Here is a 107,756-nt window from a genome sequence, read left to right on the forward strand (position 1 = left end):
ACATTTAAACAGGATAACAAAGAACAAAACCGATATACTAACCGTACAAGTCAGTATTCCATTCAGAATAAACTCCTGCCGGCTTTTCATAATGCGGAAAGAAAGTTAATCGCCTATATGCTAAGAGATCCTTTCATAGCTGAGAAAGTTCAAGAGGAACTAGGAGGAGCATTTAATATTTCAGACCATCAGGTTATAGTCACCTATCTGTATGCTTACTATGAAGATGGTAATCAGTCAGATGTGAGTCAGTTTGTGGAAAAACTTGATGATCCTGCTCTGAAGAATCTAGTAATTGAATTGGCTATGGCACCGGTTAGTGAAGAGGTGTCTGATCAGGAAATCCACGATTACATTTTTCGGATTAAAGCTGAGCATAGTGACCGTACGGATATAAAAACCTTAGAAGATGATTTAAAGCGGGCAGAGCAGCAAAATGAACCAATTAAAGCTGCTGAAATTGCTATGAAGATCATTGAGAAGAAAAAAGAATTAAAAAACACCTAGGTATAGTTGGTATAGATATGTTGGAAGGAGGGGGACTTATGGCGGATAATAAGCAACAACAGCCATCACGTTCTAAAGAAAAGGAAAGTAATAGTAATAATACGAATGAAATGACACTTGAACAAGCAAAAGATCAGGTGTTGGAAATAGGGAAAAAGCGAGGAGTACTTGCTTACGAGGAAGTAGCAGAAAAGTTATCAAGCTTTGAGTTAGACTCTGATCAAATGGACGAATTTTATGAGCATTTGAATGAACAGGGTGTAGAAGTAATTGGTGACTCTGAAACTGACCCTAGTATGAAACAATTAGATAAAGAAGAAGAGTTTGACCTTAACGACTTAAGCGTACCTCCGGGTGTCAAAATCAATGACCCCGTTCGAATGTATCTAAAAGAAATCGGACGTGTAAACCTCTTATCTGCTAAAGATGAAATCAGTCTAGCTCAGAGAATTGAAAATGGTGACGAAGAAGCTAAGAGAGATCTGGCTGAAGCTAACTTGCGTCTAGTTGTAAGTATCGCTAAAAGATATGTAGGCCGAGGCATGCTTTTTCTTGATTTAATTCAAGAAGGGAATATGGGTCTCATCAAAGCCGTAGAGAAGTTTGATTATCGTAAAGGTTATAAATTCAGTACGTATGCTACCTGGTGGATTAGACAGGCCATTACGCGCGCAATTGCAGACCAGGCTCGTACCATTCGTATTCCTGTACACATGGTGGAGACCATTAATAAACTCATTAGAGTACAGCGTCAGCTTTTACAAGACCTCGGACGCGAGCCTACTCCAGAGGAAATCGCTCAGGATATGGAACTCACACCGGACAAAGTACGAGAAATCCTTAAAATTGCTCAGGAACCTGTATCACTTGAAACGCCTATTGGGGAAGAAGATGACTCCCATCTTGGAGATTTTATTGAAGATCAGGAAGCCACATCCCCTTCCGACCATGCGGCCTATGAACTCTTGAAAGAGCAATTGGAAGACGTTCTAGATACACTTACTGATCGAGAAGAAAATGTATTACGTCTAAGATTCGGATTAGACGATGGACGGACGCGTACGCTTGAAGAAGTAGGGAAAGTGTTTGGGGTAACGCGAGAGAGAATCCGTCAAATTGAAGCAAAAGCGCTTCGCAAGTTGAGACATCCAAGCCGTAGTAAACGTCTGAAAGACTTTATGGAATAAAAAGATGTTATGACTCAGGTATCCATCGGCTGCACAGTGCTTAGATGATGCCTGAGTTTTTTAATTCTCTAACTGGCGGGGATACTGTGATATGAAAGAAAATCGTATAGAAACCATTGTTAATGAAATCCATTATTGGAAAGAACATCGACTACTTCCAGGCGAATATTGCGATTTTCTGTTAGCTCTTTACACGCAGGGGCAAAAAGACAGCAGCGACAGAGAGATAGAGTTCAATAACTCTAAAAGAAATGTACTCACGCTGATGTTTTCAACTTTAACCCTTATTTTGTTACCCCTTTCATTTCTTGTCATTTATTTTACTGAAATGAACATCATATTGCAAACAGGGCTTTTGTCGACTTTTGTTCTCACTGCTTTTCTAGCTCTACGGAATGTAATAGGTATATACCCTGTACTTTATCATTTTCCATTAATTACAGGTTTGCTTGTAAGCTTACTGCTTTTCTTAAACTTGGTTTCCAGGCTCTCAATCAACTCTCAATGGATATATGGAATGGCGAGCATTCATTGTATCCTATGGATGGGGATCGGTGTACGATGGAGAATTCATTATCTAATGATATCGAGTGTTATAGGGATCCTTTTCCTTTTTATAGCTGTTGTTTTGTAACTTTTCACAAGTTATCTCTTTAATAAGTGGAACTTTTCAAGTAAAATAAATATAGCCGAATGGATTTGCCCATACTAACTTAAGGAATACATAAGGAGGATGCAACTAATGAGAAGAAACCCTGTGATTCCATTTGCTATTATCGCTGTCTTAGGTATAGTAGCTATGATCATCGTTTCTGCTGCAGGGATTAACCAGCGTGAAGCGATTCAGAATGAAGAAGAAAACGGTGGAGAACAACAACAGGAAGAAACAGCGAATGCCAATCCGGAAGAAATGTTTCAGTCACAATGTGCCAGCTGTCACGGTGGAAACTTAGAAGGCGGGACAGGGCCAAATTTAACAGAAGTAGGCAGTCGTTATTCTGCTGAAGAAATTCAGGATATTATCGTGAATGGTAAAGGTTCTGCGATGCCAGCAGGTCTTTACACAGGTGAAAAGGCTGCAGCACTGGCGGAATGGCTAGCAGAAAAGAAATAGTTACTTATACTTGGAAAGCTTTCTGTGACAATCAGAAAGCTTTTCTTTATTATGAGAGGGAAGAGAGAATATGAATGTTAATCAGTTATCCAAACGGCTCACCCACGTAGCCGAAAATTTACCTAAGGGTGCTTTTTTTGCCGATATCGGCTCGGACCATGCTTATCTTCCGTGCTATGTTTGTTTGAATGATCCCTCCGCTCAGGCTATAGCAGGGGAAGTCAATCAAGGGCCTTACACTAGTGCGTTAAAAGAAGTGAAAGATCGTGGTTTGGAAGATCGGATAGATGTTCGTATGGGGGATGGCTTACAGGTTTTAAAGGAGAATGAAGTCCGCCAGATCGTTATCGCAGGAATGGGAGGCCCCCTAATAAGGGATATTTTAGAAAGAGGGAAGGAGAAGCTTTCCGAAACCGAGCGAATTATAGCTCAGCCTAATATAGATTCTCCTTCCGTAAGGCATTGGTTTTTTCAAAATGGTTATGACTTAGTTGATGAATTAATATTGGAAGAAAACGGTCACATATATGAAATTCTAGTAGGTGACAGAGGGGAGCCTGCTGCCTCTTATGATTCTTCACATTTGGAGAAACAATTGTGGTTTGGTCCTCATCTTCTGAAAAAAGCTGAAAGGGCATTTTACACAAAGTGTAAATCGGAACTTGAAAAAAAAGAGTATGTTCTGTCTCAAGTTAAGCAGGCTACTGTGGTAAATGAAGATAAAATTACCAAGTTACAAAAAGAGATTAGTTGGTTAAAGGAGGTACTTGAATAATGACGAATCGAACGATCTCAGCAAGTGAAATTATCCAGACGTTTGAAAAATGGTCTCCAAAGCACCTGGCTTTTGATTGGGATAATGTCGGGCTTCAGGTCGGGACACTGAATAAACCAGTAAAGAAAGTAATGGTAACTCTTGACGTACTTGAGAATGTTGTAGATGAGGCTATTGGGAAGCAAGTTGATTTGATTATTGCTCATCACCCTTTGTTATTTGTAAAGTTGCATCAAATTAATTTTGACACTCCTAAAGGAAGAGTCATTCAAAAACTTATCAAACATGACATTACAGTGTACGCTGCGCATACTAATCTTGATGTAGCAGCAGGCGGAGTAAACGATGTGATGGCAGAAGCCATTGGTCTTGAGGATACCTCTCCATTAGTGACAACTGGGCAAGATGAACTGGTTAAACTGACCGTTTTTGTACCTGAAGACCATGCGGAAGAAGTTAGAAATTCTATCAGCGAGGCAGGGGCTGGTCATATAGGACAGTACAGCCATTGTACGTATCAGTTATCGGGTCAAGGTACCTTTAAGCCTCAAGAAGGCTCAAATCCCTACATCGGACAGGTCGACGATCTTGAGATTGTGGAGGAGAAACGAATAGAAACCATTGTACCTAAATCAAAATTAAATGGTGTTCTGGCTGCAATGAAAAAAGCTCACCCTTATGAGGAAGTCGCTTATGATCTTTATCCTCTTTTAAATCAAGGAGAAGATTTAGGTGTGGGACGTATTGGCCACTTGAAGGAACCGATGGAGTTGAAGGAGTTGTGTGAAAAAGTAAAGGAAAAATACAATGTTCCTGCTGTACGGATGACGGGTGAAGGTTCAAAAATGATTAAGAAAGCTGCTCTTCTCGGGGGCAGTGGAGAAAAATATATCCATGCAGCAAAAGCGAACGGAGCAGATGTTTATATTACAGGTGATATGACTTTTCATGCAGCTCAAGATGCTATGGAAATGGGACTTTCATTGATCGATCCGGGCCACCATGTAGAAAAGGTAGTCTGTGCTGAGATTAAGAAATACTTAGAAGATAAATGGCAGCAGCGTCTATCCGTTATTCTTTCTGAATCCAATACTGAACCTTTTACTTTTGTGTAGAGAGGTCAGGGTGCGTTCAATGAATAGTTTAAGAAAACGCCCCGATGATAATCTTAAAATCAAGCTCCTGATTGATCAAGAATCAGTTTTGAGCCTTTGTTAGGAAGAAATGCTTAAGCTAAAGATATAAAAATGTGCGGACATTGTATGTCCGCACAGCTTGTTAGATCGTTTATTCTTTTACTTGGCTTTTCTTTTTAGTTTTCACACGCGGCAGAATCTTTTTCTGTTCCACTTTGGATTCGCGAATCCAAGTGTCCACGTCATTTAAGTCATATTGTTCAATGAATTTTATAACTTCTTTAGTTATTGGTGTGGGGGTGGAAGCACCTGCTGTAACGGCTACTTTCTGAACGCCTTCCAGCCAATCCAGGTCGATTTCGGTCACATCACTAATCCGATATGCCTGGGTCCCTGCTTTTTCCATGGATACTTGTGCTAAGCGGTTTGAATTATTACTTTTAGGATCTCCAACTACTAACGTAAGATCAGCTTCCTTGGCTTGTTCAGAAACAGCTTCCTGACGCACCTGTGTAGCCATACAAATTTCCTGATGTTTTTCCAGTTGAGGATACTTTTCTTTCGCTTTTTCCATCACATCATAAACATCCCATTGACTCATGGTTGTCTGGTTAGTAACCATTAATTTATCGTGATCGATGTTAAGATTGTCTACATCTTCTTCCGTTTGGACAAGATGGACTTTACCTGGAGCAACACCCATGGCCCCTTCAGGTTCAGGGTGTCCTTTTTTACCGACATAAATAATTTCGTAGCCTTCAGCTACCTTGTCCCGGATTAAATTGTGCGTGTTTGTCACGTCGGGACAAGTTGCATCAAGAGCAGTAAGGCCTTTTTCTTTAGCACGATCTTTAACTTCAGGTGATACTCCATGAGCTGTAAAAATAACTGTACCCTCGTTAATTCCATCGAGAAGATCCATGCGGTTATTACCATCAACAGTAATAATACCTTCGTCTTCAAAAGCTTGGGTAACATGGGAGTTGTGTACAATCATTCCTAAGATATATATAGGGCGGGGCAGATTCGGGTCTTTTGCTGCATTCTGTGCAATGACCATGGCATCCACCACACCGTAACAATAACCGCGAGGGGCGATTTTAATGACTTCCATTATTTAAAGTCCTCCTCTTTATACAATCCAATTGAATACTTTTACTTTACCATCCTTTATTATAAAGGCTAAGTGGAAAGAAGACAAAGAATCTTGTCGCAGGTTGTCCTGTTATCGTGCATTTCTTCCCTGGCTCTATTATAATGGGATGAGAACATTTTACACTAAAGGAGTACAAAACATAATGAGTACACATAAATTTGAAGAATTTGCTATTACCCCTGTAATCAGCCAGATTATTGGGGAACTTGGTTTTCATGAACCTACACCCATACAGCGCGAAGTCATGCCTGCTGCTTTACGAGGTGAGAGCCTGATTGGACAATCACATACTGGCTCTGGAAAAACGCACGCTTATCTATTATCATTACTCAACAAAATTGATGAGAATTCTTCCAATGTTCAATTTGTTATTACAGCTCCCACAAGGGAACTGGCTATTCAAATCCATGAAGAAGTAAAGAAAGCTATTCAATTCGGTGGAAAAGAAAAGATTTGGCGCTCTAAGCTGCTAATTGGAGGTACGGACAAGCAAAAGATGGTGGATAAACTATCTTCTCTCCCTCCTCATATTATTGTGGGAACGCCGGGAAGAATTTTGGATATGGTGAAAGAAGAAGCTGTAGACTTGCATCAAGCCAAAGGGTTTGTGCTGGATGAGGCTGATTTGATGCTTGATTTGGGTTTTATTGAAGATGTGGATCAGATTTTGACTCGTATGGATCCTGCTGTTCAAATGTTAGTCTTCTCGGCTACAATCCCTGAGCGCTTGCAGCCGTTCCTCAAAAAATATCTAACTAACCCCTCCCTTATTCAGATCGAAGATGAAAAACCATCACCTGAGTCTATGGAGCACCGATTAGTTCCTTTACGTCACAAGAATCCGGCCGATATCATTATGGATATATCCGAAGCTATTCAGCCTTATCTTGCTATTATCTTTACAAATGGCAAAGGCCATGCCGATGAATTAGCGGATGCTTTGCTCAGCCGCGGCCTGGAAGTGGGTATTCTTCATGGAGGCTTATCACCAAGAGAGCGGAAAAGGATGCTCAAGGAACTTCAAAATTTACGATACCAGTATATCGTAGCGACTGACTTAGCTTCTCGTGGAATCGATATTCAGGGAGTCAGTCATGTCATCAATGCTCAGATGCCTAAAGAAGAAGAATTTTATATCCATCGAGTAGGAAGAACGGCTCGTGCCGGCCTGCAGGGAACTGCCATTAATCTATACAAGGAAGGAGATCTTCCCTTAATCCAAAAGCTTGAAAGCAGAGGCCTCACTTTTAATTTCTATGAAGTGAAGAATGGAGAATGGAAAGAAGTTAATTCCTATAATGAACGCCAGACAAGAGAGAGAAAAGAAACAGATCTTGAAAAGAAAGCAAGACAAATGGTTCGTAAACCGAAAAAAGTGAAACCAGGCTACAAGAAGAAAATGAAGAAAAAGGCTGATAAAAATTTGAAAGGCCTTAAAAGAAATCAATATCGCAAAAAATAGGCATTAGGAAAGGAGTTTTAATTTGAAACTGGGGTCGCATGTTTCAATGAAAGGGAAAAAGATGCTTCTTGGAGCAAGTGAAGAGGCTGCATCTTATGGTTCTGGTACATTTATGATTTATACGGGAGCGCCTCAAAACACAAGGAGACGTCCTATAGAAGAATTAAATATTGAAGCTGGACAGGAGCATATGAAATCACATAATATCTCAGATATTGTTGTTCATGCTCCGTATATCATTAATATCGGCAATACAACTAAGCCTGAAACTTTCCAATTAGGTGTAGACTTCCTTCGAAATGAAATCGAACGTACAGAGGCTATAGGAGCAAAGCAAATTGTACTGCATCCCGGCTCTCACGTAGGACAGGGGCTGGAGAAAGGGATTCCTAAGATTATTGAGGGTTTGAATGAGGTGCTTCATAAAAATCAGGATGCCCAAATAGCGCTCGAGACAATGGCTGGCAAAGGATCTGAAATCGGTCGGAATTTTGAAGAGATAGCCAAGATTATAGATGGTGTCACATTGAATGAGAAATTATCCGTATGTATGGATACTTGTCACATTCATGATGCTGGTTATAACGTCGTTGAAGATTTCGATGGAGTACTGAATGAGTTCGATAAAGTTGTAGGTCTGGACCGGTTAAAAGTCGTACATGTGAATGACAGTAAAAATGTAAAGGGTGCTCAAAAAGACCGCCACGAGAACATTGGTTTTGGACATATTGGTTTTAAAGCCTTACACCAGGTAGTCCATCATCCTTCCTTAAAGGATTTGCCTAAGATCCTTGAAACACCTTATGTAGGGGAAGATAAGAAAAATAAAAAACCTCCCTATGGATTTGAAATTGAAATGTTTAAAGAAGGAAATTTTGATGAAGAATTAAAAGATAAAATAATGAAGCAATAAAAAAGGTGCGTGTGCACCTTTTTTATTTTAGGTATCATTTTTGCGGCCAAGTATTTTGCAGCGGCCTTCAAATGACTACTCTTAAACCAAGAAATAATCATGGGGGCAATTAGAGTCACAGGAGTTAATTCAATGAGCAGGTGTTACCTTGTCATTACTTTAACCAATGAGCCACACCATGCTCTTTAGCCAGTTCCATTAATAGGCGATTCACAGAGCGAGCTGTGTCTTTGGAAGTAATGGCAGCAAGTTTAGTTAACATTCGTTTGCGTCCATTGGGCTCAAAAGGGTTTTCCTTATTTTTTCTAAGAGCTTTAACGATTAATTCAGCTTCAGACTTTGATATAGGGATTTTGTATTGTTTACTGTAAGCCATTAAGTCATGAACCGTCAGCTGTTTTAACTTTTGCATAACAAATTGTTGAGCTACTTGTTTCATTATTTATACTCCCTTTCGCAGCAATGGTTTACTACACCATATGAATTAAAAGGGAAGAATGTGTTAAGTAAGGATATTGGATATGTCAGAAAATCCCTCGTTAACAAAAGCGATTATGGAACATACTAAACGTGATTCTCCAAACAGAAAGTGAGGGTACTCGTATGTATGATCCGAAAAATCCTGTTGAGAATCAGGAAACAGAGAAAGCTCCAGAGCATGGTGATGAAATGGAGCAAGTGCATGAGAATGACGAGCAACCAGTTAATGATCATGGACGCGGTCCTTATCAGCCAGTATATGGGGAAAGTTATGAAGAAGAATATGCCCAGGAAGCGGCAGTAACGCCTATAGATGAACCTTTTCAAACTGAAGAAAAAGAGACGACCATGGAAAGTGATGTAAAAGTAGGTATGGGTTGGCTGGGGCTGAGTGCCGCCATTCTCTCCTTTTTCTTTGCTCCCCTTATATTAGGTGCCGCTGGCATTGTATTAGGGATTATAGGAAAACGGCGTGGAGCTGATACGCTAGGGAACATGGCGATTATTATTAGTATTGTATCCATTGCGTTTTCCATATTCTTTGCTCCGATCTATAATCTGATCTAATTTCAGATAAAAAAAGGTGGACCGCAGTGGTCCACCTTTTTTTATGCTTTTTGCTCTAATTTTTCTTTTTCGATACGCTGTTTCTCATAATGCTCTTCGGCGAGTTTATCGACTTCTTTTTTGAGTTCTTCCACCATAATATCTTCAGGAACCTTCCTGATAATCTCTCCATGGCGGAACAGAAGCCCTTCTCCTCGTGCACCCGCGATACCTATATCTGCTTCACGTGCTTCACCAGGGCCATTCACGGCACAGCCTAATACGGCAACTTTAATAGGGGCTTGGATAGTTTGAATATATTCTTCAACCTCGTTTGCAATAGAGATTAGATCGATTTCGATACGTCCGCAAGTTGGACAGGATATTAAGGTAGCGGCATTCGCAGCAAGCCCGAATGATTTAAGCAGTTCTTTAGCAGCTTTCACCTCTTCGACCGGGTCAGCACTAAGGCTTATGCGTAGCGTGCTTCCAATTCCTTTGCTCAAAATAGCGCCTAGACCTGCCGCACTCTTTATTGTACCTGCATATAGAGTGCCTGATTCAGTTATACCTAAGTGAATCGGGTACGAAAATGCTTGCGCAGCTTTTTCATAAGCTTCAATGGCTAAGTGTACATCTGAAGCTTTCAATGAAACGACGATGTCATGAAAATCAAGATCCTCTAGAATTTTAATGTGGTGCAGGGCACTTTCAACCATACCGTCTGCAGTTGGGTATCCATACTTTTCAAGGATGTGTCTTTCTAAGGAACCAGCATTAACTCCAATGCGAATAGGGATTCCTTTCTCTTTAGCAGCATTTACCACCGCTTCAACTTTTTCCCTTTTACCAATGTTTCCAGGGTTGATACGGATCTTATCTGCACCGCCCTCGATTGCTTTCAGGGCTTTTCTATAATCAAAGTGAATATCGACAACCAGCGGTATGTTGATACGCTTTTTAATTTCAGGTATAGCGTCTGCTGCACGGTCATCAGGACATGCAACACGTACGACTTGGCAGCCCGCTTCTTCTAAACGTTTAATTTCGGCTACAGTAGCTTCAACATCGTGCGTTTTGGTAGTAGTCATGGATTGAATAACGACTTCATCAGCTCCGCCGATGGTCACGTCACCTACTTTTACAGGGCGTGTATCTTTTCTGTGGGTAATTGCCATTTTCAAATCGCTCCTTTATATACTTACAAAAAAGGTGTGCTTCTTAACATTCCAACCTTTATTATAAGGGCTTTTAACTTAAATGAGAAGTCAAGTCACTTAAATATAGCCACTCCACATGTAAAACTATTGTAAATGCTTCTATTTTACATATCCAAGTTTAACAAATTATATTATGGAGGAAGCAAATAGTAAACTCAAGTAATATTTAATGAAACGAAAGTAGAGCCTTAATCGTACATATAGTATTCAGAAGATATACGGGAGGATGTGTTCATCGTGCTTGCATTTGATTGGATTGCTTTGTTTATTACGTTTTTAGGCACCATGTTTTTAATCGGTGAACTGCTGGTTAACATGAAAGGGATCTTTGCAATTATTGGTTTTGGGTTTATTACCGTTTATTTTTCAAGTTACTTAGCAACAGATATGTTTATCGTTATGATGCTTGTCTATTTTCTTGGCATCATTCTTATGGTTATTGACGGGAAACTCATAAATGATGGCACACTTGCTACGATCGGAGCGGCCATTATGGTTATAGCCGTAGGATTTAGTGCACCTAATTGGGTAGCTGGCCTTTACAGTGTTATTGGAGTCATTCTCGGCGGTGCCGCGTCCCTGCTATTCCTGAAAGTATTTAAACATAGGAAGATGTGGACAAAAATCACCCTCAGGGACCAATTGTCATCAGAAATGGGGTATAATTCCATGAAAGAAAGTTATCAGTTCCTTATTGATAAAAGGGGAAAGGCTCTAACTGACATGAGGCCGGTAGGGACAATAAAGATCGAAGAAGAAGACTACAGTGCTGTTTCAAATGGACAGTGGATTTCAAAAGATGATGACATCAAAGTGGTTTCTGTAGATGGAACTAGAATATTAGTGAAAAAGATCTGATTAGCTGAAAATAAATCAAACCATAAGTGCTCGTTAAAACTCTCTCCCCCCTTTGATTGGGTAATACAACTCAAAGGGGATAGAGAGTTTATTATTTGTTCTTTAATTACGGAATTAATGGTTACTTTGCTTGGTTAGATTCTAATGGAAGTCAATTCAATTCAATTCAATTCAATTCAATTAAGAATAGGCAGCGCAGTTAGTTAGAAGATGGCTCTACTGTACATATAAACCTGCCTGAAATGCATAATTATTAAGAACCCAATTAACGAGTCTCACTAAAATAGAATCTTGAAAGAAGACATCAAGAAAGAAGATTTTAAATAAAGCTTTCTACAGCAGTGAGTTCTTTGCTATTTGCACTTAGTTATAAGCTCCTTTTAACAAATGGTTATTACCTCTATATAATCTTAATGTAAATTTAATGTTAAGATTCTCGGATATCCTTTACAAATAAAATATCTTTCGTTAATAATGAAAAAGGTGTTTTAAAAAAAGAGAGAAAATGTAGAAACTTGGATGAAGAAAGGGTGGGGACTAAATGGAGATAGACGTTCAAAAAATGATATTTGAATTTATTGGCGGTCTTGGTATCTTCCTATTTGGTATAAAGTATATGGGAGACGGACTGCAAAAAGTAGCTGGCGATCGCTTACGTGAAATGCTGGATCGCTTTACAAGCAATCCTCTTATGGGCGTGATTGCAGTTGCTGTAGTAACCATTTTGGTTCAAAGCAGCTCGACGACTACGGTTTTAACGGTAGGACTAGTAAACGCTGGGTTTATGACGTTCCGGCAGGCTATTGGAGTCATTATGGGAGCTAACATCGGGACTACCTTTACAGCATTCATTATAGGTATTGATATAAAAGCATATGGTCTTCCAATACTAGCAGTCGGTTCCTTAATGATCTTCTTCTTTAAAAATAAAAAAGTAACCAACCTTGGACAGACGGTCTTTGGATTAGGTGCCCTGTTTTTCGGGCTCGAAACTATGAGTGGCGGTATGAAACCACTAAGATCCTTAGAAGCTTTTAGAGAGCTTACATTAAGTATGAGTGAAAATCCGGTATTAGGAGTAGTAATTGGAACATTGTTCACGGTGATTGTTCAAAGTTCTAGTGCTACTATAGGGATATTGCAAGGATTGTTTGGAGAAGGATTGGTAGATATCCAAGCAGCACTCCCTGTGCTTTTTGGTGATAATATTGGAACAACCATTACGGCTGTTATAGCGGCTATTGGGGCCAGTGTGGGTGCAAAAAGAGCTGCATTCGTCCACGTAATATTTAACGTACTAGGTGCCACTGTGTTTCTCCTGTTGCTCAAACCATTTACAGCCTATGTAGAATGGTTACAAGGATATCTGAACTTAGGGCCGGAAATGACCATTGCCTTTGCACATGGATCTTTTAACATTGCGAATACAGTAGTGCAGTTTCCTTTCGTAGCTGTGCTCGCCTGGATAGTTATAAAATTAGTTCCTGGTGAAGATTCCTTAATTGAATTTAAGCCGCAGCATCTAGACCCGATTTTTATTGAGCAATCTCCTTCACTTGCTCTCGATCAGGCAAAAGAAGAAGTAGTTAGAATGGGGCAGTATGCATATAAGGGACTAGAAGAGACAAGTCTGTATTTAAATAATAAACAGCAGAAGCATTCGGAAATTGCGATGCAAATTGAGGATGCTCTAAATAATCTGGATCGAAAGATAACCGACTATTTAATTGACTTATCTCAAGCTTCCTTAACTGACGAAGAAAGTCTCAAGCATTCAGCTTTGATGGATTCGGTTAGGGACCTTGAGCGGATTGGCGATCACTTTGAAAACATCATTGAACTTATCGATTACAAGAACTCGAATAAAGTTTACTTGACCCCTCAGGCTATTGATGACTTGAATACAATGTTTGATCTTACTTTAATGACTGTGAAACAAGCCACAAAAGCGCTTGAAACCATGAATCGAGAAGAAGCATTAGCGGTCGTTCAAAAAGAAAATGAACTCGATCGAATGGAACGCAGTTACCGTAAAAAACACATTATTCGTTTAAATGAAGGTGTTTGCACTGGACAAGCTGGTATCGTATTCGTTGATATGGTCAGCAATTTAGAACGTATTGGTGACCACGCTGTTAATATTGCTGAAGAAGTCTTGGGAGAAAAAGAAAGTTTATAAACTTATTAAAAGAACAGCTGGGCTAATGCTTCAGCTGTTCTTTTAATAAAATCTGATAGATCTGCATGTTGATATATACAGATACGCTCCCGATTTTGTAAGACTCGGTTTCGAATTGCTTGAGGGGAGAAGAGCCTGTTAAAAACGAAATTGAAAGGAAGAGCACGTCTTATTATCATAATTGGACTTAAGACCTTAAGAGACTGGGCACCAAAACTAACCTGGAACTGGCAACGATGAAAACAGAGAGTGCGTCTCTATCGAGTCTGGGTGCTGGAGCTGAATAGCTCATCCCCGGAGTTTAGGTTTTTATTTTGCCGATAGAAATAGTGGTAAATAAGGGCGGAAGAAGGGGAGAGGGATATTGTTCAAACGTGGAATTGTTCCGTAATCCAAAACTATTATAAGCTGAACTCAAAAGGGTTGCGCTATTCAATCCGTTGAGGATCGACTTATGTTTCTCAGAGTTGGTACAAGAGTGGTTATTTCCCCACGAACACTAAATCTTCTATGGCATCGGATCCAAAGCGTTTCTCTAAAAAATACGTTTATTAAAGAAATTGCCAACAAAGTTTTAAAGACCTTTTAAAAAAGTCTTGCAAGCTTAAAGAGACCATGCTATATTATTCCTGTCGCTAATTTCAGCGCAAAAAAAGTTGTTGACAAAACATTCATTACATGATAAATTATTAAATGTCGCTTCAAGCAAGATTTACTCATTTTTACTTAATGGCGGTGTAGCTCAGCTGGCTAGAGCGTACGGTTCATACCCGTGAGGTCGTGGGTTCGATTCCCTCCACCGCCACCATTTTATTACATAATTAAAACTTTCATTACGGCGGTTGTGGCGAAGTGGTTAACGCACCGGATTGTGGTTCCGGCATTCGTGGGTTCGATTCCCATCAGCCGCCCCAAGTGGACCCTTAGCTCAGCTGGTTAGAGCTATCGGCTCATAACCGATCGGTCGCAGGTTCGAGTCCTGCAGGGTCCACCATTATTTTCATACGGAGGAGTACCCAAGTTTGGCTGAAGGGAGCGGTCTTGAAAACCGCCAGGAGCTTTACGGCTCGCGGGGGTTCGAATCCCTCCTCCTCCGCCATGATACATATAATGTGAAAAGGTTCATCATAAGATGTTTTTTTAAACAAATCAGTAGTTCTTAAATTTGCAGCTTACCATGGCTCGGTAGCTCAGTCGGTAGAGCAACGGACTGAAAATCCGTGTGTCGGCGGTTCGATTCCGTCCCGAGCCACTTATAAAAGTAATGAAAAAAACCAAGCCAATCGGCTTGGTTTTTTTATGTTTTAATTTATTCAATACGGGAAATCTTAATAGCGGAAGTCAAAAGTATTCCAAACGGAAAGCTGCATATTATTTGCAAGTACATTTCCGGTTTGATAATGTAAAATCAAGAAGTTATGCAAAAAGCATACTTTTGGTTTTACATATTAATTAAAGGAGGAGTTATACTATGGCCAAATTTGAACTACCAGAACTACCTTATGCTTACGATGCACTAGAACCTACCATCGATAAGGAAACGATGAACATCCACCATACGAAGCACCATAACACTTATGTGACTAAGCTTAACAATGCATTAGAAGGGCATGCAGATCTTCAGGACAAATCGCTGGAAGAATTGTTAGCGAACAATCTTGCAGCTGTACCGGAGGATATTCGCACCCCTGTACGCCGTAACGGAGGCGGACATGCAAACCACAGTCTTTTCTGGACAATCATGTCTCCAAATGGCGGTGGCGAACCAACAGGTGATTTAGCGACTGCAATTAATGATACCTTTGGAAGCTTGGATCAGTTTAAAGAAAAATTTGAAACAACTGCTAAAGGTCGTTTCGGTTCAGGCTGGGCTTGGTTAGTCGTTAATAACGGCAGCCTTGAAGTAATCGATACGTTAAATCAAGATTCACCGATTATGGAAGGCAAGACTCCAATCCTAGGACTAGACGTTTGGGAGCATGCTTACTATCTGAATTACCAAAATCGTCGCCCTGACTACGCTGCAGCATTCTGGAATGTAGTTAATTGGGATGAAGTAGCAAAACGTTACGATGCAGCTAAATAATAATTTTTAGAGAAAAGACCTGGATTTCCATCCAGGTCTTTTCTTTTTGTATATCTCTTTTTGTTCTGCCAACACTAATGTAGAACACAAAGGAGACATGGATATGGTGAGCAGACTGCGAGCGTGGTTGAGCCAAGAAAACGTTTCAAAAGATCTATTATTGTTGCTTTTAATTGGAGGTCTATACTCCCTCGGGATTTTTTTATCCAGTACATTTGTGAATATTTATTTGTGGAAACAATCAAATAGTTATACGGACATAGCTCTATATAATTTAAGTATTTATGTATTACAGCCCTTAACCTTTATATTTGCTGGTAAATGTGCGAAACATATCGACAGAGTGATCGTTCTTCGTACAGGGGTGATCGTTCTTTCTTTATTTTTCTTAACCGTACTTATTGTAGGGGAGAACGCAGCCAAGTTTAATATCATGCTCGGTGCATTACTTGGAGTAGGATATGGCTTTTACTGGCTGGCCTACAATGTATTAACTTTTGAGATAACTGAACCTGACACGCGAGACTTTTTTAATGGATTTTTAGGAGTTCTGCAATCTTTAGGTGGGATGACGGGCCCGCTACTGGCAGGTTTTATTATTTCTCGATTAAACAACTTCACAGGATACACGGTTATTTTTGCTGTGTCGTTTGGGCTTTTTATAGTGGCGGTTCTTGTCAGCTTTGGATTATCTAGAAGAAAAGCAAAAGGTAATTTCTCTTTTCGGAGAATCATTAACGAAAGGAAAAATAATCTCAATTGGAAACGCATATTAAATGCACACGTATCCCAGGGGTTTCGAGAAGGGACTTTTTTATTTGCGGTGTCCATATGGATCTTCTTAATGACACGTAACGAATTGTCCTTAGGTTTTTTTAATCTTGTGTATTCTGGATTCTCCTTCCTGTTTTATTTTCTAGTCACCCGTCTTGTTAAACCCAGACGGAGAAAAAAGGCTATTTTTATAGCAGGTCTTTCCCTTTACCTTAGTGTTTTAATTTTGCTGGTAAGTAAAAGCATGGCTTTGTTATTACTCTACGGGGCGATTGCAGGAATATTCTTTCCTTTATTGTACGTGCCCTATATATCTTTAACTTATGATGTCATCGGCAAGTCATGGAATGCCGGAGAGATGAGAATAGAATACATTGTAGTCAGGGAGCTATTTTTAAACTTGGGACGAGTTCTCTCCATTAGTGTATTCCTGCTCGCAATTGTATTCATTGCTCCTGAGACGGGAATTCCGTATATATTACTACTTGTAGGTGGAGGCCACTTTTTAATTTACTTCTTCATAAAAGATATAGATACTAAAGTAGTTCCGTCTTCTCACAATTGAAACTATCTTCCCACATCGAACGGCTATTATGTAGCAGTAAAATGATGCTATAATATAGGAAGAATTTTGTGGAAATTGGGGGAGAACATAGATGGCCGGCGATATGCAAAGAGGAAAGAAAAAAACTCATCTTCCTTTTCGTTTAAATATAGTTTTTTTTATTGTATTTCTATTATTTGGAGCGATCATTCTTCAGCTTGGAGTAGTTCAAATTCTTAATGGAGAAGAAGCCCAGGATGAAATTGATCGAACAGAAAACACAACTACAAATATACCCGTGCCCAGAGGAGAAATGTACGATCGCTACGGAAGGGTAATAGTAAACAATGAGCCTCTTTATTCGATAACGTACACTCCGCCTAAGGGAGTAAAACAACTAGATCGTCTAGAACTGGCCGAAAAGTTGGCGCAGTATATCAATATGGAGTTTGAAGACAAGCTTAGTACCCGTGACTTAAAAGAATACTTTTTCTTAAAGAATAGAGAAGAAGTGGTTGAGCGTATTAAAGATAAAGATACAAAGGATATGGATAATGGCGAGATTTACCAGCTTCAGCTCGACAGCATTAAGGAAACTGAAGTGACTTCTTATGACAATCAGACTAAGGAAGTTATCGCCATTAAAAAAGAATTGGACAAAGCATACGCACTTTCCCCTCACATCATAAAGAATTCAAACATTTCCTATGAAGAATATTCTTCCGTTGCGGAGCACTTGGGAAGTCTGCCTGGAATAAACGTAACGTCTGATTGGGAAAGAGAATATCCATATGGTAATACGTTCAGGAACTATGCAGGGAACATAACTTCAAGAGAACAAGGGATTCCACGTGATAATTTGGATTACTTTATGTCATTGGACTACAGTAGAAACGACCGGGTAGGAACGAGCGGTCTTGAACAGCAGTATGAGCAGGTGTTAAAGGGAACGAAAGAAAAGGTTCAGTATGAGATTGATAAAAATAACGATGTTGTTAATTCAAATGTGATACGTGAAGGGGAAAGGGGGAAAGATTTAGTTCTCACCCTCGATGTAGATCTTCAAGAAAAAGTAGACCAAATACTGCGTGAAGAACTTGAAAGTGCTATTCAGGAGGCACCTAATGAAAATAAGCATCTCGAGAATTCAGTAGCCGTTGTGTCTAATCCCAAAACAGGTGAGATTTTAGCCATCTCTGGACAAAAGTATAATCGAAACTTGGAAGAAGGAGAAGAGCGATTCTCGGACACCTCTCATCAGGCTGTTTATAACGCGTATATGTCCGGTTCTACGGTCAAAGGAGCAACGATTTTAACAGGTCTACACGAAGGGGCTATTGATCCTGGACAGACAGTAAATGACCGTGCCATAAAAATCTCTTCGGACCGGGAGAAGTCCTCCTATACTCCAAATATTGGAGTGGTAGATGATATAGCAGCTATTCAACAGTCCTCCAATGTTTATATGTATTTTCTTGCCATGTATCTAGGAAAAGAATTTGATTATCAGTATGGACGGCCTATTAGTTTACAAAATGATACGTTTCAAACCTTTTTATATAACTTTAATCAATTTGGTTTAGGAGTGGAAACAGGACTGGATTTTCCATATGAAGAAACAGGTTTTGAGGGGGATAACCCGGCCGATGGTAACATTTTAGACTTCGCTATTGGTCAATATAGCACTTATACGGCCATGCAATTAAATCAGTATGTCTCTACCATAGCTAATGGCGGTAGCAGGCTTAAAATGAGGCTGGTAAAGGAAATTCACGATCCTCCAACTTCTTCTGAAGGATTAGGACCGATCTATAAAGATTATTCACCCGAAATCATTAACCAGCTCGAAATGGATGCCGACTATATTGATCGTGTACAAGAAGGGTTCAGGCAGGTATTCCAGACTAATGAAGGTACAGCAAGCAGCGTGTTTTCGGATCCTCCTTATGCTAAATACAATATGGCAGGAAAAACAGGAACAGCAGAAGCGTTTAAGTCGATACCTGTAAATGGTGGGGAAACCTATCGACGTGAAGATAACTTATTGAATAAAACTTTGATTGGCTATGCTCCACATGATGATCCCGAAATTGCTTTTTCTGTCATTACTCCATACTTGGGAAATGATACACCTACAACGGGTATAAGTAATAAGATTGGGGCCCGTATAGGAAAAGCATATTTTGATTTAAAGCAAGAAAGAGAAAAAGAGGGTGTTGGGACACAATCACCTCAAGAAAACGCTGAAGAAACACAGGAAGAATAAGGAGCAACCTCATTATAAGACTAGTCGAGTCGTCTCGGCAGTCTTTTTTTTTGCCTGAGAAAATAAAAATCGATAAAAATCGACGCATTTACAAAACCTTTACGTTTGATTTATATGTCCTTAAAACTCTTTCTTTAATATATAAAATGTGAGTTGGTCAAGCCGGCATCACATAATACATGTAGAAATAGGGGGAGAAAGAAATGAAAAACTTTAAAAGTTTAGCACTAATGTTTGCATTTATTTTAGTGCTTGGAGTACTTGCTGCATGCGGCGGTTCTGGCGACGATGCCAACGGTGATGGAGGAGACTCTGAGAGTTCCAATACGGAAGAAAGCTCAGGAAGTGAGAGCAGTTCTTCTGAAGAATCAGGGGAGGAAGTTTCTGGTCCAATTGCAATCGATGGTTCTTCTACAGTTTATCCAATCATGGAAAACCTTACGTACAGCTACCGTGAAGAGGCTCCAGAAGTTGAAACCTCTCTAAACAGCTCAGGTTCCGGTGGTGGTTTCAAGAAATCCACTAAAGGTGAAATCGACCTAAGTAATGCTTCTCGTGAAATTAAAGAAGAAGAGAAGAAGCAAGCAGAGGAAAATGGGGTTCAGCTTGAGCCTCTAGAACTGGCATTCGATGGTCTTTCTGTAACAGTAAGTTCAAAAAACGATTTTGTTGAAAACCTAACCATTGAACAGCTTAGACAAATCTTCCTTGAATCTTCTGATGCTCAAATGTGGTCTGACATCAATCCGGACTGGCCTGAAGAGCAAATTGAAATTTTCGCTCCGGGACATGATTCAGGTACGTTTGATTACTTCAACGAAGTAGTACTTGAAGAGAACCCAATGAAAGAAGGAGAAAATACTACTCTTTCTGAAGATGACAACACTCTAGTACGTGGTATTGAAAATAATCCTAACGCTATTGGCTTCTTTGGCTATGCTTACTATGCAGCGAATAAGGATTCTCTTAAAGTCCTAGGGATTGCTGAAGGGGATGCTGAGCCTGTAAAACCTTCTGGTGAAACAATCCAGGATGGTTCATATACACCACTATCCCGTCCGCTATTCACTTATGTAAATGTAGAAGCTTATAAGAACAAACCACAAGTTCGTGACTTTGTTGAGTACACTTTAAACAATGCAGGAAAAGCTGCTGAAGAAGTTGGATACGTTGCTCTTCCTGAAGAAAAATATCAAGAACAGCTTGACAAGGCAAAAAGCTGGGCTGAGTAATTGAATTTAAAAATCTAAAAGGATAGGTGGGACCAGGTACTGGTCTCACCTTGCCTTATGGATGAGAGGAGTTTGACAATGGACAAAGGTTTACAATCAGAGGGAAATAAATTCAATGTCCAGGAATTAATTGAAAGAAATAAACAAAAGACCACGTTTGGACAGCGTATAGAGAAGATTATCCCGTGGTTTTTACTGTTGTGCGCTATTATCAGTGTGTTGACAACAGTCGGTATATTATTTACTTTATTGCGTGAGTCGATCGGTTTCTTTTCTAATGTATCAATAATTGATTTCTATACAGGGACAAGCTGGTCTCCGTGGTCTGGTGAATATGGAGTGGCACCTCTTATCGGAGGAACATTACTTATTACACTGATTGCCACAGTAACTGCTGTACCGTTAGGTCTTATGTCCGCCATATTTTTGAGTGAGTACGCCAACGACAAGGTGAGACGTGTGATTAAACCCATTCTAGAGGTTTTAGCAGGAATCCCTACGGTTGTTTATGGTTACTTTGCTTTAACGTTCGTTACACCAATGTTCCAGAATATTATTCCAGATCTCGGCATTTTCAACGCTTTGAGCGGTGGATTTGTTGTTGGAATTATGATTATTCCAATGGTAGCATCTTTATCGGAAGATGCCATGAACTCTGTACCAAACTCACTTCGTGAAGGAGCTTACGGCCTTGGAGCGACAAAGCTCGAGGTTGTATATAAGGTAGTACTTCCAGCAGCGCTCTCGGGAATTGTTGCCTCGATTGTATTGGCAATTTCACGAGCAATCGGTGAAACGATGATTGTAACGATTGCGGCTGGAGCTACGCCGAACTTAACGTTTGACCCTACGGAGTCTATTCAGACGATGACAGCCTTTATTGTACAGGCTGCTACGGGGGATACAACGTTTGGCTCTACGATCTATTATAGTTTATATGCAGTTGGAATGACGTTATTCGTCTTCACTCTGGGTATGAACTTGTTAGCACAGTATATTTCACGTAAGTTCAGGGAGGAATATTAATGCTTGGACAAAATGAAGAAGGCATCAAGAAACGGATGGAAGGCAGAGTATTAAAAAATAAGATAATGATGGGGTTATTTTTCTTAGCTACCTCAGTTGGTCTTATTTTTCTAGTACTGCTTTTTTACCGCGTATTGACTCAAGGAATTGGTTATTTAAGCTGGGATTATCTTACAAGTGGACCAGCTCCTTACCCAGAAGAAGCAGGAATCTGGATAGGGATGATAGGTTCAATTATGTTAATGGCTATAGTTGCGATCTTCTCTGTTATCATCGGGGTAGCGTCGGCTATTTATTTAGAGGAATACGCCTCACAAAACAAATTTACTGAATTTATTAGAGTGAACATCTCAAACTTGGCAGGGGTTCCTTCCATTGTTTTTGGTTTACTAGGTCTTACATTCTTTGTTTATATTTTTAACTTTGGATATACGCTAATTGCCGGAGGTTTAACGATGGCGTTACTGATTCTTCCGGTTATTGTGGTGGCTTCTCAAGAAGCCTTAAGGTCTGTACCTATTGACTTGCACCAGGCTTCATTAGGAATGGGGGCATCTAAATGGCAGACGATTGCTCGTGTGATTCTGCCCGCAGCGCTGCCTGGAATATTAACGGGTACGATAATTGCTCTTTCAAGAGCTATAGGCGAAACAGCCCCATTAATAATTGTAGGAGCTGCTACAGCCATTTATGCGCTTCCGGACTCTTTGCTTGCTAAATATACGGCTATGCCTATCCAGATTTATAATTGGACAGCAAGACCGCAAGAGGAATGGCAGTTTGTTGCCGGAGCTGGAATTATCATACTCCTGGCAGTTCTCCTACTAATGAACTCGATTGCCGTATTGATTCGTAACAAATTTCAACAGCGTCTTTAATTAAGGATGAGGAGGGTTTCACAATGACTAAAATCAGTGAAGAAACACAGGAAACAAGGACAGGAGGCTTAACTTCAAAGCCTGTCGTTGAGAGAAAAGAGAAACAGAAAAAGGCAGAGGTTAATAATGTTATGCAAGTCGATGACTTGAATTTATGGTACGGAAGCAATCAAGCCCTTTATGAAATCAATATGGACATCCCGGAGAAGCGGGTTACAGCTATTATTGGACCTTCTGGGTGTGGTAAATCCACCTTTATAAAAACGTTAAACCGCATGGTGGAAATGGTGCCGATTGTTAAAACTTCCGGTTCCATAAAATATCGTGACCAAAATATCTTTAGTGGAAACTTTAAACAGGAATATCTGAGAACTAAAGTAGGAATGGTCTTTCAATCCCCGAACCCATTTCCTAAGTCTGTATATGATAATGTAGCTTATGGTCCAAGGGTACACGGAATTAAGAAAAAAGAAGTTCTCGATGAAATTGTTGAAAAAAGCCTAAAGGATGCGGCCATTTGGGATGAATTGAAAGATCGTTTGGATGCAAATGCGTATGGTCTTTCCGGCGGTCAGCAGCAGCGTGTATGTATTGCTCGTGCACTGGCCGTTGAGCCTGACGTAATTCTGATGGATGAGCCAACTTCTTCACTGGACCCAATTTCTACTTCAAAAGTAGAAGAGCTTGTCCAGGAGCTTAAGAAAAAATATAGTATTATTATTGTGACGCACAACATGCAGCAGGCTGCCCGTATTTCTGATAAAACTGCGTTCTTCCTAAACGGAGAATTAGTTGAGTTCGCGGAAACTGACGATTTATTCCAGAACCCTCAAGATAAGCGGACGGAAGATTATATTACAGGACGGTTTGGTTAAGTAAGAGTTTGAGGGGGAAACAAATGGTCTCTATACGCCAACATTTTGAAGATGAATTAAATGATTTGAAAGAAAAGATAAAAGAACTGGCTCTTGATTCTAAATATTCACTTGATACTGCGATTCATGTTTTTTATCAGGGAGATGTCAGTAAAGCTACAAAAATTATTGAAGATGATGCCGTTATTGATGCTAAAGAGGATAAAATAAACGAAGATGCGATTTTGCTAATTGCTAAACAGCAGCCAGTCGCTCGTGATTTGAGACGATTAATAACAGCCATCAAAATATCATCTGATTTGGAACGGATGGCTGACCACGGCACGAATATTGCCAAGGCAACTATTCATCTCGGTGAGGATCATGGAATTGAGATTAATCCGGAACTAAGAGAAATGGCTGTACTAGCCATGGATATGGTTGACTTAGCAGTTAAAGCTTTTGAATATGAAGATATATCCTTAGCAAGTAAATTAGCAGAAATGGATGATGTGGTCGATAGAAAATATGGGGAAATTGTAAGGGAAACATTAGAATTAACTGCTATAAATCCCCAGCAAATCCAACACATTATGCAAATTTCCTATGTAGCAAGATATATTGAACGCTTTGCTGATCACATCACGAATATAGGAGAGAATATATTCTATCTTGTAAAAGGTCAATCTTATGATTTAAATAAATAAGAAGCAAAAAGCTGTTCATTTGGAACAGCTTTTTGCTTCTTAACGGAGAAAAATAAAGCTAGGTTCGTAAACATCCAGTTTGTTCTTATTTTCAAATGTATGTATGACCACTGCAAAATCATACTTGAAAGGAACAAGGTAATTTGTTAATATTAATAGAGTCTGATGAAATAGAAGATAAAGTGAAAAGATTGAATTTGGAGGGATAGACAATGCGTGTAAACATTACACTTGCTTGTACTGAAACAGGTGACCGTAATTATATTACTACAAAAAACAAACGTAAAAACCCTGAGCGTTTGGAACTAAGTAAATATAGTCCTCGTCTAGGTAAACACACCTTACACCGTGAGACTAAATAAAACAGTAGGATTATTTCCTACTGTTTTTTTATATTATTTCTTCTCAGTCAAGTTCCCAGTACTGTAAGGATCAGTTTCAAGACTATTAGGAACGTTGCGTTAAATGGAAAAAGCTCTTTTCTCCCACGGGAGGCTCATCATTTCCTAACCAGCCTAACTATAATTATGCGAGCGGACCCTTCTGTAGGGGGTTAGCCTACTGAATCAGCTTAAAATACTTTTTTAGCGCGGTTATTCCTATTCTGCTCTGAAGCGCTAAAAATACTGCTGATCTTACGTGTCCTACCTCTTTGAATAGGATTTTTTATAGGAGATTTCGAGAACCTAACGATTGCAAAGGGGCGAATGGGAACGACGAAGACTACTAAAAGATCAAAAGGGATGCGTGCATTCGTCCCTCCTGAATTTCCTGCTTATGACACGAGTATCCGGGCGAAGAGCCGGCCGAGCCGTCCCAAGGAGTCCCTTTCTCCACACATTATATCGAACTCGATTCTTAAAAAATCCCACCGATTGACTAATAAATCTATTGTAAAAAATGGCTAGAACCTTATATTTAAGACTTTTCAACGTCAGCTGTTTATTTTATTTTTAAGATAGACAATTCTAAAAGGAGATTGGGGTTATGAATAAAAAAGAGTGGAGAAGAATAGGTAAGCAAACATTGAATAACCTTTCCAGGGATAATAAAGATTCGATTCAAACGGCCCTATATCAGCATTTGTTCAAAAGTGATCTGTGGAAAAATGCGAAAATGATAGGAATGACTATATCTCAGGAACATGAATGGTCTACATATCCTATTATCGATCAAGGGTGGAGGGAGCATAAGCAGGTAGTAGTGCCAAAATGTATTCCTAAGACTAGAGAGATGGATTTTTATAAACTGGAAGATTATGGTCAGTTAGAAACCGTTTATTTTGGATTGAAAGAACCAGATCCTGCTGCTGCAGAAAAGGTGAAAAAGGAAGAGATTCATTTACTTTTAGTTCCTGGACTGCTTTTTGATAACTGTGGCTACAGAATAGGATATGGTGGTGGGTATTATGATAGGTTTTTAGAGGAATTTGATGGAGAGACGATCATGATCGCTTCAGAGGTACAGAAGGTCTCTTCTCTGCCAATAGAGAATTTTGACCAGAGAGTGGATCATATCCTTACGGAAAGAGGGTTATTTAAAACCAGACAGCCTTAACAAAACGTTCATAAAGAACGGGAGTACGCGTCGCATAATTTCTATAGTATGATTTACAATGAGAGTAACAAAAATTAAAGGGAGTTGATGGCATGGAGCGAGTAAACCGAGTTGCTTTGATAGGTACAGGTGCCGTAGGGTCTAGTTATGCATTCGCCTTATTGAATCAAGGTGTTGCAGACGAATTAGTACTTATTGATCTAAATAAGGAGAAGTCTGAAGGAGATGCCATGGATTTAAATCATGGACTAGCTTTTGCGCCTTCCAATAAGAAAATCTGGTTTGGTAGTTATGAGGACTGCAGTTCTGCTGATATCGTGGTCATTACGGCCGGAGCTAATCAAAAGCCTGGTGAAACTCGTTTAGATCTTGTCGAAAAAAACACATCCATCTTTAAATCCATTGTTGAATCCGTCATGACGAGCGGGTTTGATGGTATTTTCTTAGTTGCCACAAATCCAGTAGACATTCTAACTTATATGACATGGCAGTTTTCAGGGCTCCCAGTCCATCGAGTGATTGGTTCGGGAACAATATTGGATACCGCTAGACTGAGATTTCAATTAAGCGAGTACTTTGAAGTGGACTCGAAAAATATTCATGCTTACATTATGGGAGAGCACGGAGATTCTGAACTACCCGTTTGGAGCCATGCTAATGTAGCGGGGCGCTCTATATTTGATCGCATACATGACCATCCTGAAAAATATGATATAGAGGATCTCGACTCCATCTTTGCACAAGTGAGAGATGCTGCCTATCATATTATTGAGCGTAAAGGGGCTACTCACTACGGGATAGCTATGGGACTCGTTCGCCTCACCCGTGCCATACTGCACAATGAGAATGCTGTATTAACTATTTCAGGTTATTTACAAGGAGAGTATGGAGAAGAGGATTTGTATATAGGTGTACCGGCTATTATTAATCGGAAAGGCATAAAGGAAATAATTCAGTTAAACCTTGATCCTGAAGAAAAGCAAAAATTCAGCCGTTCCGCATCTATCTTGAAGGAATCAATGGAACCTGTCCTAAATAAATATAAGGATGCATAACGATTGTAGATCTGGTGAAAATAGACTCATCAACTAAAGTTTAAATGAGGTGGATGAGTTGCACCCAATTCTGAAAGGGACTTTGTTAGTGAGCTCCATACTTTACGGAGCTTTTAAGTTTCGTTATCGTTTACTAGATATTGTTACAAAAATACCTCTACTTAGAAGAGGTTTGGTTAAAACTTCTATGAGTGTTCCGTGGGTAAGAAGGAAGTTGCTTGCCCAAATGTTTCAAAGACCTGACTCTAAGCTGCCATAAAGGCAGCTTTTTTTGTCAATCGTACTTATGGCGAGGGTTGATTTCATCATGATATGATAAAGAGTATCAAGGAGGTGAGTCTTTGTTTATTGAACAGGATTTTTATTTCTGGAAGGTAACTCATGATCTTGTGCTGAATCAAGGGTGTGAAGTTCTTCATATTAATACAGAACATAAAGAAGCTTGGCTTGAGTACTCAGGTAAGTGGAAGAACCACGTGATTCGAATTAAATATAAGCAAATTAATTGGAGAAATGAACTAAAAAGAGATCTTCAAGTTACATATCAGCAGTTAAAGCAAAATCGTCAAATTTATCGCGGCGGAAATGTTATCCTGCATACAATTTATGTATCTGAATTTCCTCCTGTTGAGGAATGGGAAAATGTAGTTTCAGAATTGAATGAAGATAAGAAGTTAAACGTTCACTTATATTATTTTTCAGACGAGAATAAAGATAAAGAACGGAAGCGGTTTTATGAAGCTTTAAGACTCGATGAACCTGTGCTGGAACAAAGAATATCGCATAATGAAATGGAAGCCATGATTCCTTATTTAAAGCAGCAGATTGTATCAAGTCATCGGAAAAAGCAGCAGGAAGTACAGTCACTATTTCAATTCGGCAAACCTCAGATGACTTACATTTTACTGGCTGTAAATATTCTTCTATTCATGTTTGTGGAATCTCAGGGTAGTACGACCTCCGTTTCTACATTGATTGAATTTGGCGCAAAGTATAATCCGGCCATCATGGAAGGTGAATGGTGGCGCATAGGATCCTCAATGTTTCTACACATAGGTTTGCTTCACCTCTTGATGAATATGCTCGCTTTGTATTATATCGGCATCGCGGTTGAACGCATTTATGGAACCTGGCGCTTTTCCGTGATTTATCTTTTGGCCGGTATTTTTGGTGGAGTTGCAAGTTTTATGTTAAATCCTCACGTAGCGGCCGGTGCTTCTGGGGCTATTTTTGGATTATTTGGTGCTTTGCTTTATTTTGGAGTTCGTCATAGACAATTGTTTTTTAAAACGATGGGTTGGAATTTAATCTTCGTAATTGCATTAAATATTGCTTTTGGAATTATGGTTCCTCAAGTCGATAATGGCGCTCATATGGGAGGCTTAATTGGAGGCTTTATCGCTTCCGCTGGATTTAACCTGCCTAAGCGAAACGACAAGTGGATCCAGGGCATTGCTCTTACTGGCTATATCGTAATTCTGGGCACCATGGCCTTTATAGGAAGTGAGGGGCTGTTTAACGATGGCGAGAGAATGGGGCAAGTACAGCAAACACAAGATTTAAACGAAAGTGGAGATTACATCCAGGTGGTTTCGATAACCTCTGAAGCTTTAGCTGATCCTGGTAGATATGAAGCAGAATTGAGGTTTAATCGATCCTACGCTTATAATCAATTAAGTAAACCTGAAAAAGCGATTGAGGATTTAAAAAAAGTCGTTGAGCTCTCCCCTGATATGGGGGAGGCTCATTATAACTTAGCTCTGCTTTATCAGCAAAAGGGAGAAAAAAATAAGGCTATAGAGCACGCACGAACAGCAGCAGATTTAAGACCTGAGAATCAGGATTTCCAGGAATTAACCGAAGATCTTCAATAGTATTGAATTAATTGATGTTTTTTTCCTGTATCATCTTCAAACAGAACCATTAAATGTTTTCCATTATTATCAAAAAGAATTAAAGGAATATAACTTTGAATAGGATGAGACGATTCCGCATTGGAAATCCCCAAAATATAATTTTTGTACAGCCCTTCCCATAGCTGACCTTTTATACGTTCGTAGTTTTCTTCTGTGGTCCCTGGGAAGGGTTTTCCTTTAAACTCGCCGAGGTGCGTTAAAGGTACAAGAGTATATTGATTTTTAGGAATTTGATAATACCGGAGCAGTTCGTGCCACTGGGCTTCGAGTTGCTGAGTGATGCTATGGTCCAGTGTCTCTTTCCACTCTTTTTCTTCAGGGGTGGAAGGTACATGAAAGGAAGAACGTTTGGTTAGCGGTGAATCAATTACATAAAGAGTGGCATTTGAAGTAGCCTGAATACTTTGAATCGGTTTTTCTCCATCATGAATTTCCCCATGATGAAAACTAATCGCTTCATACCTCTTACTATCCTCTCCATGAAGGCTGGTTTTTTTTTCTATTACAGAAGCATTTTCCTTCCACTTATTCATAATTCCCTTTAACCTTCCGTTCACATATAATAACGACACGTCTTGTCTTAAATACATAGATTGGGCACTCTCCGAAAACATCTCCCATTTTATTTCGTACTCATCCTCATCCTGTGGAGATTCAAATTCCAATTTAGTGTCATATGAACTGAAGCTGTTTTCTTGAGCCAGTGGGAAGTATTTGATAACAGCATCATCTCTGAAATAATTTGAATATAGAGCTAGTACAATTACGAATACTAATGGACCCAATACCCAGTACAGCCATACTTTTTTCATAAGGTCCCCTCCTGTCGTCACCTATTCGGTATTTAAGCAGTATATAGATAGTTATGAAGAAAAAGAGAGGGACATGCGTCAAAAGTTAAGTATGCTTAAAACCAATTTGTTTATATAAGTATGTTTTCTTGAATTTAACAAAAGCTAACTTCTATGAGGAATGGAAGAAGGTGCGACATGGAAGAGAAGCAACTTTTATTTGATAATTATGAAAAGAATGTGGCCTACCTCCGCGATCGTTTAGGGGTAGAAGAAAGCTTTGATATGATTCATTTGGACCTTGTTTACGCAGGCAGAGGTATGTCTCTATTTATGGTCGACGGTTTTGTTAAAGACGATATTCTTCACTACTTGATGAAGCTGCTTTCAAGACTGGATCCTGACCAATTAGATCCTGACCCTTTAACTAAGCTCCTGGAGACTCACCTTCCATATATTGAACTAGATAAGGAAAAAGATCTTAACAAAGCAGCGGACACAGTTTTAGCAGGGCCTACCGCATTAGTGGTAGAGGGTATGGAAGAAATCGTAATGATTGATGCCCGGACCTACCCTGTACGCGGTCCTCAAGAACCTGACTTAGAAAGGGTGGTCAGGGGTTCAAGAGATGGATTTGTAGAAACTATTGTTTTTAATACGGCTCTCACGAGAAGGCGAATTAGAGATCGTTCGCTCCGTATGGAGTACACTCAAATCGGACGCAGGTCTCAAACAGACGTCTGTTTGTGTTACTTAAAGGATATTGCGGATCCTGAACGTATTGAGCATTTGCAGAGAGTCCTTCAAGAAATAGATACCGATGCTCTGCCAATGGCTGAAAAAACAATTGAGGAATTCATAAGCGGCCAGCACTGGAATCCATATCCTGTTATTCGCTATACGGAGAGGCCTGATACTGCAGCAGCACATCTTTATGAAGGACATATCCTAATCATTATAGATGGTTCTCCTAGTGTTATGATTACGCCGGCAACCTTCTGGCACCATCTCCAGCACGCAGAAGAATATCGTCAGAAACCACTTGTCGGAGCCTACCTGCGCTGGATTCGATTCATTGCGTTTATTTCTTCCATTTTCATTCTGCCTCTTTACTTCTTGTTTTCCATGCAGCCTGACCTCCTGCCGGAAAACTTATCATTCATTGGACCAACCGACTCTGGGGTTGTGCCTCTACTTTTACAATTTTTAATTGCTGAAGTAGGCATTGACATGCTAAGGATGGCCGCTATCCATACACCCTCTTCCTTAGCTACAGCACTCGGGCTTGTGGCCGCTATTTTAATTGGGCAAGTGGCTGTAGATGTAGGACTTTTCTCGAGTGAAGTAGTATTGTATTTATCTTTGGCAGCGATAGGTACTTTTGCGACTCCAAGTTATGAAATTGGACTCGCTGATCGATTATCAAGACTTGCACTATTACTCATCACAGGTTTTTTCGGTGTGAAAGGATACGTCATAGGAATAACCCTCTGGTTAATTTATCTGTCACGTATGCAGACCTTTAAAACCCCTTATTTATGGCCTTTTCTTCCTTTTGCCTGGAAACCGTTCCGAGATGTGCTCTTCCGTTCACCGATTCCCTTGAAAAATAGACGACCGGCTTTCTTGCACCCTAAAGACCCTGACCGATGAATTGGTCAGGGTTTTACATTTTCATTCCACGCTGCTATTGGTATAATGGATTCGGTGATGAAATTATGAAAACGATTTACGATATTCAGCAGCACTTAAAAAAGTTCGGTACTTATATCTACGTAGGCGATCGACTGGCTGATTTAGAGTTGATGGAAGATGAAGTAAAGGAGCTTTATCGTTCCCAGTGTATGGAGAAAGAAGATTTTCAAATGGCTCTTTTATTATTAAGAGGAGAAATAGCGAGGGAAAAAGATCGTCAGCAAGGGGAGGAACGTTAAATGGAAAAAAATATTTTTCTTGCCGCTGATATCGGCGGTACTACAGTGAAACTCGCAGTGATTAAAGACAGTGGGGAAATTGTTAAAAAATGGGAGATTAATACAGATAGAGAAAATGGCGGAGAGAGGATCCCTGAAGATATTCATCATGCCTTTGAGGATTCTTTAGAAGAGTTACATATTGATAAGAATCAAGTCGCTGGTATTGGTGCCGGAGCACCAGGTTTTGTTGATCCAAATAGCGGTTTTATTCACGAAGCAGTAAATATCGGTTGGAAAAACTATGATTTTGGGGCCATATTGAGTGAATGGACCGGTTTTCCTGTATGGGTGGAAAACGATGCCAATCTTGCAGCTTTAGGAGAAAAGTGGCTGGGAGCTGGGGAAGGAGCCCATGAACTAATTGCTGTAACCTTAGGCACTGGGGTTGGGGGAGGTATTGTAGCTAATGGCGAGATTTTAAACGGAGTTAATGGTACCGCAGGGGAAATTGGACATATTACAGTAGTACCTGAGGGCGGAGCTCCTTGTAATTGCGGTAAAACTGGCTGCCTGGAAACGTTAGCTTCAGCCACAGGAATTGTTAGATTAGCGAAGGAGAGTATCGAAACTACTCCTGCAAGCATCTTACGAAACATCCCGTCTGATCAGCTGACAGCAAAAGATGTATTTGAAGCTGCACAGCAGGGAGATGAAGCAGCAGGTGCGGTGATTGAAAAAGTTACGGACCTGCTGGGAATGACAATTGCCAATCTTGCTATTGCGATTAATCCTGAAAAAATTGTAATAGGCGGGGGAGTTTCGCAGGCTGGAAGTCAATTGTTAGATCCCTTGAAAGCAGCTTATAAAAAATATGCTTTACGAAGAACATTTGCAGCAACAAGCTTTGATTTGGCAAAGTTAGGTAATGATGCCGGAGTAATCGGAGCGGCATTTCTAGTTAAAGCGAATCAGTAAGAGGTGGAGCTGACTAAGCTCCACCTTTCTTTTCATATAATAGCAGTTCTCATACATATAGTGGATAATGTCGGGTGGATTACTTACGCTTAACAATCATCTAACAAATTTCTTAAAACCTACTTTTTTTGAAACTTTTGTGATAGAATTTTCGTCATACACAATGAAACTGTTTAATAAAACATTATAAGTGGAATTTGTAAAGGAAGTTAGAAGATCTGGTTAAATAAAAGTAAAAGAATTAACCAGAGGGGTGTACTTTTGAGGAGGAACCAACATGCAAATGAATAAGTTTCGCATGCCTTTATTTATAATAGCTACGATTTTATTTGGAATAAAGACATATCTAGTGTACCGGCTTATGTTCGACTTATCCATTGAAAATCCATTACAGGAATTTATTCTGCTGATAAATCCAATCGCGAGTGCCTACCTCATTTTTGCTATAAGTGTTTGGCTCAATCCTGCACGACAGATGAAATACTTGAGATGGACCTCTCTTATTGGATCACTTATCCTGTTTATTAATTTAATATTCTACCGAAATTTTACAGATTTTATTACTATCCCAGTTCTTTTTCAAGGAAATAATGCAGCAGATCTCACCGGAAGCTTTTTAACGCTTCTGCATATGCAGGATATTCTTCTGTTTTTGGATGTTGCAATTATTTGGTATTTAAGTAAAAAGAAATTTAATTTATCCATTAATTTACCTCAAACTGGTAAAATTGCAGCTACAGCCGTTACTTTTCTCCTGCTAGCAGGAAATGTAGTACTCGCTGAAATGGAACGACCTATGCTTTTTGTGCGCGCTTTTGACAGAGAATATCTTGTGAAGAATATTGGCGTGTACAATTACCATTTATACGATGCTTCTATGCAAACTAAAACAAAAGCTCAACGTGTACTTGCGGACGGAAGTGAAATCAGTGAAATTGAGTCGTATTTAGACAGCAACTCTCCGGATGGTAATAACAAGGATGTACCTTTATACGGAATTGCAGAAGATAAAAATGTGATTTTTGTCAGTGTTGAATCTTTCCAAAACTTCTTATTTGACTCTGAAATTAATGGCACAGAAGCAACCCCTTTTCTTAACGATTTAAAAGAAAGCAAAGACACCATATGGTTTAAGAACTTTTATCATCAGACCGCACAGGGGAAAACATCCGATTCAGAGTTTATCATTGAGAATTCTTTGTATCCACTCGGAAGGGGAGCCGTCTATTTCACACATGCGCAGAATGAATATCATTCCCTACCGGAAATCTTAAATAATGAAAGCTATGAAACATCTGTATTCCATGCAAATAACAAAAGTTTTTGGAACAGAGATGTCATGTATGACAATCTTGGTTACGATCAATTTTATGGTGAACAATCCTTTGAAGTCACGTCGGAGAATTCGTTTGGCTGGGGACTTGAAGATAAAGCCTTCTTTGATCAATCCATTAAGTACTTGAAAGAACAGGAGCAGCCTTTCTACAGCAAGTTTATTACGTTAACGCACCACTTCCCTTTTGAACTACCGGAAGAGAAAGCGAATATTGATCAGTATGATTCTGGCTCTAAGACTCTGAATCATTATTTTCAAACAGCACGCTATACGGATGAAGCATTGCAGTCATTCATCCAGGAGCTAAAGGATTCGGGTATTTATGAAGATTCAATCATTGTTTTAATGGGGGATCACTATGGAATTAGTGAATTTCATAATAAAGCAATTGGAGAATTTCTTGGAAAAGAAATTAACGCCTATGAGCACACTCAACTTCAACGAGTACCCTTCATGATTCATATTCCAGGATATGAAAATGGAGATATACGTGAAGAGGTGGTAGGGCAAATTGATGTTAAACCTACTCTGTTACATTTATTAGGGATTAACAATGAAGAGGACCTCACCTTTGGAGACAACATGTTTGCAGAAAAAGGCAAGGATTTCATTGCTATGAGAGATGGAAGCTTTGTGAGTGAAGAATATATTTTCGCCGATGGAACTTGCTTTGACCGTGAGAGCGGAGCCCCTTTAGAAGAAGAGGAAGCAAATCAATGTACTCCTATTAAAGAAAAGGTCGATCAGGAACTACAGTATTCAGACAACATTATTTACGGTGATTTGTTCCGGTTTTATGATTTCGGACAGAGTGAAGATTAATAATTGTAAATTTAAGAGCCGTCATGAAATTTCTCATGACGGCTCTTTATATTTACTCACATATTTTTTGCGCTCTCAGGGTAAGGATACATACATAATCATTATTTAAAGAGAGGGAATGTCATGTTTCGTTTTGAGAAAGTCAGTCAAGATCCATTAACTAACCTTACATTTACGATCGAAAAGAAAGAAAAAGTAATCTTATTTGGCCCTTCAGGCGCAGGCAAAAGTACTTTGTTATATTTATTTAATCGTTTAAGTGAGCCTGATAGTGGCACCATTTACTTTAATGGAAAATCAATTAAAGATTATTCGGTAACTGAATTAAGGAGAAATGTTGGGTTGGTACTTCAGGCTCCTCACCTTTTTCCAGGCACGGTATTAGATAATCTAAAATATGGACCCTCGTTATTCGGGGAGTGGGAACAAGGAAATGCTGAGACCTTACTTGAATATGTACAGCTTCCATCCTCCTATCTACATAAAGATGTAAGCCATTTGTCTGGTGGCGAAGAGCAGCGTGTATCATTAGCCCGTACACTTGCAAATTCACCCGAGGTTCTGTTACTTGATGAGCCGACGAGCGCACTTGATTATCAAACCGCTGAAGAAATTGAAGAAGTGCTCGAAGGATTAATTAAGGAACATGAAATGACCATGGTGATGGTTACTCATAATTTGAATCAGGCTCGAAGACTGGGTGACAGAGGTCTCTTTATTATGGATGGAAATCTTCAGGAAGATGGAATGATTCCCGATATGCTTGACCACCCAAAAAACGAAAAACTGCTTAAATTTATTGAAGGATAGAGGATGTGAACGCTTTGACGCCAGAAGTCTCAAATCAGTCTTTGTTTTTTCTTATCATTTTTGTTATTATCCCTTTGACCCTATCGTATTTTTACCAATTAGGACTGGGTAAAAATGTGTTATGGTCTGCTTTAAGGGGCACTGTTCAGTTATTTGCAATAGGATACATATTGACTTATTTATTTGACCTGCCTGCCAGTGTGGGGATCCCTTTAATGGTTGGAATAATGATTATTATTGCTACCTTTCATGCCAGACAAAAAGGAAAAGAGCTTCCCCATATATTACCTGTCATTTTTATAAGTCTTTTATTTGTAGAGGGAAGCGTCCTCACGATGTGGCTGGTCTTTGACATGGTACAATTCCGTCCGTCAGAAGTTATTCCTATGAGCGGTATGGTGATTGGTAACAGTATGGTAGCCATGGGACTGGCATTAGAAAGAATGAAAAGTGAATTTCGAGATAACAATGGACGGCTGCTCGCTGCGCTTTCACTAGGAGCTGAGCCCAAACAAGCCTCTCATTTAATTGTACAAAGAACACTGCATGCTGCTCTAATTCCAAACGTGGACCGTTTAAAAACCATTGGACTGGTCCAACTGCCCGGGATGATGACTGGTTTAATACTGGGAGGGGTTGAACCAGTAATGGCTATTAAATATCAGCTGGTTATATCCTTAAGTATTTTTTCCTCAGTATCCATCAGTGCCATGTTTGTAACTCTCGCTATGTACAGATATTTCTTTAATAAAAACAAACAGCTTATTGAACCTGTAGAGTAATTTAAATATGCTTATACAGATTGTACAAGTGTTGTGAAACATAAAAAAAGTGTGATACTTAAAATAAGTATCACACTTTTTTAGTTCATTAACTGAAAAGATTGGAATAAATTGTCATTACTGAGAACCAACCAAACATCAATGCTGATGCACCAGCAAATAAGACGGCGAAGAAGTTTTTAGTTTTCAGTTCACGGAACACCGCAATTACACATAGAATTGCAACGAGTAAAAGAAGAATAGCTGTGACCAAGATCAGCACCCCCTAAATCCCTTTTCTTTATTATCATCCCCATAACAAGGATGTTATAATGTATGTAGCTTAGTTCAATCCTTATTCATTTTATAATATAAAAATGAAAATGTCGAGTTATCTATCCGTATTTTATTAAATTAAATGAGAGGTGTCTACCCATTGTTAAATATTTCTCGATTGCCATTGGGACCAATGGCTACAAACGCTTACATTGTCTATCAAAATAAAGAAGCGCTAGTTGTGGATCCAGGGGGCGATTTCCGAAAATTAGAAGCTTTTTTGAAAGAAAAAGAGTTAAAGGTAATAGGTGTATTATTAACTCATGCTCACTTTGATCACATAGGTGCTGTAGATGCAGTAAGAGAAGCTTACAACGTTCCTGTTTACTTGAATGAGGCAGAAAGTGACTGGCTGAGTGATCCAGCAAAAAACGGTTCTGGATTTTTCCAAATGGGGCAAATTACAGCTCGTCCAGCAGATTATACACTTGAAAGCGGTCAGATGGAAATAGGGCCTTTTTCATTTGAAGTACGTCATACTCCTGGGCATTCTCCAGGAAGCGTATCTCTCGTCTTTAGAAACCAGCGTTTTACAATAGCGGGAGATACTTTATTTCAAAGAGGTATGGGAAGAACGGACTTACCAGGAGGAGATCGAGAACAATTACTGGATAGTATTCAAAGTCAATTATTCAGTCTTAGAAATGATATGCGCATTTACCCTGGGCATGGCATGCCTACGACAATCGAGGAAGAGCGTAAAGAAAACCCGTTTTTCACTTAAAAAAGAAAAAAATCCTGTTATCCATTGGATAACAGGATTTTTTTAGTGTCCTCCAAAGCTCGGCACTAAAATAAATGAAGAATAATAAGTAAAACCGATCATGAAAACTGTCAAGTATGAGAAAAATATGTAAACATACATACGTTCAGACAGTTTAAGGTAACCCACAGTAAGGAAAAAAGCCGTTTGGGCAAGGGATAATAAGGAAGCCTCCATCATATCGCCTGTATAAAACATGACAGCAAAAATACCTGTCCAAAAGGCTAGCACTCTAAACATACGATCCATGCTTTTCCCCCTCCTTTTCCTTCGATAAACTATCATTAATATTATAAACGACCAAATCTCAATTGTAAATAAATCACTTAGCATTCTTTTTACATTATACACACAAGCAGACACCTTATACATTACCCTTAAACGCAGTAAGGAAAAACTTTCAATTGAAAATTACTCAAAAGATGTTTAAAATATTGTACAAAGGTTATACAATAACTGTACAATTTAATACATCAAATATTTTAAGAGGAGCGGTGTTAATGGAAGAATTAAGATTTTACACTTACCCTAGTTGCACATCTTGTCGTCGTACTAAGTCCTGGTTGAAGAGTGAGGGAATTGATTTTAATGAACAGCATTTGTTCAGGGAGACTCCAACAGTGGAAGACCTTAGAAAAATATTGTCTTTGACCACTTATGGAATTGACGAAATTCTTGCTAAACGCAGCAAAGAGTTTAAATCCTTGGATATGGATGTAGAGGATCTTTCCCTAAACGAGTTTATTGATTTAGTAATTGAAAAACCAAAACTTTTAAGACGCCCTATTCTAACTGATGGAGAAAAATTAGTGGTTGGATATGATTTAGAAGGGTTACGTGGAATTACAAATCAGAAACTTGAATACGCGGCAAGTATTTCTTAAATTACGTTATGAAAGAGGAACCCGATATGGCCAACTTCGTTTAATTAATCATCGCAAACCATGATCTGTGGGAATGCGATGATTTTTTATTAGTTCTTGGTTTGCTGTAATTTGTAGTAAGTATCTAACGATTTCATATTTCCAGAGTAGTCTGTTATCTCCCATTTACAATGAATACTCTCAATACTTTCTCTATTACAGGTGGACTGAGCTTGTCCATTAGGCGTTGTTAAGCGGTAATAAGGATCTTCTTCAGGAGAGATCTCATTCCACCGTATAAGCAAATTTTGCTGAGCGGTTTCTAATAAATTCTGTCTGACGATAGATAAAATGTAGGTATCGTTGAACAAAACTTGGTTCTGATAGCGTTGTACAGAACTTAAAGTAAGAAAAATAATCACCAATCCTATACCTGCTACCCAGGGAAAGATAACTCCCTGCTGATTAAGGAGCGGATCTATGAATGTTTTTTTGATAAACACCACCACCTTCCATTTGTAACTTAATCATTATATAGTGAGTATGATTGGTTAAGTGCACTGCTTCTACATTCTGTAGTAAAACCTCATGACCAGAAAGGTTTACTCTTCTCCTAATAAGATTCTGATATTGTTCAATAGTAATCTTGCGGTTTACAGCATCTGTGATAAAGATGCTGTTAGAAATCACCTCCACCTCACGACCTCTGTTTACTTCTTCCTGTAAGAACGAAAACATTTGCCGGACAGATAATTCCTCATAGTACTCAACGTCATGAATCATTCGAAACAAAGGAAAAGAGAGAATGAGGATTAATGAAATAATGATGAGGCTTATTAGAGTTTCCATTAAAGTAAACCCCTGGCTATGAATCTTTGGCATATAGACACACTTTCTTTATTTTCCTCAAATGCGTTTTCCACGTAATACAGCCTTCCACAAGGTTACTCTTCTCTACGAATTGAATTTGGAATGGTGATTCTTCATAACCTAAGTGTACACTCGGCAAATGTGGCTTCGTATAGGAGAGGCTGTGCAGTTCCTCATGAAGATAGGAAATGGCTATTCTTTCATTGGCCAAATCCTTTTGTAATAAACGAATGTGGCTGAGGGAGGGGAGTAGAAAGGTAATAAGGCAAAGAAGCAGACTGAGTGCTGTGATCGTTTCAACTAAGGTAAATCCACTAGAGTTCTTCAATGGCTAACCTGCTCGCTCCAAAAGGGAAAACGATTTTAAAGATGGAGTGGGGCGTATGAATTTTCATAGTCCCAGGCTTTGTTACAACTCCATTTTCGTTAAACCGCACAGTGGCTTCAAGAGTAAGAAGTTGCATTCTCCAATTGTCGGGGAATGATCTTTGGAATATTGTAGTTTTATTTTTTTGATCATATAAGATGTATTCATTTGTATTTGGTCGAAACAACAACATATAGTAAATATGGTCTTGCATAGTCAGCTGCTGTGTCAAAAGTACATCATCTTTCAGTTGTGACATGAAGTGCGAAGATTGGATGTGCTGAAATGTGCGATGATGGAGAGGAACAATACTTAGAAGGAGAATGGACCAGAAGATAAGAACAATTAGAACTTCACTAATTGTAAAGGCCTTAGACGATTCTGAACCATCAAGGAGCAGAGACTTCACCGGAAGTTGAATCATATCCAAGTACGCCTCCATCAGGGCAGGTGGTTTGCTTTAAATATTGACCTTCAACTAAATCAGACAAATTGGCAGGATAAGCCCCGTTCTCGATAGAATAAGCTTCTGCTTGAGCCTGGGCTGTAATCACAAGTGCCTCGCAGCCTTTATCTCTAATCGTTCCGTTGTTTTTGGTTAAATTAGGTATAGTAATAATCATTAGTACAGAGATAACGAGCAGGACAATCAGCATTTCAATTAATGTAAAACCTTTATCGTTTTTCATAAGTATCACTCCTGAGTTTATATTTGATCCATCCACTGGTAGAGCGGAAGCATGATAGAAGCATAGATACAGACCACAATTACTGCAATTATAATAAAGAACAATGGTTGAATCATTTGCATCCATTTAAGCATTTTCTCTTGTACATATTCTATGAAAAATTCGGATAGCATCTCCAGTTCATGACTAAGAGCTTCTATGTCGTTTGTTTGATGGAACAAATTAGTTAGCTCGCTTTTTAGCAGAGAGCAGCTGTGCACCGATTGCCCGAGAGTTCTTCCTTCAGCTAGATGAGATATAATTTTTTTGCTGTAGAAGGACAATAATTCGTATCGATTGTGGCTGCTCATAATCTCCAGGGACTGTTTTAAAGGGAGTCCAGCTTTAAAAAGGGAATTAAGATGAGTAGTAAAAAGAAAAGAAGTCATAAATGAATGATAAATCTTTAGAAGAGGAACTTTTTCGTACAAATTAATTCGTCTGCTTAGTGAAAGTCTTGGAAAAGTTAACTTCATAACTATCAGCCCAATGAACAAAGTAATCGATAAAACACCAAGTCCATTGATGAAATAATCTAATGCCATCATAAACCAGAGAGAAGAAGAATCCTCTCCTTGAAAAAGGACTAGGAAATTGGGGAGGATAGTATGTTTTAGAATACTAAAAGCAGCGATTAAAAACATTAAAAGAAACAGAGGGTATCGTAAAACTTGAAATAATTTATGAGAGTAATCTTTTTTCATTTTTAATAGCTCTTCACATTGTTTAAACATAGCTGGCAGGTCCTGGTGCACTCTGCCAAAATAGAGAAAGTTCGTTACCAGGGGTGAAAAGTGAACATGAAGGAAAGCGTTATCGATGGTTTCTCCCTTAGATAAGTGGATGTTAATTTCCTCTGACAGCGGTCTCAGGGAAGGATCCCATCCTGTCATCTTTAAGGCTTCCAATAATGGATACCCTTTTTGGAGAATGTGGCTTAATCGATGGAAAAAGAGTATTTGAATAGCAACGGGGAGTTTCGTGTTTCTCCGGGTGAAGTTTACGAATAATTTATGAATCCGAGGGCATAAGCCTTCCTCCTTAAATGATCGAAAGACTGAAAATTATTCTGGGTGTTGGGGGGGATATCCCGAATAGATGAGCTTAGAAGTCTGCCATCCAGCAACTCTAAGATAGCGGCACGTCTAGGCAGCATTCCTTGTCCGTGGATAGGCACAAGTTGCTGTGCAGCTATTGCGATCAAGGTTTGTTCCATGTCTGCCTGAGGAATATTCATTTCTCTTAACCGTCGAAGCGTTCCATAGGCATCCCTGGCATGAATAGTACTAATAACTAGATGTCCGCTCAAAGCGGCTCGAAATGCAAAGTGTGCAGTGTCGCGGTCTCTGATTTCCCCTACCATAAGTAGATCTGGATCATGACGAAGAGCTGCTTTTAAACCAGTATCATAAGTAATGCCGGCCTTTTCGTTTACTTGAACTTGTATAATGTTGTTTAAATTCTTTTCAATTGGATCTTCAAGTGTAATGGCTTGAAATGAACTGCGGTTCATTAAGGCCTGTAAAAGAGCATAAAGAGTGGTAGTTTTACCACTTCCTGTAGGTCCTGTAAACAGAATCATACCACTGGAATGGTTTAACCATTGTTCAATTCGTTTAAGCTGAGAGGGAAAAAGAAAAAGTTGTTCTAAGGGAGTATGATCCATAGGTGTTAGAATGCGGATAGCCAGGCTTTCTGTTCCTGTGATAGGAAGAGTGGAGAGGCGGAGATCGAAGGTTGACTGGTCACTTCGGTGTTGAAGAGTGCCATTCTGAGGACGCTTGATTTCTCCAATATCCATTCCTGATGTGAATTTAAAATAAGCGAGAAGTTTTTGGTAAAGTGGCAGGGGAAGGGAAGAGTGGGAAATTCTTTTACCATGAATACGGAAATAAATACTGGCGTTTTCTGCAAACGGAGTGAAATGAATATCTGAAGCCGTTTGCTGTATCGCTGAGACTAGTAAATCACGAGCGTAATTTGCTATGGACTGCAAAGGAGCTATCACCTCTTTTCATTAATTTTTTCACAAAGGATAATATTCGACATAATTCGGCTGATTCCTTCTTTTATTTTTGAACTTTTTATATCCCCCCAAGAGATGTATAATCAAGGAAACGTCTGTTTGGATTTTCTTATTTAATTCGACAGTCTGTTTTTGAGGGTAGGAGGATCATTCACGTACACACGTATTATAGACGTCCTGGATACCCAGTTTTTTCACCCCGTTTCCTCTTACGCCATTAAAGATGGAAATTTGGATAGCCAGAGGCTTTGTCTGCTGAATAAGTTAGTTTCTATTTTTTTAAGATTTAATGATGACTATATTTTCAAGATAGGCTCTGTTAAAGTTTTTTGTTGATTTCTCATAAGAGGCTTATTATGCACCGTGTCTGGATGATGGAACAAGAAAAGTTATTTCCCCGCCAGCCCTCTTCCATATAGAGTAACGGCCCCAACTATCTCGAAAATGAGTCTTCCAGTATCAGAAGTTTAACCTTAAAATCAACACTGAAGTTTAATAAAGCCTAAAGATAAAATAAGAATGGGGAGTTAGTATGATTTACTTAATTGGTTTTATGGGCAGTGGAAAGTCAACTATAGCTGGAAAACTAAGCGATGAACTTAACTTGCCTTACATAGAAATGGATAAAGCAATAGAAGAGAAGGAAAAAATGCCTATCTCAGATATGTTTGCTCAATTTGGTGAAACGTACTTCCGTAAATGCGAAACTCATCTTCTCAGAAGTATTAACGAGGAAAGTGTTGTATCTACTGGCGGAGGAGTGATTTTAAAAGAAGAAAATCAGCACTTTTTATCCACTGGAACGGTAGTGTTGTTGAGAGCCTCTTGGAACACGATTGTATCCAGATTGCAGAATGATCAGGATCGTCCTTTATGGAAAGGGGACTTAACTGAAAAGCAGGCTTTATTCGCTGTGCGCCAGCCTATATACGAATCATTGGCTCATCACATTATTGATGTAGATAATAAGAGCCCTGAAGAAATTGTTAATGAAATAATGGATCGTCTAAAAAAGTAGAGATTCGGCCATACTATTCCTAAAGACACAAGTAAAGAGGGGATATTATGGACCGGAATGATTATGTAAAGTTTCTCACGGAAGAAATGGTTAAATATATGCAAATGAGTAAACAGGAAAAGAAGCAGAGAAAGGCAGCGAAGCCATCAAAGAAAAGTACTTTTTATTGGTTTGGTATCATCCCTCTTGCTCTTAGGATGATAAAAAAAAAGCATAAAACCACGGAATATTGAAAGTGTCATTTCCGATAATTTAGCCGCTGACTTTTAGTCAGCGGTTAAATTTTTGATTACATAGGAGTTTGACTTTTGAGAAATATAAAATAACCCTCCATTCAGGGCCTCCATTAGAATTCTCGGGCTGTACCTTGTATCAATTTGCTCCTGTTCTTTGGTGAATTGTTCTAGCCCAATATCTTCTGATGAATAAAAGGATTCTAAAAGATCTTTTTCTTCTTGCAAGTGCTTTAAGGATTGTGTAGCCCAATCGTGGCTGATCGAAGACACATACCCTTCCACATATCGTTCAATGCGTTTATAAGCGTTCTCCAAATTAATTAGAGGAGTCATAGGGAAGGTATAGTCTGATACAGTTGGTTCAAATTCCATCTTCCACAGTCTCTCCATCATATTAGGCAGAAGAGTTCCATGTACTAAATTAAGACCCAGGGACAAAGTTTCATCTTTACTTTGCTTGCCTCTGTAATGGAGGTGGATATTTACGACAAGCCAGGGACAAAGAGCACGATTTTGGAGCGGTTGCTCTACAGCTTCATAAAGGCGAGCGGTTTTTCCTTTTTTGATGGCTGCTCGATAAATTGTATGAAGTTTCGGAGTACCTGCATGCAGGTAAATTCCGCCTTCTTTGGAGTGGCTTGTGTTTGTGAAGAGTAACTGCATAGGGTCTCCTGGTCGATTCATTTTTTTCATGTAATGCCAATAGAAAGGACGATTCATTATTTCTTCATCCATGCTGCTCGTTAATTGAACTTTCAAATGAGATTCACTTTTTTCCAGGATAGCGCAGCCGTAAGAGGTGAAAAACTGATGGACGAAATCAAAATAAGGGTTCAAAGTCAACTTGTTTCTCTCCTCTCGCTAATCGAATGTTCAACATAACTGACTAAATTGTTCAGTTTAATATCGATCTCGCCTTTGCTTTCAGATTGATCAAGTATTGTCTGAATTTGTTTATCGAATGAACCTCCGGGGATGTGTTCTAAGATATGGTCAAGGTCGCCTACCGCATTTTTAAACATCTCGATCTTTTCATAAAGCATCTTCATAATGTGGTCTTCAATGGTATTTTCAATTGCGAAATTATAAATTTTCACATCATGTTCCTGACCAAAACGGTGGATCCTGCCTATTCGCTGCTCTAGCCTCATAGGATTCCAGGGAAGGTCATAATTAATCATGTGATGACAGAATTGAAGGTTAATTCCTTCTCCGCCAGCTTCCGTCGCGATCAGGACTTGAGCTTGATTTTTAAACAATTGCTTCATCCAATCACGTTTACTCTTATTAAACTTTCCGCTGAAAGGTACTGAAGAGATTCCATGCTTTTGGAGGTACCATTGCAAATAAAATTGAGTGGCCCTATATTCGGTAAATACAATAAATTTTTCGTTTGTCTCACTGATCAGTTCTATCATTCTCTTAGCTTTAACATGGTGAGGAAGTTGTTGAAGCTGCTCAATAAATTTTGAATAAACAGTCATTTCCTTCTCACTTGACTTCTGTCTCATCTGATTTAGCGACATATAACAAGCTTCTCGCGAGGAGCACAATTCTTTAGCTAACGTCAGCCAAGTAAATGAAGGATGATCTGATTTTAAAAGTTCCAATTCCTGGTACATATTTTGTTCTTCCTCGGTAAATTTCAGGCGCTCATTTACTACTACACGTTTAGAGTCATCAAGTCCTGTATCTTTTCGACGGTTTCTGATCATCATTTTTCCAACAAGTGAATGAATGTGTTCAATATTCCCTTGTTTATTTGCTTCATAGCGGTATTTTTTCTTAAAATCTGTCAAATTTCCAAGGTATCCAGGCTTTAAAATCGAGACAAGATTAAATAAATCACTGAGCTTGTTTTGTATAGGTGTTGCTGTAAGTAAAAGACAGTACGTTTTTTTAAGTTCTTGTACAAACTGATAGTTTTTGGTTTGATGGTTTTTTAATTTATGTGCTTCATCGATGATAATGAAATCATAAGGAATAGACAATATTTCCTGACGGTGGGCTTCTCTTTTTGCCATATCAATAGAGGTGACTGTCACGTCCCAATCTGACCAGGCTGCTTGCTTTTTTCTAGGGGAAGCAGCTTGAATGTAGAATTTTTCGTTAAGTTCTTGAACCCACTGATTCACCAGTGAAGCGGGTGTAAGGATTAAGATCTTACGAGCAATGCCTCGAATCATGTATTCTTTTAATATCAACCCAGCTTCCAGTGTCTTTCCCAGTCCTACTTCATCAGCCAGAATGGCTCTTCCATTCATTTGATGAATGACTCTTTCAGCTGCCTCAACCTGGTGATCCAGAAATTGCACATGTGGTAGGTGTTCCAAAGCAAGGAGTCCATCGAAATTAGGAACTGTATTAATCTTTGCAGCCTGGTAAGCAAGTTTGAATCCTTCCCAGGTGGAGAGATGATTTGGATTGTTCAAGTTATCACGTAAAGTGGGAATAAATGTATGATCAGGATGTATTTCAACCATAGTTGTGAGCCTCCATCTATTCTAAAAAGATTATTAAAAATTAAGAATGATTCTACAAATCCAATGTCAAATTGTGAGGACGCTGTGATATAATGATGTCGAATGAATAAGTGAAGCCATACGTTTTTAAATAGTATGCCCAATAGAATCTAAGAAAATACGAATATGAAGCGAATGACTGCAGGGGGAGAGTCTACTTACGTAGCGCCGAAGGAGCAAGCATGCTGTGAATCTCTCAGGCAAACAGACCTCTGTAGGACGCAGCTCTGGAGAGTGTTTACTAACAGTAAACCACCCAAGAAGCAAATGGTTCTTCTTTATATAGAAGAAGAATTATCAAACTTTCTGGTGAATGGACAGAGACTCCCGATTGAAAAACGGTGGAGTCTCTTTTTTATGGATGAAAATTAGAGGGTAAAGGAGTGGTTGGATGGCTGAGTTAAAGCGAACACCTTTGTATGGTGAATATAAGAAACTGGGAGCAAAAACAGTTGATTTTGGGGGATGGGACCTGCCTGTACAGTTTTCAAGTATAAAAGAGGAACATGAGGCAACAAGAACCAAAGCAGGGTTATTCGATGTTTCCCATATGGGTGAAGTGCTGGTAGAAGGGGATGGAAGTCTCTCTTTTTTACAAAAAATGCTCACAAATGATGTTTCTAAACTTGAACCCGGGAAGGCTCAGTACACAATAATGTGCTATGAAAATGGCGGTACTGTAGACGATCTTATTGTTTACCAATTAGAAACAGACAAATATCTTCTAGTTATTAATGCAGCTAACCGCGAGAAAGATGTAGAGTGGTTGGAAAAACACCAGGAAAATGGTGTTTCCATCAAAGATCTATCTGATGAATACGTTCAATTAGCACTCCAGGGTCCAAAAGCTGTAGAAATCTTAGAATCCATAACAAAAACCGATGTTTCAGAAATAAAGTTTTTCCGTTTTATAGCAGATGTTTCTATCGATAATGTGAAAGATGGTGCTATTGTCTCCCGAACAGGTTATACGGGAGAAGATGGTTTTGAGATCTATCTACCTGCTGCTTCAGGACCAGATCTATGGCAGGTTCTGCTTGAAGCAGGTGATAAGCATGGAATTCGCCCTGTAGGACTCGGAGCAAGAGATACACTCAGATTTGAAGCTAACTTAGCCCTTTACGGTCAGGAGCTTAGTGCTGAGATCAGCCCAATTGAAGCTGGACTGGGTTTTGCTGTCAAAACAAAGAAGGAAGATGAGTTTATTGGTAAACAGGTTCTGAAGAAGCAAAAAGAAGAAGGTCCTTCCCGCAAGCTCGTTGGTATAGAGATGATCGATAAAGGAATTCCTCGTACCCACTATGAAGTTTTTGATGGAGAAAAGCCAATTGGATTTGTTACGACCGGAACGCAGTCTCCCACGCTTGGTAAAAATGTAGGGCTCGCACTATTAGATTGTAATTACACGGAGATGGGCACAGAAGTAACCGTTCAGGTAAGAAAAAAACGTCTTCAGGCAAAAGTGGTTCCTACACCATTTTACAAAAGATAAAGTTTTGAGGGGGAAGTACGTATGGAATTTCGATATCTGCCAATGACTGAACAAGATAAGAGAGATATGCTTAACCGAATTGGTGTTCAGAAATCTGAAGAACTATTCTCAGATATTCCAGAAAATATCAGATTTAAAGGGAACTTGGATCTAAAGGAACCAAAAAACGAATTTCAATTAATGAACGAACTTACGAAGATGGCCCAGGAAAATGTAACTTTGAAGTCGCACACTTCATTTCTGGGAGCAGGCGTTTACGATCATTACATTCCTTCTATCGTAGATCATGTAATATCCCGCTCTGAATTTTACACGGCTTATACACCATACCAGCCGGAAATTTCCCAGGGCGAATTACAGGCCATTTTTGAATTTCAGACTATGATCTGTGAATTGACAGGAATGGATGTGGCTAACTCCTCTATGTATGATGGAGGCACGGCGCTTGCGGAAGCCGTAAATCTTTCAGCCGGTCAGACAAAACGAAAGAAAGTCCTCGTTTCTAAGGCCATCCATCCAGAATCACTTGCTGTTATTCATTCTTATGTAAAGGGTCCAGGAGTTGAAGTTGTTGAAATCGACCATAAGCACGGAAAGACAGACTTAATTCAACTAGAATCCGAATTAGACGATGATACGGCGAGTGTAGTCCTTCAATATCCAAATTTCTTTGGTCAGATCGAACCTCTTGATGAAGTTAGAAAAATAGTAGATACTCAGAAAAAAACGATGATGATTACTTCAAGTAATCCACTGGCTTTAGGTTATTTAACACCCCCTGGTGAATTTGGATCGGATATTGTAACTGGCGATGCTCAAGTATTTGGAATTCCTGCCCAGTATGGCGGTCCGCATTGTGGATATTTTGCTACCACTAAGAAATTAATGCGGAAAGTGCCGGGTCGGCTAGTGGGGCAAACAGTAGACGAGGACGGGCGTCGTGGGTTTGTACTTACTCTTCAAGCTCGCGAGCAGCATATACGCCGTGATAAAGCGACTTCCAATATTTGTTCCAATCAAGCGCTTAATGCGTTAGCATCGTCCGTTGCCATGTCCTCTCTAGGGAAACAAGGTCTAAGGAAAATGTCATGGATGAATATCCAGAAAGCCGCATATATGAAAAAACAATTACAATCAAACAACATCGAAGTCGTATTTGATGGAGCTTTCTTTAATGAACTTGTGGTAAAACTGGATCGTGATATTAAGGAAGTAAACCGTATTCTGCTTCAAAAAGGTATAATCGGCGGTTATGATCTTTCCCAGATGGATAAAAGTTTACAAAATCATATGCTGGTAGCCGTAACTGAGATAAGAACGAAAGAAGAGATTGATCAATTTGTAAAAGAAGTGGGGGATATTCATGGCTGATCAGGACTTTCCTTTAATTTTTGAATTGAGCCAAGAGAGCAGAACAGGTTTTAGTCTTCCAGACCTTGATGTGCCTGAAATGGATGCAGAAGACATGATCGGCTCCTCTTTTGTAAGAAATAAGGCGGCTGAACTTCCGGAAGTAAGTGAACTTCAAATTATGCGGCACTACACGGCCCTTTCCAAGAGAAATCATGGAGTTGACTCCGGTTTTTATCCACTTGGATCCTGCACAATGAAATATAATCCTAAAATGAACGAAGATGTAGCTCGTTTAACTGGATTCAGTCACATCCATCCGTATCAGGCATCAGAAACTGTCCAGGGTGCGCTTCATTTGTTGTACGACTTGCAGCAATCACTTGTATCCATAACGGGTATGGATACGGTTACGCTTCAACCTGCTGCAGGGGCGCATGGTGAATGGACGGGGTTAATGATGATTCGCGCTTATCATGAAGCGAATGGAGACTACGGTCGAACGAAAGTTATCGTGCCAGACTCTGCTCATGGTACAAATCCTGCTTCGGCGACAGTGGCCGGCTTTGAAGCTGTGACTGTCAAGTCCGACGAGCGAGGATTGGTAGACCTCGAAGATCTCCGGAGAGTCGTAGATGAACAAACAGCAGCGCTCATGCTGACGAACCCAAATACATTAGGGCTTTTTGAGGAAGATATTGAAGAAATGGCAGCTGTGGTTCATGAGGCTGGTGGAAAGCTGTATTATGACGGAGCAAACCTAAACGCTATTTTAGGTTATGCACGTCCAGGGGATATGGGATTTGATGTGGTTCACCTGAATCTTCATAAAACATTTACCGGTCCTCATGGAGGGGGCGGGCCTGGGTCTGGCCCCGTTGGAGTGTCAGCAGAACTGGAACCATATCTTCCGAAGCCTATATTGACAAAAGTAAATAATCAGTATCAATTCGATTATGATCGTCCTAAATCGATTGGTCGAGTGAAGCCTTATTATGGTAATTTCGGAATTAACGTACGTGCTTACACGTATATACGAACGATGGGACCTGAAGGTTTGAAAAAAGTAAGTGAATATGCTGTAATCAATGCAAATTATATGATGAGACGATTGCAAGACCAATATGAGCTTCCATTTGATCGACATTGCAAGCATGAGTTTATTTTATCTGGGAAACGCCAGAAGAAAATGGGCGTACGTACGCTGGATATAGCTAAGCGCCTGCTGGACTTTGGCTACCATCCGCCAACTATTTATTTTCCAATAAATGTAGAAGAAGCATTAATGATAGAACCCACAGAAACTGAGTCGAAAGAAACGCTGGATGCTTTCGTAGAGGCTATGATCCAAATCTCCGATGAAGCGAAAGACAATCCTGAAATTGTACAAGAAGCTCCTCATAGCACTATAGTCAGTCGTATGGATGAAACACAGGCGGCTCGTAAACCAGTCTTAAGTTATAAGAAGGGTGAAACTGAGTAACAAATGCCGGAGTCATTTGAATAGATGAATTTAATTATTTAGACATACTAATAAATTGGGTAATGGTATAGCAGAAACCCGTGACTCTGCATCGTTCAGGGACGCAGAAAAGTAATATTTCCCCTGGTTCTCTTGTACCTATTGATCCTTAATTTTCCGTACGGGTCTTCCGAACGAGGGAGTTTCACTCTAAGTTAATAAAGTTATTGAATAAAGCTCAAAAAAATAAGACCTGAAAGCCGGGTTGTAACCCTGGCCTTCAGGTTTTATTTTTATTTTGACTTTTTAGTTTTAATTTTTCCTCCCCATTTTTTAAAACCGCCTTGCAGAACATTAAGATCTTTATAATCTTTTTTGTTCAGCAGCATGGCAGCCCGGGTTGATCTAGCTCCACTCTGGCAATACAAATAGACAGGTTTGTCTTTCCGAATTTCTATCAGGCGGTTTTTCATTTGCGACAATGGGATATTTCGTGCTCCCAGTATATGACCGCCTTCAAATTCTTTTGGTTCACGAACATCAATAAGCTGAGCTTTGCGGTAGCCTTGTCTGAACTCTTCTTCTGTTAACGTACTCATTATTTTTTTGGATTTGAAGTATCTATATAAGCCAAATGCTATAAGAGCAATGACAGCTCCAATCAAGATCCAAAGTTCCATAGTATGTCCCCCCATTTCTCTTTTCCTCTATCTATTATAGGAGGGAATCGTTAGCTTTTCAAAAAAAGTTTATTGTATGTTAGAATTTCAAAGTTGGTATGATCGTTTTTTTATGCTGTACCTATGCAACTAATGAATTAAGTGAAAAATCCCTAAATAACAGCTTCTTACTTTTGAAATCTAGCTCACACTGCTTTCTGCGTACGATTAGTAGATTGACAAAATTCAACACATTCGTTCAATAACACTATATATTGAAAAAATTCAAATTAGGAACACAATATATTGATTAAGTTTTTGTAAATGTGGTATGTTACATATACATACAAAAAAATGAAAAACTTATTTTATCATTCAAGGGAGAGATTCATAATGCAAACCACCACCTCCAATGATACCTATGCCAAGGTTAATGTAGATCGGTTAAATGCAGATATTCGACAGTTTTCTCAAGTACATGAAATAACAGCAGATATGAAGATTACCCACAAGGGCGTTTCAAGACTGGTTATGCTAGATAGGTATGCATTTAAAGATACCGAAAAACTTACGTTAGCAGAGAACGATTTTGTGGTGCTTACGGTGAAAGATGATCCGAAATTTCCTGCTCGAGGCTTTGGTTTCATTCAGTCAATTGATTGGGAAAAACACGAGGCAGTAGTGAAAGTAGAGGATGAATTCGTAAACGTTCTTGATCATGAAAATGAAAGAGAGACAGGCTTAATAACCCGAAACCTGGATACCATTGATAAGCCGCTGGAAGTGTATTATGAGCAAATTGCTCTTCGCAATGCTACAGGATTGTCGGAGGTAGAAACGGATCCCGTTCAAAAGCAAAAAAGTTTTGATAACTTTTATAACGAACTCTCAAATTTGAACTTCATCCCAGCAGGCCGTGTATTATATGGAGCAGGTTCTAATACTGATGTAACCTATTTCAATTGCTACGTTATGCCTTATATTCAAGATTCCAGAGAAGGCATATCCGATCATCGTAAACAAGTGATGGAAATTATGTCACGTGGTGGCGGAGTAGGGACAAATGGTTCTACTCTAAGGCCAAGAAATACACTAGCTCGTGGAGTTAATGGGAAATCCTCTGGTTCTGTATCATGGCTTGATGATATTGCTAAGCTGACTCACCTGGTGGAGCAGGGTGGCTCAAGGCGGGGAGCACAAATGATTATGCTTGCCGACTGGCATCCGGACATCATCGAGTTCATTATTTCTAAAATGCAAAATCCTAGAATATTACGTTTCCTTATTCAAAATACGGAAGATGAACAAATTAAACAGCTGGCTAAAGATAAACTCAAGTTCACACCTTTAACGGAAACAGAGAAAGACCTTTTTCAAAGTGTTGTAAATTATAAGCATATGCCGGGTTCAGGTGGATTTACGGAAAAGGCTATACAGGAAGCTGAGGAGAAACTTTACATTGGCGGTACGTACACAGTGCACAACCCAGAATTCCTGACTGGAGCCAATATTTCAGTATGTATAACGAAGGAATTTATGGATGCTGTCGAAGAGAATACTGAATACCATTTGCGTTTTCCTGATGTAGAAAACTACACCAAAGAGGAAATGAAAATCTATAACGAAGAATGGCAAAGCAGCGGAGATGTAAGAGAGTGGGAAGAGAGAGGTTTTGGTATAAGGAATTACCGCACCGTTAAAGCTTCAGAGCTCTGGAATTTAATTAATATATGTGCAACTTATTCAGCAGAACCAGGAATTTTCTTCATTGATAATGCCAATGAAAAAACAAATGCTTCTGCTTACGGACAAAAAGTTGTAGCTACAAACCCATGTGGTGAATAGTTTGCCTCATGTAAAACATTGCGGGATAAAGCGGGAAGGCTGAAATGCTGATCCGAACCGAAGGCTGGAATTAAATACTCCAGTCAGGGGCAACGCATAGGTGGTGAACCTCATTGTGAGAATATAATCCACCCACGAGACCGCAACATTACACGAGTGGTGTGATGAAAATGTATGCTGAACTTGCAGGAATGAAAAACTGTAAGAACTTCTGGATAAAAAGCCGGAGGGATAACAACCTTGGAACAGCCACTAGCTCCATTCTCTGTATGTAATTTGGCGGCAGTTAATTTGGCCTCCGTTGCTGATAAAACAGAGAAGAAAGTAAATTATGAGCAACTTAAACAAACCGTTCAAACCGGCGTTCGGATGCAGGACAATGTTATTGATGCCACTCCTTATTTCTTGGAAGAAAATAAAGTACAAGCCCTTGGAGAGCGTCGGGTCGGACTTGGGGTTATGGGACTCCATGATTTGCTAATTTATTGTGAAACGGAATATGGTTCCGAAGAAGGAAACAAACTAGTAGATGAAATTTTTGGAGTCATTGCGACCACCGCCTATCGCACCTCAATTGAACTGGCTAAAGAAAAAGGCAGTTTTCCTTTCCTGCAAGGAACGAGTGAAGAGGAAACCACTAAATTGCGAGAAGCGTTTATTAACACTGGTTACATGAAAGAGATGCCTGAGGATATTCGCGAAGGGGTAATGAAGTACGGGATTCGAAATTCTCACTTATTGACAGTAGCACCTACTGGAAGTACGGGTACAATGGTGGGCGTTAGTACAGGACTTGAACCTTACTTCTCTTTCTCTTATTATCGAAGCGGACGTTTAGGTAAATTTATTGAAGTAAAAGCAGATATTGTGAATGAGTATCTAGAGCAGCACCCTGATCAGGACCCTGATCATCTGCCTGAATGGTTTGTAACGGCTATGACAATGTCTCCTGAAGCGCATGCAGACACCCAATGTATTATCCAGCGCTGGGTTGACAGTTCTATTTCTAAGACCGTTAATGCTCCGAGAGGCTATTCGGTTGATCAGGTAGAAAAGGTTTATCAACGATTGTACCGTGGAGGAGCGAAAGGCGGTACCGTATATGTTGATGGAAGCCGTGATAGTCAAGTCCTAACCTTAAAGGCAGAGGAAAATGAATTCGACGGGGAACAGACCGAGTTTGAATTTGAAGAAGAAAGAAAACCTCGTGTTGTTCTAATGGATACGGTACATGAGTTAGATAAGACGAATGTGACCATAGGATCTGAAGTGGGCGATACTTGTCCAGTCTGCCGTAAAGGAACTGTTGAAGACATTGGCGGCTGTAACACTTGCACGAATTGTAATGCCCAATTGAAATGTGGTTTGTAGAATCTAATTAGTAAAAAGATTATATACCGGGCTCAAATTGAGTCCGGTATTACTTTTTTAGGAATTATGCTCGCTTGTCACAACAGGCAAACTAGTGTATCATTTTCATGAAACACCTACATAAAGACAGCCTGTATTGGGGGTTTATCATGCCAACACCAAGCATGGAAGATTATATTGAACAAATTTATATGCTTATAGAAGATAAAGGATATGCACGAGTATCTGATATTGCTGAAAATCTCCAGGTACATCCATCTTCTGTGACCAAAATGGTTCAAAAGTTGGACCGGGACCAATATTTGAATTACGAAAAATACCGTGGTCTCATTTTAACTCCTAAAGGAAAAAAAGTCGGAAAACGACTGGTTTACCGTCATGAGTTGTTGGAACAGTTTCTGGAAATAATAGGAGTAGATAAGGAAAACATTTATGAGGATGTAGAGGGAATTGAACATCATCTAAGTTGGAATTCTATTGATCGAATAGGAGATCTCGTCCAGTACTTTGATGAGAAACCCGCACGAGTAGACTCTCTTAGGGAAGTGCAGCAGAAGAACGAAGAGCAAAATCAAGAATAACCTTACCAAGGCGCAGATTTCTGCGTCTTTTTGTTATTCATCTTCTAACCAGCTCATAAGATTTCATAAGGGGTTAAAGCGGGGTGAAATTTTATGAAGGTTGATGGAGTTTTCTCAGGCGGGGGTATGAAAGCATTAGCTTTTATAGGTGCTCTTGAGGAACTTGAAGAACAAGGTTATCATTTCAGCAGGCTTGCCGGCACTTCAGCAGGTTCAATTCTTGCAAGTATGACAGCAGCTGGCTATACCTCTGGGGAATTGAAAGAAAAATTGAAGAGTCTTTCCTTTGAATCTCTTGTGGATCTCCCCACTGCGGAGCGTTTATTTCCTTATTCGAAATGGTTACTACTATACTTTCGCATGGGTTTGTATAAGGGGAACCGCCTTGAGTATACGATTGAAAAATGGCTCGAAGAAAAAGGGGTGCGAACGTTTGCAGATCTCCCCTCAGGATCTTTAAAGATAGTATGTTCAGATCTAAGTATAGGTCGTATTATTGTGATACCTGATGACTTAAAAAGAGTCTATGGAATTGATCCCGCAACTTTTTCAGTAGCCAAAGCTGTGAGGATGAGTTCAGGACTCCCTTATTTTTTTATACCCATAAAGCTTCATGGGAAGAACGGTAAATCCTTAATTGTAGACGGCGGAGTTTTAAGTAATTTTCCTATATGGATTTGGGAGGGGAAAGAAGGACGGCGGAAGCGTCCGATAATAGGCTTGAAATTAAGCGACCCGCCTAGCCAGCTTCCAGCACAGAAAATCCGCAATGCTATTCAAATGTTTCATGCGCTTTTTAAAACGATGCAGCAGGCTCATGATGCCCGTTACATCTCTCATTCTAAAAGTAAGGATATTATTTTTATATCAGTCCAAGGATATGATACAACGGATTTTCATCTGAGTAACCAGGAAAAAGAAGATTTGATGAAGATTGGAAGGGTCCACGCTGCAGAGTTTTTGAAGAGGTGGACAAAATAAAAATCGAGCCAATTAAAAAGAGGCTCGATTTTTATCTTTGTTTTTATTACCTTCGATTACTCTAAGTTGCGGGCCGCTTCCTCGCCGTTTACTTTTTTTATGAATGGTTGTAGGTTTAGCTGATCTAACGGCCTGGCTTTTTTTCACTACAGGAGCGGGTTGTTTATATTTTTGTTTAGATTGTTTAACAGCTTGCTTATATTTCTTCATTTCATTGCTGCTTTTTCCTACGCTGATTCCACGGTTGCGCAGGAAGAAAAAGTAAATAGCCCCATAGACGATTGCTGCAATAACGATCATCATGCCAATTGAGCTAAGAAAGCTGCCAGTGTCAGTCAATAATTGATAGCCTACAAAGAAAACGGCTAAAGCCACCAAGGTGTATATGATAGGAGTCATCCAGTTGCGCATGATTGTTATTCCCCCCTTCTCAAAATGATCGACTAAAGATCTTTTAACATTATATATACCACTTATAAAATATTTATATCCCAAAATCATATATTGGACCAACACTATAGGTTTCCAACTATGATGGGATAGTAAAGTGTAAATAGTTCTATTAAAGATTATTTCCTGATCAGCTGGAATTATTCAAAGACTATGGTTCGTTTGTGTAGAAGTTATTTTAGTAGAAATGTGAAGTTAAGATTCAATAGTGGGATTTTTTTACAGTACTTATGGTATTCCCAGATTAAACCGCTGTATAAACGCCTGATTTACATTCTTTCTTACTTATATTTTACCTTATTTTTCTTCGCATCTCTAGCCTTTATTATGTCGAATGAGCATGAAAAATTCGCAGATGGTTAAAGATAATGGACAGAGGTGATTACAATGTCAGATAAACCGAAAGAACAAAATCAACAGGAGCCCCAGCAAAGTGTTCTTACCAAAACTTTAATCATTGGTTTCGCTTCAGGGGTATTATGGAGTGGTTTAGCAGCGCTTGCTTATTATTTTCACTTCAGTGAAGTTTCTGCTGCTTCCTTCCTGTTTCGCTCCTATTGGCAGACGGAATGGACAGGAACTTGGCTTGCTGAAGTACTGGCTGTTATTATAGTGGGAGTGTTGTCTCTTATAAGCGCTTTGCTCTATTATATGTTTTTAAAAAAGAAAAATGGCATTTGGCCAGGACTGATTTTTGGTTTGGTTTTGTGGGCCGTTATTTTTGTTATCCTTACCCCTTTATTTCCAGCCATACCTGCGTTTATGGAATTATCCAGTGATACATGGGTTACGACAGGCTGTTTATTTCTTCTTTATGGATTATTCATAGGTTTTTCTATTTCCTTTGAATATAAGGAGTTTAACGAGTCAGCAAATTAATACTCAAAAGAAGGAGTAGTATGATACACTAAAAAAGTATGACAATTTCGTAAATGGTGGGATGGAATGATGGCAGTAAAACGCCTATTCTTAATTAATGGGCCAAATTTAAATATGCTTGGCAAAAGAGAGCCGGGCACTTATGGTAACGCTACTTTGGCTGATGTTGTAAAACTCGTTAAAGATACTGCCTGGGAGTATGGATATGAGGTAGAAGAATTCCAATCGAACCATGAAGGGGATCTTGTAGACCAACTGCATAAGGCTGACGTACAGGCAGCGGGTGTTATTATGAACCCAGCTGCTTATACTCATACCAGTATAGCATTAAGAGATGCGGTTAGCGCTATCTCCCTGCCAGTTGTAGAAGTACACATTTCTAATATTCATGCGCGAGAATCCTTCCGTCATCAATCTATGCTTGCTCCCGTGTCCCAGGGCCAGATTGTAGGCTTTGGTATAGATGGTTACCGCCTGGCTGCATTAGCTATAATTAAACAGATAGAATCAGAAGGGAGACACGAAAGATGAGTAAATTAGAAAATCTGCGAAAATCCGTTATGAGTGATGAACTGGATGGTATACTGATTATGAGCCCAAAAAACAGACGATATGTATCAGGGTTTACCGGTTCCTCAGGGGTGTTGCTTGTCACAAGTGGGGAAGCCTTACTTATTACCGACTTTCGATATATCGCACAAGCTAACGAACAAGCGTCTGATTTCGAGGTCGTAGAACATAAGAATCCTATGGTGAAAGAAGTCGCCAATCAAGTGGAACGTTTAGGGCTTGAGCGGATTGGCTTTGAGAAAGACCACGTTACATATAGTGTCTATGAACAGTATCGCAAAGAATTAAAAGCAAACCTTGTTCCCACCTCAGGTATAGTCGAAAAGTTACGCTTAATAAAGACAGATGATGAGATTAGTATTTTACAAGCTGCTGCTAAAATTGCTGATGATGCCTTTGAACATATACAAAACTATATTAAACCAGGTATCAGGGAAATTGATATTTCAAATGAATTGGAATTCTTTATGAGAAAGCAAGGAGCTACCTCTTCCAGTTTTGATATTATTGTTGCTTCAGGCTACCGTTCTGCTTTACCGCACGGTGTAGCATCTGAAAAAGAAATTCAGTCTGGAGAGCTGGTTACTTTGGATTTTGGAGCTTTATATAAAGGATATTGTTCTGATATTACCCGTACCGTAGCTGTTCGTGAAATTAGTGATGAACTGCGTGAAATCTATGATGTTGTTCTGCAGGCACAGTTGAAGGGCATGGAGGGGCTTAAGTCCGGGATAACAGGTAAGGAAGCAGATGCCCTAACGCGTGATTATATTAAAGAAAAAGGCTACGGAGAGTACTTTGGCCATTCAACTGGACATGGAATCGGTTTAGATGTCCATGAAGGACCTGGTCTTTCGTTCCGTTCCGACATGGTGCTTGAAGAGGGAATGGTCGTAACCGTTGAGCCTGGAATATACGTACCCAATGTCGGGGGCTGCCGGATTGAAGATGATACGGTCATTACAAGCGCCGGTAACAACCGTTTGAGCACATCTACTAAAGAACTTATTTCATTGTAGAGGATATATAAGGAGGAAAAAATATGATTTCAGTTAATGATTTTAGAACGGGTCTCACCATTGAAGTGGAGGGAGATATCTGGTCAGTAATGGATTTTCAGCATGTGAAACCAGGAAAAGGGGCTGCATTTGTACGTACAAAGTTACGTAACTTGAGAAACGGAAATATTCAGGAAAAAACATTCCGTGGCGGCGAAAAGGTGGAACGTGCTCATATTGAAAATCGTAAAATGCAATATCTATATGCCAATGGAGATATGCATGCATTTATGGATATGGAAACTTTTGAACAAGTAGAAATTCCGTCATCCGTGCTTGAAAACCAGTTGAACTATCTGAAAGAAAATATGGAGGTGCAAATCCAGTCTTATCAGGCAGAGACCATTGGTGTAGAGCTTCCTAAAAACGTTGAACTAAAAGTAGTGGAAACGGAACCCGGAATTAAAGGGGATACCGCAAGCGGCGGTACCAAATCTGCAACCCTGGAGACAGGTTTGACCGTGCAGGTACCTTTCTTTATTAATGAAGGTGAGAATCTGTTGATCAGTACGACAGATGGAAAATACGTTTCACGTGCATAACAAATAGAGAGGCTCTTTTATAGCTCATCCCTTCATAGGGATGAGCTTTTTTTAATAGAGAAAATCTATTTTATATCTCTTAAATGGTCATAAGAGATGAGATAGAACATACATATGAAGTAAACCAATTAAAGGAGCAGAACAGGATGGAGGAGATTATCAGGTTGTTTCCCGATCACTTCCAAATCCTCTTAAAAAGGAAAGTGAATTGGAAGACAATTCAAGAAATTCGCTTACGAATCAATCAGAAAATTGAGGTTCTTGATGCTAGGAAAAATGGAGTGGTAGAAGGGCCGCTTGTTACGTCGATTGATTTATCCTACGTATTAAATCAGATCAGTCAGTTTTCCCTCTACCGATTTAAAGATGAGTTAAAAGAGGGCTTTATAACGATTCAAGGAGGTCACCGTGTAGGGCTAGCTGGAAAGGCTAATACGATAAACCATCAGGTTGAGACACTAAAACATATTGCTTTTATGAATATTCGTGTGGCCAAGAATACTACAGGACAGATTAATCAGCTCATCCCTTATTTATATCAGAATGGCAGATGGACAAGTACTTTGATTATAGGCCCCCCACATTCAGGTAAGACCACTTTACTAAGGGAGTTGGCCCAGAGAATCGGTTCAGGTCACCAGGATCAACGAGCAAGTAAAGTGGCCATTGTGGACGAGCGGTCTGAAATAGCCGCGAGTCTTCGTGGGGTCCCCCAACTAGATGTAGGAGAACGTACAGATGTTATGGACGCCTGTCCTAAAGCAGAAGGCATGATGATGATGATACGTTCGATGTCTCCAGAAGTATTGATCGTCGATGAAATTGGCGGGGCAGCTGATGCGAATGCGATAAGGGAAGCGACTTTTACTGGAGTAGAAGTTATATGCAGCATTCATGGAACGAGTATAACAAACGTTCAGAAAAGACCCTCAGCTAGAGAATTGATAGAAGAAGGAGTGTTTGAACGATATCTTGTTCTGGAACGGTTAAGCCCCAATAATGCTGGGTCTATCACTGTTTTAGACGAGTGTGGACTGCCCATAGCTCATTGGAAGGGAAGGGAACTGCATGGAGTGGATTGGGGCCGTACTCATCCTGAGTGTAACAACACTAGCCGGTTTTGATATCGCAGCCCGGTTTAAGCAAAGACCGGGACATATCCGGCAGTGGAAAAATGCTTTGCAAATGATTGAAGCAGAAATGGTTTACGGGCAGTCCTCTTTATGGGAAGTATGTGAGAATTTAGCAAGGCACTTGCCACCGCCAACCTCTCAGTTTTTTGAAAAGATTAACCAGGATCAAGAACCTTGTTCGGATTTTGCTTCTTTATGGGAATCCCGTTTGAAAAAGCATTGGTCTTCGAATGCGATGGGGAAAAGTGAATGGGAGATTTTACTTCAGTTTGGGCGTACCTTAGGCCAGCATGATTTGGAACAGCAGCAGAAACAAATTCAACTGGCACTCCATCACTTAGATCGAGAATTACAGGAAGCATTGGATGGAGTTGATCAGTACCAGAGGATGGCTCGTGGAATGGGTGTTTTAAGCGGCCTGCTTGTCATTATATTAATTATTTAAAAGGGGGAAGAACCATTGTGCTTCAAGATGCCACGATACTTTTTCAAATTGCCGGTGTAGGGATTATTGTTGCGATGATACACAGTATTCTAAAGCAAATGGGAAAAGAGGAGATTGCGCAGGCGGTCACGCTCACAGGATTCATCATAGTCCTGTTCATCGTTTTGTACCGGCTCGCTGATTTATTTCAAGAAATTAAATCAGTTTTTCTTTACCAAGGGTAGGAAATTATGGATATTATACAAATTGTATCTTTAGGACTAGTAGCGGCCTTATTAATTATTTTATTAAAAGAGCATAAATCCTCGGCCGCTTTTCTACTCCTTTTGTTTACTGTCATCATTATCTTTTTATCTATTCTGGATCAGGTCAAACATATATTTGCGCTTCTATCCTACATGGCTGAACAAGCTCAGGTTGAACCCTTTTACTTCAAGACCATCTTAAAAATTATAGGAATCGCTTATATTGCAGAATTTGGGGCTCAATTAATCCGAGATGCTGGGTTGAATTCATTAGCTTCAAAAGTTGAACTGGCAGGGAAATTATTCATATTAATGCTTGCGATTCCTATCGTCACTGCAGTAATAGAGACCATCCTAAACTTTATTCCTGGATACTTAGGATAAGATAGCGAGGTAAGAAATGAAACGTTTATCTTTCATAGTCTGTTTACTCCTAGGCATCGTTTGTTTTCCCTTGATCTCTTCAGCTTCCCAAAATTCCGATATACCTCCTACCATGTTAGATTATATTTCTACAGAAGAGCTTGAGAAAAGTTGGGAGGAGCTCGACCAGGACTATGGAGATTACATGCCCTCCTTCAATATGAAAAACTTCCGTGAATATATTCAAAACGAGGGATCGCTGAAGACATCGGACTGGTTCACAGGGATCATTCAATTCTTCTTTCAGGAGTTGATGCTGAATGGTAAATTGCTGGCCTCATTATTGTTTTTAACTCTATTCAGTACTTTACTCCAATCGGTTCAGAATTCATTCGAAAATCCAGTAATTAGTAAAATCGCTTATCTGGTTGTTTATCTCGTGTTGCTTACACTGGCTCTGGAGAGTTTTAGGCAGGTGATTGATTACACGATAGAGGCAATCGACAGAATGAGCAGCTTTATGATCGGACTACTTCCACTTTTGCTCGGGATTATGGCATCATTTAGTCATTTAATGTCCATTTCCTTTTTTCATCCCATTATAGTGGCTCTCGTTCAGTCCAGTGGTCTTCTAGTTAAATTCCTTTTAATTCCTTTGTTTACATCTTCTGCTTTGCTTTTGATTGTTGGGTCACTCAATGAGACTTATAAAGTTGATCAGCTTGCAGAGCTGCTAAGGAAAACCGGCTTAGCAGTCATGGGGATATTTTTAACTATTTTTCTAGGAGTTATATCCGTTCAAGGGACGGTCACAGCTGTTCAAGATGGCGTGACGATGAAAACGGCAAGGTTTGTAACAGGAAATTTTGTGCCGGTCGTGGGACGTTTGTTTACGGATGCTACGGACACCATATTAGGTGCCTCTCTCGTTTTGAAAAATACTCTGGGGATTGCGGGAGTAGTCATTCTGCTCGGCATTGCCGTGTTTCCTGCACTTAAAGTATTCGCTATTGCCATCATTTATAAAATGGCTGCTGCTTTATTGCAGCCGCTAGGAGATGGCCCTATCATACGAGCTATGGATGTAGTGAGCAGGCATATCATGTATGTATTTGCTGCATTGTTAATGGTTTCCATGATGTTTTTTCTAGTTATCGTCATTATGGTAGCAGCCAGTAACATAACCATGATGGTTAGATGAGGGTGTGAAGGATGAACCTTTTTATAGAGTGGATTACTAGAATTGTTTTATTTCTTCTGTTAGCTATAGTTGCCGATGCGCTTCTTCCTTCGGGTTTGATGAAGAAATACGCTCGTCTGGTTCTATCGGTGCTTCTCTTATTAATTTTTCTAGGGCCTTTATTACAACTATTGAAAATAAACCCTGATCAGCTAATGAAAAAAGCGGAGTACACGATGAATGAAGAGATGGAAGTTGACTCCCTGGACGATAGTATTGAAGAAAAGAAAAAAGAAATACTTGAAGGACAAGATGCATATAAATTAGAACAAGTTACCCAATCATTGTCAGCTGAGCTTAAAGATCCGCTCAAAGAGCAGAATTTGCAGCTGGTGGATCTGGAAATGAGTTTTCTTCAAGAACCGTATCAAATGGATACACTGGACAAGCTGGTCCTAACACTTACTCCTCTTGAAGAAAGTAAGACTGTTGAGAATGTTTCTATATCCATCATGGAGAAACAGGCCCCTAAAGAGGAGAAACAGGTAGACAGTATTCAAGCCTGGATCTCCCAATACTTGGAATTAGACAAAGCACAAATAGAAATCCGCTGGGAGGAAGAGGATGAATAAATGGTGGAGTAAATTATTAGAACCTTTGTCTTCTAAAGAAGGAAAAAAGATTAATAAGCCTAAATATTTTATAGCTCTTGGATTAATTGGAGTTCTGATCATTCTCTCTAGCAACTGGTTCCAGAGCAACGAACCTGCTCCGCCTTCACAAGGTGAAACAGCAGAAAAATCCGCAGTATCCTCTGAGGCAAGCGATGCACCTGAATTAACGGACTCGATAAACCAATTGGAAAAGGGTTATGAGAAACAGTTAAAACCACTGCTGGAGAACATCGAAGGGGTAAGTTCAGTTGACATTATGATTAATTTATCAGCCACTCATGAAAAAGTGTATGACAAAAATTTAATAATAGGAAAGCAGACCACGAAGGAAACAGACAAGAATGGAGGGGAAAGAGAGATTGAAGATTATTCAAAGGAACAGCAGTTAGTCCTGGTCCGCCAGGGAGACCGTGAAGTTCCTTTACTAACAAAAACGACCAAACCAGAGGTCAGTGGTGTATTCGTAACCGCTAAGGGGGTCGATCAAATTCAAGTTAAAGGGTGGGTGGTCGAAGCTGTATCCAGAGTCTTAGACGTACCCAGTCATCGGATTTCTGTCTTGCCTAAACAATAAGGAGGGGTTATCTTGGTTAAAAAACAAACCGTTTGGTTACTTACGATGTTAAGTCTGTTAATTGTATTGAGTGTCTATTACATGACGTCCCCTGATAATGGAGAGATGGCCTTTATTCAAGAAGATAGTTGGACAGAAGTGAATGAGGATGAAAACAATCCAGAAAATGCGGAAGGGGTGGAAACGTCTGCTGACGGATCCGTAATTTCACAGGTCTCAACAGAGGAGTTATTCGCTGCTATCCGCTTAGAAAAACAAAACGAGAGAGATCAGCTTCAGGAACAGCTTTCAGAAATCGTAGCTTCGAGTAATTTTACTACACAGGAAAAAAATGAAGCTTTGGAAAGAATGGAAACGATTAAAGAGAATCAATCTAAAGAGTCTATATTAGAAAACACTATTCAGGCAAGTGCTCCATATGAAGATGTTTTAGTTCGAGCAGAAGAAGAGGTCGTCCATGTCACATTAAAAGCTGATGAATTATCAAAGTCAGAAACCAATCAAATTATCCAGATGGTTTCAGATGAGTTTGGAGAAAAACGCGTGCAAGTTCAATTCCAACCGACTAAATAACCGGAAGCCCCTAACCTTAATGGTAAGGGGCTTTTTTGATGTTTTATTAAATTGGACAGGGGACTAATGCCCTGTTTTTACCTTCATACACAGGTTTAGAATAAACCGCTTCCAAACCGGAAGTTGCAGTCAAGTGGTATTCTGTCGTAAAATGTTAAGAGGAATTATTAATATCAGTTATAAAAAAAGTTATGTACATAAAGGAGTGCCAACTATGTTAAAGGTGCAGGAAATACGTGAACTAATTAAACTTATCGATCAATCAAACATTGATGAATTCTGCTATGAATCCAATGGAACCAAAGTTTCTATGAAAAAGGAACAAGGTCAGGCTGTTTCGGAGCCTGTAAAAGTACAGGAGACTGTTCAAGCACCAGCCCCATCGCAAGATCAGAAAAGTGAGCCGGTTAAGCAGGAAGTACAGGAGCAAGCGGAACCGGAAGAAGCAGGTAAGAAGGAGCAGCAGGAAGCTAATTATGATGCGGAAGTTACTTCCCCTATGGTCGGAACCTTTTATAAATCGCCTTCTCCAGATCAGGAAGCTTATGTTCAGGTCGGCGATCAGGTGAAAGAGGATAGCGTGGTTTGTATTGTAGAAGCGATGAAGTTATTCAATGAAATAGAAGCGGAAGTCAGCGGGGAAATCGTCGAGATTCTTGCAGAAGACGGTGAACTTGTAGAATACGGACAACCATTATTCCGCGTAAAGTCTAAGTAACGGGGGATGAGATTTTGATTAAAAAAGTTTTAATAGCCAATAGAGGAGAAATAGCTGTTCGAATTATTCGTGCTTGCAAAGAGATGGGAATTGAAACGGTAGCAGTTTATTCGGAGGCAGATAAAGAAGCTCTTCATGTTCAGCTGTCTGATGAAGCTTACTGTGTAGGGCCAAAATTAAGTAAGGATAGTTATTTGAATTATACAAATATCATGAGTGTAGCCACTCTTTCGGAAACAGATGCCATCCACCCTGGGTATGGTTTTCTATCCGAGAATGCTGAGTTCGCTGAAATGTGTGAAGAATGCAATATTACGTTCATTGGTCCCTCTTCCTACGCTATTCAGAAAATGGGAACAAAGGATGTCGCACGTGAAACGATGAGAGAAGCGGGTGTTCCCATTGTGCCCGGTTCAGAAGGTATCATTAAGGATGAAGCGGAAGGCTTAAAAATTGCTGAAGAAATTGGTTACCCTGTCATTATTAAAGCCACAGCAGGTGGAGGTGGTAAGGGAATACGAGTGGCCCGTGACGAAGATGATCTTAAAACGGGTATTCGAATGACTCAACAGGAGGCTGAAACTGCCTTCGGTAATCCAGGGGTGTATATTGAAAAATACATTGAGAATTTCCGTCACGTAGAAATTCAGGTATTAGCCGATAATCATGGCAACGCCGTCCATTTGGGAGAACGTGACTGTACCATCCAAAGAAGACTGCAGAAACTCATTGAAGAAACACCTTCTCCTGCAGTTACACCAGACATCCGGGAACAAATGGGAGATGCTGCAGTGAAAGCAGCGCTAGCCGTTAATTATTCAGGAGCTGGGACTGTTGAGTTCATTTTTGATAAAGAAGAACAAGAATTCTATTTCATGGAAATGAATACCCGGATACAAGTCGAGCATCCTGTAACAGAGATGGTAACAGGAGTGGACTTAATCAAAGAGATGCTTCAAATCGCCAACAATGAAAAGCTTTCCTTTACACAGGAAGAAATCACGTTTGAGGGGTGGGCGATTGAATGCCGTATTAACGCTGAAGATCCATTCAAGAATTTCATGCCTTCAGCAGGACGTATTGATATGTATCTACCTCCAGGAGGGTTTGGCGTACGTGTTGATTCTGCAGCTTACCCAGGGTATATGATCCCTCCTTATTATGATTCAATGGTAGCTAAGCTCATTTCTTACGGACGAGATCGCGACGAGGCGATCCAAAGGATGAAACGTGCGCTTGATGAATTTATTATAGAAGGAGTACACACTACAATTCCATTCCATCAACGTATGATGGAGCATGAAATTTTTGTGGGCGGAGACTTTAACACAATGTTTCTTGAGAAATATACTATAATGAAGGATGAAGAATAAAAGGGGTGGTCATTATGAGTGAGAAGCAATTGTTGAATGTGACGGACGGATCGACACTTGGTAACATTGAGATTGCTCCTGAAGTCATAGAAGTAATTGCCGGTATAGCTGTTTCTGAAGTGGCCGGCGTAGCTTCCATGCGTGGTAATTTCGCTTCTGGTGTCGTTGAGCGTTTAGGGAAAAAAGATCATGGCAAAGGTGTTAAAGTTGAACTTACAGAAGATGGGATTCTAATAGATGCCTTTGTTGTGATGGACTATGGAATTTCAATTCCTGATACGGCTCAAAAAATACAGGACAATACTCGTCAAGCACTCAAAAATATGACAGCACTTGAGATTAATGAAATAAATGTCCATATTGTAGGAGTACAAATTGAAGCAAAAGAAGACGAACTCGTTAGTGAAGAATTTTAGCAGGAGGCCGGAAAAGGGGAACTGTTTCCCTTTCCGGCCTTTTCATCTTCTGTATCGAACTTGTTTAATCCTCACATTCGAATAGCTTTTATTGTACTAAAATGTTATTATGCAAACGGATATTACCTAAAAGGAGAATGAACATGAAACGACGCGCAGCACGAGAAAAGGCTTTTCAGGCGCTTTTTCAAGTCAACAATAGTGAGATCGATATCGAGGAAGCTATTCAACATGTTATCGAAGAGCCTGTGGTTGATGCATTTATGCATGATTTGGTACACGGTGTGGCAAATCATCAGTCGGAAATTGACCAATGGATCTCGGACAACCTGGTAAATTGGACCTTTTCTCGCCTTCCGAAAGTAGAAAAGACGGTCTTAAGAATGGCAGCCTACGAAATAAAGTACAATGAAGATGTTCCATCACAAGTAGCGATCAATGAAGCCGTTGAATTAGCAAAAATTTTCGGGGAAGAAGAGTCCGGAAAGTTTGTGAACGGTGTACTTTCTAAAATGATATAAATGTAAATAAGGGGGATGCGAGATGTCAGCTGAAGTAATTTATGGGAAACAGTTAGCAGAAGAACTTCGTGAAGAAATGAAAGAAGAAGTTAAAGGATTAAAAGAACATGGAATTTATCCAAAGTTAGTAGTAGTTATTATTGGCGAGGACCCGGCATCTAAGTCTTATGTAAGAGGAAAACAGAGGGCCTCTGAAAAAGTGGGACTGGACTCAGAATTAATTGAACTGCCTGAAACGACATCCGAACAAGAATTGCTGGAACTTATTGAACGTCTTAACCAGGATGAAACGGTTCATGGAATACTCGTTCAACTGCCTCTCCCTGACCAGATAGCTGACCAGAAAGTTATTGAAGCCATTGACCCTTCTAAAGATGTAGATGGGTTTCATCCTAGTAATGTTGGGAAGATGATGACAGGACAAGAGACCTTTTATCCTTGTACTCCCTACGGTATCTTAGTAATGCTTAAGCGTGCAGAGATCAGCTTGGAAGGTAAGAACGTCGTGATTATTGGCAGAAGTAATTTAGTTGGAAAGCCGGTAGGACAACTTCTGCTGAACGAAAATGCTACTGTAACTCATTGCCATTCACGAACCAAAAATTTACAAGAGCATACAAGAAAAGCGGATATATTAATTGTGGCTGCCGGAAAACCAGGTTTGATTTCAGCGGAAGATATTAGCGAGGGTGTAGTCGTAATTGATGTGGGGGTAAACCGTGTAGAGGGGAAATTGACGGGGGATGTTCAGTTTGAATCTGCTCGCCAGAAAGCCTCTTACATTACTCCTGTTCCTAAAGGTGTAGGACCTATGACCATTACGATGCTCCTGCACAACACGATTAAAGCTGCAAAACGAATTCACAATAATCAGTAAGGGGATTTTCGTGTGAACGACCAATATCTTACGGTTACGGCACTTACTAAATACATTAAGCGTAAACTTTCGGGAGATCCACATTTAAAGACCGTATGGCTCAGGGGGGAAATCTCAAATTTCAAACACCATAGCCGGGGGCATATGTACTTATCTTTAAAAGACAACGCTGCAAGAATTCAAGCGGTTATGTTTGCAGGGAACAATCGTGATCTTAAATTTAACCCTGAGAACGGAATGAACGTGCTTATAAAGGGTGAAATTAACGTTTATGAACCTATGGGTCAGTATCAACTTTATATCAAAGAAATGCAGCCTGATGGAATTGGAGCGCTATACTTAGCATTTGAGCAATTAAAGGAGAAGCTTGAGCAGGAAGGTCTCTTTGCAATTGAACGCAAAAAAAGTATTCCTGCCTACCCAAACCATATCGGGGTTATTACATCGCCTACAGGCGCAGCTGTTAGAGATATTTTATCGACTATTAAGCGCAGGTATCCTGTGGTCCCCGTTTCCATCCTACCAGTCCTCGTTCAAGGGGAGAGAGCGGCCTCTTCAGTAGCTAATGCCATTCAATACGCCAATCATAACCTTGATTGCGATGTTTTAATTGTTGGACGTGGAGGGGGATCAATTGAAGATTTATGGGGTTTCAATGAGGAAATTGTCGCAAGAGCTATCGCTGATTCTTCTATTCCTGTTATCTCCGCTGTAGGACATGAAACGGATACCACGATTAGTGATTTTGCAGCGGATCTCAGAGCGGCTACACCTACTGGGGCAGCGGAGCTTGCGGTCCCTTCTATTGTAGAATTGCAGGAGCATATTCGTTCTTTGAAGCACCGGCTCATGCGTTTCATGGAATCCAGATCAGTGGAAGACAGACAAAAACTGAATCGTTTACAAAAGTCCTATGCTTTTAAATATCCGGAACAATTGCTCCGCCAAAAAGAACAGGACCTGGATCGAATGATGGAAAGACATGCCATGCAGATGAAGCTCATCCACTCACAGCAAACTGAAAAGTGGAAAAATATTCGAAATCGATTAAAGCAGCAGGGTCCAGGTACTCAAATTAACGAAACTAAAGACCGGTTGAATAAAGAGACCAGGCAATTACAGCTTCGTTTTCAAGAAACCTTAAATTCAAAAAAAGATCAGTTTCATAATCATCTTGATAAATTAACTTTGCTTAACCCGCTTGAGATTATGAAGCGAGGATACGCTATCCCTTTTAAAGAAGATGGAAATGTAGTTAAACAAATCGGTCATGTAAAAGAAGGATCAAAGTTAGCTTTGAAAGTTCATGATGGCACCGTTAATTGTGAAGTGTTGGACGTAGAGGAGGATGAAGAATGACCCAAAAAGAAGATCAATTGAGCTTTGAGGAAGCAATGAAGCAGCTTGAAGATCTGGTGGAAAAATTGGAAACGGGAGAAGTGCCGCTAGAAAAAGCCATCCAGTATTACCAAGAAGGAATGAAGCTTTCTAAAATCTGCAGTGAAAAATTAGGAAATGTAGAAAAACAGATGCAGCAGATCCTGAACGAACACGGCGAATTTGAATCATTCTCTATTCAGGAAGAAGAATGACTGTGATTTTATCCGATTATCTGTTAGAGAAACGTCAGCTGATCAATGAACAGTTAATACATTATGTAAGGGATTATACCGTACCCGGCCGCCTTCAGGACGCTATGCTTTACTCCATTGAAGCGGGAGGTAAAAGATTACGGCCTATACTATTAATAGCTACAGCGGAGGCTTTCGGTGCAAAAGTCGATAGAACGATGGCTGTAGCCTGTGGACTCGAAATGATCCACACTTATTCGCTGATTCATGATGATCTTCCCGCGATGGACAATGATGATTTTCGTAGAGGATTACCCACAAGCCACCGTCGTTTTGATGATGCAACAGCTATTCTAGCTGGAGATGCGCTCCTCACCTTAAGCTCTGAAATTATTGTGAATGACCAAGAGCTAAGTGATCGGGAAAGGGTTTTTTTAATACAGGAATTATCTAAAGCCAGTGGCGCATCGGGCATGGTTGAAGGACAAATGCAGGACATGCTGAGCGAAAATAAGCAAATACCACTCGAAGAGCTTGAGAACATACACAAGAAAAAGACTGGTAAATTGCTTAATTTTGCTATTATTGCCGGGGCTTTTCTTGGGCATGCATCAGAAGAGAAATTTGATGAAATGAAGAAGATGGGGGAAGCCCTCGGGCTTATTTTTCAAATCCAGGACGATATTTTAGACGTGACTGGAGATGCTGAGAAAATTGGTAAACCTGTAGGAAGTGATGAGGGCAATAGGAAGAGTACTTACCCTCAACTGCTAGGTTTGGATGGAGCACGTACACAAATGGAATCATACGTGGATGAGGCGCAAAGTGCACTTAAAAATGCAGGCGTAAACCATACGATTCTTTCAGAACTTATTCACTATTTAAGCAGCCGTGATCATTAAAAACGTTTAGATTGAGCAAGGATTTAGAATATGATATATTATGGTTAGTGAGGAATGGTGCAGTATTCTAGTCGGCCCTCCGTTCCTGAAGGCGGGCCTAAAAATCCGCCAAAGGGCATATCGATGAAGTTCCTTGTGTTGGCTTGAGGCGCCCAGCCTTGGGTCGATGCTGGGAGTTAAGGTTGCAGGGCGATCCACAAAGGCATGTGGGCGTTGACCCTGCTTCCGCGGAGGCCCATCTCTGTAAGGATCCCTGAGCCAGGGATCCTTATGGAATGGGGTATGAACCTGCAGTATATGGAGTAACATCTATATGCGCAGCGTAGCCTGCCTTGAGTGGTTCTGAGGGGATTATAGTTAATGAATATCATGGTTCTTCGGATGGCCAGCGAAGACATGATGTGGAAGCTTTATGAAATCAGAACTGCAAAAGAGGCTAAGGATCGGTTAAAGGCTGTCGGGGAAATCCCCTAGGCTGTTCTATTTTGTACATGTAACAGGAATTATAGTGCGGACTAAGTGGCAATCTAGTCCAGCTTTCGGAAACGGAGCTGAGTTGAGCTTAAAGGGGAACCGCCAGAGTGGTGACACTCGGTGCTTGATTGGGAAAACCTACTAGACCTAAGCCGCAATTTTTACCTGTTACGTGACCATTCCTTTCGCTACATATGAAGTCAATTAAAGGATATAGAGGTTGAGAATGGACAATAAATTAAAAAAATCCTTAAAATTCAGTTTAAGTATTGCCGTTATCACATTCGTGTTAGCGGCTATTTTTTCAGTTATATCATCCTCCGTTTTAAGCGGTGTTATGTGGATTATTGGACTTGTTATCGTTTTCATTATTGTGTTCACAGGTGTTATATTTGATATGTTAGGAATTGCAGCAACAGCTGCTCATGAGAAGCCTTTCCATGCGATGGCTTCAGAAAAAGTATCAGGTGCTAAAGAAGCCATTATTATCGTTAGGAATGCTGACAGGTTTGCTAGTTTTTGTAACGATGTTATTGGAGATATTTCTGGTATAGTAAGTGGGACGGCTTCAGCAATTGTAGTACTGCAAGTGGCAAACGTGTTAGGATACAGCGATGGTTCGACGGTACAAATTACAATTTCTGTAATTTTAACAAGTATAGTAGCAGCGCTTACCGTTGGCGGAAAAGCATTAGGTAAATTCTTTGCCATTAATTCCTCAACTAAAATCATATTTTTTGCCGCACGAGTTATTGCATGGCTTGAGTCAACTACAAAAATCAGGATTTTATCGAACGCATCGTCAACCAATAAAAAAACAAGATAATTACAAGGGGGTCCATTAATGGATCTGAGTAAAATTGATAATCCTTCACTCCTGAAGGAAATGAATACAAAACAACTAGAAGAACTGGCAGAGGATATGAGACAGTTTTTAATTGGCAATCTTGCTGCTACAGGTGGGCATTTGGGTGCTAATTTGGGTGTGGTAGAGCTCACTCTTGCTCTGCATAAAGTATATACCAGTCCCCAGGATCGTTTGCTATGGGATGTAGGCCATCAGTCTTATATTCATAAAATCCTTACAGGACGTGGAAACCAATTCAGTACATTACGAAAGTACAGAGGTTTATGTGGTTTTCCAAAAAGAATTGAAAGTGAACATGACATTTGGGAAACAGGGCACAGTTCTACCTCTTTATCCGCTGCAATGGGTATGGCGATCGCCCGTGATCTAAAGAATGAGAACCATTCCATTCTTCCGGTAATCGGAGATGGTGCATTAACAGGAGGTATGGCACTTGAAGCTCTGAACCATATTGGTCATGAGAAAAAGAGTGTAACCGTTATCCTAAATGACAATGAAATGTCCATAGCTAAGAATGTTGGAGCTCTCCATGGTGCTCTTGGACGTATGAGAAGTGCTGGTAAGTATAACCGTGCAAAAGATGATTTAGAGTGGCTGCTTAAGAAGATTCCTGCAGTAGGGGGAAGGATTGCTCAAGCCGCTGAGCGTCTAAAAGATAGTATGAAATATTTCGTGGTTCCGGGGATGTTCTTTGAGGAGCTTGGCTTTACTTACTACGGGCCAGTAGATGGACATGATTTCGAAGATTTGTTGGAAAACTTAAACTACGCGAAAAAAACCGAAGGTCCAGTTATTGTTCATGTTATGACCCAAAAAGGGAAGGGATACCACCCTGCTGAAAGTGATGTGAAAGATAAATGGCACGGAGTAGGACCTTATAAGATCGAATCTGGAGAAAAAATTAAACCATCTTCTGCGCCTCCGGCATGGAGTTCTGTAATCAGCGAAACGTTGCGCAGGGAAGCGCGTACCGATGACCGCGTTGTTGCCGTGACCCCTGCTATGATTCTTGGTTCTAAACTTGAAAAATTTGGTGAAGAATTTCCTGATCGCTTATATGATGTAGGTATTGCAGAACAGCATGCTACTACGTTATCGGCAGGTTTGGCCACTCAGGGCATGAAACCCTTCCTGGCTATTTATTCAACCTTCCTGCAAAGGGGCTATGATCAAGTTATTCATGATGTTGCCAGACAAAACCTTAATGTGATTTTTGGTATTGATCGTGCTGGACTTGTTGGAGCTGATGGAGAAACTCATCAGGGTGTGTTTGATATATCTTTCCTTCGCTCTGTACCCAATATGGTTATTTCCATGCCTAAAGACGAAAATGAAGCTCAGCACCTTATGCATACGGCTGTAAAATATGATGATGGTCCTATTGCTATACGTTATCCTCGAGGCAATGCAGAAGGGGTGGATACCGATGAAGAACTCCACACCATTCCGATTGGAAGCTGGGAAATTCTTAAAGATGGAAAAGACGGAGTTATTCTTACGTTTGGAACCACCATTAAAATGGCCTTAGAAGCAAGTAAAAAGCTGGAAGAAGAAGGAATATCCATTTGTGTCGTTAATGCAAGGTTTATGAAACCCCTGGATGATTCCATGCTTCATGATCTTATGAAAAAGGACATCCCTGTACTAACTGTTGAAGAAGCGGTTCTCCAAGGAGGCTTTGGGTCCAGTGTCCTGGAATTTGCAGCAGAAGAAGGTTACAGGTCTCAATGGATAAAACGCATGGGAGTCCCGGACCGCTTTATAGAACATGGAAGTGTACCGGAGTTGTGGGAAGAGATTGGTTTAACTGAGGAAAAAATTATTGAAAATTTAAAAGAAATGATTCCAACTAAACAGCAGAGGGCTTAATTAATGGGAAGAAAAATTCGTTTAGATGTTTTATTAGTAGAAAAGGGATATATTGAAACCAGAGAAAAAGCTAAGCGCACCATAATGGCTGGGCTGGTTTTTTCTGAACAAGAACGGTTGGATAAACCAGGAGTAAAAGTTGACGAGAACCTTCCCATCACGGTTAAAGGAAAAGCTATTCCTTATGTGAGCAGAGGCGGTCTTAAACTTGAAAAGGCTCTAAAAGAATTTGATATTCAGGTAAAGGATAAAATAATGATCGACATTGGATCATCTACGGGTGGCTTTACTGACTGCGGTCTAAAAAATGGGGTCAAGATGAGTTATGCCGTAGATGTTGGGTATAACCAGCTGGACTGGGGGTTGAGAAATGACCCTCAAGTCGTTGTGATGGAACGGACAAACTTTCGTTATGTAACGCTGGAAGACTTAGCTTATGGTCCACCTGAATTCGCGTCTATCGATGTATCGTTTATTTCTCTGCGTATTATTCTTCCTGTGCTTGCCAAGCTTTTAACTCGTGGGGGAGATGTAGCCGCACTCATAAAACCCCAATTTGAAGCAGGTCGGGAACAGGTTGGTAAAAAAGGGATTGTAAGAGATGCGAAGATTCATACGGATGTCATTCATGGCATTCTTGAATTTGCTAAACAGCATGGGTTTTCTTCGAAAGGATTAACCTTTTCTCCTATAACAGGAGGAGATGGAAATATAGAATTTTTAGTACACCTTTGTCTAGATGGGGCCAAAATGGAACTAAACCAGACTGAGGTGGATGATGTGGTTAAAAGAGCACATGAAGCGCACAATGGATAAACAGGTTGGAAGGGCTTTTAACAGCCCTTTTACTTTGGATGGTTTTTGAAACGGAGGATTACCATGAACAAGGGACAGCGTCACATAAAGATACGAGAGTTGATTACCAATGATGATATTGAAACACAAGATGAACTGGTAGATCGTTTAAAGGGTATGGGATATAACGTAACACAGGCGACAGTTTCCCGAGATATTAAGGAACTCCACCTTGTGAAAGTACCTATGATGGATGGCCGTTATAAATACAGCCTCCCGGCGGATCAACGTTTTAATCCGTTTGAAAAGCTCAAGCGATTAATGATGGATGCTTTTGTTAGTATCGATCGAGCTGGTCACTTTATCATTTTAAAAACCCTCCCTGGTAATGCTAATGCTGTAGGAGCACTTGTAGATAATTTAGAGTGGGAAGAGATAATGGGTACAATTTGCGGGGATGATACTTGTTTAATCATCTGCCGAAGTGAGCACCAGACTGAGACTATAAGTGAACAATTGCTAAATATGCTATAACTGAGGTGGAGCGTTTCATGCTAACTGAATTATCAATTCGTGACTTTGCAATCATCGATCATATTTCAATCACTTTTAAGGAAGGTTTGACAGTATTAACAGGTGAAACAGGAGCTGGTAAATCAATTATCATTGATGCCATACAATTATTATCCGGTGGAAGAGGCTCTGTGGAGTTTGTACGGCATGGAGCAAAAAAAGCCGAAATTGAAGGTTTATTTACCGTGGAAGCGGATCATCCTATTCATAGCAAGACGGAACAATTCGGTGTAGATATTAGTGAAGATGGAATGGTCGTTCTTAATCGGGCAATTACTCATCAAGGGAAAAGTATTTGCCGGGTTAACGGTAAATTAGTAACTCTTGGAATATTAAAAGAATTTGGCCGGGCTCTGATTGATATCCATAGTCAACATGAGACGCAATCGCTAATGGATCCGGAGAGACACATTGAACTTCTGGATTTATTTGCATCCTCAGAAATGAAGTCTTCTATGCAGGAGTACCGCCGTGTTTATGAAAAATATCGTACGTTGGTGAATCGATATAAAGAACTAAGTGAAAATGAACAAGAAATGGCTCAGCGACTTGATCTTTTAGAGTTTCAGCTTCGTGAACTTCAAGAAGCGGAACTTCAACCGAAAGAAGATGAGGAATTAAGTGAAGAACGAACTAAATTAAATAATTATGAAAAGATTTATCAAGGTATACATGATGCTTACTATTCTTTATATGGAGAGCAAAAAGGTCTGGATTGGTTAAGTCACGCCATGACTTCTTTGGAAAGCACAAATGATTTTGATGACAGTCTGGCTAAAATGTCAGAAGAGCTTTCCAATTCTTATTACTTAATTGAGGAATTGACCTTTCAATTAAGTTCACAAATGGAGAACCTGGAGTTTGATCCTGAACGGTTAAATCAAATTGAATCCAGATTGAATGAATTGAATCGATTAAAGAAGAAGTATGGTGCAGACGTCGAGGAGATGCTCGAATATGCATCCAGAATAGAGGAAGAGATAGACGAGATTAAAAACAAAGATTCACGACTTGCCAATATGGAAAGTCAAATTGATGAACTGGGACAGGACGCGGTATTAGAGGCGAAGGATCTGCATGATATTCGGAAGCATGTTTCAGAATTATTAGCTGGTTATATTCATGATGAACTAAAGGACTTATATTTGGAAAAAGCTGCTTTCGATGTTGATATTTCTATAAAAGAAGGAAAACAGTCTGATCCTGTCCTGGATGGTAAACCAGTCCGTTTGCAATCTAATGGTTTTGACCATGTTAAATTTTTAATTACGACCAACCCAGGGGAACCTCTAAGAGAAATACATAAAGTAGCTTCCGGAGGGGAAATGTCTAGAATTATGCTTGCTCTCAAACGCATTTTCTCACGGCATCAAGGAGTAACGAGCGTCATTTTCGATGAAGTAGATACAGGAGTAAGCGGCCGGGTGGCTCAAGCTATAGCTGAAAAAATTTATGGAATATCAGAAGGTTCTCAGGTTCTTTGTATTTCTCATTTACCTCAAGTGGCTGCGATGGCAGATACTCATGTGAGAATTGAAAAACGAGTAGATAATGATCGTACTTACACCGGGGTTTCGGAATTGTCTCATCAGGAAAAAGCTGATGAGTTATCTCGCATGATTACAGGAGCTGAATTGACGGAGACAACTCTTGAGCACGCAAGAGAATTGTTAGAAATGGCACATAAACATAAATTAAATAAATGATATGAACGAATATTGGGGAAATTAAAACGTATGGATCAATCCATACGTTTTTTAAATGGTCACAAAAATAGGATTATCCTAATGCTTTAATTTATACCATGGTGAATGTTTCATGCCAAGGGAATCGGTACTATATTTACTCAGTTTATACTGGTTTAAAAAGTGGCCTTGAAGACCACATTATAAGTAAGCCAAGAAAGTTGGTACTGGAGTAATAAGGAGTGTTGAACCCTTGAATCATAAATTGACAAGTAAACATATATGTGGTTCTGTTCTCCTGCTGTTGATGCTTATATTACCTTTATTCAGCCCCCTTCAGAAATATCTTGCTATTCCAACAGAAGTGAAAGTAAGTACTTCTGCTGAAATAGAGGCAGCACCGGTTTCAAGTCATCCTAATGAAGCCTGGACAGCATTTTCATCTACAAATGACACCCAGGTATTTCATGAATTTGCCGGCGTTCCTTTGAAGAAAACGGACATAAACAAAATGAAGGATATCCGATTAATCCCTGGCGGACAATCGGTAGGCGTAGAATTACACACAAAAGGAGTCCTGGTTGTGGGACACCATCTTGTAACGGGAGAAGCGGATGAAAAAACATCTCCAGGGGAAGACGCCCGTGTTCAAGTCGGGGATATTTTGTTAAAAGGAAATGGTGAGGAACTCAATAGTATGGAGGATCTATCCTCCCTTGTAAAAGATGCAGGGAAAGATGGAAAAGCCATAAAATTCACGTTAAAAAGAAATAAAGAGATCATGACAACGACATTAAATCCATCGTTCAACAAACAGGAAAAGGAATATCAGATCGGGTTATATATCCGTGATTCTGCAGCTGGAATTGGAACGATGACGTTCTACCATCCAGATAGTAAAAAATATGGAGCTTTAGGCCATGTCATTTCAGATATGGATACGAAAAAACCTATTGAAATTCATGAAGGAACGATTGTACGCTCTCACGTTACGTCCATTGAAAAAGGAAGTCAGGGCGTTCCTGGTGAAAAACGAGCTGAATTTTCCTTAAAGGATGACCGTTTAGGTACGATTACAAAGAATACACCTTTCGGCATTTTTGGAGAATTAGATGGTTCGATGGATAATAAATCCTATCCAAATGGTCTGCCTGTCGGATATGCTGAGCAGGTAGAGGAAGGACCTGCAAAGATTCTGACGGTGTTGGATGGAGACAAAATGCAGACGTTTGATGTAGAAATTGTCAGCAATATGCCTAAGAAAAACCCTGTAACAAAAGGTATGATAGTAAAAATTACCGACCCTAAACTGTTGGATAAAACGGGGGGGATTGTACAGGGGATGAGTGGAAGCCCTATTATTCAAAATGGAAAAATTATTGGTGCAGTTACTCATGTGTTCGTTAATGATCCTACTAGCGGATATGGTGTTCATATTGAGTGGATGCTTCAAGAAGCCGGTATCGAAATATATGAAAAACAACAAAAAGCAAGTTAAAAAAGGAGCTCCTCGTGAGCCCTTTTTTTATTCGACAAAAATCGACATGCATTCTTTAGGAATGTCGAATAACTGCGATTATATAAGTATTTTTAAGCATTTTGAAGATATCAACCAATTTTGTATATTATTTGTTATAATGAAAAGGGATAGATTTCCTCTATGTCGAATATATGTATTCAAGCAAAAAGAGGGATAATTTTTTAAGGAGGAAGGTAAATGGAAAAAATAAGAGTATGTTTAGCGGATGATAATAGGGAGTTAGTCAAGCTTCTTCAGGAATATTTTGAAGACACAAATGATATTGATGTAATCGATGCTAGCTATAATGGTAAAGATTGTCTGCAAATGGTAGAAGAAAAGAAGCCGGACGTATTAATTCTGGATATCATTATGCCCCACTTAGATGGACTGGCAGTACTTGGAAAGCTGAAAGAATTTGAAAAACAACCAGAAGTCATTATGCTAACGGCTTTTGGTCAGGAAGAAGTGACTAAAAAAGCTGTAGAACTAGGTGCTGCTTATTTTATGATGAAACCTTTTGACCTGGATCATCTTGCGGAACAGGTTAGACAAATCAAGCATGCTGGTGATCCAATTAACCGTGCACTTGGCAGCAGTTACACCTCAACCAAATCTAAAAAGCCTGATCTTGACACAAGTATTACTCACATTATTCATGAAGTTGGCGTCCCAGCTCATATCAAAGGCTATCAATATTTAAGGGAAGCCATTACGATGGTTTATCGTGATCTTGAACTCCTTGGATCCATTACAAAAGTCCTCTATCCCGACATTGCTACTAAATACAATACTACAGCCTCAAGAGTCGAACGGGCCATTCGTCATGCGATCGAAGTGGCGTGGAATCGTGGAAATATCGATGCTATATCTTCTTTATTCGGCTACACCATCTCGAATACAAAGGCCAAGCCGACAAACAGCGAATTCATTGCGATGGTTGCTGATCGTCTACGTTTAGAGCATAAGGCTTCGTAACGATAAAACATATAAAATAAAGTTTGAAACTGAATAATGCCTTCTTGAACCTTCTATTATCGGGTGAATTTCGCCCATCCGATAATAGAAGGTTTTTATTTAATTTTAATCCGTTACATATAGGCAGGTTTTAGTGATAGATCGAAATTTATTTTATTCAGGACATAAGCTTATGTATATCATGAGCAAGGATAGGGTTATCGTATATCCCTTGATCTATGGCATTTAGATAGGGGATCAGGGAGAGATGAGCTTTATCATCCAGCAGATGAATCCCGTGTCTTTTTATTAGTCGATAACTGAAGGGCAGTTCTAAATATTGAAGGATTACATAGCGGTGCCCCGTTTCAACAAATGTACATAATATTTCAATTTCACCGTCTTCAGGATAAAATCTTGAGCCACCAAAACCATCCCTTCTATATACCATCAAATTCTGACCTCCTTCTCCAAAAAATAACAAATATATTAACCTGCACTTATTATACATCATTTTCTATGGGATTTGCTTCCATTTTAAAAAAATATAAAATGGTAACTTATGTTTTTAAATCTTTTCGGTTCATTTTCCCGACTGATTTGTGATACAATTCTTAATTATTAGTAACTTTGTGGATTGATGGGGTGTTTACATATGAAAGTAGTAAAATTTGGCGGAAGTTCTGTATCTAATGCGGAACAAATAAAAAAAATCACAGACATTATAGAAGCAGATAATGAAAGAAGTGTTATTGTGGTCTCTGCTCCAGGTAAACGATTTTCTGGAGACGAGAAAGTGACTGATCTTCTCATTAAACTTGGGGATTCTATACATGGCTCTTCTTTTGACAGAAACGTTTATGATCAAGTGCTAAATCGGTTTCGAAGTAATGTTAACGAACTCGGACTGCGAGAAGAAGTTTTTACGGCGGTCCAATCTAAGATTGATGAAGCCATGACCTTAATTAAAGAAGGTGTACCCTATGGGATGGACGCTTTGAAATCATGCGGAGAAGATGGCTCAGCGTTAGTATTAAGTGCCTATTTAACGTTCAGGAACCAAAAAGCATCTTATGTTAATCCGAGTGATGCAGGTATAATCGTTCGAAATCAATTAGGAGGCGCTTTAGTACATGAAGAGAGTTTTGAAAGACTTTATCAATTAAGAGAACGTGATGGAATCTTGGTTATACCAGGCTTTTTTGGTTTTACTCCTAACGGTCAGCTTGTTACATTTTCCCGAGGAGGCTCAGATATAACGGGGGCCATAGTAGCTGCAGGGGTAAAAGCTGACCTTTATGAGAATTTTACAGATGTTGACTCTGTTTATTGTGTGAATCCAAACATTGTAGACAATCCAAAACAGTTGACCTCCCTTACCTATAGGGAAATGCGTGAATTGTCTTATGCTGGGTTCTCTGTATTTCATGATGAAGCACTTATTCCTGCATTCAGAGAAAAGATACCAGTTTGCATAAAGAATACAAACAATCCTGAAGCTCCAGGTACTATGATTGTAGCTGAACAGCCGGATCGGGAAGGTCATGTAGTTGGGATAGCAAGTGATCATGGCTTCCTGAATATCTATGTAAGTAAATTTCTTATGAATAGAGAGATTGGATTTGGACGCCGCCTGCTCCAGATATTAGAAGATGAAGAGGTTTCATTCGAGCATGCTCCTTCTGGTATAGACGATATGTCTGTCATCCTCAGGGATTACCAGCTTCCTAAAGAGAAGGAAGAAGTGGTGGTTAAGCGGATCAAGGACGAATTGGATGTTGATATGGTTCTTATTGAGAGAGATATGGCCATGATTATGATAGTTGGGGAGGGCATGAACCAGGCCGTAGGATTAGCTAGTCAGGCTGCCACAGCTTTTAAGGATGCCGGGGTTAATATAGAGATGATTAACCAGGGTTCCTCCGAAGTTTCCATGATGTTTGGTGTGAAATCTGAATCGCTTACAGCAGCTGTGAAAGCTCTCTACAAGAATTTCTTTGAATGATTAATAAAACGAAGCTGCTTTAAAAGCAGCTTCGTTTTATTTTTTGTACAATTGGTTTTGTAATTCTTCGGCTGTATTTATTCCCTCATTCAGGGTTAAGCGCATTAGGTGACAGAATAATTCAGAAGTCATAATAGCATCGTTTAAGGCATGATGACGCTCACGCTTTTCGATTCCGAGGTGTTTGAGCAGCGGATCGAGCTGATGTTTGATGTCAGGGAATAACCATTGCGCCATTAAATGGGAATCAAGAACCTGCGGATGATATGCTGGCAGCTTCCATCTTTTTAACATGGCCTGCAGGAACCTCATATCAAATTTCGCAGGGTGTGCGACCAAAATAGATCCTTCACTAAAATCCAGGAAATTTTGGAAGCCTTCTATAAAAGGACTTGAATTTTTAAGGCGTTCTTTCGTGAGTCCCGTTAACCTTAAAGTCTGTTTATTTACAGGTCTGATGGGACGGATGACCTGGTGAAGCTTCTTGCGGTAACACGAATCAAGACCATGAATCCTTACAGCGCCAATAGAAATGATTTCGTGACCGATCTCTGGAAGAAAACCAGTGGTCTCGAGATCGAAAATAGTATAATCTACTTCATTAAGATTCTGTTTAGCAATTTCGAAACCGGGTTCGTACGTTTGCAGCTGACGTTGAAGGTTTTCATAACTTTTCCACTTTAAATAAGGTTTAATTTTATAATAGTAAATGGGTTTTTCAAAAAGTATATATTTAAGAATCTGTAGGTCCACGGGCAGCATTACATCACCCTATTCCGGTTGTAACTCAATTCAAGTACTTGCTGAAGCCGTTTAGCAATAATCAATGCTTCTCGCAAAGAGCGACGCTCCTCTTTGTTCATTTGCGTAAGTTTTAGATCATTGGACAAAACTTCTTTATTTTCCAGCTGCTTCAGATTCTCTTTTAGACGAAACAGCATTAAACGGTGCAGAGCTGTTTTAGCATTTTCTACATCTCTAGGGTGGAAGCGTTCATGTTCAGCTAACGTGTTCAGACGGCTCACGGTATTAATGTTTTCAATGCCGTATTTCATGCTATAGATTCTTACAGCATTAACAATCTGCATAATAGCTGATTTTTTCAAATTAAGAGTCCGCTTTTTTCCTACACCTGAGATACGTCCGAACGGCTGGACAGGGACCCGGAATCTAAGCGTGTCTTTCATTAAAAGCTGATGAAGGCTTAATGATTTCTGAACTCTCTTAGTCACATACTTCTTTAATTCGTAAGCGAGTGAATAATCCCCAAATATAGGCCGGAAATCCATGAAAATGGTGAAGTCGCGAATTTCTTCTGCATCCATTTTTTCTATCCAAGTGTCTACACTTGTATGCCATTCTGTCATTTGTTTGCGCCATTTTTCTTCTTTTGCCATGATCCCACCATTACAATAAGGGAACCCACATTCATTTAACATATAGTTAATTTTCGTAGTAAATCGCTCAAAGTAAGCTGTAATTCTTGTTTTATGTTTCGAATGATCGTAATCAGCTAAAATCAATCCGTTGTCCTGATCAGTAGAGAAAGCCTGCTCTTTCCGTCCTTCACTACCCATGACCAAAAAGCAATAGTTGATGGGAGGGGCACCATGACCTTCCGCAATCATTTCATCCTCAGCAATTTGTACAACCTGTTTATGGATACGATCATTATAGTTGGTCATAAGTTCAGCGATATCATAGGCAAACATATTATCCTCAATTAGGCTGGCGATGAATTTTTGGAATCTTTGGTTATAAGTTGGAGAAAGTTCAATGATTTCCTGGATTGTTGACGCATTCGAAATTCGGTAAGTAAGATCAAAATACACCGAGTTCTTGATAGTAAAGAAAGATGATTGACGAAGGATACCTACAATCTTATCTTTATGAAGAACTGGAATGATTTCAGTTGGATGGTGTTTCAGGTAACTAAGCGCATCATAAATGAATTCTTGTTCATTGATTTCGTATGCTTCCTGAGTCATATAAGCCTTGACAGGATTATTGTGATCGTTTTCGAAATAAGCGCGAAGGATCTCACCGTACCCTATCATCCCTAGCATCGTTTTTTGATCATCACTTACAATTAAAGCTTCGATTTTCTGTTGTTGTAACATTCGCGCAGCCTTTTCGATGGAAGATTCAGGGTGTATAAATGTTGGTGGCTCCATATAGGCGTCGGCACGCTTTTTATAGAGATCGCGATCATCCTGATCATCAGTCGTGGAACTCTTGTATTTAACTTCATCATAGAGACTCTTCATTAAATTGCTGATGCCATCCATGACGACTTTGGAAAACTCTGTATTATTAGACATCACTTTCAAAAAGGATTCTCGCTCAAAACAGATGGTTTTCACAGGTTCCAAAGCCTGGACAGAAAATCTCATTTCACCGCTGGTTAAGAGAATCATGACCCCTATTAAATCCCCGGGATAATAAAAGCGAACAGACAACTGCTTTCCATTGGAACGATGCATAATATTATTCGCGAGACCGGATGTGAGAAAATGGATGTCAATTGAATTATCTGATTGGTCTTCATGAATAATAAATTCATTCGTGCTGTACTCTTTCACTACAGCTTTTCCGAATACGTCTTCAAATTCCTCTTCTGCTAACAAATCAAAAGGGTATTGATTCTTAAATAACTCAAACTCTGTCACAGAGCAAAACTCCTTCATTTCGAACTACGATTTTGGTCAAAGCGTCCTTTTGTGAGGTTTCTTTTCCTGTCACGGTGAAGAATGAATCCACCAATAAAGGCAAGTCCTCCTAAGAAAAAAAGCAAGCCGGCAGCTCCTTGTAAAGCTATGTGAAAAAATATAGGGTGAAATTCACCGAATAATGCATCCCGCATTAATTTTATGCCATAAACCGCAATGATTCCGGGAGTTGCTAATAATAGTAAAGCAATAATGCGCATAGTTAGTATCTCCTTTTTTAACAATCATTATCTAGTATACCAAATGCAGAATGATGTGGGAATACAATCGCGCTTGCTAAAAAGTGCATAATAAGGTAGGATAAAGATGCGCAAATTATTGCAGGGTGTGATAATAATGAAACGTGTATTGATTGTCGGAGCAGGCAAAGGTGGAACAGCCCTGTTAAAACTGCTGAATGAAACAGATCGAATGAAAATTGTAGCAGTGACAGATATTAACAAGGATGCTCCAGGGCTTGGATTAGCGGAGGCCATTAACATCCCAACAGGTGCTCACTGGCAGGAGTATATACATAAAGATATAGATATAGTAATTGAAGCTACAGGAAATGACGAGGTTTTTGAAGAGATTAGAGCCCGTAGAAATCAAAAAACGGTCGTTATTCCAGGATCCGTAGCTTATATTACATCAGAGCTTCTCGAAGAGAAAGAAGCACTCGTCCAAGAATTGAAACGCCAGACTGAGAACCAGCACCTTATATTAAACAGCATTCACGATGGTATGATCGTAATTGCCCCTGATGCCAAAGTCTCTTTTGTAAATCGAAGTGCCGAACAGATTTTAGGTATGGATAAAAAGTCTATTATTGGCAGGTCCATTCAAGGGATAATTCCGGCTTCAGGGCTACCTCAACTATTGAAATCGCGGGAAAAAGAAGTGAACCAGAAATTGATCCTTGAAAATGGGAAAAAAGTTATAACGACAAGGATTCCTATGATTGGCGCTGGTGGGAAAGTTATTGGGGCGTATGCCGTTTTTCAGGACATTACAGAAGTAGTAGATCTGGCAGAAGAAATTACCGATTTAAAAGAAGTTAAAACGATGCTTGAAGCGATCATTCAATCTTCAGATGAAGCTATATCGGTTGTGGATGAAAATGGAAGCGGTTTAATGGTTAATCCTGCATATTCCAGAATTACAGGGTTATCAGAAGATGAAATTGTAGGTAAGCCTGCCACAGTGGACATATATGAAGGGGAAAGTATGCATATGAAGGTCCTGAAAACCCGACGTCCAGTTCGGGGAGTGAGGATGAAGGTGGGTCCTCACAAAAAGGATGTTTTAGTAAATGTAGCTCCAGTCATTGTAGATGGAAAATTAAAAGGCAGTGTCGGAGTTCTACATGATGTGACAGAAATTCAGTCTTTAACCAGCGAACTCAGAAGAGCGCGTCAGATTATTAGGAGTCTTGAAGCAAAGTACACGTTTGATGACATTATCGGTAATTCTTCAGAAATGACGCTTGCATTGGAACAGGCGAAAGTAGGAGCCAGAACTCCGGCCACCGTTTTGCTAAGAGGGGAATCTGGAACTGGTAAAGAACTTTTTGCTCATGCCATTCATAATGAGAGTGAGCGGCGCCATAATAAGTTTATCCGTGTAAATTGCGCTTCTATAGCTGAGAGCTTATTAGAGAGTGAACTGTTTGGCTATGAAGATGGAGCTTTTTCCGGTGCTAAGCGCGGGGGGAAGAAAGGGCTGTTTGAAGAAGCCAACTCTGGCAGCATTTTCTTAGATGAAATTGGAGAATTAACCCTGCCTATGCAGGCAAAGCTGCTTCGGGTTTTACAAGAGAAGGAAATTTTAAGAGTAGGGGGCACTAAGCCCGTACACATTGATGTACGTGTAATTGCTGCTACCAATATGAATTTGGAAAAAGCGATTATGAATAAATCTTTTCGTGAAGATCTTTATTACCGCTTAAACCGTCTTCCGATTTATATTCCTCCTTTAAGAGAAAGGACAGAAGATTTAAAACTCTTGACTGAGCACCTAATTCAAAAACTGAATGAAGATTATGGCCGGCATGTTACTTCTGTAGATAAGCAGGCTTTCCAGCAGTTAACATCTTACCATTGGCCCGGGAATGTAAGGGAGCTGGAAAATATCATTGGACGTGCCATGATTTATATGGATCATTTAGAAGAGGTCATTCTTCCCAAACATATACCGAACCTTACGAAAGAAATTTCAACAGCTCCCGGTGCGAATGTACCAGGAAATCAATGGCTTGGAGAGACACTTCAGCAAGCTGTGGATGAATATGAAAAAAGACTTTTAGCCGATGCTTTCCAAGCCCATGATTTTAATAAGACGCAGACCGCTAAAGCCCTTGGTATATCCATTCGAAATTTCTATTATAAATTGGATAAATATAATTTAGATAAACATAGCATGCAAAAATAATCATATAATGCAACAATTTGCATGGTTGTGAGTTTCGAAATAGGCAGATGTGGAGTGCGTTGAGTTGGCACGAATCTTGCATTAGTTATAAGAAGAGGTGACAGAATGAAAACCTTAGATCAAATGGTGGCCCAGGTTAATCGTGCAGAATTGAAAACCGTTGCAGTAGCTCAGGCCGAAGATGAAGAAGTCTTGAGAGCGGTAAAAAAAACACGAGAACTAGGAATTGGCAGGTTTCTTCTTACAGGAGATAAACTAGCTATTACAGAACTTGCTGAAAAGATGAATATAGATTTGAAAGATGAGGGGATAACCCTTCTGGATTGCACACGTGAAAATGCTGCTCATGAAGCCGTAAAGGCCGTTCATAATCAAGAAGCTCACGTGGTAATGAAAGGAAATATTGACACTAAAACACTACTTAAAGCGGTATTAGATAAACAATATGGCCTTAGAGCTGACGGGGTCTTATCCCATGTTGCCCTCTTTGAAGTACCTGGGCAGGACAAATTAATATTTTTAACTGATGCGGCTATGAACATTGCCCCGACCCTGGGGGAGAAGGTTCAGATCATAAATAATGCCGTAGAAGTAGCGAGCTTAGCAGGTTGGAACTTACCGAAGGTTGCTGTGCTGGCTGCTGTGGAAGTAGTTAATCCGGCTATGCCGGCTACTGAGGATGCTGCCATATTAACTCAAATGAACCGGCGGGGACAGATCAGCGATTGTCTCGTAGATGGACCGCTTGCTTTTGATAATGCGGTTGATAAACGAGCGGCTGAACATAAAGGGGTGCAGTCAGAAGTGGCAGGACAAGCGGATATTCTAATGGTGCCAACTATAGAAGTGGCCAACGCCTTATACAAGTCGTTTATGTATTTTGCTGGTGCCAAAGTCGCTGCTGTAATAAGTGGAGCCAAAGCACCCATTGTATTGACTTCACGAGCTGATTCAGCAGAAAGTAAGGTTTATTCGCTAGCACTGGCATTACAGTCCAGCAAACAATAGGAGGAATTGAAAATGCAAATTTTTAACTACATGAAAGAATACGATTATGAACAACTATTATTTTGTCAAGATGAACAATCGGGTTTGAAAGCTATTATTGCCATCCATGATACTACCTTAGGGCCTGCACTTGGCGGAACACGTATGTGGACCTACGCCTCTGAGGAAGATGCGATTGAGGATGCTCTCCGCTTAGCCAAAGGGATGACTTACAAAAATGCAGCCGCAGGATTGAATCTCGGCGGAGGCAAAACAGTAATCATCGGAGATCCAAAGACAGAAAAGAACGAAGAAATGTTCCGTGCATTCGGCCGTTTCATTCAGGGTTTAAACGGGCGCTATATTACAGCTGAAGACGTAGGAACAACGGTTCAGGATATGGATCTAATCCACGAAGAAACAGATTACGTAACAGGTATATCCCCAGCATTTGGCTCCTCGGGAAACCCTTCTCCAGTGACAGCTTATGGTGTTTACAGAGGAATGAAAGCAGCCGCAAAAGAAGGTTTCGGCAGCGATTCATTAGAAGGCAAAACGGTTGCCGTACAAGGCGTAGGAAATGTTGCTTTCACACTTTGCCGTCACTTGCATGAAGAGGGAGCCCATTTAATCGTCACGGATATAAATAAGGAAGCTGTTCAGCGGGCTGTGGATGAATTCGGTGCTGAAGCGGTGGAGACTGACGATATATATGGTGTGGACTGTGATATCTATGCTCCTTGTGCTTTGGGTGCAACCATTAATGACGAAACCATTCCGCAGTTAAAGGCGAAAGTCATTGCTGGAGCGGCCAATAATCAGTTGAAAGATACATCCCATGGTGATCTTCTCCACGAAAAAGGCGTGGTTTATACACCAGATTACGTCATCAATGCAGGTGGAGTAATTAATGTAGCTGATGAACTTCACGGGTATAATAAAGAGCGAGCTATGAAGCGTGTAGAAACAATTTATGACAATGTCTCCCGCGTATTTGAAATTTCCCGTCGTGATAATATACCTACTTATAGAGCAGCCGACCGCATGGCAGAAGAACGCATTGAACGTCTGCGTCGATCCCGCAGCCAGTTTCTTCAAAACGGCCATCATATTTTAAGCAGGAAATAAGTACGGGTATGGAGGTCAAAGATATTGCTAAATCATCGCATACTAGTAATTAATCCTGGCTCTACATCAACAAAGATCGGCGTCTTTGACGATGAAGAAGCTATTTTTGAAAAAACCATCAGGCATCAGCCTGAAGAGATCAGCCAATTTAATAAAATCATTGACCAATACGAATTTAGAAAGCAAGTCATTCTTGATGAATTAGATCAAGAAGGGATTAATATTAGCAAGTTGAGTGCTGTCTGTGGAAGAGGCGGTCTGCTTCGTCCTATTGAAGGAGGCACATATGAAGTCAATGAAGCTATGCTTGAGGACTTAAAAAACGGCTATAATGGTGAACACGCCTCAAACCTGGGTGGAATTATAGCTAATGAAATCGCAAAAGGGTTAAATATTGGAGCTTACATTGTTGATCCTGTTGTAGTCGATGAGCTTCATGATATAGCCAGGGTCTCTGGGGTTCCTGAAATTCCTCGTAAAAGCATTTTTCACGCTTTGAACCAGAAGGCAGTGGCCAGGCGTGCTGCAAGAGACTTGGAAACTCCCTATAAAGACACCCGCTTAATCGTTACTCATATGGGTGGCGGCATTACTGTTGGCGCCCATGCCAATGGGCGTGTGATTGATGTTAATAATGGTCTGCATGGGGACGGTCCCTTTTCACCGGAGAGGGCAGGAACGGTTCCTGCTGGGGATCTTGTATCTCTTTGTTTTTCAGGGCAATACTACAGAGATGAAGTTATGAAGAAATTGGTAGGACAAGGTGGATTAATGGCCTACTTAGATACAAACGATGCTAGAGAAGTAGAAAAAATGGTTCAGCATGGTGACCGCAAAGCTAAACTTGTTTATGAAGCGATGGCTTACCAGATCGCTAAAGAAATAGGCAGCATGAGTGCCGCGCTGGAAGGAAAAGTAGACGCGATTGCCCTCACTGGCGGGCTTGCTTACGGGAAAACGTTCGTGGAAGAAATATCAAAACGAATTCACTGGATTGCTGATGTACTTGTCTATCCAGGTGAGAATGAATTAGAAGCGTTAAACGAAGGCACTTTACGAATACTGAATCACGAGGAAGTTCCAAAACAGTATCCTAATTTTATAGAATAGGAAGGAGAGTCCACATGGCTGAAGAATATGATTTAGTCGTTCTCGGAGGCGGAACAGGCGGGTACGTTGCAGCGATCCGTGCTTCGAAGCTTGGACTTAAAGTAGCAATTGTTGAGAAACGCGAACTTGGAGGGACATGCCTTCACCGGGGATGCATACCATCGAAAGCCTTACTCAGAAGTGCAGAGGTTTTCCGTCAGACAAAGGAAGCGGAAGATTTTGGTGTAACAGTTCAAGAGCCAACACTTAATTTCACTAAGGTTCAAGAGCGTAAACAATCAATTGTAGACACCCTACATAATGGTGTGCAAGGTTTAATGAAGAAAGGAAAAATTGATATTTTTGAAGGATTTGGAAGAATTCTTGGCCCTTCCATTTTCTCTCCGACAGCGGGAACAATATCTGTGGAAATGAATAATGGGGAAGAAAATGAAATGTTAATTCCTAAAAATGTTTTAATAGCAACCGGTTCAAGTCCTAAGTCTCTACCAGGGCTGGAAGTGGACGGAAAGCAGGTAATGACTTCAGATGAAGCACTTTATATGGAAGAATTACCATCTTCTATTGTAATTGTAGGCGGGGGAGTCATAGGAATCGAATGGGCCTCCATGCTTTCAGATTTTGGAGTCAAAGTCACTGTACTTGAGTATATGTCTCAGATCTTACCCACAGAGGATCAGGATGTCGTCAAAGAAATGCAAAAACAAATGAAGAAAAAAGGAATTAATATTGTAACAAGTGCCAAAGTAATGCCGGATACACTTAATAAAGAGGAAGGCATTTCCATCCAGGCAGAAGTAGACGGTGAAGCAATTACTTATGAAGCTGACCGAATGCTTGTCTCGGTGGGACGATCGGCCAACGTTAAAAATATTGGTCTGGAAAATACAGATATTGTAGTTGAAGATGGTGTGATTCAGACCAATTCCTATTACCAGACGAAAGAAAGTCATATTTATGCGATTGGCGATGTGATCGGGGGTATGCAACTGGCTCATGTTGCTTCTCATGAAGGGATTACAGCAGTTGAACATATGGCTAACCAAAACCCTCACTCAATGAACTATAATCATGTGCCTACTTGCATTTATTCAAATCCTGAAGTAGCGAGTGTAGGTTTGACGGAACAGCAGGCTAAAGATGAGAATTATAATATCAAGACTGGGAAATTTCCATTTCAGGCTATTGGTAAAGCTCTTGTTTTTGGAGAAACCGATGGTTTCGTGAAAATCATCGCTGACAAAGATACAGACGATCTTTTAGGAGTTCATATGGTAGGTCCGCATGTAACGGATATGATTTCTGAAGCAGGTCTTGCGAAAGTACTGGATGCCACTCCATGGGAAATTGCTGAGAGTATTCACCCGCATCCCACGCTCGCAGAAGCAATTGGAGAAGCAGCTATGGCTGTAGATGGTAATCAAATCCACGGATAAGAAAAAAGGAGGGGGAAATATGGCTGAAAACCGCCATAAATCATTAGGACTTAGTGACGAAGAAGTTTTAGATTTGTTCCGAACCATGCTTATGGCAAGAAAGATTGACGAAAGAATGTGGCTATTGAACCGTGCAGGTAAAATTCCATTTGTTATTTCATGTCAAGGGCAGGAGGCTGCCCAAGTAGGTGCTTCCTACGCTCTTGACCGAACCAAAGACTATGCTTTGCCTTACTATCGGGACATGGGTGTTGTCCTTTCCTTTGGAATGACACCTCAGGATTTGATGCTTTCTGGTTTTGCTAAAGCGGAGGACCCGAATTCAGGTGGACGTCAAATGCCAGGTCACTTCGGACAGAAGAAAAACAGAATTGTAACAGGTTCATCTCCAGTAACGACTCAAGTACCCCATGCAGTAGGTATAGCCCTGGCTGGAAAGATGGAAAAGAAAGATTTTGTATCACTTGTGACTTTCGGAGAAGGTTCCTCTAATCAGGGTGATTTCCATGAAGGAGCAAACTTTGCAGGCGTTCATAAACTTCCAGTTATATTTATGGTAGAAAATAATAAATATGCCATTTCTGTACCTGTCTCGAAACAGCTTGCCTGTGAAAAGGTTTCAGACCGTGCCATCGGATATGGTATGCCTGGTTTTACTGTGGATGGGAATGACCCACTAGCCGTTTATGAGGCAGTTAAAGCTGCGGCAGACCGTGGCAGAAACGGCGAAGGTCCTACCCTGATTGAAACAGTATCCTATCGTCTGACCCCTCACTCAAGTGATGACGATGATCGCACATACAGGGAGCGGGAAGAAGTAGATGAAGCTAAAAAGAAAGATTCTATAGTTACTTTTGCGAATTACTTACGCGAACAAAACATACTGACAGAAGAGATAGAAACCGAAATGAATGAAGAGATTAATCAAATTGTCAATGATGCAACTGATTATGCTGAAAATGCCTCATATGCTGAAGCGGAATCGGCAATGAAGTACGTCTATGAAGAGAATGAAGAGTAAGGAGGGGGAATAAAAATGGCAGTTATATCTTATATTCAGGCAGTAACGCAGGCTTTAAGAGAAGAAATGAAGCGGGACGATAAAGTTTTCGTGCTTGGAGAGGACGTAGGTAAGCGAGGCGGGGTCTTCCGCGCTACAGACGGGCTCTATGATGAGTTTGGAGAAGATCGCGTTCTTGATACACCGCTCGCTGAATCTGCAATCGCGGGAGTTGGAATTGGTGCCGCTATGTATGGCATGAGACCGGTAGCAGAAATGCAGTTCGCTGACTTTATTATGCCCGCTGTGAACCAGATCATTTCAGAAGCTGCTAAGACACGTTATCGTTCGAATAACGATTGGAGTGTGCCAATGACGATTCGTGCACCTTACGGCGGTGGTGTGCACGGGGCTCTCTATCATTCGCAATCTGTGGAAGCTGTTTTCGCAAACCAGCCAGGGTTAAAGATTGTAATGCCTTCAACTCCATACGATGTGAAAGGGCTGTTGAAAGCTTCCATCCGTGATAATGACCCTGTTCTATTCTTTGAACACAAGCGAGCGTATCGTTTGATTAAAGGAGAAGTTCCTGAAGAGGATTATACACTACCTATCGGAAAAGCGGATGTGAAAAGAGAAGGTTCAGATATTACCGTTATTACGTACGGTCTGTGTGTGCACTTTGCGCTGCAGGCGGCTGAAAAGTTAGCGGAAGAAGGAATTGACGCTCATATCCTTGATTTAAGAACCGTCTATCCATTGGATCAGCAAGGTATTATTGAAGCCGCTTCCAAAACAGGAAAGGTGCTTTTAGTTACAGAGGATAACAAAGAAGGCGGAATTATATCTGAAGTATCGGCGATCATCAGTGAAAATTGCTTATTTGATCTCGATGCACCTGTGCAGCGTCTTGCAGGTCCTGACATTCCCTCTATGCCTTATGCACCGACAATGGAAAAGTTTTTCATGATGAATCCAGATAAAGTAGAGAAAGCAATGCGGGATCTCGCTGAATTTTAATTAAGGAGGAGTTCGTGTGGGTGTAGAAAAGATCAATATGCCTCAACTTGGAGAAAGTGTCACAGAAGGTACTATCAGTACTTGGCTGGTTGAGCCTGGTGATCAAGTAAATAAATATGATCCAATAGCTGAAGTTATGACTGATAAAGTGAACGCAGAAGTACCATCTTCTTTCACAGGGGTAATAAAAGAACTTGTAGCGGAAGAAGGGGAGACCCTGGCCGTTGGTGATCTAATGTGCCACATAGAGGTAGAAGGCTCAACTTCTGGAGAAAAGCCGGAGGAATCTAAAGTAGAAGAAGCGCCGGTCCAGCAAGAAAAGAAACAAGAAGAGAAGAAGACAACTACTTCCCAAAAATCCGAGCAGCCTAAACAGGATAAAGGAAATAAAAAGCGCTACTCTCCTGCTGTCATGACTCTTGCTCAAGATCATGACATTGATTTAAATCAAGTTGAAGGGTCAGGTCGTGGAGGGCGGATCACGCGTAAAGACATCGAGAAAATTATTGAAAGCGGCGAAATTCCACAAGCCGAGGAAAATACCGAGGAAAATGTACAGCCTTCTGCTCACCCTGCCGCTGCTTCTTCTGAAAAACAAGCACCAGCTGCTGCCGCTTCCAATGTACAAGCAGCAGAAGGGGATATTGAAATCCCTGTCAACGGCGTTCGTAAAGCGATTGCAGCAAACATGGTAAAATCTAAAACTGAAATTCCGCATGCGTGGATGATGGTAGAAGTAGATGTTACTAATCTAGTGGAACTTCGGAATGCAAAGAAAAAACAATTTAAAGAAAAAGAAGGGTTCAGCTTAACCTACTTTGCTTTCTTTGTAAAAGCTGTAGCCCAAGCTTTAAAAGAATACCCGCAGTTAAATAGCACTTGGGGCGGAGACAAGATCATCCAGCGAAAAGCCATTAACTTAAATATTGCTGTGGCTAAAGAAGATCAACTATTTGTACCCGTTATCCGTGATGCTGATGAAAAGAGCATTAAAGGAATTGCCAAAGATATTACTGATTTAGCTGCTAAAGCAAGAGATGGTAAGTTGACTTCTAAAGATATGGAAGGCGGCACATTTACCGTCAATAACACGGGGTCCTTTGGTTCTGTACAATCTATGGGGGTAATTAACCATCCGCAGGCAGCTATTCTTCAGGTGGAATCCATTGTGAAAAGACCTGTATATCAGAATGGCATGTTCGGGGCTCGTGACATGGTAAATCTCTGTCTCTCCTTAGACCACAGGGTATTGGACGGACTGGTTGCAGGTAATTTCCTGGCACGTGTTAAGGAAATTCTAGAAAAAATGTCTGAAGATAATACTTCAGTCTATTAATAATAAGAAAGCTGTTCCTAAGTGTTTATATGGGAGCAGCTTTTATCGTATATCCAAATAACCTTTGATCCGGTTAACTCAATTGGATTGAAAGACGATGAATATCTTGGTAAAATGACTCTAGTACTTAATAAAGGAGCCATGCTACATGGATTTTAATATTTTCATGAACGATGTTGTAACGAAAGCGCGCGATGAGATCAGACAAGCTGGTTACAGCGAATTAACGACACCCGAAGAAGTTGATGAAGCTTTAAATAAAGAAGGCACAACACTAGTTATGATTAATTCTGTTTGTGGTTGTGCTGGAGGTATTGCTCGTCCGGCAGCAGCTCATGCCATTCACTATGATAAAAGGCCGGATCAGCTGGTTACTGTATTTGCAGGTCAGGACCGGGAAGCTACCAACCGTGCAAGAGAATATTTTGAAGGTTATCCTCCATCCTCACCTTCATTTGCACTATTAAAAGATGGAAAAATCCAGACAATGGTCGAACGTCATGATATCGAAGGTTTTGAGCCAATGGAAGTCATCGGTAAGCTTCAACGCAGCTTTGATGAGTATTGTGAAGAAGTATAATCATACGTTTAAGGGATCTTTGTACTTACAAAGGTCCCTTTTTTGATATAAATTACAAGTATCGAGGTGAAAAAAGATTTGAAAATCGGCTATCGTACGATAAAAACAGCGCTTGGTACGCCAATCGCCATTTGGATTGCACAGCTGCTTCAGTTGGATAACTTTGTTTCAGCCGGAATATTAACCATTCTCTGTATCCAAATCACCCGAAAGCGCTCTTTTCTAACTTCCTGGTACCGTTTTTCTGCCTGCTTGATAGCCATGGGATTTTCCTACATATTCTTTGAATTGCTCATTGGCTATAATCCAATTGCTATTGGTTTGATGCTTTTTGCATTTATTCCGGTGACTGTAAGTTTAAAGTTAACACAGGGAATCGTCACCAGTTCGGTTATTATTCTCCATTTGTATATCTCTGGTGATATTGGATGGAGTATTATTTGGAACGAAATCATTTTAATTATTGTAGGTATTGGTACGGCTCTCCTATTAAATTTATATATGCCGAGTTTAGAAAATAAATTAGAGGATTATCAGAAAAGAGTGGAAGAAAATTTCAGGGTAATTCTTAAAGAGATTGCGACCTACTTAAGAGAAGGCAGGGATTCTTGGACAGGAAAAGAAATGACGGATACGGAAGAGATTCTGGAGAAAGCTACATCACTGGCTTTTCGAGATGTAGAAAATCATCTTTTGCGGATTCATAATCGCCATTATCATTATTTTCACATGAGGACAAAACAATTTGATTTGTTACAGCGAATGCTACCCCTGGTTAGTCGTATTACTCCTCCGTCTAAACACGGTGGTAGAATTGCTGATTTCTTTGACGAACTAGCCGAGGCTGTTCATCCTGGAAATACGGCTGTACTATTTCTGCAGCAGTTAAACGATATGAAAGAGGAATTCCGTGAGGACGAGCTTCCCGAAACGAGAGAAGAATTTGAAGCACGTGCTAGCCTCTTTCATCTATTGCATGAAATTGAACAGTATTTAATTTTTAAGAGCTCTTTTTAGTTTATGTATAACCCTCATAAACAGGGGAAAACTTGAACTAAAAGAGGATGAGACTTATGCATTTGACTATGTTAGTCATGATGATGTTCCTCCCATTACTCCCGCCGCAAGTCAATGAAGAACCAGTGATCATAGTTAATAAAGCAACACATGAACTCTCTGTCTTTGAAGAAGGACATGAGGTGTTTAACGCCTCGGCCGCCATAGGCAAAACTTCGGAATTAACCCCGGAAGGTCAGTTTCATGTCAAAGTTAAAGCCAAAGACCCTTACTATCGTAGAAAGAATATTCCCGGTGGAGCGCAAGAAAATCCCCTTGGGAGTCGTTGGATTGGATTTGATGCCCGGGGTACCGATGGAAGAATTTATGGAATACATGGCACTAACCGGCCTGAATCAATTGGTAAGTCAGTATCGGCTGGCTGTATCCGACTTCAAAACAAAGATGTAGAAAAACTGTTTGATATTATCTCATTAGAATCCGAAGTGGTTATTGTGAAAAGCAATGACGAAATGAAAAGCATTTATGACTCGTGGATAAGAGATGGATTGAACAGAATGCTTAACCCTGCCACATAAAAAAACGGCTGGAAGCCTAATTAGGCTTCCAGCCGTTTTTTTTATATTTTCCTGAAAACGTTATAAGAAAAATGAAGCACCAGCTAAGAGAGTCGACAGAACCATAGAAAGGATCATCAAATAGATTACGGCTTTCGTACGCTTTTCTCGCTTAGATTTCTTCTTTTTCGTTGGTTGATGCTGCTTATTGTTTGCTGCCAAGGTTTTTAACCTCCTTCTTGCTCCATCCTACCCAACATTCTATCGAAAAACATTCATTTGGACAAGGGCCGGAAATCAATTACAATATAAATGAGAATTTTACTAATTTTTAGGTAGGTAAGCGCTTTATTTCTGGTATGCTAGAGAGGGACTTACTGATAAGAGGAGGCATTTTAATATGACCCGTTCATCTAAATATAATCATTCTAAAGAAGCGTGGGAAAAAGATGTCGAAAAAACTACGGCACGTTTCCCGGAACGTAAACCATCATTTATAACAAGTTCTGAATTAGAGATTGACCGTTTATATGAACCTGTCCAAAGTGAGGATCAATACATAGAGGAAATTGGCTTTCCAGGACAGTACCCATATACACGAGGAATTCAGCCCACTATGTACCGCAGCCGTTACTGGACCATGCGTCAATATGCTGGGTTTGGTTCAGCCGAAGAAACAAATGAACGTTTTCGATACTTACTCAAGCAGGGGCAGACAGGTTTGTCAGTAGCTTTTGATCTTCCTACTCAAATAGGCTATGACTCGGATGACCCAATGGCAGAGGGAGAAGTAGGTAAAGTAGGAGTAGCCATTGATTCTCTTCATGATATGGAACAACTCTTCAATGAGATTCCCTTGGATCAAGTCAGCACATCCATGACCATAAATGCACCAGCTTCTATTTTGCTTGCCATGTACATTGCAGTAGGAGAAAAACAAGGGGTGAAACCGGAAAAGCTTACCGGTACAATCCAAAATGACATTTTGAAAGAATATATCGCAAGAGGCACGTATATTTATCCGCCAAAGCCTTCAATGAGATTAATCACTGATATATTTGCTTATTGTCAAACTCATTTGCCTAAATTTAATACCATCAGTATTTCGGGGTATCACATAAGGGAAGCAGGTTCTACAGCGGTGCAGGAGGTAGCCTTTACACTCGCTAACGGAATGGCTTATGTAGATGCTGCCATTGAAGCAGGTCTGGAAGTGGACCAGTTTGCACCGAGGCTGGCATTCTTCTTCAATGCTCATAATCAATTTTTCGAAGAAGCGGCTAAATTCAGGGCAGCAAGAAGAATGTGGGCAAAAATTATGAAAGAACATTACGGAGCAGAGAACCCTAAAAGCTGGAAGCTGCGATTCCATACTCAGACAGGCGGAAGTACTCTGACTGCCCAGCAGCCGGACAATAATATTGTTCGTGTTACTTTGCAAGCGCTCGCTGCTGTTATGGGCGGTACACAGAGTCTCCACACAAATTCAAGAGATGAAGCTCTGGCGCTTCCAACAGAAGATTCAGCAAGAATTGCATTAAGAACCCAGCAGATTATAGCGAATGAGAGCGGGGTTGCCGATACGATCGATCCTCTTGGGGGCTCTTACTACGTTGAAGCACTCACCGATCAAATTGAAAAGGAAGCTAACGAATACATTGATCGAATTAAGAAACTAGGCGGAGCTGTCCAGGCTGTTGAGGAAGGTTATATGCAGCGTGAAATTCATAAAGCTGCTTATGATGCTCAGAAACGACTGGAGGCCAATGAGGATATTGTAGTAGGGCTCAATGAATATCAATTAGATGAAGAAATTCACCAGGATTTATTGAGGGTCGATGAAGCTCTTGAAAAAGCGCAAATCGATAAAACTCAGCACGTTAGAAATACGAGAGATGATTCTTATGTGGAGACCTGCTTGGCAGAGCTGCGCAAAGCAGCCCGTTCAAACGACAATGTCATGCCTCGTATTGTAGAAGCGGTTAAAGCATATGCAACCGTAGGGGAAATCGCAAATGTGATGCGTGATGAATTCGGTGAATACACGGGAATGTAGGAAAGGATGATGATGATGAAGCCTATAAGAGTTTTAATAGCAAAACCTGGTCTTGACGGTCATGACCGGGGTGCTCTAATTATTGCCCAGGCGTTAAGAGATCACGGAATGGAAGTTATATATACAGGTCTGAGGCAATCGGCTGTTCAAATTGCGAGAGCTGCCATACAAGAAGATGTGGACGTTATTGGTCTATCTTCCCTGTCAGGAGCTCATAAGTCGTTATTTCCTAAGGTAGTCGAGGCATTAAAAGAGCAAGAAGCAGCAGACATCCCCGTCATCGGAGGCGGAGTAATTCCAGCGGAGGATATTCCCTATTTGGAATCAAAAGGGGTTGCCAAGATATTTACCAGCGGCTCCCCAACTGATGCGATCGCTGTATATATTAAGCAATTGATTCACAAGGAAACGGTGCAAACACCTAAGAAGATTTCGCACATCGGAATTGCCGTAGAAAGTATTGACATGGCCCTTCCATTTTATCAGCATACACTTGGTCTTGACCTTGAATCTGTAGAAGAAGTAGATTCCGAGCAAGTAAGAGTAGCTTTTTTAAATGTTGGTGAAACAAGAATTGAACTTCTTGAGCCTCTTAGTGACCAATCGGCTATACAATCCTTTTTGAATAAAAGGGGCGAAGGAATTCATCATATTGCTCTGGAAGTCAATGATATTCATACTCGTCTGGAACAATATAAACAACAGGGCATCCCCTTGATTCATGAAGAACCAAAATCAGGAGCTCATGAAAGCCAAATTGCTTTTCTACATCCAAAAGCTGCCAATGGTGTGCTTTATGAGCTATGTCAACCAAAGTCGGAGGAGTGATCAGCTGTGGATATTTTCGATAAAATTAATGAACTTTACGATAAACGCCGTCAGGTTCAGATGGGGGGCGGGGATGAAAGAATAGATAAGCAGCATGACAAAGGAAAATGGACAGCGAGAGAACGGATTGATTACCTTGTTGATGAAGATTCATTTATTGAATTGAATCCATTTATTGAACACCGCCATGATGCTTTTGGAATGGATGGAAAAACAGCTCCAGGTGAAGGAGTAGTTACGGGATTTGGAAAGATAGACGGACGGGATATTTATTTATTTGCTCAGGATTTCACCGTATATGGTGGGGCACTCGGTGAGATGCATGCAAAGAAAATAGCAGCTGTAATGGATCTAGCCGTTAAAAACGGAACTCCTTTCATTGGTTTAAATGATTCAGGAGGAGCAAGAATTCAAGAAGGAGTATCCTCTCTGGATGGTTATGGTCAAGTTTTTTACCGTAACTCTATTTATTCAGGAGTCATTCCTCAAATATCCGTAATAATGGGACCGTGTGCGGGTGGAGCGGTTTACTCACCTGCCATTACCGATTTTGTCATTATGGTGGAAAAAACCTCTCAAATGTTCATAACCGGTCCAAAAGTAATTGAAACGGTTACAGGTGAACAAATATCCTCTGAGGACCTTGGCGGGGCTAAGGTTCATAATACATTGAGCGGAAACGCTCATTTAAAGACGGAAGATGAAGCCGCTGCTCTCGACGCAGTTAAAGACTTAGTCAGCTATCTCCCTCAAAATAACAAAGAAAAACCTCCAGAAGCGGAAGTAAGGGAAGAAGATGATTATCTACCTGACCTAACGGATAAGATTCCTTTCGATCCACTGCGTCCTTATGACGTAAGGATTATCATTGATGAAGTAGTGGATAAAGGGTCATTCTTTGAAATCCATAAAGATTTTGCGAAAAATATAGTGGTAGGGTTTGCTCGTTTAAATGGAAAAACAGTAGGACTCGTATGTAACCAGCCTAAATACATGGCCGGCGGTCTTGATATTGATTCCAGCGATAAGGCTTCTCGATTTATTCGTTTCTGTGATGCTTTCAATATTCCATTAATTACTTTCGAAGATGTAACCGGCTTTTTCCCTGGCATCAAACAGGAGCACGGTGGCATTATAAGACATGGAGCGAAGATCTTGTATGCATATTCCGAAGCCACCGTTCCAAAACTTACAGTGATTACCCGTAAAGCCTATGGAGGAGCTTATGTGGCATTAAACAGTAAGTCCATTGGTGCGGATCTTGTTTATGCATGGCCGAATGCCGAAATAGCCGTAATGGGACCTGAAGGCGCAGCAAATATTATTTTTGCCAAAGATATAAAGGAAAGTGAAAACCCTGAAGAAACACGGAAGAGCAAGATCGATGAATACCGGGAAAGGTTTGCTAATCCTTATGTAGCAGCCGGACTCGGCATGGTTGACGATGTGATTGATCCGAGGGAAACGAGGATTACATTAATTAAGGCGCTAGATATGTTAAAAAATAAACATGAAGACCGTCCTTATAAAAAACATGGGAACATCCCTCTTTAATTGACACCACCTCTTAGTTCAGCTAACGTACTAATAGGATATGGTTTACATACGAAGGAGGACAATGAAATGGTTACGATTAATAAAGAACGTGTACTTGAAGAATTCTTAGAATTAGTCCAGGTGGACTCTGAAACGGGAGCTGAAGCTGAGATTTCTGAAGTTCTCAAGAAAAAATTTCAGGACCTTGGACTTGAGGTCTTGGAAGATGATGCCAAGTCTATTACCGGTCACGGAGCAAACAATTTAATCTGCAACTTAAAAGGTTCTAAAAAAGAAGCAGATCCTATATATTTTACTTCTCACATGGATACTGTGGTTCCTGGAAACGGAGTAAATCCTTCCGTAAAGGATGGTTATGTTGTAAGTGATGGAACAACCATACTTGGAGCGGATGATAAAGCCGGAGTAGCAGCAATTCTAGAAGCGATCCGTTCCCTACAAGAACAGAGTGTAGAACACGGAGACTTACAATTTATTATCACGGTTGGAGAAGAAAGTGGACTTGTAGGAGCGAAGGCACTGGACAGTTCACTTTTAAAAGCTAAATATGGTTATGCCATCGATAGTGATGGGGCAGTCGGAAATATCATCTTAGCCGCTCCTACGCAGGCGAAAATTAATGCCGTGGTGAAAGGGAAGACAGCCCATGCAGGCGTCGCTCCTGAAAAAGGAGTTTCTGCAATTACTCTCGCCTCTAAAGCAATTGCCAGGATGCCTCTTGGTCGTATTGATGAGGAAACTACAGCCAATATTGGTCGTTTCGAAGGCGGACAGAAGACGAATATTGTATGCGACCACGTAGAAATATTAGCGGAAGCCCGCTCTTTAGTTCCTGAAAAGATGCAGGAACAAGTGGAGAAAATGAAGAGAGCCTTTCATGAAACAGCAGAAGAAATGGGAGGAGAAGTCGATTTGGATGTTGAAATCATGTATCCAGGCTTCAAACAGAAGGAAGGCGACCAGGTAGTAGAAATCGCCCGCTCAGCTGCTTCTAAAATTGGTCGGGAAAGCCAGCTTCTGACAAGTGGAGGTGGCAGTGACGCCAACATTATTGCTGGCTACGGCGTACCAACTGTCAATTTATCAGTAGGCTATGAAGAAATTCATACCAAAAATGAACGCATTCCGGTTGCTGAACTGGAAAAAATAGCTGAATTTGTAACAGCAATCATTCAAGAAGCAGCAGAACAATAATAGAATATAAAAAATCCCGGAGATAAATTCCGGGATTTTTTGTGTTAACTTAATTGTATTCAGACTTTCTTTTCAAATATGTTACAATAGAAGAACAAGAGTTCGAAAAAAGGAAGGGTTTATGTGTCTAAATGGTATCCTAAAAATGGACGGGTCATATTTCATGTGGATATGAACAGTTTTTATGCTTCGGTCGAAATGGCATTCGATCCCAAATTAAAAGGAAAACCACTTGCGATTGCTGGAAACCCGGAAGAACGGCGAGGAATTGTGGTTACAAGCAGTTATGAGGCAAGAAAATTTGGAGTGAAAACGACAATGCCTGTTGGAGAGGCTAGACGTTTATGCCCTGAATTAATGGTCATGAGACCTAATTTTGAAAGGTATCGTACGGCTTCTAAAGAGATGTTTAAGATACTGGCAGATGTAACCTCACTCGTTCAGCCTGTTTCCATTGATGAAGGATACATGGACATTACGAATTGTTCTTCTCAGGGTTCCCCGCCTGAAATCGCTGAGCGGATTCAGCAGCGAATTGCAGATGAACTCGATCTTCCATGCAGTATAGGAATAGCACCGAATAAGTTCTTGGCAAAAATGGCTTCTGATATGAAGAAACCGATGGGAATTACGATACTGAGAAAAAGAGATCTTCAGAATAAGCTATGGCCATTACCTATTGAAGAAATGTATGGAGTGGGCGACAAAACTGCAGAAAAGCTGAGAAGAATTAAAGTAGAAACAATTGGAGATCTAGCCGTACATCCTGTCCTTGAATTAAAGCGCCTGCTAGGTATTAATGGGGAGCGTCTGCAAAATCGTGCAAATGGCGATGATCAGCGCCCTGTTGATCCTGATGCGGTTCATGAATTTAAAAGTATCGGTACTTCTACTACTTTACCCGAAGATACTACAGATGATCAGGAAGTGCGCAGTGTGCTGCGAAAGTTAACACATAAAGTGGAAGCACGCATGAAAAATAAAAAAGTGCTCGCACAGAATGTACAGCTTATGATTCGTTATCATGACAGAAAAACCGTTACAAGAAGCCGGCAATTAAAGGAGTTCATTCAATCAGCCGAAGATTTGTTTCAAGTTTCTTTACAGCTCTTTGATGAACATTGGAATCAGGAACCAATACGCCTTCTTGGAGTAACAGCTCAAGATCTAGCTGAAAAATCCGAAATTACCCAGCAGCTCGATTTATTTAATTATGAACAATATGCAAGCAAAGAGAAGTTATATAAGGCCATAGATGATCTAACTGAAAAGTATGGAAGCAACCCATTTCAGCCGTTGTCAGCTCCTCAGAATAACACGGTTACCACCAGCTTTCAAAAGGACTTTCTGGATGATTTTAAAAAATAAAACTCACAGAAATTACAAAGAGACAGGAGAGTATGACTCCTGTCTCTTTTCTCATACTAAGAGTGAAGGGAGGATATTTACATGGGTAAAGATCGACAAGAGAAGAAATTAAAAAAATCAAGAAAAGTTGAATCTGATCGAGATCAGCCATTAAGCTATCCGGGGGCTACTTCTATGGAAGGTCCAGAAGAAGCTAGAAAGCGAAAATAACTTTAATTTGATTAGGAGGGTAAAGTGATGTCACCAAGGAAAAAAGGACCTAAACAGCAAACTAAACCTAATTTGCCAACAGGACCCGACCAGCCTTATGGCACTCCTATAGAGGGATCCCATAAAGTTAAAAACCAAAACCATTCCCGTCAAAATCAGAAAACCTCGCATGATATGTAGTATAAAAGGCAGCTCTGCTGCCTTTTATACTGGTTTCATTAAACATTCATGCAGGTATTTCATAATAACATTATTAAACTAAAGGGCCGGATTGTGGAAGACTCCGTTTCGAGATATTGTCTGGAGAAAGAAGCTCCAGGGAACGGCTCGCTTTCCGCGGGCATGTGGTGAGCTTCCTCGGGCTTAACAGCCCTGCGGGATCTCACCGATCATGTTCATCCCGCAGGAGTCTTCGCCGTTCCCTTCCGCCCCTTTGCGTTTATGGAGAGCTCGAAAATCTTTCCATAATCGCCTTCCCATGAACGAGATCCACACTGGTTTTCACGTGTGTTTACGTGTAGGAACCCTGTTATAGAAGCATTTGAGGCAGATACAGCTTGGCTCCTGTCTTCTATAGCAAGGTCCGTTCACTAGATATCATTGGGGTGGCGGTGGAAACGACGAGACTCCCAGGTTAAAAGCGTAAGCACCTTGGTCAGCGTCGTATGGACTGGACTGAGCTGGCGGAGATAAAGAAAACACGAAGAGCGGAGCGATTCGATGTTGCCTTATCGTACAGAAGTGAGGGAAGTCTCACTAGACGCTAGGTGCTGGAGCTGGATAGCACTCCACGCCGTTTAGGCATTGGTTTATGATACACCTATCCTGAGTGTAAGAACGGGAGAAGGAGCTAGGTGAGATCCCGCAGGGAGTGAAACGAGCTAGGAAGCTCCTGGTAAAAGGAGGATCGACTAAGGTCGCCACGTCCTGTGGCAACGTCGATCGACCCTACGTCGTGTAGGGCCTCAAATGTGGAATCACCCCGAAAGACACGACCAGCATAAGCCGACCATCAAAAGGATTGTGGTTTTTCAATCCGTTGATGAGCGGCTTATGTCTCGAGTGTCTGGGTGATGGAACAAGACGAGTTGTTTCCGTAGCCGCACTATCCTTTTTTGGCAATGGACCCGAGTTATCTCGAAACTGAGTCTTCCACAAAGAGGAGCTTATCTTTAATAAGTTATAACTAGCCTTAACAGGATTAGTTCGGCAGTTATCTCTCGTATGAGAACAGTAGTATGACATATACTATTTTCAAATTGCAACGTAAATGTGATTTCGCGATTTGACTTAATTGGAAGGGATTAACCCCGAATGGACAAAAAAGAGAGAATTGATAATAAAAAGATTCAGTGGTGGCAGCTTTCTTTAATTGGAGTAGGATGCACAATTGGTACGGGTTTTTTCCTTGGTTCTGCTCTGGCAATAACAAGAGGGGGGCCAGCCGTACTTCTCATCTTCTTGCTTGCTGCTATCGGAACATATGTAGTATTTGATGCCTTATCAGCTATGACAGCCGAGGATCCTCAGAAAGGTTCCTTTCGGGCTTATGCTAAAAAAGCTTATGGGAGATGGGCAGGCTTTAGCAACGGATGGGTGTACTGGTCTTCTGAACTGCTTATAATGGGGAGCCAGTTGACAGCTTTAGCCATCTTTGCTCAATTTTGGTTCCCTGATGTCCCGCTTTGGGTTTCCTCAAGTGTATTTGGGGTCTTGGGAATCGGGGTTATTATTACCGGTGTGTCGGGGTTTGAACGATTTGAAAATATATTTGGCGTTATGAAAATAGCGGCAATTTTAATGTTTATCATTATTGCTTTTCTAGCTGTAGGGGGATTTTTAAAAGGCGGCCAGCCTGACCCCTCATTCACATGGGATAATAAAGGATTACTTCCACTCGGTATAACCGGGCTATGGGCTGCGTCTATTTACGTCTTCTACAGTTTTGGCGGAATTGAAGTTATGGGTATTATGGCGAATGAACTAAAAAATCCGAAAGATGCTCCTAAGTCGGGAACATTTATGCTTTCATTACTCACAACTATTTATGTAGTATCCATAGGTCTCGCCTTATGGCTTGTGCCTTATACTAAATATAATGGGGATGAAAGTCCATTCATTACCGCTCTAAGTAAGTATGATCTATCTTTTGTGCCTCATGCATTTAACGGAGCTTTAATTATTGGAGGTTTTTCCACTATGGTAGCCTCACTGTACGGAATCACAACCATATTAACCTCGTTGTCAGAGGATGGAGATGCTCCTAAATTCTTTTCTAGGACAGGTCCTAGAAAAGTTCCTTATTATGCCGTACTGCTGACTATCGGTGGCTTAATTGCTTCAATAATAGTTGCTTTACTGCTCCCGGAGAAGATATATGAATACTTAACCACAGCAGCAGGCCTCATGCTTTTATACATCTGGCTGTTTATCCTGTTCTCATATAATAAAATTATGGAGTTAACTTCATTTAAACGTGTAAAACGACTAATAGGACTAGTTTTGATTTTGCTTGCAGTTTCGGGAACATTATTAAATAAAACAAGTCGAATTGGTTTTTTTGTAAGCTTAGGTTTTTTACTGGTTATAGGTATTGTAACTATGTTTATGAAAAATAAATGGAAGCATTTAGAAGTGGAAGAGTAATTTGAATGCTTGAAAACCAAAGTAAGCAGCAAATCCTAATAAACTTAAACCTGATAGAGTTGAGATTACTCGAAGCAGGCTGGGTGTTAATACTTTTCTAAAGCCGCTTGACACAGAAGCCATGAATACATCCCAGATCATTAAACCTAGAAGGACAGCACCTCCATAAAGCAGAACCTGGGCCAAGTTATAACGATGAATGGTGTCAGCAAGAATGCTCCCATAAATACCCAGCCAGAAAAGAATGGATAACGGATTAGTAATGGCCAGCAGGAAGCCATTCGTGAATGTTTTCTTTAAAGATTCTTTGCTTCTTAACTCCCCAATTCCAATTTCTTTTGTACCTTTAAAACTTTCGAAAGCCGTATAAAACAATACAAACGCTCCGAATAACCACAGAAATGATTTCATCAAAGGAATTTCTAAAAAATGGACCACTCCAAAAAATACACAAAGGATAAACAATAAATCTGCAACAATAGATCCTAACCCAATTGCCCAGGAATGCAGGAAACCGTTCTTGATCCCCTGGTCGATTTGTGCAGCGTTAATAGGACCGATTGGAGCAGCAAGCGATAACCCTAGTAAAATGTAACTAACAAAAACCCCCATTACGACACTCCCTCTTAAATTGCTTGTCCTAAATATATTCAGTGACGTAAAAGGTTATGTAACGTAGATAAGGAAAGTTATGTAAATAAACCACTGTTTTCTAACACAGTGGTTTATACATTCAGTTGGAAGCCTGATAGGTTTCCACAATTAGACGAAGCAAATCGCTAGCCCGCTGAATTTCTTTCTGGTCAGTTTTAGAATTTAAGTCAGGGTCATGTATTAGTTCATTGAGAGCCTCTTCAGCTATCTTCACATGCTGCTGTGCTTCTGCAAAACCGGTTTGATTCTCCTGCATACGTTCAACGGCTTGTTTAGCCTGGGCCAACTGTTCTGTTACGTGTTCAAAATGATTGAGGGGCATGGCTTTTTCCTCCTATCCTTAACGTTAATTTAACTATAATTTCATTATTTATACCCCTTAAATCGTTTAATCATTATAATTCATTAGAATGGATACATACTAGAAAAAAGGAGGTATTGACATGGCGGAACAAATCATCGCAGTTAGGAAAAATGGAGAGGGAAGTATTGTGGAAATGAAGTTATCATCAGGCAGAATAGTGGACTATCACGAGGCTCATCAAATGGCCAGAGATGGAGAACTGGAGCATGTGAATCTGATCCGAGGTAAAGATGGAGAAGATCATCTTCGCAGTCAGCCTGATGGGAAGATTGACAATAATTTAGATAATCTTCCATTTTTCTAATTTAAGGTATAATTGAACTAACCCCACTTACTCGCTGACACTCCTTGAAGTTGGGGGATTCCTAAGAGCACGAACCTAACGGTTCGTTCAAATGATTAGGCTAGCCCCGTCGCACCGACGGTTGTAAGGATTCTTTGAATCTCCTTCA

The 107,756-nt window shown here is 40.2% G+C and carries 110 protein-coding genes, 5 tRNA genes, 2 pseudogenes and 2 riboswitches (1 of these 119 only partly in view); of the genes and pseudogenes, 93 read left to right on the forward strand and 24 right to left on the reverse strand.

Going from position 1 to position 107,756, the window contains the following annotated elements; all coding sequences use genetic code 11:
• The 6 genes from dnaG to ACTWP7_RS03710 all read left to right on the forward strand — a co-directional run.
• Window positions 1–507, forward strand: partial view of a DNA primase gene (gene dnaG / locus ACTWP7_RS03685; RefSeq protein WP_443122141.1) — the 3' portion only. 1,308 nt of this gene lie to the left of the window's left edge; the window shows 507 of its 1,815 coding nt (coding positions 1,309–1,815); its start codon lies beyond the left edge, outside the window; its stop codon occupies window positions 505–507.
• Window positions 508–545: 38 nt separating this feature from the next.
• Window positions 546–1,694 (forward strand): RNA polymerase sigma factor RpoD, encoded by a 1,149-nt coding sequence (gene rpoD, locus ACTWP7_RS03690; protein ID WP_224892806.1) that lies wholly within the window; start codon window positions 546–548, stop codon window positions 1,692–1,694.
• A gap of 91 nt (window positions 1,695–1,785) precedes the next feature.
• Window positions 1,786–2,328: a hypothetical protein gene (locus tag ACTWP7_RS03695; protein ID WP_443122059.1), complete on the forward strand. Its 543-nt coding sequence runs from the start codon at window positions 1,786–1,788 to the stop codon at window positions 2,326–2,328.
• 108 nt (window positions 2,329–2,436) lie between these two features.
• A complete protein-coding gene (gene cccA, locus ACTWP7_RS03700) occupies window positions 2,437–2,808 on the forward strand; it encodes a cytochrome c550 (protein ID WP_443122060.1) in 372 nt (123 codons plus the stop codon).
• Window positions 2,809–2,878: 70 nt separating this feature from the next.
• Window positions 2,879–3,583 carry a tRNA (adenine(22)-N(1))-methyltransferase gene (locus ACTWP7_RS03705; protein WP_443122061.1) on the forward strand — a complete coding sequence of 235 codons (705 nt, stop codon included), beginning with the start codon at window positions 2,879–2,881 and terminating at the stop codon, window positions 3,581–3,583.
• A complete protein-coding gene (locus ACTWP7_RS03710; RefSeq protein ID WP_443122062.1) occupies window positions 3,583–4,698 on the forward strand; it encodes a Nif3-like dinuclear metal center hexameric protein in 1,116 nt (371 codons plus the stop codon). Before ACTWP7_RS03705 ends, ACTWP7_RS03710 begins: the two co-directional genes overlap by 1 nt.
• A 172-nt stretch (window positions 4,699–4,870) precedes the next feature.
• On the opposite strand, the gene ACTWP7_RS03715 is transcribed toward ACTWP7_RS03710, so the two are convergent.
• Window positions 4,871–5,833, reverse strand: a complete 963-nt coding sequence (locus ACTWP7_RS03715) for a 4-hydroxy-3-methylbut-2-enyl diphosphate reductase (protein ID WP_443122063.1) — start codon at window positions 5,831–5,833, stop codon at window positions 4,871–4,873.
• 184 nt (window positions 5,834–6,017) lie between these two features.
• Between ACTWP7_RS03715 and ACTWP7_RS03720 the strand changes: the two genes are divergently transcribed.
• Both ACTWP7_RS03720 and ACTWP7_RS03725 read left to right on the forward strand, forming a co-directional pair.
• Entirely contained in the window at window positions 6,018–7,337 is a 1,320-nt protein-coding gene (locus ACTWP7_RS03720) for a DEAD/DEAH box helicase (RefSeq protein WP_443122064.1), read from the forward strand.
• A 22-nt stretch (window positions 7,338–7,359) separates the two neighbouring features.
• A complete protein-coding gene (locus ACTWP7_RS03725) occupies window positions 7,360–8,250 on the forward strand; it encodes a deoxyribonuclease IV (protein ID WP_443122065.1) in 891 nt (296 codons plus the stop codon).
• Window positions 8,251–8,404: 154 nt separating this feature from the next.
• On the opposite strand, the gene ACTWP7_RS03730 is transcribed toward ACTWP7_RS03725, so the two are convergent.
• Window positions 8,405–8,689, reverse strand: coding sequence for a DUF2624 domain-containing protein (locus ACTWP7_RS03730; protein ID WP_443122066.1), 285 nt, complete (start codon window positions 8,687–8,689; stop codon window positions 8,405–8,407).
• Between the two features lie 164 nt (window positions 8,690–8,853).
• On the opposite strand from ACTWP7_RS03730, the gene ACTWP7_RS03735 reads away from it, so the two are divergent.
• A complete protein-coding gene (locus ACTWP7_RS03735; protein WP_443122067.1) occupies window positions 8,854–9,297 on the forward strand; it encodes a hypothetical protein in 444 nt (147 codons plus the stop codon).
• A gap of 41 nt (window positions 9,298–9,338) precedes the next feature.
• Here ACTWP7_RS03735 and ispG read toward each other — a convergent pair whose 3' ends face one another.
• Window positions 9,339–10,448 (reverse strand): flavodoxin-dependent (E)-4-hydroxy-3-methylbut-2-enyl-diphosphate synthase, encoded by a 1,110-nt coding sequence (gene ispG / locus ACTWP7_RS03740; RefSeq protein WP_224893082.1) that lies wholly within the window; start codon window positions 10,446–10,448, stop codon window positions 9,339–9,341.
• A 285-nt stretch (window positions 10,449–10,733) separates the two neighbouring features.
• On the opposite strand from ispG, the gene ACTWP7_RS03745 reads away from it, so the two are divergent.
• From ACTWP7_RS03745 to ACTWP7_RS03835, 19 genes are all read left to right on the forward strand, one after another.
• Window positions 10,734–11,354: an NfeD family protein gene (locus tag ACTWP7_RS03745; RefSeq protein ID WP_014643772.1), complete on the forward strand. Its 621-nt coding sequence runs from the start codon at window positions 10,734–10,736 to the stop codon at window positions 11,352–11,354.
• Between the two features lie 541 nt (window positions 11,355–11,895).
• Window positions 11,896–13,533, forward strand: a complete 1,638-nt coding sequence (locus ACTWP7_RS03750; protein ID WP_443122068.1) for a Na/Pi cotransporter family protein — start codon at window positions 11,896–11,898, stop codon at window positions 13,531–13,533.
• A 731-nt stretch (window positions 13,534–14,264) separates the two neighbouring features.
• Window positions 14,265–14,341 (forward strand) — tRNA-Met (locus ACTWP7_RS03755).
• Window positions 14,342–14,371: 30 nt separating this feature from the next.
• Window positions 14,372–14,447, forward strand: a tRNA-His gene (locus tag ACTWP7_RS03760).
• 3 nt (window positions 14,448–14,450) lie between these two features.
• Window positions 14,451–14,527 (forward strand) — tRNA-Ile (locus tag ACTWP7_RS03765).
• A 12-nt stretch (window positions 14,528–14,539) separates the two neighbouring features.
• Window positions 14,540–14,632, forward strand: a tRNA-Ser gene (locus ACTWP7_RS03770).
• 80 nt (window positions 14,633–14,712) lie between these two features.
• Window positions 14,713–14,785: transfer RNA gene (locus ACTWP7_RS03775), tRNA-Phe, on the forward strand.
• A 219-nt stretch (window positions 14,786–15,004) separates the two neighbouring features.
• Complete coding sequence (locus ACTWP7_RS03780) at window positions 15,005–15,619, forward strand: superoxide dismutase (protein WP_014643770.1); 615 nt, start codon at window positions 15,005–15,007, stop codon at window positions 15,617–15,619.
• A gap of 103 nt (window positions 15,620–15,722) precedes the next feature.
• Entirely contained in the window at window positions 15,723–16,958 is a 1,236-nt protein-coding gene (locus ACTWP7_RS03785; protein ID WP_443122069.1) for an MFS transporter, read from the forward strand.
• 91 nt (window positions 16,959–17,049) lie between these two features.
• Entirely contained in the window at window positions 17,050–19,203 is a 2,154-nt protein-coding gene (locus ACTWP7_RS03790; RefSeq protein ID WP_443122070.1) for a peptidoglycan D,D-transpeptidase FtsI family protein, read from the forward strand.
• A gap of 203 nt (window positions 19,204–19,406) precedes the next feature.
• Window positions 19,407–20,435 carry a phosphate ABC transporter substrate-binding protein PstS family protein gene (locus ACTWP7_RS03795; protein ID WP_443122071.1) on the forward strand — a complete coding sequence of 343 codons (1,029 nt, stop codon included), beginning with the start codon at window positions 19,407–19,409 and terminating at the stop codon, window positions 20,433–20,435.
• 78 nt (window positions 20,436–20,513) lie between these two features.
• Window positions 20,514–21,461: a phosphate ABC transporter permease subunit PstC gene (gene pstC, locus ACTWP7_RS03800; protein WP_443122072.1), complete on the forward strand. Its 948-nt coding sequence runs from the start codon at window positions 20,514–20,516 to the stop codon at window positions 21,459–21,461.
• The gene (gene pstA, locus ACTWP7_RS03805) at window positions 21,461–22,339 is read left to right on the forward strand and encodes a phosphate ABC transporter permease PstA (RefSeq protein WP_443122073.1); all 879 of its coding nucleotides are present in this window, start codon (window positions 21,461–21,463) and stop codon (window positions 22,337–22,339) included. The genes pstC and pstA overlap by 1 nt, the downstream gene beginning before the upstream one ends.
• A 131-nt stretch (window positions 22,340–22,470) precedes the next feature.
• A complete protein-coding gene (gene pstB, locus ACTWP7_RS03810; RefSeq protein WP_443122142.1) occupies window positions 22,471–23,214 on the forward strand; it encodes a phosphate ABC transporter ATP-binding protein PstB in 744 nt (247 codons plus the stop codon).
• Window positions 23,215–23,237: 23 nt separating this feature from the next.
• Window positions 23,238–23,900 carry a phosphate signaling complex protein PhoU gene (gene phoU, locus ACTWP7_RS03815; RefSeq protein WP_443122074.1) on the forward strand — a complete coding sequence of 221 codons (663 nt, stop codon included), beginning with the start codon at window positions 23,238–23,240 and terminating at the stop codon, window positions 23,898–23,900.
• Between the two features lie 212 nt (window positions 23,901–24,112).
• The gene (gene rpmG, locus ACTWP7_RS03820) at window positions 24,113–24,262 is read left to right on the forward strand and encodes a 50S ribosomal protein L33 (protein WP_014643761.1); all 150 of its coding nucleotides are present in this window, start codon (window positions 24,113–24,115) and stop codon (window positions 24,260–24,262) included.
• A gap of 625 nt (window positions 24,263–24,887) precedes the next feature.
• The gene (locus ACTWP7_RS03825; protein ID WP_443122075.1) at window positions 24,888–25,457 is read left to right on the forward strand and encodes a 5-formyltetrahydrofolate cyclo-ligase; all 570 of its coding nucleotides are present in this window, start codon (window positions 24,888–24,890) and stop codon (window positions 25,455–25,457) included.
• Window positions 25,458–25,549: 92 nt separating this feature from the next.
• The gene (locus ACTWP7_RS03830; protein ID WP_443122076.1) at window positions 25,550–26,512 is read left to right on the forward strand and encodes an L-lactate dehydrogenase; all 963 of its coding nucleotides are present in this window, start codon (window positions 25,550–25,552) and stop codon (window positions 26,510–26,512) included.
• Between the two features lie 341 nt (window positions 26,513–26,853).
• Window positions 26,854–28,386: a rhomboid family intramembrane serine protease gene (locus tag ACTWP7_RS03835; protein WP_443122077.1), complete on the forward strand. Its 1,533-nt coding sequence runs from the start codon at window positions 26,854–26,856 to the stop codon at window positions 28,384–28,386.
• On the opposite strand, the gene ACTWP7_RS03840 is transcribed toward ACTWP7_RS03835, so the two are convergent.
• Window positions 28,380–29,240, reverse strand: a complete 861-nt coding sequence (locus tag ACTWP7_RS03840; protein ID WP_443122078.1) for a hypothetical protein — start codon at window positions 29,238–29,240, stop codon at window positions 28,380–28,382. The two genes, ACTWP7_RS03835 and ACTWP7_RS03840, sit on opposite strands and share 7 nt — an antisense overlap.
• Before the next feature lie 177 nt (window positions 29,241–29,417).
• On the opposite strand from ACTWP7_RS03840, the gene ACTWP7_RS03845 reads away from it, so the two are divergent.
• The 6 genes from ACTWP7_RS03845 to ACTWP7_RS03870 all read left to right on the forward strand — a co-directional run bounded on the left by ACTWP7_RS03845 (window position 29,418) and on the right by ACTWP7_RS03870 (window position 35,860).
• Window positions 29,418–30,872, forward strand: a complete 1,455-nt coding sequence (locus ACTWP7_RS03845) for a spore germination protein (protein ID WP_443122079.1) — start codon at window positions 29,418–29,420, stop codon at window positions 30,870–30,872.
• Window positions 30,873–30,937: 65 nt separating this feature from the next.
• Complete coding sequence (locus ACTWP7_RS03850) at window positions 30,938–31,153, forward strand: YqgQ family protein (RefSeq protein WP_014643754.1); 216 nt, start codon at window positions 30,938–30,940, stop codon at window positions 31,151–31,153.
• On the forward strand, window positions 31,154–32,110 hold the full coding sequence (locus tag ACTWP7_RS03855; RefSeq protein ID WP_443122080.1) for an ROK family glucokinase: 957 nt from the start codon (window positions 31,154–31,156) through the stop codon (window positions 32,108–32,110).
• A 277-nt stretch (window positions 32,111–32,387) separates the two neighbouring features.
• Window positions 32,388–34,268, forward strand: a complete 1,881-nt coding sequence (locus tag ACTWP7_RS03860) for an LTA synthase family protein (protein WP_443122081.1) — start codon at window positions 32,388–32,390, stop codon at window positions 34,266–34,268.
• A 123-nt stretch (window positions 34,269–34,391) separates the two neighbouring features.
• A complete protein-coding gene (locus ACTWP7_RS03865; RefSeq protein ID WP_443122082.1) occupies window positions 34,392–35,078 on the forward strand; it encodes an ABC transporter ATP-binding protein in 687 nt (228 codons plus the stop codon).
• Between the two features lie 14 nt (window positions 35,079–35,092).
• Window positions 35,093–35,860 carry an ABC transporter permease gene (locus ACTWP7_RS03870; protein WP_051005600.1) on the forward strand — a complete coding sequence of 256 codons (768 nt, stop codon included), beginning with the start codon at window positions 35,093–35,095 and terminating at the stop codon, window positions 35,858–35,860.
• 88 nt (window positions 35,861–35,948) lie between these two features.
• Here ACTWP7_RS03870 and ACTWP7_RS03875 read toward each other — a convergent pair whose 3' ends face one another.
• Window positions 35,949–36,113: a DUF2759 family protein gene (locus ACTWP7_RS03875; RefSeq protein WP_065814012.1), complete on the reverse strand. Its 165-nt coding sequence runs from the start codon at window positions 36,111–36,113 to the stop codon at window positions 35,949–35,951.
• A gap of 162 nt (window positions 36,114–36,275) precedes the next feature.
• Between ACTWP7_RS03875 and ACTWP7_RS03880 the strand changes: the two genes are divergently transcribed.
• Window positions 36,276–36,899 carry an MBL fold metallo-hydrolase gene (locus ACTWP7_RS03880; protein WP_443122083.1) on the forward strand — a complete coding sequence of 208 codons (624 nt, stop codon included), beginning with the start codon at window positions 36,276–36,278 and terminating at the stop codon, window positions 36,897–36,899.
• A gap of 42 nt (window positions 36,900–36,941) precedes the next feature.
• Here ACTWP7_RS03880 and ACTWP7_RS03885 read toward each other — a convergent pair whose 3' ends face one another.
• Complete coding sequence (locus ACTWP7_RS03885; RefSeq protein ID WP_014643748.1) at window positions 36,942–37,187, reverse strand: DUF2626 domain-containing protein; 246 nt, start codon at window positions 37,185–37,187, stop codon at window positions 36,942–36,944.
• 251 nt (window positions 37,188–37,438) lie between these two features.
• On the opposite strand from ACTWP7_RS03885, the gene ACTWP7_RS03890 reads away from it, so the two are divergent.
• Window positions 37,439–37,822, forward strand: coding sequence for a Spx/MgsR family RNA polymerase-binding regulatory protein (locus ACTWP7_RS03890; RefSeq protein ID WP_014643747.1), 384 nt, complete (start codon window positions 37,439–37,441; stop codon window positions 37,820–37,822).
• A gap of 89 nt (window positions 37,823–37,911) precedes the next feature.
• Here the strand turns inward: ACTWP7_RS03890 and ACTWP7_RS03895 are convergent, their stop codons facing one another.
• From ACTWP7_RS03895 to comGA, 7 genes are read right to left on the reverse strand one after another with little or no spacing between them, the layout of a single operon-like run.
• The gene (locus ACTWP7_RS03895) at window positions 37,912–38,307 is read right to left on the reverse strand and encodes a hypothetical protein (RefSeq protein WP_443122145.1); all 396 of its coding nucleotides are present in this window, start codon (window positions 38,305–38,307) and stop codon (window positions 37,912–37,914) included.
• Window positions 38,267–38,683 (reverse strand): competence type IV pilus minor pilin ComGF, encoded by a 417-nt coding sequence (gene comGF / locus ACTWP7_RS03900; RefSeq protein ID WP_443122084.1) that lies wholly within the window; start codon window positions 38,681–38,683, stop codon window positions 38,267–38,269. The genes ACTWP7_RS03895 and comGF overlap by 41 nt, the downstream gene beginning before the upstream one ends.
• Window positions 38,667–38,999 (reverse strand): prepilin-type N-terminal cleavage/methylation domain-containing protein, encoded by a 333-nt coding sequence (locus tag ACTWP7_RS03905; RefSeq protein WP_443122085.1) that lies wholly within the window; start codon window positions 38,997–38,999, stop codon window positions 38,667–38,669. Before ACTWP7_RS03905 ends, comGF begins: the two co-directional genes overlap by 17 nt.
• Window positions 38,986–39,462, reverse strand: coding sequence for a competence type IV pilus minor pilin ComGD (gene comGD / locus ACTWP7_RS03910; protein ID WP_443122143.1), 477 nt, complete (start codon window positions 39,460–39,462; stop codon window positions 38,986–38,988). The genes ACTWP7_RS03905 and comGD overlap by 14 nt, the downstream gene beginning before the upstream one ends.
• A complete protein-coding gene (gene comGC / locus ACTWP7_RS03915; protein ID WP_443122086.1) occupies window positions 39,428–39,727 on the reverse strand; it encodes a competence type IV pilus major pilin ComGC in 300 nt (99 codons plus the stop codon). Before comGC ends, comGD begins: the two co-directional genes overlap by 35 nt.
• Before the next feature lie 17 nt (window positions 39,728–39,744).
• Window positions 39,745–40,785 (reverse strand): type II secretion system F family protein, encoded by a 1,041-nt coding sequence (locus tag ACTWP7_RS03920; RefSeq protein WP_443122144.1) that lies wholly within the window; start codon window positions 40,783–40,785, stop codon window positions 39,745–39,747.
• Window positions 40,767–41,762, reverse strand: a complete 996-nt coding sequence (gene comGA, locus ACTWP7_RS03925) for a competence type IV pilus ATPase ComGA (RefSeq protein WP_443122087.1) — start codon at window positions 41,760–41,762, stop codon at window positions 40,767–40,769. The genes ACTWP7_RS03920 and comGA overlap by 19 nt, the downstream gene beginning before the upstream one ends.
• 562 nt (window positions 41,763–42,324) lie before the next feature.
• Between comGA and ACTWP7_RS03930 the strand changes: the two genes are divergently transcribed.
• The gene (locus tag ACTWP7_RS03930; protein WP_443122088.1) at window positions 42,325–42,810 is read left to right on the forward strand and encodes a shikimate kinase; all 486 of its coding nucleotides are present in this window, start codon (window positions 42,325–42,327) and stop codon (window positions 42,808–42,810) included.
• A 47-nt stretch (window positions 42,811–42,857) separates the two neighbouring features.
• A complete protein-coding gene (locus ACTWP7_RS03935) occupies window positions 42,858–43,043 on the forward strand; it encodes a YqzE family protein (RefSeq protein WP_443122089.1) in 186 nt (61 codons plus the stop codon).
• A 33-nt stretch (window positions 43,044–43,076) separates the two neighbouring features.
• Here the strand turns inward: ACTWP7_RS03935 and ACTWP7_RS03940 are convergent, their stop codons facing one another.
• Window positions 43,077–43,889 (reverse strand): YqhG family protein, encoded by an 813-nt coding sequence (locus tag ACTWP7_RS03940; RefSeq protein WP_443122090.1) that lies wholly within the window; start codon window positions 43,887–43,889, stop codon window positions 43,077–43,079.
• Complete coding sequence (locus tag ACTWP7_RS03945; protein ID WP_443122091.1) at window positions 43,886–45,529, reverse strand: DEAD/DEAH box helicase; 1,644 nt, start codon at window positions 45,527–45,529, stop codon at window positions 43,886–43,888. Before ACTWP7_RS03945 ends, ACTWP7_RS03940 begins: the two co-directional genes overlap by 4 nt.
• A gap of 174 nt (window positions 45,530–45,703) precedes the next feature.
• A riboswitch (glycine riboswitch) is annotated at window positions 45,704–45,790 on the forward strand.
• Window positions 45,791–45,793: 3 nt separating this feature from the next.
• Window positions 45,794–45,891: riboswitch (glycine riboswitch) on the forward strand.
• A gap of 68 nt (window positions 45,892–45,959) precedes the next feature.
• Here ACTWP7_RS03945 and gcvT point away from each other — a divergent pair.
• From gcvT to gcvPB, 3 genes are read left to right on the forward strand one after another with little or no spacing between them, the layout of a single operon-like run.
• Window positions 45,960–47,060, forward strand: a complete 1,101-nt coding sequence (gene gcvT, locus ACTWP7_RS03950) for a glycine cleavage system aminomethyltransferase GcvT (protein WP_443122092.1) — start codon at window positions 45,960–45,962, stop codon at window positions 47,058–47,060.
• Between the two features lie 21 nt (window positions 47,061–47,081).
• Window positions 47,082–48,431 (forward strand): aminomethyl-transferring glycine dehydrogenase subunit GcvPA, encoded by a 1,350-nt coding sequence (gene gcvPA / locus ACTWP7_RS03955; RefSeq protein WP_443122093.1) that lies wholly within the window; start codon window positions 47,082–47,084, stop codon window positions 48,429–48,431.
• Window positions 48,424–49,893, forward strand: coding sequence for an aminomethyl-transferring glycine dehydrogenase subunit GcvPB (gene gcvPB / locus ACTWP7_RS03960; RefSeq protein WP_443122094.1), 1,470 nt, complete (start codon window positions 48,424–48,426; stop codon window positions 49,891–49,893). The genes gcvPA and gcvPB overlap by 8 nt, the downstream gene beginning before the upstream one ends.
• Before the next feature lie 272 nt (window positions 49,894–50,165).
• Here gcvPB and ACTWP7_RS03965 read toward each other — a convergent pair whose 3' ends face one another.
• Window positions 50,166–50,552 carry a rhodanese-like domain-containing protein gene (locus ACTWP7_RS03965; protein ID WP_014643733.1) on the reverse strand — a complete coding sequence of 129 codons (387 nt, stop codon included), beginning with the start codon at window positions 50,550–50,552 and terminating at the stop codon, window positions 50,166–50,168.
• A 372-nt stretch (window positions 50,553–50,924) separates the two neighbouring features.
• On the opposite strand from ACTWP7_RS03965, the pseudogene ACTWP7_RS03970 reads away from it, so the two are divergent.
• From ACTWP7_RS03970 to ACTWP7_RS03985, 4 genes and pseudogenes are all read left to right on the forward strand, one after another.
• Window positions 50,925–52,370 (forward strand): annotated as a pseudogene (locus ACTWP7_RS03970) (vitamin B12-dependent ribonucleotide reductase); the annotation flags it as partial.
• A 249-nt stretch (window positions 52,371–52,619) separates the two neighbouring features.
• Window positions 52,620–53,747: pseudogene (locus tag ACTWP7_RS03975) on the forward strand (vitamin B12-dependent ribonucleotide reductase); the annotation flags it as partial.
• Window positions 53,748–53,896: 149 nt separating this feature from the next.
• The gene (gene mntR / locus ACTWP7_RS03980) at window positions 53,897–54,328 is read left to right on the forward strand and encodes a transcriptional regulator MntR (RefSeq protein ID WP_014643730.1); all 432 of its coding nucleotides are present in this window, start codon (window positions 53,897–53,899) and stop codon (window positions 54,326–54,328) included.
• Between the two features lie 93 nt (window positions 54,329–54,421).
• The gene (locus ACTWP7_RS03985) at window positions 54,422–55,309 is read left to right on the forward strand and encodes a patatin-like phospholipase family protein (protein WP_443122095.1); all 888 of its coding nucleotides are present in this window, start codon (window positions 54,422–54,424) and stop codon (window positions 55,307–55,309) included.
• Window positions 55,310–55,321: 12 nt separating this feature from the next.
• On the opposite strand, the gene ACTWP7_RS03990 is transcribed toward ACTWP7_RS03985, so the two are convergent.
• The gene (locus tag ACTWP7_RS03990; RefSeq protein WP_443122096.1) at window positions 55,322–55,720 is read right to left on the reverse strand and encodes an SA1362 family protein; all 399 of its coding nucleotides are present in this window, start codon (window positions 55,718–55,720) and stop codon (window positions 55,322–55,324) included.
• 426 nt (window positions 55,721–56,146) lie between these two features.
• On the opposite strand from ACTWP7_RS03990, the gene ACTWP7_RS03995 reads away from it, so the two are divergent.
• From ACTWP7_RS03995 to spo0A, 27 genes are all read left to right on the forward strand, one after another.
• Window positions 56,147–56,638 (forward strand): YqhR family membrane protein, encoded by a 492-nt coding sequence (locus tag ACTWP7_RS03995; RefSeq protein WP_014643727.1) that lies wholly within the window; start codon window positions 56,147–56,149, stop codon window positions 56,636–56,638.
• 66 nt (window positions 56,639–56,704) lie between these two features.
• Window positions 56,705–57,169, forward strand: coding sequence for a type II 3-dehydroquinate dehydratase (gene aroQ / locus ACTWP7_RS04000; protein ID WP_443122097.1), 465 nt, complete (start codon window positions 56,705–56,707; stop codon window positions 57,167–57,169).
• Window positions 57,166–58,227, forward strand: a complete 1,062-nt coding sequence (locus ACTWP7_RS04005) for a M24 family metallopeptidase (protein ID WP_443122098.1) — start codon at window positions 57,166–57,168, stop codon at window positions 58,225–58,227. Before aroQ ends, ACTWP7_RS04005 begins: the two co-directional genes overlap by 4 nt.
• Before the next feature lie 23 nt (window positions 58,228–58,250).
• Window positions 58,251–58,808, forward strand: a complete 558-nt coding sequence (gene efp / locus ACTWP7_RS04010; RefSeq protein ID WP_443122099.1) for an elongation factor P — start codon at window positions 58,251–58,253, stop codon at window positions 58,806–58,808.
• 146 nt (window positions 58,809–58,954) lie between these two features.
• The gene (gene spoIIIAA / locus ACTWP7_RS04015; protein WP_443122100.1) at window positions 58,955–59,932 is read left to right on the forward strand and encodes a stage III sporulation protein AA; all 978 of its coding nucleotides are present in this window, start codon (window positions 58,955–58,957) and stop codon (window positions 59,930–59,932) included.
• Window positions 59,877–60,386, forward strand: coding sequence for a stage III sporulation protein SpoIIIAB (gene spoIIIAB / locus ACTWP7_RS04020; protein WP_443122101.1), 510 nt, complete (start codon window positions 59,877–59,879; stop codon window positions 60,384–60,386). The genes spoIIIAA and spoIIIAB overlap by 56 nt, the downstream gene beginning before the upstream one ends.
• Window positions 60,387–60,403: 17 nt before the next feature.
• Window positions 60,404–60,610 (forward strand): stage III sporulation protein AC, encoded by a 207-nt coding sequence (gene spoIIIAC, locus ACTWP7_RS04025; RefSeq protein WP_014643720.1) that lies wholly within the window; start codon window positions 60,404–60,406, stop codon window positions 60,608–60,610.
• A 6-nt stretch (window positions 60,611–60,616) separates the two neighbouring features.
• The gene (spoIIIAD, locus tag ACTWP7_RS04030; protein ID WP_014643719.1) at window positions 60,617–61,015 is read left to right on the forward strand and encodes a stage III sporulation protein AD; all 399 of its coding nucleotides are present in this window, start codon (window positions 60,617–60,619) and stop codon (window positions 61,013–61,015) included.
• A 16-nt stretch (window positions 61,016–61,031) separates the two neighbouring features.
• Window positions 61,032–62,195, forward strand: a complete 1,164-nt coding sequence (gene spoIIIAE, locus ACTWP7_RS04035) for a stage III sporulation protein AE (protein WP_443122102.1) — start codon at window positions 61,032–61,034, stop codon at window positions 62,193–62,195.
• 11 nt (window positions 62,196–62,206) lie between these two features.
• The gene (gene spoIIIAF / locus ACTWP7_RS04040) at window positions 62,207–62,806 is read left to right on the forward strand and encodes a stage III sporulation protein AF (protein ID WP_443122103.1); all 600 of its coding nucleotides are present in this window, start codon (window positions 62,207–62,209) and stop codon (window positions 62,804–62,806) included.
• Window positions 62,799–63,422, forward strand: coding sequence for a stage III sporulation protein AG (gene spoIIIAG, locus ACTWP7_RS04045; protein ID WP_443122104.1), 624 nt, complete (start codon window positions 62,799–62,801; stop codon window positions 63,420–63,422). The genes spoIIIAF and spoIIIAG overlap by 8 nt, the downstream gene beginning before the upstream one ends.
• A 12-nt stretch (window positions 63,423–63,434) precedes the next feature.
• The gene (locus ACTWP7_RS04050; RefSeq protein WP_443122105.1) at window positions 63,435–63,995 is read left to right on the forward strand and encodes a SpoIIIAH-like family protein; all 561 of its coding nucleotides are present in this window, start codon (window positions 63,435–63,437) and stop codon (window positions 63,993–63,995) included.
• Window positions 63,996–64,209: 214 nt separating this feature from the next.
• Complete coding sequence (gene accB, locus ACTWP7_RS04055) at window positions 64,210–64,713, forward strand: acetyl-CoA carboxylase biotin carboxyl carrier protein (RefSeq protein ID WP_014643714.1); 504 nt, start codon at window positions 64,210–64,212, stop codon at window positions 64,711–64,713.
• 14 nt (window positions 64,714–64,727) lie between these two features.
• A complete protein-coding gene (gene accC, locus ACTWP7_RS04060) occupies window positions 64,728–66,086 on the forward strand; it encodes an acetyl-CoA carboxylase biotin carboxylase subunit (RefSeq protein ID WP_443122106.1) in 1,359 nt (452 codons plus the stop codon).
• 14 nt (window positions 66,087–66,100) lie between these two features.
• On the forward strand, window positions 66,101–66,502 hold the full coding sequence (locus tag ACTWP7_RS04065; RefSeq protein WP_014643712.1) for an Asp23/Gls24 family envelope stress response protein: 402 nt from the start codon (window positions 66,101–66,103) through the stop codon (window positions 66,500–66,502).
• A 143-nt stretch (window positions 66,503–66,645) separates the two neighbouring features.
• Window positions 66,646–67,023 carry a transcription antitermination factor NusB gene (gene nusB / locus ACTWP7_RS04070; protein ID WP_014643711.1) on the forward strand — a complete coding sequence of 126 codons (378 nt, stop codon included), beginning with the start codon at window positions 66,646–66,648 and terminating at the stop codon, window positions 67,021–67,023.
• Window positions 67,024–67,045: 22 nt separating this feature from the next.
• A complete protein-coding gene (gene folD, locus ACTWP7_RS04075) occupies window positions 67,046–67,900 on the forward strand; it encodes a bifunctional methylenetetrahydrofolate dehydrogenase/methenyltetrahydrofolate cyclohydrolase FolD (RefSeq protein ID WP_443122107.1) in 855 nt (284 codons plus the stop codon).
• A 12-nt stretch (window positions 67,901–67,912) separates the two neighbouring features.
• Complete coding sequence (gene xseA, locus ACTWP7_RS04080; protein ID WP_443122108.1) at window positions 67,913–69,259, forward strand: exodeoxyribonuclease VII large subunit; 1,347 nt, start codon at window positions 67,913–67,915, stop codon at window positions 69,257–69,259.
• Window positions 69,256–69,492, forward strand: a complete 237-nt coding sequence (locus tag ACTWP7_RS04085; protein ID WP_014643708.1) for an exodeoxyribonuclease VII small subunit — start codon at window positions 69,256–69,258, stop codon at window positions 69,490–69,492. Before xseA ends, ACTWP7_RS04085 begins: the two co-directional genes overlap by 4 nt.
• Window positions 69,489–70,373, forward strand: coding sequence for a polyprenyl synthetase family protein (locus ACTWP7_RS04090; protein WP_443122109.1), 885 nt, complete (start codon window positions 69,489–69,491; stop codon window positions 70,371–70,373). Before ACTWP7_RS04085 ends, ACTWP7_RS04090 begins: the two co-directional genes overlap by 4 nt.
• A 700-nt stretch (window positions 70,374–71,073) precedes the next feature.
• The gene (locus ACTWP7_RS04095; protein WP_443122110.1) at window positions 71,074–71,673 is read left to right on the forward strand and encodes a hypothetical protein; all 600 of its coding nucleotides are present in this window, start codon (window positions 71,074–71,076) and stop codon (window positions 71,671–71,673) included.
• A gap of 18 nt (window positions 71,674–71,691) precedes the next feature.
• Complete coding sequence (gene dxs / locus ACTWP7_RS04100; RefSeq protein WP_443122111.1) at window positions 71,692–73,584, forward strand: 1-deoxy-D-xylulose-5-phosphate synthase; 1,893 nt, start codon at window positions 71,692–71,694, stop codon at window positions 73,582–73,584.
• A 3-nt stretch (window positions 73,585–73,587) separates the two neighbouring features.
• Window positions 73,588–74,400: a TlyA family RNA methyltransferase gene (locus tag ACTWP7_RS04105; protein WP_443122112.1), complete on the forward strand. Its 813-nt coding sequence runs from the start codon at window positions 73,588–73,590 to the stop codon at window positions 74,398–74,400.
• Window positions 74,401–74,463: 63 nt separating this feature from the next.
• Window positions 74,464–74,913 carry a transcriptional regulator AhrC/ArgR gene (ahrC, locus tag ACTWP7_RS04110; protein WP_014643702.1) on the forward strand — a complete coding sequence of 150 codons (450 nt, stop codon included), beginning with the start codon at window positions 74,464–74,466 and terminating at the stop codon, window positions 74,911–74,913.
• A gap of 17 nt (window positions 74,914–74,930) precedes the next feature.
• Entirely contained in the window at window positions 74,931–76,658 is a 1,728-nt protein-coding gene (recN, locus tag ACTWP7_RS04115) for a DNA repair protein RecN (RefSeq protein ID WP_443122113.1), read from the forward strand.
• A gap of 232 nt (window positions 76,659–76,890) precedes the next feature.
• Window positions 76,891–78,135, forward strand: a complete 1,245-nt coding sequence (gene spoIVB / locus ACTWP7_RS04120) for a SpoIVB peptidase (RefSeq protein WP_443122114.1) — start codon at window positions 76,891–76,893, stop codon at window positions 78,133–78,135.
• Window positions 78,136–78,354: 219 nt separating this feature from the next.
• Window positions 78,355–79,134, forward strand: a complete 780-nt coding sequence (spo0A, locus tag ACTWP7_RS04125; protein ID WP_443122115.1) for a sporulation transcription factor Spo0A — start codon at window positions 78,355–78,357, stop codon at window positions 79,132–79,134.
• 157 nt (window positions 79,135–79,291) lie between these two features.
• Here the strand turns inward: spo0A and ACTWP7_RS04130 are convergent, their stop codons facing one another.
• A complete protein-coding gene (locus ACTWP7_RS04130; protein WP_145956043.1) occupies window positions 79,292–79,567 on the reverse strand; it encodes a hypothetical protein in 276 nt (91 codons plus the stop codon).
• A 201-nt stretch (window positions 79,568–79,768) separates the two neighbouring features.
• Between ACTWP7_RS04130 and ACTWP7_RS04135 the strand changes: the two genes are divergently transcribed.
• Entirely contained in the window at window positions 79,769–81,118 is a 1,350-nt protein-coding gene (locus ACTWP7_RS04135) for an aspartate kinase (RefSeq protein WP_443122116.1), read from the forward strand.
• 36 nt (window positions 81,119–81,154) lie between these two features.
• Here the strand turns inward: ACTWP7_RS04135 and ACTWP7_RS04140 are convergent, their stop codons facing one another.
• Genes ACTWP7_RS04140 through ACTWP7_RS04150 form a run of 3 tightly spaced genes read right to left on the reverse strand, consistent with a single transcriptional unit; the run spans window position 81,155 to window position 84,047 of the window.
• A complete protein-coding gene (locus tag ACTWP7_RS04140; RefSeq protein ID WP_443122117.1) occupies window positions 81,155–81,880 on the reverse strand; it encodes a 3'-5' exonuclease in 726 nt (241 codons plus the stop codon).
• The gene (locus ACTWP7_RS04145) at window positions 81,880–83,787 is read right to left on the reverse strand and encodes a DUF294 nucleotidyltransferase-like domain-containing protein (RefSeq protein ID WP_443122118.1); all 1,908 of its coding nucleotides are present in this window, start codon (window positions 83,785–83,787) and stop codon (window positions 81,880–81,882) included. Before ACTWP7_RS04145 ends, ACTWP7_RS04140 begins: the two co-directional genes overlap by 1 nt.
• Before the next feature lie 14 nt (window positions 83,788–83,801).
• Window positions 83,802–84,047, reverse strand: a complete 246-nt coding sequence (locus ACTWP7_RS04150; RefSeq protein WP_014643695.1) for a DUF2627 domain-containing protein — start codon at window positions 84,045–84,047, stop codon at window positions 83,802–83,804.
• A 136-nt stretch (window positions 84,048–84,183) separates the two neighbouring features.
• Here ACTWP7_RS04150 and ACTWP7_RS04155 point away from each other — a divergent pair, with 136 nt between their 5' ends.
• The 11 genes from ACTWP7_RS04155 (at window position 84,184) to ACTWP7_RS04205 (ending at window position 96,448) form a co-directional block, all read left to right on the forward strand.
• Complete coding sequence (locus ACTWP7_RS04155; RefSeq protein ID WP_443122119.1) at window positions 84,184–86,256, forward strand: sigma 54-interacting transcriptional regulator; 2,073 nt, start codon at window positions 84,184–84,186, stop codon at window positions 86,254–86,256.
• Between the two features lie 105 nt (window positions 86,257–86,361).
• On the forward strand, window positions 86,362–87,264 hold the full coding sequence (gene yqiS, locus ACTWP7_RS04160; protein WP_443122120.1) for a phosphate butyryltransferase: 903 nt from the start codon (window positions 86,362–86,364) through the stop codon (window positions 87,262–87,264).
• A 12-nt stretch (window positions 87,265–87,276) separates the two neighbouring features.
• Window positions 87,277–88,371, forward strand: coding sequence for a branched-chain amino acid dehydrogenase (bcd, locus tag ACTWP7_RS04165; RefSeq protein WP_014643692.1), 1,095 nt, complete (start codon window positions 87,277–87,279; stop codon window positions 88,369–88,371).
• Between the two features lie 24 nt (window positions 88,372–88,395).
• Entirely contained in the window at window positions 88,396–89,481 is a 1,086-nt protein-coding gene (buk, locus tag ACTWP7_RS04170) for a butyrate kinase (protein ID WP_443122121.1), read from the forward strand.
• 14 nt (window positions 89,482–89,495) lie between these two features.
• A complete protein-coding gene (gene lpdA / locus ACTWP7_RS04175; RefSeq protein ID WP_443122122.1) occupies window positions 89,496–90,917 on the forward strand; it encodes a dihydrolipoyl dehydrogenase in 1,422 nt (473 codons plus the stop codon).
• A 19-nt stretch (window positions 90,918–90,936) separates the two neighbouring features.
• Entirely contained in the window at window positions 90,937–91,938 is a 1,002-nt protein-coding gene (locus ACTWP7_RS04180; protein WP_422168491.1) for a thiamine pyrophosphate-dependent dehydrogenase E1 component subunit alpha, read from the forward strand.
• 15 nt (window positions 91,939–91,953) lie between these two features.
• On the forward strand, window positions 91,954–92,937 hold the full coding sequence (locus ACTWP7_RS04185) for an alpha-ketoacid dehydrogenase subunit beta (RefSeq protein WP_422168490.1): 984 nt from the start codon (window positions 91,954–91,956) through the stop codon (window positions 92,935–92,937).
• A gap of 16 nt (window positions 92,938–92,953) precedes the next feature.
• Window positions 92,954–94,273, forward strand: a complete 1,320-nt coding sequence (locus tag ACTWP7_RS04190) for a dihydrolipoamide acetyltransferase family protein (RefSeq protein ID WP_443122123.1) — start codon at window positions 92,954–92,956, stop codon at window positions 94,271–94,273.
• Window positions 94,274–94,421: 148 nt separating this feature from the next.
• The gene (locus tag ACTWP7_RS04195; RefSeq protein ID WP_014643685.1) at window positions 94,422–94,853 is read left to right on the forward strand and encodes a BrxA/BrxB family bacilliredoxin; all 432 of its coding nucleotides are present in this window, start codon (window positions 94,422–94,424) and stop codon (window positions 94,851–94,853) included.
• Between the two features lie 78 nt (window positions 94,854–94,931).
• On the forward strand, window positions 94,932–95,870 hold the full coding sequence (locus ACTWP7_RS04200) for an aromatic acid exporter family protein (RefSeq protein ID WP_443122124.1): 939 nt from the start codon (window positions 94,932–94,934) through the stop codon (window positions 95,868–95,870).
• Window positions 95,871–95,926: 56 nt separating this feature from the next.
• On the forward strand, window positions 95,927–96,448 hold the full coding sequence (locus ACTWP7_RS04205; RefSeq protein ID WP_443122125.1) for a L,D-transpeptidase: 522 nt from the start codon (window positions 95,927–95,929) through the stop codon (window positions 96,446–96,448).
• Window positions 96,449–96,508: 60 nt separating this feature from the next.
• Here the strand turns inward: ACTWP7_RS04205 and prli42 are convergent, their stop codons facing one another.
• On the reverse strand, window positions 96,509–96,649 hold the full coding sequence (prli42, locus tag ACTWP7_RS04210) for a stressosome-associated protein Prli42 (protein ID WP_014643681.1): 141 nt from the start codon (window positions 96,647–96,649) through the stop codon (window positions 96,509–96,511).
• A 178-nt stretch (window positions 96,650–96,827) separates the two neighbouring features.
• Here prli42 and ACTWP7_RS04215 point away from each other — a divergent pair, with 178 nt between their 5' ends.
• From ACTWP7_RS04215 to ACTWP7_RS04250, 8 genes are all read left to right on the forward strand, one after another.
• Window positions 96,828–98,483: an acyl-CoA mutase large subunit family protein gene (locus ACTWP7_RS04215; protein ID WP_443122126.1), complete on the forward strand. Its 1,656-nt coding sequence runs from the start codon at window positions 96,828–96,830 to the stop codon at window positions 98,481–98,483.
• A 15-nt stretch (window positions 98,484–98,498) separates the two neighbouring features.
• A complete protein-coding gene (gene mce / locus ACTWP7_RS04220; RefSeq protein ID WP_443122127.1) occupies window positions 98,499–99,311 on the forward strand; it encodes a methylmalonyl-CoA epimerase in 813 nt (270 codons plus the stop codon).
• Window positions 99,312–99,371: 60 nt separating this feature from the next.
• Window positions 99,372–100,865 (forward strand): acyl-CoA carboxylase subunit beta, encoded by a 1,494-nt coding sequence (locus ACTWP7_RS04225; protein WP_051005644.1) that lies wholly within the window; start codon window positions 99,372–99,374, stop codon window positions 100,863–100,865.
• Between the two features lie 69 nt (window positions 100,866–100,934).
• Window positions 100,935–102,062, forward strand: coding sequence for a M20/M25/M40 family metallo-hydrolase (locus ACTWP7_RS04230; protein WP_443122128.1), 1,128 nt, complete (start codon window positions 100,935–100,937; stop codon window positions 102,060–102,062).
• A gap of 123 nt (window positions 102,063–102,185) precedes the next feature.
• Window positions 102,186–103,430, forward strand: a complete 1,245-nt coding sequence (locus tag ACTWP7_RS04235; protein WP_443122129.1) for a DNA polymerase IV — start codon at window positions 102,186–102,188, stop codon at window positions 103,428–103,430.
• Window positions 103,431–103,511: 81 nt separating this feature from the next.
• Window positions 103,512–103,640 carry a YpzI family protein gene (locus ACTWP7_RS04240; RefSeq protein ID WP_014643675.1) on the forward strand — a complete coding sequence of 43 codons (129 nt, stop codon included), beginning with the start codon at window positions 103,512–103,514 and terminating at the stop codon, window positions 103,638–103,640.
• 27 nt (window positions 103,641–103,667) lie between these two features.
• Window positions 103,668–103,820 (forward strand): small acid-soluble spore protein P, encoded by a 153-nt coding sequence (locus tag ACTWP7_RS04245; protein WP_041601354.1) that lies wholly within the window; start codon window positions 103,668–103,670, stop codon window positions 103,818–103,820.
• 1,134 nt (window positions 103,821–104,954) lie between these two features.
• Window positions 104,955–106,286 carry an amino acid permease gene (locus ACTWP7_RS04250; protein WP_443122130.1) on the forward strand — a complete coding sequence of 444 codons (1,332 nt, stop codon included), beginning with the start codon at window positions 104,955–104,957 and terminating at the stop codon, window positions 106,284–106,286.
• On the opposite strand, the gene ACTWP7_RS04255 is transcribed toward ACTWP7_RS04250, so the two are convergent.
• Together ACTWP7_RS04255 and ACTWP7_RS04260 are read right to left on the reverse strand one after the other, a co-directional pair.
• Entirely contained in the window at window positions 106,269–106,898 is a 630-nt protein-coding gene (locus ACTWP7_RS04255; RefSeq protein ID WP_443122131.1) for a LysE family transporter, read from the reverse strand. The genes ACTWP7_RS04250 and ACTWP7_RS04255 overlap by 18 nt on opposite strands.
• A 121-nt stretch (window positions 106,899–107,019) precedes the next feature.
• Window positions 107,020–107,262, reverse strand: coding sequence for a hypothetical protein (locus ACTWP7_RS04260; protein WP_014643671.1), 243 nt, complete (start codon window positions 107,260–107,262; stop codon window positions 107,020–107,022).
• Between the two features lie 121 nt (window positions 107,263–107,383).
• On the opposite strand from ACTWP7_RS04260, the gene ACTWP7_RS04265 reads away from it, so the two are divergent.
• Window positions 107,384–107,608 carry a DUF3892 domain-containing protein gene (locus tag ACTWP7_RS04265; RefSeq protein ID WP_443122132.1) on the forward strand — a complete coding sequence of 75 codons (225 nt, stop codon included), beginning with the start codon at window positions 107,384–107,386 and terminating at the stop codon, window positions 107,606–107,608.
• The last annotated feature ends 148 nt before the right edge of the window (window positions 107,609–107,756 follow it).

Source organism: Halobacillus sp. B29 (genome assembly GCF_052246755.1).
Classification (GTDB): Bacteria; Bacillota; Bacilli; order Bacillales; family Halobacillaceae; genus Halobacillus; species Halobacillus halophilus.

What these genes read in the sequence shown, in the direction of transcription:
- ACTWP7_RS04230 (WP_443122128.1), top strand. Translation starts at nt 100,935, where the DNA reads ATGGTTACGATTAATAAAGAACGTGTACTTGAAGAATTCTTAGAATTA.
- phoU (WP_443122074.1), top strand. Translation starts at nt 23,238, where the DNA reads ATGGTCTCTATACGCCAACATTTTGAAGATGAATTAAATGATTTGAAA.
- ACTWP7_RS03945 (WP_443122091.1), bottom strand. Translation starts at nt 45,529, where the DNA reads ATGGTTGAAATACATCCTGATCATACATTTATTCCCACTTTACGTGAT.
- ACTWP7_RS04095 (WP_443122110.1), top strand. Translation starts at nt 71,074, where the DNA reads ATGGACAATAAATTAAAAAAATCCTTAAAATTCAGTTTAAGTATTGCC.
- ACTWP7_RS03795 (WP_443122071.1), top strand. Translation starts at nt 19,407, where the DNA reads ATGAAAAACTTTAAAAGTTTAGCACTAATGTTTGCATTTATTTTAGTG.
- ACTWP7_RS03780 (WP_014643770.1), top strand. Translation starts at nt 15,005, where the DNA reads ATGGCCAAATTTGAACTACCAGAACTACCTTATGCTTACGATGCACTA.
- accB (WP_014643714.1), top strand. Translation starts at nt 64,210, where the DNA reads ATGTTAAAGGTGCAGGAAATACGTGAACTAATTAAACTTATCGATCAA.
- ahrC (WP_014643702.1), top strand. Translation starts at nt 74,464, where the DNA reads ATGAACAAGGGACAGCGTCACATAAAGATACGAGAGTTGATTACCAAT.
- dxs (WP_443122111.1), top strand. Translation starts at nt 71,692, where the DNA reads ATGGATCTGAGTAAAATTGATAATCCTTCACTCCTGAAGGAAATGAAT.
- ACTWP7_RS03840 (WP_443122078.1), bottom strand. Translation starts at nt 29,240, where the DNA reads ATGAAAAAAGTATGGCTGTACTGGGTATTGGGTCCATTAGTATTCGTA.
- ACTWP7_RS03850 (WP_014643754.1), top strand. Translation starts at nt 30,938, where the DNA reads ATGAAAACGATTTACGATATTCAGCAGCACTTAAAAAAGTTCGGTACT.
- ACTWP7_RS03830 (WP_443122076.1), top strand. Translation starts at nt 25,550, where the DNA reads ATGGAGCGAGTAAACCGAGTTGCTTTGATAGGTACAGGTGCCGTAGGG.
- ACTWP7_RS03930 (WP_443122088.1), top strand. Translation starts at nt 42,325, where the DNA reads ATGATTTACTTAATTGGTTTTATGGGCAGTGGAAAGTCAACTATAGCT.
- rpmG (WP_014643761.1), top strand. Translation starts at nt 24,113, where the DNA reads ATGCGTGTAAACATTACACTTGCTTGTACTGAAACAGGTGACCGTAAT.
- ACTWP7_RS03885 (WP_014643748.1), bottom strand. Translation starts at nt 37,187, where the DNA reads ATGGATCGTATGTTTAGAGTGCTAGCCTTTTGGACAGGTATTTTTGCT.
- spo0A (WP_443122115.1), top strand. Translation starts at nt 78,355, where the DNA reads ATGGAAAAAATAAGAGTATGTTTAGCGGATGATAATAGGGAGTTAGTC.
- efp (WP_443122099.1), top strand. Translation starts at nt 58,251, where the DNA reads ATGATTTCAGTTAATGATTTTAGAACGGGTCTCACCATTGAAGTGGAG.
- ACTWP7_RS03730 (WP_443122066.1), bottom strand. Translation starts at nt 8,689, where the DNA reads ATGAAACAAGTAGCTCAACAATTTGTTATGCAAAAGTTAAAACAGCTG.
- comGD (WP_443122143.1), bottom strand. Translation starts at nt 39,462, where the DNA reads ATGATTCAACTTCCGGTGAAGTCTCTGCTCCTTGATGGTTCAGAATCG.
- ACTWP7_RS04255 (WP_443122131.1), bottom strand. Translation starts at nt 106,898, where the DNA reads ATGGGGGTTTTTGTTAGTTACATTTTACTAGGGTTATCGCTTGCTGCT.
- spoIIIAD (WP_014643719.1), top strand. Translation starts at nt 60,617, where the DNA reads ATGGATATTATACAAATTGTATCTTTAGGACTAGTAGCGGCCTTATTA.
- ACTWP7_RS03995 (WP_014643727.1), top strand. Translation starts at nt 56,147, where the DNA reads ATGTCAGATAAACCGAAAGAACAAAATCAACAGGAGCCCCAGCAAAGT.
- ACTWP7_RS04215 (WP_443122126.1), top strand. Translation starts at nt 96,828, where the DNA reads ATGACCCGTTCATCTAAATATAATCATTCTAAAGAAGCGTGGGAAAAA.
- ACTWP7_RS03790 (WP_443122070.1), top strand. Translation starts at nt 17,050, where the DNA reads ATGGCCGGCGATATGCAAAGAGGAAAGAAAAAAACTCATCTTCCTTTT.
- ACTWP7_RS04105 (WP_443122112.1), top strand. Translation starts at nt 73,588, where the DNA reads ATGGGAAGAAAAATTCGTTTAGATGTTTTATTAGTAGAAAAGGGATAT.
- pstB (WP_443122142.1), top strand. Translation starts at nt 22,471, where the DNA reads ATGCAAGTCGATGACTTGAATTTATGGTACGGAAGCAATCAAGCCCTT.
- ACTWP7_RS03990 (WP_443122096.1), bottom strand. Translation starts at nt 55,720, where the DNA reads ATGCGCAACTGGATGACTCCTATCATATACACCTTGGTGGCTTTAGCC.
- ACTWP7_RS04240 (WP_014643675.1), top strand. Translation starts at nt 103,512, where the DNA reads ATGGGTAAAGATCGACAAGAGAAGAAATTAAAAAAATCAAGAAAAGTT.
- comGC (WP_443122086.1), bottom strand. Translation starts at nt 39,727, where the DNA reads ATGAAAAACGATAAAGGTTTTACATTAATTGAAATGCTGATTGTCCTG.
- spoIIIAA (WP_443122100.1), top strand. Translation starts at nt 58,955, where the DNA reads ATGGAGGAGATTATCAGGTTGTTTCCCGATCACTTCCAAATCCTCTTA.
- ACTWP7_RS03710 (WP_443122062.1), top strand. Translation starts at nt 3,583, where the DNA reads ATGACGAATCGAACGATCTCAGCAAGTGAAATTATCCAGACGTTTGAA.
- gcvT (WP_443122092.1), top strand. Translation starts at nt 45,960, where the DNA reads ATGGCTGAGTTAAAGCGAACACCTTTGTATGGTGAATATAAGAAACTG.
- ACTWP7_RS04155 (WP_443122119.1), top strand. Translation starts at nt 84,184, where the DNA reads ATGAAACGTGTATTGATTGTCGGAGCAGGCAAAGGTGGAACAGCCCTG.
- ACTWP7_RS03985 (WP_443122095.1), top strand. Translation starts at nt 54,422, where the DNA reads ATGAAGGTTGATGGAGTTTTCTCAGGCGGGGGTATGAAAGCATTAGCT.
- ACTWP7_RS04225 (WP_051005644.1), top strand. Translation starts at nt 99,372, where the DNA reads ATGGGGGGCGGGGATGAAAGAATAGATAAGCAGCATGACAAAGGAAAA.
- ACTWP7_RS04205 (WP_443122125.1), top strand. Translation starts at nt 95,927, where the DNA reads ATGCATTTGACTATGTTAGTCATGATGATGTTCCTCCCATTACTCCCG.
- pstA (WP_443122073.1), top strand. Translation starts at nt 21,461, where the DNA reads ATGCTTGGACAAAATGAAGAAGGCATCAAGAAACGGATGGAAGGCAGA.
- lpdA (WP_443122122.1), top strand. Translation starts at nt 89,496, where the DNA reads ATGGCTGAAGAATATGATTTAGTCGTTCTCGGAGGCGGAACAGGCGGG.
- gcvPA (WP_443122093.1), top strand. Translation starts at nt 47,082, where the DNA reads ATGGAATTTCGATATCTGCCAATGACTGAACAAGATAAGAGAGATATG.
- ACTWP7_RS04090 (WP_443122109.1), top strand. Translation starts at nt 69,489, where the DNA reads ATGACTGTGATTTTATCCGATTATCTGTTAGAGAAACGTCAGCTGATC.
- pstC (WP_443122072.1), top strand. Translation starts at nt 20,514, where the DNA reads ATGGACAAAGGTTTACAATCAGAGGGAAATAAATTCAATGTCCAGGAA.
- ACTWP7_RS04260 (WP_014643671.1), bottom strand. Translation starts at nt 107,262, where the DNA reads ATGCCCCTCAATCATTTTGAACACGTAACAGAACAGTTGGCCCAGGCT.
- mce (WP_443122127.1), top strand. Translation starts at nt 98,499, where the DNA reads ATGAAGCCTATAAGAGTTTTAATAGCAAAACCTGGTCTTGACGGTCAT.
- spoIIIAF (WP_443122103.1), top strand. Translation starts at nt 62,207, where the DNA reads ATGAACCTTTTTATAGAGTGGATTACTAGAATTGTTTTATTTCTTCTG.
- ACTWP7_RS03785 (WP_443122069.1), top strand. Translation starts at nt 15,723, where the DNA reads ATGGTGAGCAGACTGCGAGCGTGGTTGAGCCAAGAAAACGTTTCAAAA.
- ACTWP7_RS04250 (WP_443122130.1), top strand. Translation starts at nt 104,955, where the DNA reads ATGGACAAAAAAGAGAGAATTGATAATAAAAAGATTCAGTGGTGGCAG.
- ACTWP7_RS04150 (WP_014643695.1), bottom strand. Translation starts at nt 84,047, where the DNA reads ATGCGCATTATTGCTTTACTATTATTAGCAACTCCCGGAATCATTGCG.
- ACTWP7_RS03865 (WP_443122082.1), top strand. Translation starts at nt 34,392, where the DNA reads ATGTTTCGTTTTGAGAAAGTCAGTCAAGATCCATTAACTAACCTTACA.
- spoIIIAG (WP_443122104.1), top strand. Translation starts at nt 62,799, where the DNA reads ATGAATAAATGGTGGAGTAAATTATTAGAACCTTTGTCTTCTAAAGAA.
- ACTWP7_RS03845 (WP_443122079.1), top strand. Translation starts at nt 29,418, where the DNA reads ATGGAAGAGAAGCAACTTTTATTTGATAATTATGAAAAGAATGTGGCC.
- gcvPB (WP_443122094.1), top strand. Translation starts at nt 48,424, where the DNA reads ATGGCTGATCAGGACTTTCCTTTAATTTTTGAATTGAGCCAAGAGAGC.
- ACTWP7_RS04195 (WP_014643685.1), top strand. Translation starts at nt 94,422, where the DNA reads ATGGATTTTAATATTTTCATGAACGATGTTGTAACGAAAGCGCGCGAT.
- mntR (WP_014643730.1), top strand. Translation starts at nt 53,897, where the DNA reads ATGCCAACACCAAGCATGGAAGATTATATTGAACAAATTTATATGCTT.
- ACTWP7_RS03705 (WP_443122061.1), top strand. Translation starts at nt 2,879, where the DNA reads ATGAATGTTAATCAGTTATCCAAACGGCTCACCCACGTAGCCGAAAAT.
- aroQ (WP_443122097.1), top strand. Translation starts at nt 56,705, where the DNA reads ATGATGGCAGTAAAACGCCTATTCTTAATTAATGGGCCAAATTTAAAT.
- ACTWP7_RS04065 (WP_014643712.1), top strand. Translation starts at nt 66,101, where the DNA reads ATGAGTGAGAAGCAATTGTTGAATGTGACGGACGGATCGACACTTGGT.
- ACTWP7_RS03715 (WP_443122063.1), bottom strand. Translation starts at nt 5,833, where the DNA reads ATGGAAGTCATTAAAATCGCCCCTCGCGGTTATTGTTACGGTGTGGTG.
- ACTWP7_RS03720 (WP_443122064.1), top strand. Translation starts at nt 6,018, where the DNA reads ATGAGTACACATAAATTTGAAGAATTTGCTATTACCCCTGTAATCAGC.
- recN (WP_443122113.1), top strand. Translation starts at nt 74,931, where the DNA reads ATGCTAACTGAATTATCAATTCGTGACTTTGCAATCATCGATCATATT.
- ACTWP7_RS04265 (WP_443122132.1), top strand. Translation starts at nt 107,384, where the DNA reads ATGGCGGAACAAATCATCGCAGTTAGGAAAAATGGAGAGGGAAGTATT.
- ACTWP7_RS03965 (WP_014643733.1), bottom strand. Translation starts at nt 50,552, where the DNA reads ATGGAACTTTGGATCTTGATTGGAGCTGTCATTGCTCTTATAGCATTT.
- nusB (WP_014643711.1), top strand. Translation starts at nt 66,646, where the DNA reads ATGAAACGACGCGCAGCACGAGAAAAGGCTTTTCAGGCGCTTTTTCAA.
- ACTWP7_RS04005 (WP_443122098.1), top strand. Translation starts at nt 57,166, where the DNA reads ATGAGTAAATTAGAAAATCTGCGAAAATCCGTTATGAGTGATGAACTG.
- ACTWP7_RS03855 (WP_443122080.1), top strand. Translation starts at nt 31,154, where the DNA reads ATGGAAAAAAATATTTTTCTTGCCGCTGATATCGGCGGTACTACAGTG.
- ACTWP7_RS04085 (WP_014643708.1), top strand. Translation starts at nt 69,256, where the DNA reads ATGACCCAAAAAGAAGATCAATTGAGCTTTGAGGAAGCAATGAAGCAG.
- comGF (WP_443122084.1), bottom strand. Translation starts at nt 38,683, where the DNA reads ATGCCAAAGATTCATAGCCAGGGGTTTACTTTAATGGAAACTCTAATA.
- ACTWP7_RS03750 (WP_443122068.1), top strand. Translation starts at nt 11,896, where the DNA reads ATGGAGATAGACGTTCAAAAAATGATATTTGAATTTATTGGCGGTCTT.
- spoIIIAE (WP_443122102.1), top strand. Translation starts at nt 61,032, where the DNA reads ATGAAACGTTTATCTTTCATAGTCTGTTTACTCCTAGGCATCGTTTGT.
- rpoD (WP_224892806.1), top strand. Translation starts at nt 546, where the DNA reads ATGGCGGATAATAAGCAACAACAGCCATCACGTTCTAAAGAAAAGGAA.
- ACTWP7_RS04140 (WP_443122117.1), bottom strand. Translation starts at nt 81,880, where the DNA reads ATGCTGCCCGTGGACCTACAGATTCTTAAATATATACTTTTTGAAAAA.
- ACTWP7_RS04245 (WP_041601354.1), top strand. Translation starts at nt 103,668, where the DNA reads ATGTCACCAAGGAAAAAAGGACCTAAACAGCAAACTAAACCTAATTTG.
- spoIIIAB (WP_443122101.1), top strand. Translation starts at nt 59,877, where the DNA reads ATGGAGTGGATTGGGGCCGTACTCATCCTGAGTGTAACAACACTAGCC.
- ACTWP7_RS04180 (WP_422168491.1), top strand. Translation starts at nt 90,937, where the DNA reads ATGGCTGAAAACCGCCATAAATCATTAGGACTTAGTGACGAAGAAGTT.
- cccA (WP_443122060.1), top strand. Translation starts at nt 2,437, where the DNA reads ATGAGAAGAAACCCTGTGATTCCATTTGCTATTATCGCTGTCTTAGGT.
- folD (WP_443122107.1), top strand. Translation starts at nt 67,046, where the DNA reads ATGTCAGCTGAAGTAATTTATGGGAAACAGTTAGCAGAAGAACTTCGT.
- yqiS (WP_443122120.1), top strand. Translation starts at nt 86,362, where the DNA reads ATGAAAACCTTAGATCAAATGGTGGCCCAGGTTAATCGTGCAGAATTG.
- bcd (WP_014643692.1), top strand. Translation starts at nt 87,277, where the DNA reads ATGCAAATTTTTAACTACATGAAAGAATACGATTATGAACAACTATTA.
- ACTWP7_RS04185 (WP_422168490.1), top strand. Translation starts at nt 91,954, where the DNA reads ATGGCAGTTATATCTTATATTCAGGCAGTAACGCAGGCTTTAAGAGAA.
- ACTWP7_RS03935 (WP_443122089.1), top strand. Translation starts at nt 42,858, where the DNA reads ATGGACCGGAATGATTATGTAAAGTTTCTCACGGAAGAAATGGTTAAA.
- ACTWP7_RS03860 (WP_443122081.1), top strand. Translation starts at nt 32,388, where the DNA reads ATGCAAATGAATAAGTTTCGCATGCCTTTATTTATAATAGCTACGATT.
- ACTWP7_RS03695 (WP_443122059.1), top strand. Translation starts at nt 1,786, where the DNA reads ATGAAAGAAAATCGTATAGAAACCATTGTTAATGAAATCCATTATTGG.
- ACTWP7_RS03825 (WP_443122075.1), top strand. Translation starts at nt 24,888, where the DNA reads ATGAATAAAAAAGAGTGGAGAAGAATAGGTAAGCAAACATTGAATAAC.
- ACTWP7_RS03735 (WP_443122067.1), top strand. Translation starts at nt 8,854, where the DNA reads ATGTATGATCCGAAAAATCCTGTTGAGAATCAGGAAACAGAGAAAGCT.
- ACTWP7_RS03890 (WP_014643747.1), top strand. Translation starts at nt 37,439, where the DNA reads ATGGAAGAATTAAGATTTTACACTTACCCTAGTTGCACATCTTGTCGT.
- ACTWP7_RS04135 (WP_443122116.1), top strand. Translation starts at nt 79,769, where the DNA reads ATGAAAGTAGTAAAATTTGGCGGAAGTTCTGTATCTAATGCGGAACAA.